Raw genomic sequence first — 115,343 nt, forward strand, 5'->3', positions numbered from 1 at the left:
CACCGGCATCGGCCGGGTCGTGCGGGTCACCGGCCCGGTCGTGGACGTCGAGGTCGGCCGGGACGAGATCCCGGAGTTGAACAACGCCCTGCACGTCGACGTCGACCTCGGCGAGGACAACCCGCTGAACAAGGAGCTGACGCTGGAGGTCGCCCAGCACATCGGCGACAACACGGTGCGGACGATCTCGATGCAGCCCACCGACGGGCTCATCCGAGGCGCCACCGCCACCGACACCGGCCACCCGATCGAGGTGCCGGTCGGCGACCAGGTCAAGGGGCACGTGTTCAACGCGCTCGGCCGGTGCCTGGACGACCCCGACTTCGTGGCCGGCGAAACCTGGCCGATCCACCGGCCGGCGCCGGCGTTCGACCAGCTCGAGGGCAAGACCGAGCTGCTGGAGACCGGCATCAAGGTCATCGACCTGCTCACCCCGTACGTGGCCGGCGGCAAGATCGGCCTGTTCGGCGGTGCCGGCGTCGGCAAGACCGTGCTGATCCAGGAGATGATCCGCCGCGTCGCCCAGGAGTTCGGTGGCGTGTCGGTGTTCGCCGGCGTCGGCGAGCGCACCCGCGAGGGCAACGACCTGATCACCGAGATGGAGGAGGCCGGCGTCCTCGGCCAGACAGCTCTGGTCTTCGGCCAGATGGACGAGCCGCCGGGCACCCGGCTGCGGGTGGCGCTCTCCGCGCTGACGATGGCGGAGTACTTCCGCGACGTCAAGGAGCAGGACGTCCTGCTGTTCATCGACAACATCTTCCGGTTCACCCAGGCCGGTTCCGAGGTCTCCACGCTGCTCGGTCGTATGCCGAGCGCGGTGGGTTACCAGCCGACCCTGGCCGACGAGATGGGTGAGCTGCAGGAGCGGATCACTTCGACCAAGGGCAAGTCGATCACCTCGATGCAGGCGATCTACGTGCCGGCGGACGACTACACCGACCCGGCCCCGGCCACGACGTTCGCGCACCTGGACGCCACGACCGAGCTCTCGCGTGACATCGCCTCGAAGGGTATTTACCCGGCGGTGGACCCGTTGACCTCGACCTCGCGCATCCTCGACCCGCGCTATGTCACCCAGGAGCACTACGACACCGCGGTCCGCGTGAAGCAGATCCTGCAGCGCAACAAGGAACTGCAGGACATCATCGCGATCCTCGGTATCGACGAGCTCTCCGAAGAGGACAAGATCCTCGTCAACCGCGCCCGTCGCATCGAGCGCTTCCTGTCGCAGAACACCTACGTTGCCAAGCAGTTCACCGGCATCGAGGGTTCGACCGTGCCGCTCGCCGACACGATCGAGGCGTTCAACAAGATCGCCGACGGCGACTACGACCAGACGCCGGAGCAGGCCTTCTTCATGTGCGGTGGCCTCGACGACGTCGAGAAGCGTGCCGCCGAGCTGGCGAAGGAAGACTGAGTCTCCTTCCGGCATACACGGCAGTAGCGAAACCCCCGAATCACGTTGTGGTTCGGGGGTTTTCGCGTGTTCGGGCAGTCCACCCGGTCCCGAAGTGCCGACGGTCGGTATGTCGGGACGCGCCTGGGCGGCGAACTGGTCCCGAAGTGCCGACGGTCGGTATGTCGGGACGTGCGCTGGGCGACATAGGATCAACTCCTGTGAATCTGCTTCCCACGTGGACCCTGCACGGTGACGGCAAATCGGTTCCGGCGGGGGAGGTGGTCGCCCCCGACGAGCGGCTGACCTGGCCGCGCACCGCGGGCATCGGGCTGCAGCACATCGTGGCGATGTTCGGAGCGACCTTCCTGGTGCCGCTGCTGACCGGCTTTCCGCCGTCGACGACGCTCTTCTTCTCCGGCATCGGGACGCTGATCTTCCTGTTGCTGACCGCCGGCCGGGTGCCGAGCTACCTCGGCTCCTCGTTCGCGTTCATCGCACCCATCGCGGCCGCCAAGGCCGATCACGGTATGGCGGGAGCACTCGGCGGCATCGTGCTGGCGGGTGTCGCGCTCGCTGTGATCGGCCTCATCGTGCAGGTCGCCGGAGCTGGGTGGATCCGCGCGCTGCTGCCGCCGTTGGTGACCGGCGCGATCGTCGCACTGATCGGCCTCAACCTGGCGGGAGCCGCCAAGGACAACTACGTGAAGGCACCGGTCACCGCGACCGTGACCGTCGCTCTCATCTGCCTGGTGACCGTCCTCGGCAGGGGCATCCTGGGCCGGCTCGCGATCCTCGGTGGTGTCGCCGCCGGCTATGTGACGGCCTGTGTGCGCGGCGAGGTCGACTTCGATGCGGTGGGCAAGGCCGACTGGGTCGGGTTGCCCACCTTCCACAGCCCGCACTTCGACGCCGGCGTCATCGCGCTCTTCGTGCCGGTGGTGCTCGTGCTCGTCGCCGAGAACATCGGCCACGTGAAATCGGTCGCCCAGATGACCGCACGCGACCTGGACGGCGTGCAGGGCCGGGCGCTGTTCGCCGACGGCATCTCCACCGCGCTCGCTGGTGTCGGCGGCGGGTCGGGCACGACGACATACGCCGAGAACATCGGGGTGATGGCGGCGACCAAGGTCTACTCGACGGCGGCGTACTGGTTCGCGGCGTTCGGTGCCCTGGTGCTGAGCTTCTGCCCGAAGTTCGGTGAAGCCATCGCGACCATCCCGGTCGGTGTGCTCGGGGGAGCCGGCGTCGTGCTCTACGGCATGATCGGGCTGCTCGGGGCTCGGATCTGGATCGAGGCGCGCATCGACTTCAGCAACGCCATCAACCTGACGCCCGCAGCGATCGGGCTGATCATCGGTATCGCGGACTTCACCTGGACGATCGGCGACGTGCAGCTTGCGGGCATCGCGCTGGGCACCATGGCGGTGTTGCTGGCCTACCACGTGATGCGCGCGATCAACCGGTTCAGTCGCGTGCTGCCCGACCCGACCACCCCGGCTCCGATGGTCCAGCTGGACGGGGCCGATGGGTCGACGACGATGCCGAGCGTCGACCTGGTGAAGTGAGCGCGGAGCACTGACCTTGTCACCGCCCGATGGCAGGCTGTGGCGTATGACGAAAGACCTGTCTCCGGGACGCATGGGCGGCACCCCGGAGCGACCGGCGCGCTTCTTCACCGATGCCGCCGAGTTCGGTGCCTGGCTGGCGATCCATCACGACACCGAGACCGAGTTGTGGGTGGGTCTGGCCAAGAAGCACGTGACCGACCGTGGCCTGACCTGGGCCGAGGCGGTGCCCGAGGCGCTCTGCTGGGGGTGGATCGACTCCGTGGCGCAGCGGATCGACGACGACTTCGTGCGGCAGCGCTGGACTCCGCGCAAGCGCACCAGCCATTGGAGCAAGGTCAATCTCGAGCTGGTCGACAAGTTGCGCGCCGACGGCCGGATGCAACCCGCCGGCCTGGCGATCTGGGAGGCGCGTCGTCGCGAGGCAGCGCCATACACGCACGAGCAGGAGGGCCCGCTGGAGCTGCCGGCGGACTACGCCGCGCAGCTTGCGGGGTCACCGGCCGCGACCGCCTTCTTCGAGGCCGCGACACCGACCTACCGCCGGATCTGCGTCAACTGGGTCATCACCGCGAAACAGCAGTCGAGCCGGGACCGGCGGATGACGCAGCTCATCGAGGACAGTGCAGCCGGCCGACTCATCCCCAGCCAGCGGTACGGCGCGGTGCCGCGCTGGGTCGAGCGAGCGGCCGCGGCCGCCCGGGACGCCGGCTGATCGTCAGTGCTCGATCTCGGCGCGGCGGGGCTCCACCTCGGCGTGGCCGGCGAGTGCGACACAGCCGCCGAGGGTCGCCACGAAGCCGAGCACCGCGACGATCACGAAGCCGGACCGGACGCCGTCGCCCAGGAAAGCCAGCCCGATGGCGGCCGGTATGACGGTCTCCGTCGCGAACGTGATCGCGGCGACGCTCGTGGTCCGACCGCGATCCAGGGCGAAGCCGTAGGCCACCAGCGCGACCGCGCCGGCAACGATCAGTGCCCACAGCTGCGGCTGGAACACCGTGTGCCACAACGGGTTCGACGTGTCCAGCACCCGCGCGACGATCCCGGTCAAGCCGAAGCCGAGGCCGCTCGCGCTGGCCAGCACCAGCGAGGACCGCCCGCGATCGGCGTCGAGCAGGCCGGCGATGAAGACGGCCGTGACCAGCCCGGCGCCACCGAGCAGCAGCCAGCTCCCGGCTGTGCCGACCAGTCGCGCGTTCCCTTCGTGAGCGCTGACGGCCAGCAGCACCAGTCCGATGCCGACCATGACCAGTACCGCGACCTCGCGCCGGGACAGCCGCACCCCGAGCAGCACGACTGCCAGCACTGCGGTCACTCCGACCGAGGAGGCGAGCATCGACTCGACGAGGAAGAGCGGTAGCGACTGCAGTGCGGCCAGGCTGGCCAGGAACCCTCCCGCATCCAGTGCGAGGCCGACGGCATACAACCAGCCGGCGCGGCCACGCTCGAGCCAGGACGCGCCCGCCGGTGCCGCCGCGATCCGCTGGACGCCGATGGCCTGCAGCACGGTCGCCGCGCCATACGCGATGGCCGCGAGGACCGCACCCAGCAACGCCAGCATGCCGTGATGGTGTCACGTCAGCCTGCGCGTGCCGGTCAGGTCACAGCGCGGTGAAGTCGATCTTCTCGGCGAGCACCGGCCGCAGCCGCTCGGCATACGTCGTGGTGAGGTGATGGTCGTCCCGATAGACGATCGTGCCGTCCACGACGATCGGGCAGACGTCGTCGTGGCACTCCCACGGCTGCATGTTGATGTAGTCGGCGCCGTGCTTGGCGGCGGTACTCTTCCATACCGCATCGCGCGCGACCGTCACCTTGTCGGGGCTTTCGGCGCAGGTGCTCAGATTCGCCGTGCGTGAGCCGAGACAGGTGCCGGCGTCCTTGGGCAGTCGCGACTGGTCGGAGATGATGTCGACCTCGTCAGTGAGGCTGTGCAACTTCTCGAGGGTGCGTGCCGCGCCGTCCTTGAAGAGCTTGGTGCCCTTGGCGCCGGGCATCTCCTTGCCCGTGTCGGGGTCGAGGATCGGGGTGTCCAGCAGGCCGCTGAGAATGACGAGCTTCGGCTTGATCTGTTTGATCTGCTGCATGGCCCACGTGCGGTAGGTGTCGCACTGGTCGTAGGCGATGCCCTTGTAGCGCAGATGGACATCCGCCGGCATGCAGCCGGCCTTGGTCAGCGGGATCAGCTTGATGTGGTGCTGCTTCGCCATCGCGCTCAGCGGCTTCAGCCACTGTGCGGCATGCGAATCGCCATAGATGACAACGGTTGTCGTCGCCTTGGTGTCGCCGGACGGACAGAGTTTGTGTGATGTCTTGTCCCGGGTACCCGCCCAGCAGGCGTCCGAGGGTTCGGTCTTGTCGTCCGGCAGGTGCACCAGGCTCGGGACCAGCTTGGCCGGCAGCGCGTCACCGGCCCGGGCCTTGTCGCTGGCCTTGGCCACTTCGGCGCGCAGCGACGACACGGCGGACGGTTTCTTGGCCTCCTTCTGGGCGACCTTCTGCGCCGCGGCCGCCGTCGTCGAGGACTGCGCCATCGTGGACTGGTAGATGACCGCGGCCGGCGCGAGCACCATCGCGAGAGCGGCCGGCCACAGCGCCAGTGAACGCACCGTCGCGTGCAGGCCGCGGCGCTTGGTGCGCCGGAAGGGCGTCTCCACCCAGCGGTAGCTCAACCAGGCCAGCGCGATGGCCATCACGATGAGCAGCAGCTTGTACCGGATGCGCAGGTGGTCCCCGGCATACGCATTGGCGAGGATCAGCACCGGCCAGTGCACCAGGTAGACCGAGTAGGAGATGTCGCCGATGAACCGCATCGGTCGCAGCCCGAGCACCATCGTCGCGCCGTAGCGCGGGCCGTCGACGCCGCCGGCAATGATCAGCACAGCGCCGAGGACCGGCACCAACGCAGCGGATCCGGGGAAGGGGGTCGCGGGTGTGTAGACGACCGCGGCGAACAGCACGGCGGCCAGGCCGACCCAGGACATCGTCGCCTTGAGCACGTCCGGCAGGCGACCGATCCGGTCGGCGGTGAGCGCGAGCAGCGAGCCGAGCCCGAGTTCCCAGCCCCGGGTGAAGGTCGAGAAGTATGCCGAGTGCGGCGAGACATTCGTGTCGTGGATCGACCACGCCAGGGAGAGCAGGCTGAGCAGTCCGATCAGCACCGCCGCGCGGCGCAGCGCCTGCACCCGGCCGAGAGCGATGCGGCTGCGGGTGGCGCGCGGGCCGCTGCCGCGAAGGCGTCGCCGGCCGGGCAGCAGCATCAGCGCGATGAGCAGCGGCCACAGCAGGTAGAACTGCTCCTCGACGGCCAGTGACCAGAAGTGCTGGACCGGCGTCTCGAAGGTCGCGGCCGCGAAGTAGTCGGTGCCACCCTGTGCGAAGTGCAGGTTCGCGGCGAAGAACGCCGCCCACTTGACGTCGGTCGCCACCTTGCTGAGGTCACCATCGGTGTAGACGAGCGTCGACACGAGGAGCGTCAGCAACAGGGTGAGGGAGGCCGCCGGCAGGATGCGACGAGCGCGCTTGGCGTAGAACGTCGAGAACGACACACGTCCGGTCGAGCGGACCTCGCGGGCGAGGAGTCCGGTGATCAGGAAGCCGGAGACCACGAAGAAGACGTCGACCCCGATGTAACCGCCGCCGAGGATGTGCTTGATCTCGGCGTGACTGGCGACCACCAGGAGCACGGCGATCGCGCGCATGCCCTGGATGTCCGGACGCTGGCCATGGCCGGCGCTGTGCGCGTGACTGTGCGCGTGCCGCGCGGATCGTGCGGCACTGCGCGAGCGGTGCGCCGGACCAGGCTGCTGGTCCGGGACGTCCTTGGCTGTTGGGAGCACTGCGGCCACCCGGTCACCCTTTGCTCAGATCGACGACATTCCACTACCCGTGTCAATGGGCCCATAATCACGATTTCATAACATCCGGGTGGAAAGCCAACCGTGAGTGAGCGGGCGTCTTGCAGCCGCCACCGATGATGCCGCATCGGCCGGTGCAATCGGGGGGACCGGCGCGATCGATCTGTGAGCGTGGGAAGTCGCGTGGAAATCCTTGCCGGACCGGTGCCGCACGACACAATGTGCTTCATGGCGACGATTGCTGACTCGATCATCCGAACCCTCAAGGCAAGCGGCGTCCGCCGGCTGTATGGCGTGCCCGGCGACTCCCTCAACGGATTGACCGAGGCGCTGCGGCGCGACGGTGACCTGCAGTGGGCGCACGTGCGCAACGAAGAGGTCGGTGCGTTCGCGGCGGGTGCCGAGGCACAGCTGACCGGAGAGCTCGCCGTCTGCGTCGGCAGCTGTGGGCCCGGCAACGTCCACCTCATCAATGGCCTGTATGACGCAGGGCGCAGCCACGCCCCGGTGCTGGCGATCGCCGCGCAGATCCCGCGGGAGGAGATCGGCAGCGGCTATTTCCAGGAGACGCACCCGACGCAGATCTTCAACGAGTGCAGTGTCTACACAGAGCTCGTGTCGTGCGCGGAGCAGTTCCCGGTGGTCTTCCAGCAGGCGCTGCAGGCCGCGATCACCCGTCGCGGGGTGGCGGTCATCGTCGTCCCGGGCGAGATCTTCATGGCGGAGTGGTCCGGCAGGGACGTGCTGCCCGTGCACACCAGCCCGTCCGCGGTCGTGCCGGGCGACAAGGAGCTGGCAGCCGCGGCCGAGGTCATCGGTCGGGCGCAGCGTCCCGCCATACTCGCCGGCGCCGGGTGTGCCGGAGCACATGACGAGCTCGTCGCCTTCGCGCAGGCCATCAAGGCTCCGGTGGTGCATTCGCTGCGTGGCAAGGAATGGCTGGAGTGGGACAACCCGCTCAACGTCGGCCTGACCGGGCTGATCGGCTACGACTCCGGCTACCGCGCGATGGAGCACTGTGACGTGCTGATCATGGCCGGCACCGACTTCCCCTACCGGCCGTTCCTGCCCGACGACGTGCCGGTCGTGCAGCTCGACGTGCGTGGCGAGCGCATCGGACGCCGCGTGCAGGTGTCGCACCCGCTCGTCGGCACCGTCCGAGACACGTTGCCATTGCTGCAATCTCGCATCGGATCCAAGAGTGACCGCAGTTTCGCCGACACGATCGTCCGGCACCATCGCAAGCGGCGGGCCAAGCTCGACGAGCTGGCCGAGCCGGGCCGGCCGAACGAAACGCCACTGCATCCGCAGTTCGTGACCGCGACGATCAACAAGCTCGCCACCGACGACGCGGTCTTCACCTGCGACGTCGGCACACCGACCGTGTGGGCGGCTCGCTACCTGCAGATGAACGGCAAGCGGCGGCTGCTCGGTTCCTTCAACCACGGCTCGATGGCCAACGCTCTCGCCCAGGCGATCGGCGCCTCGGCGGCATACCCGAAACGGCAGGTGATCGCGCTCGCGGGCGACGGCGGGCTGGCCATGCTGCTCGGCGACCTGATCACGCTCAAGCAGCTGAACCTGCCGGTGAAGGTGATGGTCTACAACAACAGCGCGCTCAGCTTCGTGGAGCTGGAGATGAAACAGGCCGGGCTGATCAACTTCGGCACCGGCCTGGACAACCCCGATTTCGCCGGCATCGCCGACGCGATCGGCATGCGCGGGCTGCGGGCCGAGCGGACCTCGGACGTCGAGGACACCGTTCGGGAGGCGCTGGAGTATGACGGGCCGGCCCTGGTCGACCTGCGCGTCGCCCGGCAGGAGCTGTCGTTGCCGCCGAAGATCACGCTCGCGCAGGTCAAGGGCTTCACGCTCTACGCCACGCGCACGGTGCTGTCCGGCCGTGGCAGCGAGATCGTCGAGCTCGCGCGGACCAACCTGCGCGAGTTGTAGGCGATCCGCCCTCCCGACCGAGAGAAGCACCAACTGACCGAGAGGAGTACGAATTCGCCTGTCTTTCGTACTCCGCTCGGTCGTTCGGTACTCCTCTCGGTCAGGATTGAGCGGGTCCGTTTAGGCCGAGGCAGGTCGCGGCAAATAAGCTGGCCCGCATGTGTGGAATCGTCGGGTACTTCGGCCCAGGTGGCAACGCAGCCCTGCTGCAGCGGATGAACGAATGCCAGGCGCACCGCGGGCCCGACGGCGAGGGGACCTTCACCGACGGCCCGGCCGGACTCGGTCACCGTCGCTTGTCCATCATCGACGTGGCGCACGGCCAGCAGCCGATGACCACCGCGGACGGTCGCTACACCATCGTCTACAACGGCGAGGTCTACAACTACCTGCCGTTGCGCGAGGAGTTGCGCGCGCTCGGCCATGAATTCACCACGGATTCCGACACCGAGGTCGTCCTCGCCGCCTTCGCGCAGTGGGGCAACGACGCGTTCGACCGGTTCAACGGCATGTGGGGCCTGGCGATCTGGGATGGCCAGGAGCAGCGCCTGACCCTCAGCCGCGACCACTTCGGCATCAAGCCGGTCTATCTCGCCCAGGTCGGCGACACCCTGCTGTTCTCCTCGGAGATCAAGTCGATCCTCGCGTCCGGCCTCTACGAGCGGAAGGTCAACGACCGAACCCTCTTCCGCTACTTGCGTTTCCGCATCCACGAGGACGGTCGGGAGACTTTCTTCGACGGCATCGAGCGGCTGGAGCCCGGCGAGGCGATGACGATCGAGGTGACCGCCGAGGGGGCCAGCGCCACGCGTGCGCCATACACCCGACTGCGCGAGGAACTCGCCGAGCTCGCCAAGGAGCAGCGCCCGTATGACGAGGCGGCTGCCGCCGACTACAAGGCGCGACTGATCGAGGCGATCCGGTTGCGGCTGCAGTCCGAGGTCCCGGTCGGCACGTCGCTGTCCGGTGGGCTCGACTCCAGCGCCGTCGCGGTCATCATCAACCAGCTCCTCAACACCGGCGACGAGACGACGACCGAGGCCGTCGGCACTCAGCAGAACACCTTCTCCGCGGTCTTTCCGGGCTCGCTGAACGACGAGGAGAAGTATGTCGACGCGGTGCTCGACATCTGCCGCGGGCACGTCGACGCGCACAAGATCAAGCCGACGGCCGACGAGTTCAAGGTCGACATGCGCGACTTCATCCGGACCCAGGAGGAGCCTCTGATCTCCTCCGGCCCCTACGCCCAGTACCAGGTGATGCGCGAGGCGACCGAGCACGTCACGGTCCTGCTCGACGGCCAGGGCGCCGACGAGATGATGGCCGGCTACATCCCCTACTACTTCGTCTACCTGCGGCAGCTGAAGGCACAGGGCGCGAAGCTGGCGGCGGCCGAGCTGTCCAAGAGCCTGGACGTGATCTATCGCCTCGGCCGGTTCAAGCTGCAGGCAAAACTCAAGGGCCGCAAGGGAATTCCGATGACCCAGCTGCTCGCGGACGACTTCGTGTCGGCGCACAGCGGCGAGACCTACTCGGTCGAGGGCAGCAACCTCAAGAAGCGGCTCATCGAGGACCTGTTCGTCGGCTCGCTGCCGTCGCTGCTGCGTTACGAGGACAAGAACACCATGCGCTTCTCCCTCGAGGGGCGCGTGCCGTTCCTCGACAAGGAGGTCGTGAAGTTCATCTTCAGCCTGTCCGACGAGGCGATCATCAAGAGCGGCTGGAACAAGCGCGTGCTGCGTGACGCGACCCGCGGCCTGCTGCCGGACATGATCAACCGCCGGCGCAACAAGATCGGTTTCACCACCCCGCAGGGCGAGTGGTTCATGCGGCTGAAGAACCACTTCTACAACATCTTCCTCTCCGAGTCGTTCGCGAACCGGCCCTACTTCGACCAGTCCGAGGTGCTGCACGCCTTCGAGGGCTGGATCAAGGGCACCAATGACGTCGACTCGATGGTCTTCTGGCGGATGCTCAACGTCGAGATCTGGTTGCAGGAGTTCTTCGACGAGAAGCAGCCCGAGGACGACCGTCCGGCCCGCATCAAGACCGACCTGGAGGCCAACGAGGGCAAGGACCTCGACCTGGTCACCGCGTCCGGCGCGACGGTGCGCCGCTACCCGCTGCGCACCGAACTCTTCAGCAAGGACGACGACCTCGACAGCCGAGTGCTCGCGCAGATCGACCGGTTCTTCGAGACACTCGACGCCGACTCCGAGCACGCTGCACAGATGGCCGGAAAGCGTTGGTACTACTTCATTTCCGAGAAGATCGTCGCGATCACCCAGGGGCGGTCCTACTTTATCTGGGACATCAATGTCGGGCGTCCGGCACGCGTGCTGTCCAAGTACGTCACCCGCACACCGGCGGGCATCGGGCTGGGCTCGCCGTTCACCATGCAGCTGGCCATCCAGGAGGCCGGCCTGCCGCGCGTGCTCTACGCCAGCGCCGGGGGAGCGGCCGGCAAGCTGCTGGGCAAGCGCGGCAAGTTCTACGACCTGGTCGGTGGCGACATCCGCGCGATCGACGGCCCGACCGAATACTCGGCATACCCCTCGAACGTCTCGGCGAAGCTCGCGCCCAAGGATCCCGACCAGGTCGCCGCCCGGCTTACGGCCGCGATCCGGGCGCGCGTGCCGGCGGCATACAAGGACACCTTCGGCGGGACGATCGTGATGGACGCCAACGACATCGGTCGCAACGTCCTCGGCAGCGACATTCCGGGTGACTGGTCACGCTTCGAGGAGATGTTCGCCGACAATCCGCTCGGTCAGGGTGGCGAGCAGACGCCGATGGCGATCGTCGTCGAGCACTGAGGTCACTCGGCCGGCGACTGCGCCGGCGCTCGCTCGGACTGCCGCTTGCGGTAGGTGAGGTTCAGCGCCTCGACGGCCATCGCGAACGCGATCGGGCCGTAGATCACCGGCTTGTCGATGTGTATGTCGAAACTCTCCGCGATCAGGGTGGATCCGATCAGCACCAGGAAGCTGAGCGCCAGCATCTTGACCGTGGGGTGCTTGTTGACGAAGGCGCTGATCCGGCCGGCGAAGATCATCATCAGGCCGATCGACAGGGTGACCGCGGCGATCATGATCGCCAACTGGTCGACCATGCCGACCGCCGTGATGACCGAGTCCAATGAGAAGACCGCGTCCAGCAGCAGGATCTGCACGATGACGCGCGCGAAGGTCGAGGTGGCGCCCGTGTCCGCGGCGGCCGCGTCGTGGCGGGCGCCCTCGAGCTTCTCGTGGATCTCGGTGACCGCCTTGTAGACGAGGAACAGCCCACCGAGCAGCAGGATCAGATCGCGGCCGGACAGCTGCAACGCGGCCGAGTCGCCGATCGAGAGGATCGTCGCGGTCAGGCCGATGATCCACGACGCGACCGCGAGCAGCACGATGCGCATCAGCAGCGCCAGCGCGAGGCCGACGGTGCGTGCCCTGGCACGCTGCCGCTCTGGCAACCTGCCGGTCAGGATCGAGATGAAGACCACGTTGTCGATGCCGAGCACGAGCTCGAGGGCGAACAAGGTCAGGAAGGCGACCCACAGGTCGGGGCTGGTCATGAAGGCCATGGGATCGGTTCAACGCCGCTCGGTCCCGTCCGGTTCCGAGATGTGGAGGCCGATCCCAGGGATCGTGCACCGAGCACCCATCGGCGCCCGGTAGGCTGGGGTACAGGATCCACCCGTCCTGTCCGGTGGATTCTTCGCCGTACATCTCAAGGAGCTGACTCCCCGTGAGCCTGCAGGTAGAAATCGTCGCCCCGGATCGCATCGTGTGGTCGGGTGACGCACGCCAGCTGTCCGCCCGCACCGTCGAGGGTGAGATCGGCATTCTGCCCGGTCACGAGTCGATGCTTGCGGTGCTGGGCAACGGTGACGTCCAGGTCGACCCGGTCGACGGGCAGCGCGAGACGGTGACCATCAACGGCGGCTTCATGTCGGTCGACAACGACAAGGTGACGCTCGTCGCCGAGCGCGTCGACGCGGCCGGCCTCGGGGCCTGAAGGAGCACGAATGATCGCGACGATCGACTGGGCGGCAGTCGGTCTCGCGTGTCTTCTACTGCTGTGCGTGCTGGCGCTCGTCGCCCTGGTCGTGCGGCGCCGGCTGATCGCCAGGGGTGAACCGCTGGCCATGGTCGCGGTGCAGCGCGGTGAGGGCTGGAAGCTCGCCATGACCCGCTTCAGCACCGACAGCGTCCAGCTGTACGCCGTGATCGGTGCCGGCGTCCGTCCTCGCTCGGTATGGCGCCGCGGTGATCTCGACCTCGGTGCGCCCCACCCGCTCACCCGTAACAAGCCGATCGCGATCCTCGACCCGGTGCAGGTCGAGTGCGCGGTCAACGGGGAGAGATTCCTGATCGCGATCGCGCCGGGTGACTACACGGCATTGCGGTCCTGGTCCGAGTCGGCACCACCGGGCCTCAACGCCAACGTCGCGTAATTCCCGAGTCGCACAGGTAACTCCGAGTCGCACAGCTACAGCTGTGCGACTCAGCGTTATGTGTGCGGTTCGACGGGTGGCCACCGGCGGACGGGCTGTCGCGCGGGATCCCATCGACGCCATACGCCTCCCGCGTCGGGCCGAAGCCCTGCGGCGGACAGGATCTGTCGCAGCGGTTCTGCCTGCCACGCCTCGCGCCATACCCACCGTTCGACCCGCGGCCCGGTGCGGCGAATCCGATCCTCCCGCAGCTTCTCCTTCCAGAGCACCTCCTGCGAGACGTATTTGACCTTGCCGTCGAACTCGCCGATCAGCCCCCGCCAGCCGAAATCCGCGTAGCCGAACACCCCTGCCTCGTCGACGAGCTCCACTTGCAGATCGGGCTGCGGCAGGCCGAACTCGTACATGCGCGCACGGCTCAGCGACTCGCCGGGCGACTCCGATCGTCCGTCTGCGAGATGTATGGCGAGCGCTGCGCGCCGTCTGCCGCGCGCGCCCGGCGGAAGACGCGCGATCTCGTTGTCCAGTTCCGCCAGCGAACATTTGCCGGCATGCAGTGCGGCGTCGGCGGTCACCAGCCCGTGGGCGAGCGCGCCCATCCGGGCCAGGTCCACGACGGTCCGTGGCACGGGCGTGACCGGGATGCCGTCACAGTGCTCCGGCACCGGCGGGTGAGCGGACTGGTGCCGCCGGATCAGGCCGGTGTGTCCGATCCCGGACCCCACCAGGACATCGACGTGCTGTGGCCATCGGCCCAGCACCGGCAAGCCCTGCAACACTGCCGCGGAGTGGAGGCAAGCCATCGGGCGCGGATCGGTCAGCATGGAGTCGAAGGTGCTCAGGACCAGGCCGCGGTAGCGGTTCTCGTCGTCGAGCTCGGACCATCGCTCCGCAACGACATACCCGCCGCGGCGGACGCGCGCGAGTCGCGACTCGGCGCGGCGCGTCTCTTCCCATGGGAGGACGCCGCGTCGAGCGAGCTCCGCGGAGCTCAGAATCTCCTGCGCCCGCAAGCGCCCCGAGGCATCGTGCATGGACCGATCGTGACGGATGGACGGAGCTCGTGGCGGTCATCCACAGGCGCCCGTATCGACTCGCACACTTGACGCCGAGTCGCACAGCTACAGCTGTGCGACTCGGCGTCAAGTGTGCGGCTCGGGAGTATGGCGGGCTATTTCTGCTGCTCCTCGCGCCCGCCGCCGGGCTGCCACAGCACGTCGCCACCGGGCAGGTTGGCAACCCGCGCCGCCAGGAAGAGCAGGTCGGAGAGCCGGTTGAGGTATTGCGCGGTGAGCGGATTGACCCCGCCCGTGCCCTTCTCGCTGCCGGCCGGTGCCTCGGCGGCGCCATACGTCTCGAGGGCGAGCCAGGCGGCGCGCTCGGCGCGGCGGGCCACCGTACGTGCGACGTGCAGGTGCGCGGAGCCAACGCAGCCGCCGGGCAGGATGAACGAGCGCAGCGTCTCGACCTCGTCGCCGAGCCGGTCGCAGTCGGTCTCCAGATCGTCGATCCACGGCTGCTTGACGCGCAGCGGCGGAAACTCCGGCTCGGCCACCAGCGGGGTGCACAGGTCGGCGCCGACGTCGAAGAGTTCGTTCTGGATCCGGTGCAGCATCGTGACCAGATCCGAGCGCAGCTCGCCGGCCGCAACGGCCAAGCCGATCACGCTGTTCGTCTCGTCGGTCTCGGCATACGCCGTCAATCGCGGGTCGTTCTTACTGGTCCGGCTGAAGTCGCCGAGCGCAGTGGTGCCGGCATCGCCGGTGCGGGTGTAGATGCGGCTGAGAATGACCATAGGGCCCATTCTGCGCTGCCGACATCGGCTGCGAGCCGCCGCCATGCCGTATCGCTCAGGAGCCGGCTGCGCGGCCGAGTTGGACGGATCTTTACTCCATTTACGAAAACGTGACCTCCGCCTCGGCAACGAATTCGTCTTCTCGTGCGTCAATACTTGCGTGAGCGGCAAACTGCGTGCTGCTCGCGAGGACGTTCAGACACCCTGCCGGGGAAGGTGGCGGAACGATGACGCGGTTCGGGAACGACAAGGCAAGGATCGACGTGCTACGCCTGGGAGCGGAGCTGTCGGTCACCGGCGAACTCAATGTGCACACGGTGGCCGACGTGCGTGTGGCGCTCGGTCAGGCGATCGACGCCGGCATCGGCGACCTGATCGTGCACCTGGGCGAGGCGGAGATCGGTGATGCGACCGGCTTGGGAGTCATCGTGGGCGCCCATCACCGCGCACAGCGTGCCAGTCGGCGGCTGGTGCTCGCTGACGCATCGATGCGCTTGGAGCGCCTGATGCGGGCGACCGGCCTGCACCGGGTGATCCCGTTGTCCGTGCAGCGACTGCCACAGCCGGTCATCCTGCCTGCCTGAGCGCTTCTGCCGGCAAACGGTCAGCTGACCGCTGTGGCTGCCGCCCGTCGTGGATCGCCGGCCGCACCGAGTTCTCCGGCATCCGTGCCGTATGCCGCGCCCACGCCACCGAAATACATGTCCAGCGGCTCGTGCGGCACTGCGCTGCCGCCGAGCGCCTCGATGACGGCGGCCGCCCCGTCGTCCGGTTCGTAGTGCACCCGCGGTCCTTCCGCAGCGAGCTCGACATGGATGCGTGGTGCGTCGATCGACGCCTGCAGGTCCTCACCACCCAGTCCGTGGCGGCCGATCACCTGGGCGAGGGCGGTGGTGATGCGGTCCGCGCCGGGAGTACCGATCGCCAGCGTCACGCCGCTGTCGCTGCGTGCGGTCACCGGCGACATGTTGGACGCGAGGCGGGTGCCGGGCGGCAGCGCGTGCAGCCCGAGCCGGTTCAGCTCCGGCTCACCCAGACAGTTGTTGAGCACCAGTCCCGTGCCGGGGACTGTCACGCCCGACGAGTAGCCCGCGGACGTCGTGATGGCGCAAGCGTTTCCGTCGCTGTCGACCACGGAGACGTGCGCGGTGTCCTTGCTGGTGGGCAGCGACTCCAAACCGGTGGTCTCCAGGGCGAGCAGCAACTCCGCACCCGCGACGCGCAGATCGGTCGCACGGTCCAGGTGCTCGGCGCGATAGCCGAGGACCGTCGACTGGATCTCGATCAGGGTTGCCGGGTCCAGTCCACGCTCAGCGACCAGTCGCAGCATCGCCGTGAGGACCGGGCCGCCGATCGAGGGTGGCGGGTTGAGCGCGACGTCCCAGTCGCCCACCGTGGCGCGCGACGCCGGCCGGCACACCGCTTGGTATGCCGCAAGGTCGTCCCTGCCCAGCAGCCCACCCGTCTGGGTCACATGGTCGGCGATAGCGGCACCGAGCGACCCGGTGTAGAGCTCCGAAACTCCTTGTTGCGCAAGGACTTCGAAGGTGTTCGCGAGGTCGGGGTTGACCATCCGGGTGCCGGGACCGGCGGGCTCGTCACCGTCGAAATGCTGTGCCCTGGTCTCCTCGTCGAAGGACCACAGCTGCCGGCCGGTGAGTTGCAGGTAGTGACCGGCGGCCGGTCCGAGCACGAAACCCTCGCGGGCCGCAGCGATGGCCGGCGCCAGGATGTCGGCCCAGCTCGCGCGCCCGAACATCTCGTGCGCCAGCTCGTATGCCGCGAAAGACCCTGGTGTGGCTGCGGATCCGGGGCCGGCATTGATGGTGATGCCACCCCCATAATCCAGATGTATGGCGCGCAGCCCCGAGCCGAAACGCTCGCGATCGGCGGACCGGCCAGGCATCTCGCTGTTGCCGTCGATGACCTGGGGCTCCCCGCCGGCAGGCCAGACGTTGACGAAGGCACCGCCCAGCGCGCTGACGATGCCCGGTTCGGTCACATAGGTGACGGCGAGTGCGGCAACCGCTGCGTCGACCGCGGTGCCGCCGAGTGCGACGACGTCGATCCCCGCCTGCGCGGCGAGCGCGTTGGGTGCGGCGATGGCGGCGCGCGTCATACCCGACGGGTGCGGAGCTCTCGTCATCGCCGCCATCTCCTCAGAAGAGCCGCGAGTCAGCGTCGTCCATGCCCTTGAGAGCCTCGTAATCCAAGGTGACACAACGGATTCCGCGGTCCTCGGCAAGGACCCGCGCCTGTGGTTTGATCTGCTGCGCGGCGAAGACACCGCTCACCGGAGCGAGATGGGGGTCCCGGTTGAGCAGCTCGAGATAGCGGGTCAGCTGCTCGACACCGTCGATGTCGCCGCGTCGCTTCAGCTCGACGGCGACGGTCGCGCCGTCCGCGTTGCGGCACATGATGTCGACCGGTCCGATCGCCGTCATGTATTCGCGGCGGATCAGCGTGAAGCCGTCACCGAGGGTGGTGATGTTCTCGGCTAGCAGTGCCTGCAGCTGCGCCTCGACACCGTCCTTGATCAGCCCCGGATCGACGCCCAGGTCGTGGCTGGAGTCGTGCAGCAGCTCGTGGATGCGCACGTGCAGTCGGTCTTCGGACTTCGCGTGCTGCACCGACCAGACGAGTTCGACACCCTCCTCGGCCTCGTCCTCGGTCGGGTCGATCTGGGCCATCGAGCAGGGCGGCGACATCCAGTTCAGCGGCTTGTAGGAGCCGCCGTCGCTGTGGATGAGCACCGATCCGTCGGCCTTGACCATCAGCAGCCGGGTGGCCAGGGGCAGGTGGGCGGTCAGTCGGCCGACGTAGTCGACACTGCACCGGGCAATCACAACGCGCACGGCGACCCAGCGTAGTCATACCGTGCGCGTCTGCGTCCCACCCCGCGGGGACCGGTGCCGGGGGAGGGCGTCCGGCTGAGACACTGAGCGCATGGTTCCAGTCATCTCAAAGGTTGCAGTCATCGGTCTGGGCACGATGGGTGCCGGCATCGTGGAGGTCTTCGCCAAGGCGGACTTCCCGGTCTACGCAGTGGACGGCAGCACCGAACTCGCCGAGCGCGGTCGCGGATTCGTCACCAAGTCGCTCGAGCGCGCGGTCAGCAAGGGCAAGCTCGCCGAGGCCGATCGCGATGCGACGCTGGAGCGCATCACCTTCACCGCCGAGCTGTCCGATCTCAGCGACGCCGACCTGGTCATCGAGGCCGTCCCGGAGCGGATGGAGATCAAGCACTCGATCTTCACCGCTCTGGACGACATCGTGCGTCCGGAGGCCGTCCTGGCCTCCAACACCTCGAGCCTGTCGCTCACCGAGATCGCCGCGGGCACCCGGCACCCGGAGCGGGTCGTCGGCATGCACTTCTTCAACCCGGCGCCGGTGCTGCAGCTCGTCGAGGTCATCAAGACCGTCCTGCTCGACGAGGACGTCGCCACCGCGGTGCGCGACCTGGCGCTCGAGCTGGGCAAGAAGCCCGTCGTCGTCGGCGACCGGGCCGGGTTCGTCGCCAACGCTCTGCTCATTCCCTACCTGGCCCGCGCGATCGCTCTCTACGAGACCGGCAAGGTCAGCCGCGTCGACCTGGACAACGCCTGCCGGGTCGGCATCGGCCTGCCGATGGGTCCGCTGACGCTCTCCGACCTGGTCGGCCTCGACGTCGTCCACGAGGTTTGCGAGGTCATGTATGCCGCGACGAAGCGCGCCTCCGACGCGTCGCCGTCGCTGCTGCGTCAGCTGGTGCTGGCCAAGCGACTCGGCCGCAAGACGGGTCAGGGCTTCTACGACTACGCCGCCGATGCCGGCGCCGAGGAGGATGCCGGCACCGATGCGATGACGGCGTCTGCCGCAATCGTCGGAAAGGGAGAGCTGGCAACACAATTGACCGATGCGTTCGCGAAGGCGGGTGTCACGGTCGCTGCGATCGACGACCCCGAGACCGACGTCGCGGACCTGGCCGGATCACCCCTCGTCGTCCTCGTCGGTGGGGCCGAAGCCGACTGCGCCAACTGCAACGCCGGCGACTGTGACGTCGAGGACGACGCCGACTCCACGGACTGCGCCTGCTGTGGTGGAGCCGCCCCGGGCAACTGGTTCTCCGACGTCGCCGAGGTCCTGGATGCACGCACCGTGGTGCTCGCCGCCGACGAGGCGAGCGAGTTCGCGGTGGCCGGAGTGCTCGACGACGACGTCGCGGTGCTGCCGTTCCGTGTTCACCAGGAGACCAAGCACGGCCAGGTCGCCGAGTTCGGCGTCCCGCTCGGCACGACCGATGAGCAGACCGCGATGGTCCGCGCCACCCTCACCGCCGCCGGGTTCGTGCCGGTCGCCGGGCCGGCCCGCCCGGGTCTGGTCGTCGACTCGCTGCTCTTCCAGCACCTGAACGACGCCGTGGCGATGGTCGATGCCGGTTACGCCACCCCGGCGGATGTCGACACCGCCATGACGGCCGGTTGCGGTTACCCGCGCGGCCTGTTCGCCATACTCGACGAGCTCGGCGCGGATGTCGTGGCGGATGGACTGCTCGAGCAGGCGTCGGTCGACCCGACCATCGTCCCGAGCCCGCTGCTCGTCGAGCACGCGGTGCGCGACCTGCCCTTCCTGGGCTGACCCCGCGGCAAGCATGCCCCGGCGCAACCGTCGTCCGAGTCGCCGATCGGGTTCGCCCGATCGGCGTCCGGACGTGTCGCGGTTGCTCGAGACCGGCATACGCACCGAGTCGTATGACGGCAGGTCCTACCGGGTCCGGCCGGTGCGTGGCAATACGGCCGGGCGCAGTTACGTCTGTCCCGGCTGCCAGCAGGCGCTCGCGTCATCGCTGGCGCATGTCGTGGTCTGGCCCGACGATGGCCTGGGCGACGTGTCCGACCGGCGGCACTGGCACACGGCGTGCTGGTCCGCGCGGGATCGACGGCCACCGCGCGGTTCCTGGCACTGACCGGCCGCAGTGGAGGGCCCAGCCGCCGCGATTACAGTGGGTTCCATGACTTCGTCCGAAAACACCGCCGTCATCGTTGCCGGCGCACGCACCCCGATGGGCAAGCTGCAGGGCTCGCTCTCCAGTCTGTCCGGCGCCGACCTCGGCGGCTTCGCCATCAAGGGCGCCCTGGACAAGGCCGGCGTCGCCGGCGACCAGGTCGACTACGTGATCATGGGCCAGGTGCTCACCGCCGGCGCCGGGCAGATGCCCGCGCGTCAGGCCGCCGTGAAGGCCGGCATCCCGATGAGCGTCCCCTCGCTGACCATCAACAAGGTCTGCCTGTCCGGCCTGGACGCGATCGCGCTCGCCGGCCAGTTGGTCCGCGCCGGTGAGTTCGAGGTCGTCGTCGCCGGTGGCCAGGAGTCGATGAGCCAGGCGCCGCACCTGCTGCCCGGCAGCCGCGGTGGCTTCAAGTACGGCGACGTGACCATGCACGACCACATGGCCCTCGACGGATTGTGGGACGCCTTCACCGACCAGGCGATGGGCGCACTCACCGAGCAGGCCAACACCGGTGAGCAGCAGGTGACCCGTGAGGAGCAGGACGCGTTCGGTGCTCGCAGTCACCATCTGGCGGCGCGTGCGTGGAAGGACGGCGTCTTCGACGACGAGGTCGTCAGCGTCCAGATCCCGCAGCGCAAGGGTGACCCGGTCGAGTTCAAGAATGACGAGGGCATCCGTCCGGAGACCACCGCGGAGAGCCTGAGCGGCCTGCGGCCGGCCTTCGCCAAGGACGGCACCATCACCGCCGGTTCGAGCTCGCCGATCTCGGACGGCGCGTGCGCCGTCGTGGTGATGAGCAAGGCCAAGGCGCAGGAGCTCGGCCTGGAGTGGCTGGCCGAGATCGGTGCACACGGCGTCGTCGCCGGTCCGGACTCCTCCCTGCAGTCGCAGCCGGCCAACGCCATCAACGCGGCCTGCGCCAAGGAGGGCATCAAGGCGACCGACCTCAACCTGGTCGAGATCAACGAGGCGTTCGCCGCCGTCGGCATCGTGTCGACCCGCGAGCTGGGCATCGACCCCGAGATCGTCAACGTCAACGGTGGTGCGATCGCCATGGGCCACCCGATCGGTATGTCGGGTGCGCGTCTCGTGCTGCACCTCGCCCTCGAGCTGCAGCGTCGCGGTGGCGGGGTCGGTGCCGCGAGCCTGTGCGGTGGCGGCGGTCAGGGTGACGCGCTGATCGTGCGTGTGCCGCAGCGGGTGGAGCTCGACTCGCAGGCACGCAGCTGATCGGCCGCGAAATGAGCACTCTCGCGAAATAAGCACTGATTGAAGGGGCTTCGCCCGGCATACACTCGCCGGGTGAAGCCTCTTCAACCTGCCATCGTCCTGGTCGGGGACGGACATGCCGAGCAGTTGCAGCACGAGTTCGCTCGCTATTCGAATGACTACCGCGTTGAGCTTGCGCGTGGGCTCGGGCCGGCCATGTCGCTGGTGCAGTCGCTGATTGCGCAGCATGTCGAAATCGCTTTGTTCGTCGTCGAATTCACTCAACCGGACGCGCCCGGGCTCGTGACGATGGACTGCCTGCACGCGGTCAGTGCCGTCACCAAGCGCGCGCTGGTCTATGGCGGTCAGGAGTTCCGCGTCAACCGCGAGACGCTGCGCGAGGCGCAGGTCGACGGCCGCATCGAGGCCGGGCTCGCCATACCTCGTGGTGAGCGGGACGAGGAGTTCCACACCGCGGTCACCGAGCTGCTGTCGGACTGGGGCTGGAGTGCGAGCAAGCCGGTCTTCGAGGCCGTGCAGCTCATCGCACCACCGGGCAACGTGGACGCCGGCCGGTTGCGTGATTTTCTGGACCGGTTGGGCATCCCGAGCCGCAGCTACGCGCCCGAGTCGACCGTCGCGCAGGGTTTGCTGGAGGGCTTCGAGTGGCCGGACGGCGAGCCGGCATACCCGGTGCTCTCCTCGCCGCTGACCGAGACCGTCGTGCAGCCGACGATCGCCGACATCGGGCGGCGTTTCTACGCGTTCGAGGACTTCGAGGAGGACGACGTCTTAGACCTCGCGGTGATCGGTGCGGGCCCGGCCGGCCTGGCCGCCGCGGTGTATGGCGCCTCGGAGGGCCTCTCGACGGTCGTCTTCGACTCCGACGCGATCGGTGGCCAGGCGGGCACCAGCTCGATGATCCGCAACTACCTCGGCTTCCCGCGCGGCATCTCCGGCATGCGGCTCGCGCAACGAGCCCGCGCCCAGGCGGCACGCTTCGGGGCGAAGCTCTACTCGGCCCGGCCGGTCGTAGGTATGGATCTCGCCGAGCGGCCCGGTGGTGTCCACACGCTGCGGCTGGAGGATCGCGTGGTGCACGCGCGGGCGCTGATCGTCGCAGCGGGTGTCGCCTACCGGCGGATCGGCGTGGAGCAGATCGAGCGGTTCGTCGGTCTCGGCGTGCACTACGGAGCGGCAACGAGTTCGGCGCGTGAATGTGTCGGCAAGGACGTCGTGGTGGTCGGCGGCGGCAACTCGGCCGGGCAGGCAGCCGTGCACCTGTCGCGGTTCGCGCGATCGGTGAAGATCGCGATTCGTCGGCCGGACCTGTCCGAGACGATGTCGGACTACCTGATCCGGGAGATCGAGATCAATCCGCGCATCGGGGTGAAGCCCAACTGTGAGGTGGTGGACGCCGGGGGAGCCACGCGGTTGGAGTGGGTCACGTTGCGCAACAACAAGACCGGCGCGGAGTTGCAGAAGCCGTGCGGCGGGTTGTTCCTCCTGCTCGGCGCCGACCCGTGCTGCGACTGGCTGCCAGCCGAAATCGCCCAGGATCCCAAGGGATTCGTGCTCACCGGGCGTGATGTACCGCGCGAGTCGTGGATCGACGACTGTCCGCCGGTGCCGCTCGGCACGACGGTGCCCGGCATCTTCGCCGCCGGTGACATCCGCTTCGGCTCGATGAAGCGCGTCGCGTCGGCGAGCGGCGAGGGCGCGGCCGCCATACCGTCGGTGCACTCCTACCTGGCATCCCTCACCCCTGCTGTCGAGGCGGTGGACCCGGCGCTCGGCTGAGGCAGGTGGCATAGCCTGGCGGCATGCTCTTCGCCTTCTCCATCGCACCCGGCACGACCGACGACCCCGACGGCTCCGTCAGCGAGGCGGTCGCCGAGGCTGTGCGCGTCGTGCGCGCCTCCGGCCTCCCGAACGAAACGACGTCGATGTTCACCACCATCGAGGGTGAGTGGGACGAATGCCTCGCCGTCGTGAAGGCGGCGTGCGAGGCGGTCGCGGCGAAGAGTCCGCGCGTGAGCCTGGTGCTCAAGGCCGACATGCGCGCTGGTTTCACCGGCCAGCTCACCGAGAAGGTCGACCGCGTCGAGGCGCGCCTCAAGACCCAGCAGTGAGCCGGTCCGACTTCCGGATCGCGCCGTTCACCGACGCCGATGCCCGGGAGCTGGCGACCCTGCACATGCAGGTATGGCGGGACACGTATGTCGGCATGCTCTCCCAGGACTACCTGGACGGCATGCAGCTCGAGCCGCGAGTTGCGCACTGGCGCAGGCGGATCGGCGTCGGCAGTGCACGCGAGAGCGAAGCCGGCGGAGTCGTGGACGGCGTGCTCTTCCGGTCCCGCCTGGCCCGGCATGTGCCGAGCGGTCGCCTCGCCGGCTTCTGCCAGATCGGCGGTGCCCGTGACGACGACGCACCAGTGCCGCAGGAGCTCGGTGCGCTCAACGTGCTGCGCGACTTCCATGGCAGCGGTGTCGCGCGGCAGCTCGTCGACGAGACGCTGGGGGAGCGAGCGGCATACCTCTGGGTCGTGCGGGAGAACCTGCGGGCGCAGGCGTTCTACCGCAAGCTCGGTTTTGCGGCCGACGGCGGCTCCAAGCGCGACGACGAACTCCAGTGCGACGAGATCCGCATGGTGCGTTCGGTGCCGATTCCTCGCCATTGACGGTCGAACCTGCCATTGACGGCGCAACTGCACCGTCAATGGCAGTTTCGGCCGTCAGCGGCCGTTTCAGACGTCACCGGCGGAGCAGTCTCAGCGCCGAAGGATGGGCGGACAGCCGGGCGAAGCGCCGACGCGTAAGAATGGGCACATGACCGATCAGCCCATCACCCCGGCGTCGCTGCGCGGTGCCGTCGACCTCTCCTCCCTCGCGCGCCCGGCATCGCCCTCGGCAGCACCCGGCGCGGGACCCGCCGGCTCCAACGACAACCTGGTGATCGCGGTCGACGACGCCAGTTTCGGCGACGCGATGCAGACCTCGGCCCGTGTGCCGGTCATCGTTGCGCTCTGGTCCGGAAGTCGTCCCGAGAGCAAGAACCACCTCGATGCCCTTGCGAAGGAGGTCCGCTCCTACGCCGGGCGCATGCAGCTGGCGACCGTCGACATCGACGTGTCACTGCAGATCCGCCAGGCGCTGCAGGTGCAGCAGGTGCCGATGGTGCTCGCCATACTCGCCGGCCAGCCCGTGCCCCTGTATGTCGGTGACCAGCCGGCCGACGCGATTCGGGATGTCCTGGACAAGGTGCTCGAAGCCGCTGCCGCCAACGGCGTGACCGGTCGACTCGAGGTGACCGATGACGCCGCCGCCGAGGACGCCGAGCAGCCCGCCGAGCCGGAATTGCCCGAGACGCACCAGCGGGCGTTCGACGCCATCGAGAAGGGCGACTACGCCGCGGCGACCGCGGCATACAAGCAGGCGCTCGCCGACAACCCCGCCGACGACGAGGCCCGGCTCGGCCTCGGTCAGGTGGGGCTGCTGGAGCGCACCTCGGGCGCCGATCTCAACGCCGCGCGGGAGGCTGCCGCAGCTGCTCCGACCGACGTCGAGAAGCAGACCCTGGTGGCCGACCTCGACGTGCTGGGTGGGCACATCGAGGACGCCTTCGCGCGGCTGATCGACCTGGTCAAGGCGACCGCCGGTGACGAGCGCAACGCCGCTCGCGAGCACCTGGTGAAGCTCTTCGACGTCGTCGGTCCGACCGACGACCGCGTCAAGAAGGCCCGCACGGCGCTCATGTCCGCCCTGTACTGAACCTTTTCGCACACTCCTCGCAGGCCACGTGGCCACACCGCTCGCACGCTCGCGGCGGATCCACGTGGCCTGGTCGTCGCCGCGCGGCCTCTTTCGCGCGCTCCTCGCCCGCCCATATTTGCCGAGTGACGGCTTCTTCGCCGACTGACGGTCCTATCTGGCCGTCACTCGGCGAAGAAGCCGTCACTCGCGTTGGGTGGTGAGCTCGTCGAGGACGGCGAGGTCGTCCGGCGTCGGCTCCCAGCGCAGCGCAGCGGCGTTCGTGCGCACCTGATCGGCCGAGGTCGCGCCGGAGATCACCGACGCGACGGCCGGCTGGGCGGCGAGCCCGGCGATGGCGACATCGAGCACGGTCAGGTCGCGCTGCGCGGCATACGACTCGAGCGCCTCGATGCGGTCCCAGTCCGCGTCCGCCAGCCACTGCGACGGCCCGGAGGTTGCGCGCGAACCGGCCGGCGGCTGCTCGCCGCGACGGTACTTGCCGGTGAGCAGGCCGCGCTCGAGCGGGAAGAAGGGCAGCACCCCGAGCCCGAACGTCTCGGCCGCGGGCGCGACCTCGTCCTCGATCGTGCGGTCCAGCAACGAGTAGCGGTTCTGCACCGAGACGAAGCGCTCCAGGCCCACGGTGCGGGCGGTCCAGTCCGCGTCCGCGACCTGCCATCCGGCGAAGTTCGAGCAGCCGAGGTAGCCGACCTTTCCCTCCCGTACGAGGTCGGTCAGCACGGACAGGGTCTCCTCGATGGGCGTGACCGGGTCCGGCGTGTGCAGCTGATAGAGGTCGATGTGGTCGGTCCGCAAGCGGCGCAGTGAGCCCTCGACCGCCCGGCGCACATAGCGTCGGGAAGCGCGCATGCCGTGGTCGGTTCCGTTGAGGCCGCCGGTGTCCATGCCGAACTTCGTGGCCACCACGAAATCGTCGCGGCGGCCCCGCAACGCCGCGCCCAGCAGTTCCTCGCTGGCGCCCCGACCGTAGATGTCGGCGGTGTCGAGCAGCGTGACGCCGACGTCCTGTGCGGCGTCGAGGATTTCGCGCACACCGGATTCGTCGACACGTTGCCCGAACGCGTTGCAGCCGATCCCGACCGCACTGACCATCAGTCCGGAGTCGCCCAGTGGGCGGTAGGTCATATCCACGCACCCGACGATACGTCTCAGCCGGTCGGAAGAGCTTCGCGGACCTGCAAGCGTTCCACAGCCGTCTCAAACGGTCCCCAGAAGTGTCGCGGGCAGTCTCGAGGTGTTCCTTTCAGAGAAAGCGCACCCCCATGCTCCCCATTTTGCGTAGAACACGACACCTCGCGGTCGCCGGTATGGCGGCCGGCACTCTCCTCACGGCGGGACTCGTCGGACAACTGGCAGTGCAGGGCGACAACAACCCGGCGTCGGGGACGACGGTGCCGTCAGCACCGGCGAGTTCCGCCAGCAACTCCGGCGCCGCGGGCTCGTCCGCTTCGTCGTCCGCTTCGGCGTCCTCCTCAACGTCCTCGAAGTCGTCCGCCCCCACCTACGGCCAGGTGCCCTCGGTGAACGACGGCGGCAATGGCGGCACCGACAGCAACACCCGCGGCTCATGAGAACCATCCCGGTCCTCGCGGCACAGTTCTCCGCGATCGGGACGAGTTGCCGGATTCTCGTCACGAGCCGATTCACCGCCACACGGGCGGGCGAGATCGCGCTGCACGACGTCGAGCGACTCGACGATGTCGCTTCTCGTTTCCGCTCCGACTCCGAGATCCGCAGGTTGGCGAACAACGGTCTGCCACAACGGGTTTCGCCCCTGCTCGGAGATGTCGTCGAGGCAGCCTTGCGCGCGGCCGTGCTGACCGATGGGCTGGTCGACCCGACGATCGGCGCGGCCATGGAGGCGTTCGGCTACGACGACGACCTCGACGTGGTTCGCGCTCGCGGCGACCGGCCGGTGTCGGGACCACCGGCTCGGTCGACCTGGCGTTCGATCAGGTATGACGCCGCGCTGCACCTCCTCGCGGTGCCACCCGGTGGCGTGCTCGACTTCGGCGCATCCGCGAAGGCCCTCCTCGCCGATCGGATCGCCGCGAGCATCCACGACGAGACCGGCAGTGGTGTGCTGGTGGACCTCGGCGGTGACATCGCAACAGCGGGTGCACCGCCGGCCGGCGGCTGGCGGATCGGGGTCGAGGGCCCGTCCGGCAAGGTTGTCCAGACGGTGCTCGGCAGCGGCCAGGCGTTCGCGACCTCCTCGACCGCGCTACGGACCTGGACGAGCGCCGGCGTGCAGCGACACCACATCATCGATCCGCGGACCGGCTCACCGGCTGAGGTCGTCTGGCGGCAGGTCACCGTCGCGGGACGCACTGCGCTGGAAGCGAATTCGGCCTCGACCGCGGCCGTCGTACTCGGGAGCGCGGCACCGTCCTGGTTGGCTGCGCGTGGCCTGCCCGCACTGCTGATCGGCGCCGACGGATCCCGGCGCCATACACCCGGATGGCCGGAGGAGGGAGCAGCCTGATGTTCCTCTGGTATCTGTCGCGGGCGACGGGAGTCGCTGCCCTCGTGCTCTTCACCGTCGTGCTCGTGCTCGGCATGCTGCTGTCCGGGCAGCGGAGAATGACGCCGCGCGGGCAGGCGATCGCGATGGGCGTTCACCGCAGTCTCTCGCTCGGCTCGTCGATCTTCCTCGTCGCGCACATCGTCAGCGCCGTCCTGGACGGCTATGTGCACGTCGGCTGGCTGGCGTCCGTGGTGCCGTTCACCTCCGGTTACGAGGCGACCTGGGTGGCACTCGGCACACTCTCTGTCGACATTCTGATCGCGGTGGTCGCGACGTCGCTGCTGCGCGATCGGGTCAGCCGGCGGGCCTGGCGCTGGGTCCACCTCAGCGCCTACCTGTCCTGGCCGGTTGCCATCGTGCACAGCTACGCCCTGGGCACGTCCGATGAACCCGTGTTGCTCGGCAGCACGCTCGCGTGCGCCGTCCTGGGCGTGGCGGCGATCGGATGGCGAATGGTCGCAACGCATCCCGATACCGAACAACGGCGTATCTCCCGACTGCAGGAGTGGACATGAATCACACGGAGAAGCTTGTGGACCTGCTTGCGGAGGCCGGTCTCGCCGGGCGCGGCGGTGCGTCGTTCTCCACCGCGCGGAAGGTCGCCGCGGCGCAGGACAGCCGCGCGACCTTGATCGTCAACGCCTGTGACGGAGAGTTGGATGCCGCCAAGGACTGGTTCGTGGTGTCGCGGCATCTCGACGAGCTGGTCCACGGCGCCCGCTCGATCACCTCCGACGTGCGCTATGCGGCACGGCGGGGCAGCCCGACCCTGAATCTGCTTCTGGCAGCTGGGCTTCCGGCGTTGGAGGTCCCGGACCGGTATGTCGCCTCCGAGGAGTCGGCCATCGTCTCGATCGCGCACGGCGACTTCGCGCGACCGGTGAGCAGGGACCGACCGCTGGTCTTCGGCGGCAAGGACGCCGAGGGACGACGGCTGCGCCCGACGCTGGTGCTGAACGCCGAAACCGTATGGCGCGTCAGCCAAATCATCCACAACGGTCCTGGATGGTTCCGGTCGTTCGGGACGCCTGCCGAGCCGGGCCCGCGTCTCGTCACCGTGGCGGGCGCGGTCCATCACCCGGGGGTCTTCGAGTCGGCGGCCGGAACGCCCATCGCGGACCTGCTCCGGAGGGCGGGGGCGGCGCCATACCGTGCAGTGAGTGTCGGTGGCCTCAGCAGTGGATTCCTGCGAGCTGCGGAGATCGAGCAATTGCGTTGGGACTCCGAGGTTTTGATGGCTCACGGCTGCACGATCGGCAGCGGAGTGCTGCGTGTGGTCGGAGCGGACGAGTGCCCGGTTGAGTATGTCGTCCGCACGCTGGAGATCGCGGCCGCCGAAACCGCCGGCCAGTGCGGTCCGTGCATGTTCGGCGTTCCCGCAGTCGCAGCCGACTTCGCGGCAGTGGCGGCCGGCGACGCGGGCCGTGTGGTGTCACTGCATCGGAGACTCGGTCTCCTGCCCGGTCGCGGCGCCTGCCACTTCCCGGACGGAGTTGCGCAGTACCTCGCGGGGGCGCTGCGGGTGTTCGGGGACGACCTCGACGCGCATCTCGGCGGCCGCTGTGTCGCTGAGCCCGATCGGAGGAACGCACATGCGAGCTGAGACCGATCGCTCCACCGTCATCCGGGTCGACCGGATCGCGTGCAGTGGACACGGCGTGTGCCACGCACTCGACCCGCAGCAGATCCCGCTGGATGAGTGGGGCTACCCGATTCCGTCCGAGATCGTGGCGGACCGGCGACGCACCGAAGCACTCGTCCGGCTGTGCCCGGCCGCGGCGTTGCGCCGTACGACCACCACCTGACCGGGAAGCACGCCCGATCCGCAAAAACGATCCGTCGAAACCTCTTGCGCAACGCCGAGTGTGCGTCAGGATGAGCGGGTGGGTGAACGCATCGAGTTGCCGGTGCCCGGGATGGACCTGTCGCTGGGTGTCATCCGCCATGGCCACTGGGGCCGCCCCGTTCTGGTGTTCCCGAGCGAGGCCGGCCGTGCCGAGGACTTCGAGGACAACGGCATGGTCGCCGCCACCCAGGACCTCGTGGACGCCGGTCGGGTCTCGTACTTCTGTGTCGATGCGGCGGACCGGTGGACCTGGTCGGACAACACCGCGACCACCGAGGAGCGGGCGACCAGGCACCGCAGCTACACCCGCTGGCTGGAGGGTGCGGCATTGCCGTGGATCGCCGACCAGGTCGGCGGCACTCAACCGATGATCACCCTGGGCGTCTCGATGGGCGCCTACCACGCGGTCCACTTCGCCCTGACGCATGCGCACCTGGCGCCGCTCTCGATCGGTATGTCGGGCAGCTACGACGTCACGTCCTGGCACGGGCACGGCGAACACGGTGAGGCCACCTACCTGGCCAACCCGATGTCGTATGTCGCCGGCATGCACGGTGAGCACCTGGACTGGCTGCGTCGTACGGCCAGCGTGTTGCTCGTCGTCGGGGAGGGGCCCTTCGAAGTGCAGCCGACACAGGCGCTCCCGTCGACGACAGCATTCGCAAAACTGTTGTCCGAGAAGGGAATTCCGAATCAGCTGGATGTGTGGGGGCACGACAGCGCGCATGACTGGCCGTGGTGGCAGAAGCAACTCGCACATCACCTACCACGGTTCTGCTGATGGATCGACGGTGCACGGCAACGGAAGGGAGCGCACGATGAGCGAACACCTGATCGGCCTACTGCTGGGCGCCGAGGAGGACTGGCCGCGCGCCTTCGAGGAGCTGATGCGCAGGGTCGGCCCGGTGACCGCACCGGACGGTTCGCGGCACGACATACGCACCGAACGTATGACGATCGAGCCGTTCAACCTGCGTGACAAGCCGCGCACCGACCTGGTGATCGATCGGCTCGCGCACTGGTACTACCACCCGCGCGAGTGGCTGAAGAAGGCCGCGTTGATGGACGACGTCTACCTCCTCAACAGTCCGTTCACGTTCCAGTCGATGGAGAAGCACTCGGCATACTGCGCGCTGATGCGGCTCGGGATGAACGTCCCCGAAACGGTGCTCGTGCCCTACAAGAACCCGATCGACAACGTCCGCTGGGCCTACACGTCGGAGAAGTACAACCGGTCCTTCGACCTGGATTCGGTGGCGGCCGAACTCGGCTACCCGATGTACATGAAGCCGTTCGACGGCGGTGCCTGGCGCGGCGTCTCGATGATCCGCGACGAGGCCGAACTGCACCGCAGTTACGACGAGTCCGGCGAGATGCTGATGCATCTGCAGCGGGCGGTCGACGGCTTCGAGGTCTTCGCGCGGGCGCTGACGATCGGTCCCGAGACGATGGTGATGAAGTTCCGGCCTGACCAGCCGATGCACGACCGCTACGAGGTCGCCTACGACTTCCTCACCCCGCAGATCGGCGCCGAGACGACCACCATCGCGCAGACCGTGAATGCGTTCTTCCGCTGGGAGTTCAACAGTTGCGAGATGCTGGTCAAGGACGGCGTGGTCTACCCGATCGATTACGCGAACGCCTGTCCCGATGTGGCCATCACGTCCCTGCACTACTACTTCCCGTGGGCGATCAAGTCACTGTTGAAGTGGACCATCTACTGCGTCGTCACCGGCCGCAAGGGCCACTCCCAGGTGGACGCGGGGCCCTGGTTCGAGATTGCCGACCGAGACGACGACTATCAGGCGAAACTCGGTGCATATCAACGACTTTCGGACAAATATTTCGAGACCGAGCGGTACCGGGAGTTCGTGGACTCGGCGCTCGCCGACGTCGACGAGATGGTCCTCGACTGGGTGCTGTCCGACGACTTCGACCGGTTGCTCGTCGAGACGGTGAAGTCCACCTACCCGCCGCAGGAGCACGAGCGCTTCCTCGCGCACTTCCGTGGTCTCACCGGCCTCTGGGCCAAGGATGAGGAGAAGATCCTCGGCTGACCGTCAGTCGGCGAGCTCGTCGTGGTCCTGCCCGACGACGGTGGGCCCAGCCGACCGGACCACTCATTGCGACGTAGCGCTGTCGTCGAACTCCCGGGTGTCCACCAGCGCTTCGTCGGACTGCGCCAGGATCTGCGAAACCGTCTGTGCCACCGAAAGACTCGTGTTGTCGATCCACAGACCGACACGTCGTGATCCGTTCTCGACCGACTCGACGAGGCCCTCGATGGTGAATCCGTCCCGGTAGGCGTCCTTGTCGCGGGTATGTTCGCGAGCACGTATGGCGTCAGCCGTCGGAGTCAGCATCACGAAGTGGATCGGTTCGGGTGCTGCGATCATCAGGAAATCGTCCAGGAAGGTGCCGAAGATGTTGTCCGCGATGACCGCATCGAACCCGGCCGATCGGTAGACGTCCGAGACGGTGAGCGCACCGGCATACCGCAGGAAGAGTTGCTCGATCGCTTCCATCCGCGGTGGTTCGGTCATCGCCGCACCGCCGGACACCACGACGTTGCCGATCGCGTCGCCGTCGACGAACACCGCTCGCGGAAGGGCCTGCGCGAGCGCGTGACCGACCGTCGACTTGCCGGCCGCCTGCGCCCCCGAGATCACGAACAGTCGACCGGTCTTCGTGGCTCTCGCGGGTCTGACCGTGTGTCCGCGCACCGTGGGAACCACCGGCTCAACCGCCCAGCGCCGCCGACACGATCTCCTTCGCCTCGGCCTGCACCTGCGCCAGATGGTCGGCGCCCTGGAACGACTCGGCGTAGATCTTGTAGACGTCCTCGGTGCCGGACGGGCGCGCGGCGAACCACGCGTCCTCGGTCGTGACCTTCAGCCCGCCGATCGGTGCGTCGTTACCCGGTGCGCGCGTCAGCTTCGCGGTGATCGGTTGGCCGGCCAGGGAGGTGGACGCGACATCGTCGGGGGACAGCGCCGCCAGCTTCGCCTTCTGCTCCCGGTCGGCCGGTGCATCGATGCGTGCGTATGCCGGATCGCCGTGAGTGGCAACGAGTTTCGCGTAGTGCTGGCTGGGAGTTTCGCCGGTCTTGGCGAGGATCTCCGAAGCGAGCAGGGCGAGCGCGATGCCGTCCTTGTCGGTGGTCCATGCGGTGCCGTCCTTGCGGAGGAACGACGCACCGGCCGACTCCTCGCCGCCGAAACCAACACTGCCGTCGAGCAATCCGGGCACGAACCACTTGAAGCCGACCGGCACCTCCCACAGTTGCGCGCCGAGTCCGGCAACCACCCGGTCGATCATCGACGACGACACCAGGGTCTTGCCGACCCGATCGGACGACCAGCCGGGGCGGGCGCCGCCATACAGGTACTGGATCGCCACGGACAGATAGTGATTGGGGTTCATCAGGCCGCCGTCCGGCGTGACGATGCCATGCCGGTCCGAGTCCGCGTCGTTGCCGGTCGCGATGTCGAAGTCGCTCCGCTTGCCGATCAGGGAGGCCATGGCGTATGGCGAGGAGCAGTCCATCCTGATCTTCTCGTCCCAGTCCAGGGTCATGAAGCGCCACGTGGGATCCACCAGGGGGTTGACCACCGTCAGGTCGAGACCGAAGCGCTCCGCGATGGCGCCCCAGTAGGCGACCGAAGCGCCGCCGAGCGGGTCGGCGCCGATGCGGACGCCCGCGGCCTTGATCGCGTCGACGTCGACGAGGTTCGCCAGATCGTCGACATACGTCGTCATGAAGTCGTATGCCCCGGCCGCGGACCGTGCCGCGGGGAAGGGGACCCGCCGCACGCCGTCGAGTCCGGCACGCAGGTAGTCGTTCGCGGTTGCGGCGATCACCTTCGTGGCGTCGCTGTCCGCCGGACCACCGTGCGGAGGGTTGTACTTGAAGCCGCCGTCGGCCGGCGGGTTGTGCGAGGGCGTCACGACGATCCCGTCGGCGAGCCCGGTGCCGGTCGTCCGGCCGCCGTTCACGCGCAGGATCGCGTGGGACACCGCAGGGGTGGGTGTGTAGCCGTCGGCGTTGTCGACCAGCACCTGCACGTCGTTCGCGGCGAGCACCTCGAGCGCCGAGGCCCAGGCGGGCTCGGACAGCGCATGCGTGTCCCGGCCGATGAAGAGCGGCCCGTCATACCCCTGCGATCGCCGGTAGTCGACGATCGCCTGTGTCGTGGCCAGGATGTGCGACTGGTTGAACGCTGCCTTCAGCGAGGAGCCACGATGACCCGAGGTGCCGAAAACGACCTGTTGGTCGATGTTTTCAGGGTCCGGCTCGATCTCGTAGTAGCTCGTGACCAGGTGCGGTATGTCGACCAGGTCGCTCGCAGCGGCAGGTTGTCCGGCTCGGCTCTCGCTCATGCCGTTGCCCTCCTTCGTCGGGTCCCGGCATTCGCCCTGTGTTCGTCTGGTCGCTCGCTCCGCTCGCTCATGCCGTTGCCCTCCTTCGTCGGGTCCCGGCATTCGCCCTGTGTTCGTCTGGTCGCTCGCTCATATCACCAGCCTGCCACGAGACAGGCGTCCACGAGTGCCGGACAACTCGATGATCGCGATCGCCCCGCGCGGTCCCCACCTGCGGCTACTTTCTAGTAACTTACGTTCTACGAAAGGGAAGCCAGATGCGCTCACACCTTGCCCTGCTGGGTGCCGTGACCCTCGCCGCCGGCGCACTCGGAGGCCCGGCGTTCGCAACCGGTGCTGCCGACAAGGGCCGGACCGTCGTGGCCGACAGCGTCGTGTCTCCCGGGCGCTCGCTCGGAGCGGCCCCCGCAGGCGCTGTCGAGCACTTCATCGTCACGTTCGCGCTGCGCGACCAGGCCGGCGCCGAAGCCTTCGTGAGGGCCGTTTCCGACCCGACGAGCCCCCAGCACGGAAAGTTCCTCAGCCCGGCGCAATTCACCGAGCGTTTCGCCGCGTCGAAGCCCGATATCGACAAGGCAGTCGCCTGGCTGCGCAGCCAGGGCTTGCAAACCGGCGCGGTTCCGGCGAGTCGCAGCTATGTGCAGGTCAGCGGTTCCGTCGCGCAGGTCAACAAGGCATTCGGGACCCGCATGCAGCGCTATCTGAGGAACGGGCACGTCGTCTCGGCGCCGGCGCGATCGGTGACCGTGCCGAGCAGCGTGTCCGGTGTGGTCGCCGGCGTGATCGGCCTGGATCAGTCCCGGATCCTGCACACCACCAACACCCACACCGATGAGCCGACCGCGCAGCGCAGCGCAGCCGCGAAGACGCTCTCGGCGCTCGGAGCGCGGCCGAACGCGACGTCGGGCGCCAGCGACGCCTGCTCGTCCTACTACGGGCAATACCACCTGCCGAACATCCCGAATGCCGCCTCGCCGCTGAAGGGTGTCCAACCCGGAAGTCTGTGCGGCTACACCCCGCAGCAGGTGCGGGCGGCGCGGGGCATGACCGCCTCGAACACCGGTCAGGGAATGAAGGTCGGCATCACGTTGTGGTGCAACGATCCGCGTATCGAGGCGGACACCAACAAGTGGGCCAACACGCTGGGCTTCCAGCCGCTGCGCACGGGTCAGTACAAGGTCATCGAACCCGACCTCGGTTACAACCCGCTCTACTGCGACAACCAGGGCTCCGGCGGGGTCAATGCCGAGCAGGCTCTCGACGTGCAATCGATCCACGGGGCCGCTCCGGACGCGAACATCATCTACTCCGCAGCGTCGGCTCCCTTGGACAACGCGCTGATCACCTCGATGTACAAACTCGTGAACGGCAACCAGGTCGACGCGATCTCCGACTCGTGGGGCGGTTCCGAGTCGAACGATCCCATCACGAACGGGGCCTACTCGCGGCTGTTCATGCAGGCAGCCGCGCAGGGCATCTCGGTGTTGTTCTCCTCCGGTGACTACGGCGACAACACCAATGGCGACCAGAGCACGACGGCGCCCTCGGCCGACTACCCGGCGGCGAACCCCTGGGTGACCGCTGTCGGCGGGACCTCATTGGCGACAGGTGACGCCTCCGGCTCGAAGGTGCTGTTCGAGCAGGCATGGAACACCTCCAGCGACCTCCAGCAGAACGACGCGTGGAGTGGCTGGCAGTACCGCTATGGCGGAGGTGGTGGCGTGAGCCAGTACCACGCGGAGCCCTATTACCAGCAGGGCGTCGTGCCGACGCAGTTCACCGGCGCCGACCCGCACCGTGTCTACCCGGACATGGCCGGCATCGGTGACCCCTACACCGGCTACCTGATCGGCTTCCACGACGCCACGACCGGGAACAACTTCTCACTGGAGAAGATCGGCGGCACCAGCTGGTCCTCGCCGTGGACCGCGGGCACCCTGGCGCTGGTCGGCAAGCGCGTAGGTTTCCTGAACCCGGCGATCTACGGCCCCGGCCACGCCGGTCTCACCGACATCAAGGGCAACGCCATGACACACGGCTTCGAGTACAAGACGTCGGGCACCATCGCCACCGTCGGCATCAACTCGCAGCAGGTGCAGGATCAGACGCTGGTGTCGCAGCCGGGCTACGACGACATGACCGGTTTCGGCGTGCCTGCCTCGACGTCAGCCTTCGTCAACGCACTGCGGTGATCCCGTTCAGCTGCAACTGAATTGAGGCGCCTCCCGGACTTCCGGGAGGCGCCTCGTGCGTGCGGGCTCGGCCCTGCAGATCGTGCGGTATGGCGCACGCCGGCCCGGGCGACGAGGTCAGGCAGCGGCGAGATGCTGCTGCACGGTCCGGGGCTCCCGGCCGAGCAGCGACTCCAGGAGCGGGTCCGTTCCGGCGAAGAAGCCGGCGGCCGCTGCGTCATACATCCCGAGCGTGAAGCGCGCCATCGGCTCGGCGCTGCCGGCCGCAACCTGGGACCGGACCCACTGCTCGGGATCAACCACCTCGAACCCGAGCTGTCGCCCGGTGACTGTCTCGGCGAGCCGCGCGATCTCCTCGAAGGTCGGTGCGCTGCGCCGGGTCAGCGTCACCGGACCGTCGTATGGCGTCCCCGACGCAATGATCGCCGCAGCCGCCTCGGCCGCGTCGGCGCGTGATGTCCAGGAGACCGGTCCGTCGGCAGGCACCGAGATGACGCCGGTCTCCCGCCAGGGGCCGAGCAACCAATCGATGCTGTGCAGGTAGAAGCCATTGCGCAATGCCGTCCACGGAATCCCCGACGCGGCCAGGAGGTCCTCGGTCGCGGCGTGATCGCGGCCCGGCCGGAAGGGCGAGTTCGCTGCCGCGCCCTGGTGACTGGTGTAGAGAACGCGCCCGACCTTCGCCTCCACCGCCGCGTCGATCGCGGCCCGGTGCAGCGCGACCGCATCGTCCTTGGGATCGCTCGCCGAGACGATCAGCAGCTGGTCCGCGCCGGCGAACGCATCGGGCAGGGACGCCGGGTCGGTGAAGTCGCCATACCGGACCTCGACTCCGAGGTCGGCGAAGCGGGCGGCCTTCGCGACGTCGCGTGCGACGACGGCGATGTCGGTCGTGGGGATCCTGCGCAGCAGGTGATCAGTAGTGGCGCCGTTCAACGCTCCGGTGGCTCCGGTGATGACGATCATGGTCGGACTCCTTGTTATCAACGATTACAGAATTACCGTATCACTGATTGCAAGAGCGATAACACTGATGCGTTATCGTTGATATATGCCGAAGCGGAGCAGTGTCGATCCCCGGTCGCGGATCATCGAGGTGGCGTCCCAGCTGCTGAGGGAGCAGGGCCGGGTCGCTGTCACCACGCGACGGGTGGCCGAGCTGGCAAGCGTGCAGGCACCGGTCATCTACCGGCTTTTCGGTGACAAGGACGGGCTCCTCGACGCGGTCGCCGAACAGGTGATGGCGGAGTTCACGGCGGCCAAGACAGCTGCTGCGTCATCCTCGGCGGAAAGCGGGGACGACCCGATCGCGAGCCTGCGCGCGGGCTGGGACATGACGATCGGGTTCGGGCTGGCAAATCCGGAGCTCTTCGTACTGCTGAGTGATCCGGCACGAACCGGTCACTCGCCCAGTGCCGAAGCCGGCCTCCGGGTGCTCGGCGAGCGCGTGCACCGCGTCGCGATGACCGGCCGGCTGCGGGTCAGCGAACAGCAAGCTGTCGAGCTGATCCACGCTGCCGGCACGGGAGCCGTGCTGGCCATCCTCGGTCGGCCGGAGCCCGACCGGGACCTCGGCCTCGCCGACATACTCTTCGACGCGCTCTGTCAGCGCATCCTGACCACCGAGCACCCGACAGCCGACGCACCGGACGGCGTGGGTGCCGAGGTCGCCCCCGCCGTTGCGCTGCGCGCGTCCGTGGGCGACTTGGACGTGCTCAGCGCCGGCGAGCGGACGCTCTTCGCGGAGTGGCTCGACCGGATCGTCGAGCACGGCTGAGCCGCTACTTCTCCGGGGTGAACCAGATCGCGGAGAGGGGCGGGACAGTGACGACCGCCGAGTACGGCTGGTCGTTGTATGGCGTGTCCGTGGCATCGACACCGCCGAGGTTGCCGCGGTTGGAGCCGCCATACCGCTCCGCATCGGTGTTGAGCATCTCCAGCCACCGACCGGGACGAGGGAGGCCGACTCGCACATCGCGTGCTTCGGCACCGCTGTAGTTGAGCACCGCCGCGACGACGCCGCCGTCCTGGTCCGGGCTGTCAAAACGCAGGTAGGAGAAGAGGTTTGCGTCCGCGGCGTTCGCGTCGATCCATCGGAAGCCGTGCGGGTCGTGGTCCAGCTTCCAGAGGGCGGGGTGCTGTGCGTAGAGCCGGTTGAGGTCGGAGACGAGCCGTGCGACACCGAGATGCGCCGGCTGGTCGAGCACCCACCAGTCGAGGCTGCGCCCGTCCGCCCATTCGGACTCCTGCGCGAACTCGCAGCCCATGAAGATCAGCTGCTTGCCCGGGTGACTCCACATGTCCGCCAGGAAGGTGCGCACACCGGCCAGTTGCTCCCAACGGTCGCCCGGCATCTTGCGCAGCAACGAACCCTTGCCGTGCACGACCTCGTCGTGGCTGATCGGCAGCACGAACTGCTCGTCCCACGCGTAGACGAGTGAGAACGTCATCTCGTTGTGGTGGTACTTGCGGTAGATCGGTTGCTGCGCAACGTAATCGAGCGAGTCGTGCATCCAGCCCATGTTCCACTTGAAGCCGAACCCGAGTCCGTTTTGATCGGTCGGCTTGGTGACGCCGGGCCAGGAGGTGGACTCCTCGGCGATCATCACGGTGCCGGGCTGCCGGCGGTATGCCGTCGCGGTGGTCTCCTGCAGCAGCTGCATCGCCTCGAGGTTCTCGCGACCGCCGTTCTTGTTCGGCAACCACTCACCCTCATTGCGTGAGTAGTCGAGGTAGAGCATCGAGGCCACACCATCGACGCGCAGGCCGTCGGCGTGGAACTCCTGCAGCCAGTAGACCGCGTTGGCGACAAGGAAGTTGCGCACCTGCGGTCGGCCGAAATCGAAGATGTACGAACCCCATTCGGGGTGCCAGCCCCGCCGGGGGTCAGGGTGTTCGTAGAGCGGCGTGCCGTCGAAACGGGCCAGCGCCCACTCGTCGGTGGCGAAGTGGCCGGGCACCCAGTCGAGGATGACCCCCACACCCGCCTGGTGCAGCTTGTCGACCAGGAAGCGGAAGTCGTCCGGGTCGCCGAGTCGCGAGTTCGGGGCGTAGTAGCCGGTCACGTGGTAACCCCAGGACGGCGGGTAGGGGTGCTCCATCACCGGCATGAACTCCACGTGGGTGAAGCCGAGTTCGGAGACGTACGAGACGAGTTCGTCAGCCAGGTCACGCCACGACTTGCCCTGCCGCCACGACATCGGATGCACTTCGTAGACGCTCATCGGGCGCTCGTGTGCAGCCTCGGCGGCCCGCTTCTCGAGCCAGGCCGCGTCGCCCCACTCGTAGTTGGACGCCGTGACGACGGATGCCGTCGCGGGTGCGGTCTCGGCGAGTCGAGCCAGCGGGTCGGCCTTCTCCCGCCAGATGCCGTCCGGCCCGAGAATGTCGAATTTGTAGCGGTTTCCGACACCGACGCCGGGCACGAAGAGCTCCCAGACGCCGCCGCTCAGGCGGCGCATCGGATGTCCCTGGCCGTTCCAGGTGTTGAAGTCGCCGACCAGCCGAACGCCCCGGGCATTGGGCGCCCAGACGGCGAAGGACGTGCCGTCGACCGGGCCCTGCGGGCTCTCGTAGCGGTGCAGGTGGGCGCCGAGCACGGTCCACAACTGCTCGTGACGCCCCTCGCCGATGAGGTGCAGGTCGATCTCACCGAGGGTGGGCAGGAACCGGTAGGGGTCGTCCGTGACGTGCTCGACGCCATCGTCATACGTCGTGACGACCCGGTAGTCGGGCACCTCGGCAGTCGGCAGCGAGCCGCTCCACAGTCCCTCGTGGTCGTGGTGCAGGTCGGCCCGGGTGCCGTCCGGCAACTGCACCTGCACGGTGCTCGCAAGTGGCCGGAAAACCCTTACCAGTGCACCGGATTCGCCCAGATGTGGTCCGAGCAGCCGGTGCGGGTCGCCGTAGCGCCCGACGAGTAGTTCGTGGGCGACCTCGGTGCGAATGGCTGTGCTCGCTGCGGTGCCATCACTTCGGTCGTCGCTCATGCTCTCGGTCGCGCCTCTGCCCTCGGCTCCGGGCCTCACTGCGTTCGTGTCCTCGCCTCGGTCGTCGCTCATGGCGTCACTCTTCCTCGTAGGCAGTAGTCGCAGGATCGCGCTGCGTGGGATGTCCAGCCAGCCGGGCCGGTTGCGGACCTCATAGACGACCTCGTAGCTCGCCTTGTCGACCTCGAACAACTCGATCAGCCGCCCGTATGGCGCGAGATCGACACCACTCTGCGCGGCGTAGCCGTCCAGGAACGCCGCTCGGGCCCGCGCCGCCCAGTCGCGTCGATCCGCGGTGGCATCGCGGTGCTCGATGGAGCCCGCGGCGTAGTCGAACGAACGCAGCATGCCGGCGATGTCGCGCAACGGCACATCCGGCTTGTTGCGCTCGTCCAGCGTCCGCAGGGGTTCGCCCTCGAAGTCCAGCAACACCCAGCCGCGCTCGGGGACGTCGAGTGCCTGACCGAGATGCAGGTCACCGTGAATGCGTTGCAGCGCAGGCCAATCCGCGCTCTTCGCGGCGTCAACGAGGGAGTCGAACTCGCTCTGGCGGTCACCCAGCTCGGGCACCGCGTCAGTGGCGGCTGCGAACCGTCGCCGGATCGCGTCGAGTTGCCGGGTGACCGTCGCGGGAGTGCTCGGCTCGACCGGCATCGCTTCCGCGAGTTGGTGGTGGACCTCCGCCGTCGCGGCGCCCAGTGCGTAGGCGGATGCAGCGAACGACCGGTCGTCGTCGGCCGCTTCCAGCGCCACCCGCCACGCGTCCCGGACATCCGGGAAGAACTCCTGCGCGAAGGCGAGATCACCCTGTGACCGGCCGGTGCCGTCGGGCGCCGGCCAGTCGCCCCGCAGTGACGCCACCATCTGCGGCACGCGCTCGCTCCCGACATCGCTGAGCGCTGCCTGCAACGTGACGTCCGGATTGTCACCGGGGTGGATCACCCGGAAGATCTTGATGACCAACGGCTCCTCGTCATCGGACTCGACGATGATCGAGGTGTTGGACTGTTCACCGGACAGAACGACGGAGGAACGCACGCGCGGCACCGCCGCATGCCGGAAACCGCTGCCGCGCACGGTGATCGGCGGCTCCCGATGGCCCACCGCACCGGTGTTGACGTCGTGTGTCTCGAGTTCCGCCTGCCGGCCACCGGTGACCATGGTTCGCAGCAGCGCCCGCACGAAGACCAGATCGTGGCAGCCGTCGTAGACCCATCGGTTGCCGAGCGCGGAGTGCGCCATCTCGCCCACGAGCGCCGCCTCCGCGCCGGCCAGTGGCGCGTCCCGGTACGTCATGGGGATCTGGTAGACGACGGGCGCCGGGCCCGAGTCGTCGGCCACGACGTTGACCTCGATACCGACCTCACCCGCGGGGTCATCGAACCGGTAGCTGCCGAGCATCCGCAGCTCGGGGGTGCGGCCCTTGCCGGCATACCAACGGCGTTCGCCGATCCAGTCGCGGATGAGTTGCAGCTTGGTTGGTTCCAGTGAGGCGCCGGCGTGGATGATCGCCATGGGTCAGTCTCCTGTCGGGTGCTGCAGCGAGAGCCAGAAGAAGTCCCGTGAACCGAGGGTCAGGGTGACGGTTCCGTCGTCGGCGACCGGCGTGAAGTGGGTGCCACCGAACAGGTCGCGCAGGCGTGCGCCGGCGAAGTGGTCGGGCAACGACACGGTGACCGACTGCGGCCGGCTCGACAGGTTGTTGACGCACAGCACCGAGCGCGTCTCGATCTCGTCGTCCGGATCGTCCTCGTCGGCGACCGTCCGGGTGAAGGACAGGATCGCGTCGTTGTCCGACTCGACGGTCACGTAGTCGCCGAGTCCGAAAACCGGGAACTGCTTACGGATCGCGAGCATTTCGCGCACCCAGTGCAGCAGCGAGGAGGTGGACTCCATCTGAGCTTCGACGTTCACGTTGTTGTAGTGGTAGACGAGGCTGGAGATGATCGGCAGGTAGAGCTTGCCGGGGTCGGCGGTGGAGAAGCCGGCATTCCGGTCCGGGCTCCATTGCATCGGTGTGCGGACCGCGTCACGGTCGGGCAGCCAGATGTTGTCGCCCATGCCGATCTCGTCGCCGTAGTAGAGGCACGGGGACCCGGGCATCGACAGCAGCAGCGCGTGGATCAATTCGGTCTCGGCGCGCGAGTTGTCCAGCAGCGTGGCCAGCCGGCGGCGGATGCCGACATTGGCACGCATGCGCGGGTCGGGGGAGTACCAGCCGTACATCGCGGCGCGTTCATCCGGTGTGACCATCTCGAGGGTCAGCTCGTCGTGGTTGCGCAGGAACGTGCCCCACTGGGCGCCGCGGGGGATGGTCGGCGTCTCGGCCATCACCTCGTTGATGCGCGTCGCCTTCTCGTCCCGCAGTGCGTAGTAGAGCCGCGGCATGATCGGGAAGTGGAAGCACATGTGGCACTCGGGGTCCTCCTCTGTGCCGAAGTAGTCCACGACCTCGTGCGGCATCTGATTGGCTTCGGCCAGCAGCATCCGGCCGGGGTATTCCTCATCGACCATCGCACGCAACTTGGCGATGAATTCGTGTGTCTTCGGGTGGTTCTCGCCGTTGTGACCCTCCTCGATGTAGAGGTAGGGGATCGCGTCGAGACGGAAACCGTCGATGCCCAGGTCCATCCAGAAGCGCACGATGTCGAAGATCTCGTCGTGCACCGCTTGGTTCTCGAAGTTCAGATCGGGCTGGTGCGAGAAGAAGCGGTGCCAGAAGAACTCCCTGCGCACCGGGTCGAAGGTCCAGTTGGACACCTCGGTGTCGACGAAGATGATGCGTGCGTCGGAGTACTTCTCGTCCGTGTCGGACCACATGTAGTAGTCGCCGTAGGGGCCGTCGGGCTCGGACCGCGAGGCCTGGAACCACGGGTGCTGGTCACTGGTGTGGTTGATCACCAGATCGGTCAGGATGCGTATGCCGCGGGCGTGTGCCTGCGAGACCAGCTCGGTGAACTCCGGCAGCGTTCCGAATTCCGGCAGGACGGCCTTGTAGTCGGCGATGTCGTAACCGCCGTCACGCAACGGTGAGGCGTAGAACGGCGGGATCCACAGGCAGTCGACACCGAGCCACTGCAGGTAGTCGAGCCGATTGATCAGGCCGGTGAAGTCACCCGAGCCGTTGCCGGTCGTGTCACCGAACGCACGCACGAGCACTTCGTAGAAGACCGCCTTGCGGAACCACTGCGGGTCGTGACGCAGGCCCGGTTGCGGGAGGTTGAAACCTGTTGCTGCCACGATTTTCTAGAACCTCCTGAGGTGAACGATGTGCAGTGGCTCGGTGTCGGGACCGAGCCGGACGTAATTGTCCGCGCCCCATTCCCAACTCGCGTCGGTCAGCAGGTCGTGAGCGACGAAGCGGTCGCCGGGTGCCAACCCGAGCGCGCCCATGTCCAGCCGGAGGGTGGACTGCCGGGTGGCGTGCGGGTCGGTGTTCGCGACCACGATGACCACGTCGTCGCGATATTTCTTGGAGAACGCAAGCATCTGCGCATCGTCCACGTGATGGAACGTGATGTTGCGCAGCCAGCGCAATGCCGGGTGCTGGCGACGAATCTCGTTGATACGCGTGAGGAACGGTGCCAGCGTCTGTCCCTCCCGGTCGCCACCGGCCTCGTAGCGCGACCACTCACGGTCCTTGTACTGGTACTTCTCGTTGTCGATCTGCTCCTCGGCACCCGGCCGGGCAACGTGCTCGATCAGTTCGTAGCCGGCATAGATGCCGTAGGTGGGCGACAACGTCGCCGCCAGCGCCGCGCGCAGCTTCCACGCGGTCGGCCCGCCGTACTGCATGTATGGCGTGAGGATGTCGTGCGTCGTCGGCCAGAAGCTCGGTCGCATGTATGGCGCCGACTCGCGCGCCAGCTCCTCGACATACTCCCGCAGCTCGGCGGCGTCGTTGCGCCACGCGTAATAGGTGTAGCTCTGCTGGAAGCCGACCTTCGCCAGCGTGGCCATCATCGCCGGGCGGGTGAACGCCTCGGCCAGCCAGATGATGTCCGGACGCGACGACGCCACATCACTGATCAGCCACTGCCAGAACTCCACCGGCTTCGTGTGCGGGTTGTCGACCCGGAAGATCGTGACGCCGTGGTCGATCCAGACCTGCACGACGCGCCGCACCTCGGCGTAGATGCCCTCCGGGTCGTTGTCGAAGTTGACCGGATAGATGTCCTGATACTTCTTCGGCGGGTTCTCGGCATACGCGATGCTGCCGTCGGCGCGGGTGGTGAACCACTCGGGGTGCTTCGCGACCCACGGGTGGTCGGGGGAGCACTGCAACGCCAGGTCGAGCGCGACCTCGAGGTGCTGCTTGCGGGCGGCCGCGACGAACGCGTCGAAGTCGGCGAACGTGCCCAGGTCCGGGTGGATCGCGTCGTGCCCGCCGTCCGCGCTCCCGATGGCGTATGGCGAACCCGGGTCGTCCGGCCCGGCGTTCAGCGTGTTGTTGGGCCCCTTGCGGTTGGTCCGCCCGATCGGATGCACGGGCGTCAGGTAGACCACGTCGAACCCCATCCCCGCGATCGCCGGCAGCCGCTGGGCGGCCGTGCGCAGGGTGCCCGTCGTCCACTTGCCGGTCTTCTCGTCGAACCGCGCGCCCTCGCTGCGGGGGAAGATCTCGTACCAGGCGCCGGTCAGGGCCCGCTCCCGCTCGACCCACCAGCTGTATGACGTGCCCGGGCTGACCCAGTCGCGCAGGGGTTTCGCGGTCATCAGCCGCTGCACCTGCGTGGTGGTGCCGGCCGAGATGCGCGCACCGGGCGGCTGCTCGGTGTCACGCAGGCCGCTCACCGCTGCGGTGAGCACCTTGCGCCCCGCGGCGTCGTGCTGCACCTCGCGAGCTGCTCGTTCGAGCAGGCGCGCGCCCTCCTCCAGCATGACCTCGGTGTCGACCTCGGCTGCGATCTTGATCACGGCATCGTGCACCCAGGTGGCGTAGGGATCCGACCAGCCCTCGACACAGTAGGACCACACTCCGGGACGGTCGGCGCTGATCTCGCAGCGCCAGGTGTCCAGGCCCGGATTGGTGCAGGTCATCGGGACGTAGTGGGTGACGCCATCCGGGTCGGTGAGCGCAGCAGTCGCGTTGACTGCGTCGTGTCCTTCGCGGAAGACCGTGGCGGTAATCGGAAATGACTCTCCGACAACGGATTTCGTCGGAAACGCACCGTCGCCGACGGCGGGGCGGACGTCGACGACCGGGATTCTGCCGACGGGCCGCAGGGGCGGGGTCGGCGAGGTCGTGCCCTGTGCGGGGGTCGGCCGTCTCGAAGCAGTCAGCTGCTGATCAGTCACCTGAGCGACGCTACAAGATCCCGGGCCGCTGCGGACACCTGTCGGGCGGTGACACCGACGTGTCTCGAAAGTGGGCGCGAATCTCGAATTCACCTGCGGCGCGTGCGCCCCTACGATCGGTGCGGTGAGAGCCATTCGCCGTTTCAATGTCCGCACTGCGCTGCCCCAGGGACTGGCCCCGTTGTCGGACCTCGCGACCAACCTGCGCTGGTCGTGGCACCGCCGTACCCGTGACCTCTTCCGCGACATGGACCCCGCCGTGTGGGACAGGGTCCACGGCGACCCGGTCGCACTGCTGGCCGGCCTGTCGCCGCAGCGGCTCGACGAGCTCGCAGCGGACCCCGGCTTCGTCGGCCGGGTGCACGCGGCGGCCGACAGCCTGTCGACATACCTGACCGCACCCGTCTGGTACGACGAGTTCCGCCAGCACGAGGATGCTGCGGCGTCGATCGCCTACTTCAGCGCGGAGTTCGGCATCACCCACGTGCTGCCGCAGTACTCCGGCGGCCTGGGCATCCTGGCCGGCGACCACCTCAAGTCCGCCAGCGACCTCGGGGTGCCGATCGTGGGTATCGGCCTGTTCTACAAGGAGGGCTACTTCAACCAGCAGCTGTCCGCCGAGGGCTGGCAGCTGGAGAGTTACCCGCTGCTCGACCCCGACGGCCTGCCGTTGACATTGCTGCGCGAGGCCGATGGGACACCGGTCGACATCACGCTCGCGCTGCCGGAGGGACGAACCCTGCACGCCCGTGTCTGGCGCGCCCAGGTCGGTCGGGTGCCGCTGCTGCTGCTCGACTCCGACGTCGAGGCCAACGACGATTCGGCCCGTGAACTCACCGCCCGGCTGTATGGCGGGGGCGGCGACCAGCGCCTGCAGCAGGAGATGCTGCTGGGCATCGGTGGCGTCCGTGCGCTGCGCACGTGGAGCCGGCTGACCGGCGCGCCGGCGCCGGAGGTCTACCACTGCAACGAGGGCCACGCCGGCTTCCTGTCCGTGGAGCGGATCAGCGAGCTGGTGACCGGCAACGGTCTCGACTTCGAGCAGGCCCGCCGCGCGGTGCGGGCCAGCAACGTCTTCACCACCCACACCCCGGTCCCGGCCGGCATCGACCGCTTCGACGCCGAACTGGTGCGCACCCACTTCAGCGGGTCCGCACAGCTGCCCGGCGTCTCGACCGAGCAGATCCTGCCGCTGGGCGCCGAGGACTACGAGGGCGGCCAGCACGGCATCTTCAACATGGCCGTGATGGGCCTGCGGATGGCGCAACGCGCCAACGGTGTGTCGGAGCTGCACGGCGCCGTCAGCCGGTCGATGTTCGACCAGCTGTGGCCCGGCTTCGACGATGAAGAGGTGCCGATCACCAGCATCACCAACGGTGTTCACGCCCCGACCTGGATGGACTCGCGGGTCATCGACTTCGGCCGCAAGTACCTGGGTGAGGGCGACATACGCGCCGCGATCGGGTGGGACCGGGTCGGTCAGCTGCCGCGCGGGGAGTTGTGGTCCGTCAAGCACGAGCTGCGCAACCAGCTGGTCCTGGACGTGCGTGAACGGGTGCGCGAGTCCGCCCAGTTCCGCGGCGCCAGCGACGCCGAGCTCGGCTGGGTGGAGAACCTGCTGGACCCCGACGTGCTGACGATCGGCTTCGCGCGCCGGGTGCCGACCTACAAGCGGTTGACGCTGATGCTGCGCGATCCCGAGCGTCTCGCCGGCCTGCTGCTGGATCCCGAACGGCCGGTGCAGCTGGTCATCGCGGGCAAGTCGCACCCCGCCGACGAGACCGGCAAGAAGCTCATCCAGGAGATGGTGCAGTTCACCGACGACCCGAAGCTGCGCCACCGGATCGTCTTCCTGCCCAACTACGACATGCAGATGGCGCAGTCGCTGATGCCGGGCGTCGACGTGTGGCTGAACAACCCGCTGCGTCCCTACGAGGCGTCCGGCACGTCGGGGATGAAGGCGGCGCTCAACGGCGGCCTCAACCTGTCGATCCTGGACGGCTGGTGGGACGAGTGGTTCGACGGCAGCAACGGCTGGGCGATCCCGTCGGCCGTCCCGACGCGCGACACCACGAGCTCGAAGATGGACCCGGAGCGGCGGGACGACCTCGAGGCCGCCGCGCTCTACGACCTCATCGAGAACCAGGTCGCCGCACGCTTCTACGACCGCGACGGCGACGGTGTGCCGCAGCGCTGGCTGGAGATGGTCGAGCACACCCTGGCCGTGCTCGGCCCGAAGGTGCTCGCCACCCGGATGGTCCGTGACTACACGACGAAGCTCTACACGCCGGCGGCAATCGCCGGTCGCGCGGCAACCGGCGACGACTTCGGCCTGGCGAAGGACCTTGCGTCATACAGCAGCAGGGCGCGGGATGCGTTCGCAGACGTGCGGATCGAGCACGTCGAGGCCGATGGCCTCACCGACATTCCAGCACTCGGCGAGTGCATCACGGTGCGTGCGTATGTCGTACTCGGCGGGCTGCGACCCGACGAGGTCATGGTGCAGGTGGTGCACGGGCGCGCGAGCGACACCGACGACCTGCACGACGTCGAGCTGACCGAGATCCACGCCGCCGAGGACCTCGGTGACGGGCGGGCCCGCTTCGAGGGAAGTGTCAGCCTGAACCGCACCGGCGCCTTCGGCTACAGCGTGCGCGTGCTGCCTCGGCATCCGGGCCTGGCCAACATCGCCGAACTCGGCCTGGTGGTCAACGCCTGACCGCCCACTTACCGAGAGGACACGCGTTCGTCGAGAGGACAGGCAATTCGGGCCGCTGATGCCGTGAATCGCCTGTCCTCTCGGTATTTGCCTGTCCTCTCGGTCGAGTGGTCATGCCGGACGAGCCTCACCCGCCCGATAGGTCGACAGCTGCGGCGTGAACGCATCGGCGCTCGCCGCCTCCCAGTCCCGACGCCAGCTCTCCGGAGCGCCGGCCAGTAGTTCGCCGGGCCGTAGCCAGGTGAACAACTCCGCGTAACTGCGGCTCTCGTTCGGTGAGATGTTGTGCCGGAGCATGTGGGGGCTGAGCTCGTGCGGCTCGCGGGCGCCCAGCGTCGCCATGATCTGCGCTGCCTGCTCGACGGTCGCCTGGTGGTAGCGGTGGACCCGCTCGCTCTTGCTGGCCACGTCGAGTGCGCGGGCCCGCCGGGGGCTCTGGGTCGCCACTCCGACCGGGCACTTGCCGGTGTGGCACTCCTGCGCCTGGATGCAGCCGGTGGCCATCATCATGGCGCGCGCGGCGTTCGTGTAGTCGGCGCCCTGGATGAGCCGCTTGACGATGTCTGCGCCGCCGGCGATCTTGCCGCTGGCGCCGATCTTGATGTTGTCGCGCAAGCCGGTGCCGACGAGCGCGTTGTGCACGGTCATCAGCCCGTGGGTGAGCGGCATACCGACGTGGTCCTCGTACTCCAGGGGCGCGGCTCCGGTGCCGCCCTCGGAACCGTCGACGATGATGAAGTCCGGTGCGGTGCCGACCTCGCGGATCGCCTTGCAGATCGCCAGGACATCCATACGGGAGCCGACGCACAACTTGAAACCTGCCGGCTTCCCGCCGCTGAGCTCACGCATCCTCGCGATGAACTCGATGAGCTCGACCGGGGTGGAGAAGACTTTGTGCCGTGCAGGGCTCACGCACTTCTCACCTTCGGGAACACCTCGGAACTGCGCGATCTCGGCCGTGACCTTCGCGGCAGGCAGGACCCCACCGATGCCCGGTTTGGCGCCCTGGCTCAGCTTGAGCGACACGCACTTGACGCGGTCGTCAGCGGACTTGTCCCGGAAGGCGTCGGGGTCGAAGTCGCCGTCCTTGGTCCGGGCGCCGAAGTAGCCGGAGCCGATCTCCCAGACGAGGTCGCCACCGTTCTCCAGGTGGTATGGCGTGAGCCCGCCCTCACCGGTGTCGTGCGCGAAACCGCCGAGTCGGGCGCCCTTGTTGAGCGCCCGAATAGCGTTGGCGGACAACGCACCGAAGCTCATCGCCGACACGTTGAGCAGCGACATGTCGTAGGGCTGGCTGCAGTCGGGGCCGCCGACGCGGACCCGGGGTGGCGTGTCGGGCTTCTCCAGCGGAGCGGTCGAGTGCACCAGTGCTTCGTACCCGGAGCGGTCCACGTCACGCTCGGTGCCGAACGGCTGCTCGGCCATCGTCCCCTTGGCCCGCTCGTAGATGATCGACCGGGTGTCACGGTCGAACGGCCGGCCGTCCCAGTTGCGTTCGATGAAGTACTGCTGGATCTCGGGCCGAATGTCCTCGAGCAGATAGCGCAGATGACCGACCACCGGGTAGTTGCGTAGGACTGCGTGCTTGCGCTGCACCAGGTCCCGCAGCGCCAGGCCGGCGAGCGACCCCGCCGTCGCCAGGGCCGTTGCTTGCTGCCATCGCACCATTCGTCTGCTCCTCATCTCCGTCGACAGGGGACTGCACCAGCCTCGTCATCGTGCGGGCCTCGGCTGCGTATGTGCTGAGCATGCCGGGTCCGTACGATGTGCGGGTGCTGTTGCCCCTCACCATCGTGCTTATCGCATTGCTTGCGGTCTTGGCCATCGATGCGGCATATCTGACGGCCCGCGGCAAGCCGATGGACAACCCGATGTTCTTCATTGCGTGCGCCGCCGAGCTGGCGGTCATCGCTCAACTCGTGGTCGGGCTCGTGCGGCTCGGTGACGCAGACGCGCACATGTCGAAGGGCCTGTTCATCGCCTACCTCGCGGGGCTGGTGTGCGTGTTGCCGGTCGCCGGCTTCTGGGGGATCGCCGAGCGCGAAACCCGTTGGGGCACAGGGGTGTTACTCGTCGCGACGCTCGGCCTACTGGTCATGGTCGCGCGCCTCCTACAACTGTGGAACGGTCAATGAAGAAGATCGACGAGATCGCGGCGCGGTCAGCGCGCCGCACCGGCATCAACAGCGGCCCCGGCCGCATGCTCGTCGCCGTCTACGGCCTGCTCGGCCTGGCCGCGACGGGCCGGTCGATCATGCAGATCGCCCAGACCTGGCCGGACCAGCACCTGCCCTACTGGCTGTCCGCCGTGGCAGCGGTCGTCTACCTCGTCGCAACCATCGCGCTCGCACGCGGCGATCGGGCGAGCGCGCGGGTTGCTTCGGCGACCATCAGCTTCGAACTCTTCGGCGTCATCGCCGTCGGCATCTGGTCGTATGTCGACAAGGCGGCCTTCGTCGCTGCCGGTAGTGCCGGCGACACGACCGTGTGGTCGAAGTTCGGCCAGGGCTACGGCTACGTACCGTTGATCCTGCCGATCCTCGGCCTCTGGTGGTTGCGGCGCAACCGGACACTCGACACAACCTCCTGACGCGAGTAAGTAAGCTGTCGGAAAATCGTCGACGGCTAGGAGGGTCCGATGGCCGCCAAGGCGACGATGGCCGACATCGCGAAGCAGTTGGGCATCTCCCGGGCCGCCGTGTCCTATGCCCTCAACGCCCAGCCGGGAGTCGCGGCGGACACTCGTGAGGCCGTGCTGAAGCTGGCGATGGAACTGGGCTGGCATCCCAGTGCGAGCGCCCGGGCGCTCATGGGCTCGGACATCAAGGTCATCGGCCTGGCCCTGTCCCGTCCCACTGAGACCTTTGCCGTGGACTCGTTCTTCTTCGAGTTCCTCGCTGGCGTGGAAAGCGTTCTGGTGGAACGTGGTTGGAGCCTTCTGCTGCGGGTCATCGGTGATCTGCCGGAGGTCGAGGTCGAGACCTATCGGCGCTGGTGGGGTGAGGGTCGCATCGACGGCGTGATCCTCGTGGATGAGCGTCATCATGACGAGCGGATCGCTGCAATCGAGGAGATCGGTCTGCCTGCGGTTCTGTGCGGCGGGCCTCGGAAGGGGATCGACCTTCCCTGCATCTGGACCGATCAGGCCGGCGATGCGGCGCTGATCGTCGAGCACCTGGCCGCGCTCGGCCACCGACACATCGCGCATGTGGGCGGTCCCCGTGAGTTCGTGCACGAGCGCGGCCGGCAGCGCGGGGTGCGAACCGCCGCCGCGCGGCAGGGGATCGAAGTCACAACGATCGAGGGGACCTACGCGCCCGCAGATGCGCGTGCGGCGGTCGACCGGCTGGTCGAGGAGCCAGACCCGCCGACGGCACTGATCTTCAGCAACGACCACACGTCGGTGGCCGGCCTGCAGCAACTGCGAGCTCGGGGCAAGTCGGTGCCACGCGAATTTTCCGTTGTCAGCTGGGACGATTCGCCGCTCACCCAGGCGGTTGAACCGCAGCTGACGTCGCTGTTCCGCGACAACCAGCTCTACGGGCGCCAGGCTGCGGAGACGCTGCTCAGCCTGGTCGCCGGCCAGCACCCCTCACTGGTCGCGGTGCGGCGATCGGAACTGCGGGAGCGGGCGAGTTCCGGTCCGATCGGCTGACCCGCATTCCTGCCAGCACGTAACGATTCGATAACGGGCCTATCCGCTTACGCGAGTAAGTGGTCTGATGTGACCTGCGCGACAGAGTGTCGCGCTGGGTGGCCGAAGGATTCAATCGTGAAGAGACGTCTCATTCCAGCGCTGACGATCGTGGCGATGGTCGCCACCACGGCAGCATGCGGTGGCAGTTCCGGATCCAGCTCCTCCGGTGGCAACGGAGGTGGCTCGGGCAAGACGTTGACCTACTGGGCGAGCAACCAGGGTGCCTCTATCGACGTCGACAAGAAGGTCCTCGGACCGGAGCTGAAGAAGTTCGAGAAGCAGACCGGGGTCAAGGTGAACCTCCAGGTCATCGGCTGGCCGGACCTGCTGAACAAGATCCTGGCCGCGACATCCAGCGGCAAGGGGCCCGACGTGCTCAACATCGGCAACACCTGGGCACCCTCACTGCAGGCCACCGGTGCGTTCCTGCCGTTCGACTCCAGCTCGCTGGCCGCGATCGGCGGCAAGTCGAAGTTCGTTCCGGCCTCGTTCGCGACTGGTGGTGCCAAGGGCAAGGACCCGACGTCGGTGCCGCTCTACTCGCTGGTCTACGGCCTCTACTACAACAAGAGGATGTTCGCCGAGGCTGGCCTGAAACCGCCGACCACATGGGAGGAGTTGCAGGCCGACGCCAAGAAGCTCACGGACGCCGGCAAGGGCACCTACGGTATGGCGATGGAAGGTGGCAGCTACACCGAGAGCGTCCACTTCGCCTTCATCTTCGGCCAGCAACACGGCGCCGATCCATTTGATGCCAGCGGCAAGCCGAACTTCACGTCACCGGGCATGGTGGCCGGCGTCAAGCAGTACGTCGACCTGATGAGCAACAAGGTCGTCAACCCCAGCAGCGTGCAGTACAAGAACGGTCCGGAGGCGCCCGGTGACTTCGCCAAGGGCAAGGCCGCGATGCTGATGAGCCAGAACAACGCCGACAACACCCTGGTCGCCGACGGTATGAAGACCAGCGAGTACGGCGTCGTCGCCATACCGGCACCGACCGGCAAGAAGGACACCGCCAGCTTCGTGGCGGGCATCAACATGTCGATCTTCAAGAACACCAAGAACAAGGACGCCGCGCTGAAGTTCGTGAAGTTCATGACCAGCGAGGCGGAGCAGAAGATCCTCGACGTGCCGTTCGCAGCGCTCCCGGTCGTCTCGGGTATGACGCCCAACTTCACCAAGAACGCCGCGGAGGCCAAGACCTTCCAGAACATCCTGGCGACCAAGGCCGTCCCGCTGCCGCTGGTGGCGAACGAATCGCAGTACGAGACGAATGTCGGCAACGCGGTCAACCAGTTGATCGCCCAGGCCGCTACCGGCAAGGCACCTTCTGACAGCGACATCAAGGCCGCGCTGCAGCAGGCTCAGGACAAGATGGCATCCGCCGGCTGATGGCGGCCCACCCCCCTGCGAAGCGAGCCGGCGGGCGCAACACCCGCCGGCTCACTCCATATCTGCTGATCGCTCCTGCGATCCTCCTCGAGCTCCTGATCCACCTGCTCCCGATGGTCGTCGGGGTGTGGATGTCCTTCGTCGGACTGACCCAGGCATACATCGCCAACTGGTCGACCGCGCCCTGGAAGGGCCTGTCGGGATACAAGGTGGCGCTGGACTTCTCCTCGCCGATCGGCAACAGCTTCCTGCACTCCTTCGGGGTCACCTGCCTCTATACCGTTCTCGTGGTTGGCATTTCGTGGTCGTTCGGTATGGCGGCGGCGCTGGTGCTGCACCGCAGCTTCCGTGGCCGTGGCTTCTTCCGCACGCTGTTCCTGGTGCCCTACGCGATGCCGATCTATACCGGCATCATGACCTGGAGCTTCATGCTGCAGCGGGACAACGGCCTGGTGAACCACGTGCTGAAGTCGTTGGGTCTCACCAACGGCGACAGCTTCTGGCTGATCGGCAGCAATGCGTTCTGGTCGATGGTCGCCGTCGCGGTATGGCGCTCGTGGACGTTCGCGTTCCTGATGCTGCTGGCCGGGCTGCAGAACATCCCCGATGACGTGTATGACGCGGCCGCCGTCGACGGTGCCGGCATCTGGAAACAGATCCGTTACATCACCCTGCCCGGGCTACGACCGGTCAACCTGGTGATGGTGCTGATGCTGTTCCTGTGGACCTTCAACGACTTCAACACGCCGTTCGTACTCTTCGGTGCGCAACCGCCCAAGTCGGCCGACACCATCTCGGTCCACATCTACGGGGCGTCCTTCGTCAACTGGGACTTCGGCTTCGGCTCCGCGATGTCCGTGCTGCTGCTGCTCTTCCTGCTCGTGGTCACCGGCATCTATCTGCTCGTCTTCAACAGGAGGTCCCGTCGTGCGTGAACCGTTGTCGTTCAAGGTGTTTCGCGTCGTCGTGCTGGTCTTCCTGACGGCGTTCGTGCTGGTGCCGATGTGGGTCCTGTTCACGAGCTCGGTCAAGCCGCTCGGTGACGTGCAGGGCAAGTTCGAATGGTGGCCGAGTCATGTGACGTTCCAGCCGTTCAAGGACATCTGGAGCACGGTGCCGCTCGGGAAGTACTTCGTGAACAGCCTCATCGTCTGCTCGATCTCGATGGTGCTCAGCGTCATCGTGGCGATCTTCGCCGGGTATGCCGTGTCGCGATGGACCTTCCGTGGGCGCAGCGTGTTCACCACGACGATCCTGTCGACGCAGATGTTCCCCGGCATCCTCTTCCTGCTGCCGTTGTTCCTCATCTTCGTCAACATCGACAGGGTGCTCGGCTTCACGCTGCTCTATCAGACGCGGGTCGGGCTGATCGTCACGTACCTGACGTTCTCCCTGCCCTTCGCGATCTGGATGCTGGCGGGCTATTTCGACGGCATACCAAGGGAATTGGACGAGGCAGCGCGAGTCGACGGCGCATCGACGCTGGGCACGTTGTTCCGGGTGGTGCTTCCCGCCGCCCGGCCGGGCGTGATCGCGGTCGCGGTCTATTCATTCATGACGTCGTGGGGTGAGATCCTCTTCGCATCGCAGATGACCAGCACGGCCACCCAGACGCTGTCGATCGGGCTGCAGAGCTATTCGACGCAGATCAACGTCTACTGGAACCAAGTCATGGCCGCCTCGCTCGTGGTCAGCGTGCCGGTCGTGCTGGCCTTCCTGCTGCTGCAGCGCTACCTGGTGGCAGGCCTGACGGCGGGAGCGGTCAAGTGAGCACCGACCGAGGCGAGGGCAGAGGCGTGACCGAACAAGTGAGTGCCGGCATCGAGCGTCCGCTGCGGTTCGTGCGGAGCGGGGACACCGAGCAGGTGTGGTTCGGCTGCAACTTCTGGTCCCGCGCCGGCGGTCCGTTCATGTGGCGGTCGTATGACGAGGAGGTCGTGCGTACCGAGCTGGTGACGATGCGTGATGCCGGTCTCGATGTCACGCGCTCGTTCCTCTTCTGGCCGCACGCGATGCCGGAGCCGGGACGTCTCGACGAGGCGGTGATGGACCGCTTCGCGAAGTTCCTGGATCTGCACACCGAGCTCGGAATGCGCACCATCCCAACGTTTCTCGTCGGCCACATGTCGGGGGAGAACTGGGACCCGGAGTGGCGCGATGGTCGCGATCTCTACACCGACACCTGGATGGTCGCGCAGCAGTCGAGCTATCTGACGCAGGTCGCCACCGCGTTCGCCTCGCATCCGGCGATCGTCGGTTGGCTGGTCTCCAACGAGATGCCGATCTATGGCGGTCCGGCAGCACGCAAGGACGTCACCGCCTGGGCGCAACTGATGGTCACGGCGATCCGTGCCGGCGAGCCGGTCAAGCCCGTCTCGATCGGCGATGGCGCGTGGGGGCAGGAGGTCACCGGCAAGGACAACGGCTTCAGCGTGCGTGACCTGGCGGGCCTCACGCAGTTCGTCGGACCGCACGTCTACCCGATGGGGGACGACGTCGTCCGGCAGCACCTGCGCGCGGCGTTCGTCTGTGAACTGGCTGCTGTCACGCAGTTGCCGGTCGTGCTCGAGGAGTTCGGTGTGAGCTCCGACTTCGCGTCGGACGAGCACGCCGCCGAGTACTACCGACAGGTGCTGCACACCACGTTGCTCGCCGGTGCGACGGGCTGGTTGGCCTGGAACAACACCGATTTCGACAATCTGCCCGAGCAGGACCCCTATCGCCACCACCCGTTCGAGCTGCACTTCGGGCTGACCCGGGCCGATGGCTCGCCGAAGCCCCAGCTGCACGAGATCACCGCGTTCCGGCAGCTCGTCGATCGGCTGGACCTTCCATCGTGCACACGATGGCCCGCTCAGGTCGCGCTGCTGGTGCCGTCATACCTCGACGCACCCGAGCACTGGACCTTCGAGGAGCGTGAACGCACCGGCATCGCCGATGCCCTCGAGCAGTCCTATGTCGCCTGCCGGGAGGCAGGTCTCGGCCCGGCTTTCGTCCGGGAGCCGGAACCGGTCCCCGCGAAGGCGCGCCTGGTGGTGGTTCCCTCCGTCAAGGCGCTGACGGTGCCCACCTGGCACCACCTGGCCGAGTGCGCTGCCGACGGCCAAACCGTTTATGTCTCTTACGGATTGGGCGACACGCCGATCCAGCGGGGTCCGTGGTGGACGGACCTGGAGCCGATCTTCGGCGTGCGTCACACGCTGCGGTACGGCATGGTCGAGCCGGTGCTGGATGACGTCGTGGAGGTCCGTTTCCGCACCGGCTTCGGCAGGATCGCTGCCGGGGACACCTTGCACTTCACCGCGGTCGGTTCGCCCGGAGGTCGCAGCATCCTCCCGGTGGAGGCGATCGACGCGGAAGTCATCGCGGTCGACCAGCACGACCGGCCGGTCCTGACCCGGCGTCGTCACGGTGCCGGCCAGGCGATTCTGTCCACCCTCCCGCTGGAGTACTTCGCCGCGCACAGTCCTCGAGTCAATCCCGAGGACACCTGGCAGCTGTATGACGCGCTCGCCGACGAGGCCGGTGTAGAGCGTGCGGCGCGGGTCGATGACCCGCGTGTTCTGGTCGACGGTCTCAGCCACCGGGACGGCCGCGAATTCGCTTGGCTGATCAACGCATCCGGCGAAACCATCGACCTCCAGCTGTATGGCGTGGACCGGTTGTCGCCATACGAAGTCACCGTCGTCCAGTTGCCTGGCGAGCCCTTGGCCGGGGCCGAGCCGAGCGCCGCCGGCAGCCTTCAAACCCATCGCATCTCGCCCAAAGGAGCAACACCGTGACCGTCCAGTTTCCAGCCGATTTCATCTTCGGGGCAGCGACTGCGTCCTACCAGATCGAGGGCGCCGTGGCCGAGGACGGCCGGACCCCGTCCATCTGGGACACCTACAGCCACACGCCCGGCAAGGTCCAGCAGGGCCAGAACGGTGACGTCGCGTGCGACCACTATCACCGGTATGGCGAGGACATCGCGCTGATGAAGCAGTTGGGGCTGGACAGCTACCGCCTCTCGCTCGCGTGGCCACGCATCAAGCCCGACGACGGGCCGGTCAACGCCGCCGGCCTGGCGTTCTACGACAAGCTGGTCGACGAGCTTCTCGCAGCAGGCATCGACCCGGCGGTGACGCTCTATCACTGGGACCTGCCGCAAACGCTGGAGGACAAGGGCGGCTGGCGCGTGCGGGACACCGCCGAGCGCTTCGCGGAGTACTCGGCCGTTGCCGCCGAGCACCTGGGTGACCGGGTGAAGAAGTGGATCACGCTCAACGAGCCGTTCTGCTCCTCGATCCTCGGCTACTCCGAGGGTGTGCACGCGCCCGGCGCGCAGGAGGGGGAGGGCGCCCTCAAGGCTGCGCATCACCTGATGCTCGGCCACGGCCTGGCGACCCAGCGGATCCGATCGGTGGTGCCGGACGCACAGGTCGGCATCACGCTCAATCTTGCGTCGGTGCAACAGGTTTCGGACTCACCCGCTGATGCCGAAGCAGCTCGGCGCAACCTGCTCATCGGCAACCTGATCTTCACCGACCCGGTGCTCGCCGGGAAGTACCCCGAGCACGCACGCGAGGTCTGGGCGCCGATCACCGACTTCTCCTTCATCCAGGACGGGGATCTCGAGACCGCACACCAACCGTTGGACTTCCTCGGAGTCAACTTCTACTTCCCGAGCCGCCCGAAGGCGGTCGCACACGACGAGCCGGACCCCGCCAAGCGCGTCGCGTCCGACCTGGGCTTCGAGTCGGTCATCCACGACGGCGAGTACCTCACCGAGATGGGGTGGCCCGTCGACGCCAGCGCGTTCACGGACCTGCTCACCTGGTTGGGCGACACGTATGGCGACGCGGTGCCGCCGATCTACATCACCGAGAACGGCATCGCCTGCCCGGACGTCGTCGGTGCGGATGGTCGGGTCGATGACCAGGACCGGATCCGTTATGTGTCAGCGCATTTGAAGGCGGTCAAGGACGCCATGGACAAGGGCGTCGACGTCCGCGGCTATTACGTCTGGTCCCTGATGGACAACTTCGAGTGGGCCAGGGGCTACCAGCCGCGTTTCGGCGTCGTGCACGTCGACTACGACACCCTGAAGCGCACGCCGAAGGCCAGCTTCGACTGGTACCGCGGTGTGATCCAGAGCCACGAGATCACAGCGGGTTGAGTAGCGGGGCAGCGCCCTGAGGAGCCCGTGAGGGACGAGCGGGCGTCTCGAAGGGGGACGAGCGGGCGTCTCGAAGGGGAGCGCAGCGAAACCGGTTCAGGCCCCGATGAGTATGGCGAACGACCCTGCGACGACAGGGAGTTCGTCGCCGACGGGGACGGAGGTGCTGGGCAACTCGTCCGGGCGCTCGTAGCGGCTGTCCCAGACGAGTTCCCACGCGCCGACGCCGGTCTGCTCGGGCACCCGGACCGCGGTGTCGTGCGCGCGGCCGTTGAGCACCAACAGGATCCGGTCGTCGCCGACGTCGGAACCGTCGAAGATGACCTGCAGGATGCGTGTGGTGCCATCGTTCCATTGGTCCGCCGTCATGATGGATCCGTCGGCGCCGTGCCAGTGCAGCGCGGCCAACGCGTCGCCGGCAATCGGGTCGCCGGGGAAGAATGCGCGCTGCCGCAACACCGGGTGTGCGGCCCGGAACTCCGCGAGAAACGTCGTGGTCTCGAGCAGGTTCCGCTGCCACTGCGCCAACTGCCAGTCATACCAACTGATTTCGTTGTCCTGGCAGTAGGCGTTGTTGTTGCCCTGCTGGGTGCGGCCGAACTCGTCCCCGCCCAGCAGCATCGGCACCCCCGCCGAGACGAACGTCGTGGCCAGCAGGTTGCGGATCGCCCGGCGACGGGTCGTCTCGATCTCGTCATCCGCGTGCTCGTGGCCCTCGACGCCGAAATTCCACGAGTGGTTGTCGTCGCTGCCGTCCCGGTTGTCCTCGCCGTTGGCTGCGTTGTGCTTGGCGGCATACGCCGTGAGGTCGGCTGTCGTGAAGCCGTCGTGGGTGCTCACGATGTTGATCGACGCGAGCGGTGACCGCGGGGCGAAGAGATCCTTCGAGCCGGCGATGCGGGTGCCCAGGTCGCTGACGCCGTGCCCGGCCCGCCCGGCCCGGTCCGCGGCCAGGTCGGTCAGCCAGAAGCTGCGGACGGTGTCGCGGAAACGGTCGTTCCAGTCCGCGAACGGCGCGGGGAACTGGCCGGTGCGCCAGCCGTGCGATCCCAGGTCCCAGGGCTCGGATATGAGCTTGACCCGTGACAGCACGGGGTCGGTGCGCAACGCCATGAGGAAGGGATGGTCCGGGTGGAACGCGTCGTCCAACCCGCGCGCGAGTGCGGGCGCGAGGTCGAAGCGGAAGCCGTCGATCCGCATCTCGGTGGCCCAGTAGCGCAGCGAATCCAACGCCATACGGACTGTTTCCTGGTGGCGCATGTCCAGGGTGTTGCCGCAACCGGTCACATCGACGTCGGCGCCGCGCTCGTCGAGTCGGTAATAGGTCTCCGACGACAGGCCACGCCAGGAGAGTGTCGCCCCTGTGCCGCTGCCCTGCTCACAGGTGTGGTTGTAGACGACATCGAGGATGACCTCGATGCCGGCGGCGTGCAGCAGCTTCACCATGCCCTTGAACTCATGGATCACCTCCTGGGGAGATGTTGCGGACGCGTATGCCGCATGCGGAGCGAAGAAGCCGAGGGTGTTGTAACCCCAATAATTGGTCAGGCCTCGCTGCACCAGTTGCGGTTCCGACGTGAACGCGTGCACCGGCAGCAGCTCCACCGTGGTGACGCCCAGCCGGCTGAGATGCGCGATCGTCGCCGGGTGTGCGACGCCCGCATAGGTCCCGCGCAGATGCTCCGGCACCTCCGGCAGTTGCTCGGTGAGGCCGCGCACGTGCGTCTCATAGAGCACTGTGCGATCCCACGGGATGTGCGGCGGCCTGTCGTCGCCCCAGTCGAAGCCGTTCCCGACCACGACGCTGCGTGGGACGTATGGCGCGCTGTCCCGGTCGTCGCGCACATCGGCGTCACCGGACAGGTCGTCGCCGACCGAGTGCCCGAAAACCTCCGGACGCCAGTCGATCTCGCCCACCACACCCCGCGCGTAGGGATCGAGCAAGAGCTTCGCGGGGTTGTACCGGTGGCCGCGGGTCGGATCCCATGCGCCGTGCGCCCGGAAGCCGTAGAACTGTCCGACGCCGATGCCCGCGACGTGCCCGGCCCACATGCCGTGTGCATGCTCGAACAGCGGAATCCGCTGTTCGCCGCCCGCGTCGTCGAAGAGACACAGCTCGACCGAGGTCGCCGCCCCGGCATACACACTGAATTCGACGCCGGCGTCGTCGACCATCGCGCCTAGTTGGGGCGGTGCGTCCAGGGAGGTGCGGGCGGTCACGGTTGGTGTGTGAGGCACCGGGCGAGCCTAGCCACCGTGACCCCCACCCATGGGCGACCGCGACCCCGTGGCGTGAAGTAGCGTGGGTCACATGACAGATCCGACTTCTTTGCCCAACTTCGCCCCGCCCGCCTCGGCACCGTCCGCCCCGGCCGGCGACGGCCAACTGCAGAAGCGTGTGATGGACGCCCTGCAGGGGGAGGGCTTCCGGCCCGAGCTCGACGCCGACGGTGACGTCAGCTACAAGGTCGAGGGCCAGCAGCTCTTCGTGCGCTGCGTCGATGGTGAGCCCGCCATGATGCGCATCTTCGGCCAGTGGCAGATCACCGACGATCTCCCGCAGGACATCACCAAGCAGCTCCTCGCCGCCAACGACGTGTCGTTGAGCCTGAACATCGTCAAGACCGGCCTGGCCAACGGCAACCTCATCGTCACCGGTGAGCACCTGGTGTCCCCGACCGACGACGTCAAGACCCTGGTCCAGTCGACCACCCAGATGGTGCTGACCGCCGTCCAGTTGTGGCACCAGGCCGTCACCAGCGATGGTCCGCACGCCGCCAACTCCGACGAGCCGCCGGCCGTTGCCCAGGTCATGGCCAACGCCGTTCAGGACGACGCCGACGGGCAGCAGCAGCAGTAGAAGTACCACCATTCACACCCACCGGGACCGGTGGTGGCGCTAATGTCGGCGTCACCACCGGTCCCGGTGGTACGAGAACGGAGCATGATGACTACCGATCACGTCCCGGTTCCGGGCAGCGAAGCGGCCGAACGCAGCCGGCTGGTGGCGATCACGGTCGCCCTCATCGGGCTGGTCGGGATGTTCGTCGCGTTGCTGGGCTGGACCGGCATGGCCAAGGACGTCGACAGCACCGTCGGTGCGCCGCCGTGGCTGGTCTTCGTCATCGGCGCGGTGATCACGGTCGGTGCCGCGGTCTTCGACCTGGCCGCGGGCTCGCGTTCCGACGTGTATGTCGTGGCGCCCGGCCAGCAGCTGATGACCGCTCAGTTCGTGCTCAACAAGCTCGCGCCCTGGATCATCGTCGCGCTCACCATCGTGGGCATGATCGTGATCTGGCTGCGTCACCACTGACCAGCGGGCCTCCGCCGGCGCAGGGTCGCTGGCATCCCGTTGTTACTCGCGGGTAGCATGCTGCGGGTAATCGGGCGCAAAGCCCTCGGCATACGATCGCCGCAGGTTCGGGCGCTGGACGCGTCCCGCCCGTGAACACTGACTGACGTCAGACTCTCGCACCCTGATGGAAGAGGACGATAGACGCATGAACATCGTGGTCTGTGTCAAGTACGTGCCGGATGCCCAGGCGGATCGCACGTTCAACGAGGACAACACGACGGATCGTTCGAATGTGGATGGTTTGTTGTCGGAGCTTGATGAGTACGCGGTTGAGGCGGCTCTGAAGCTGGTCGAGGAGAGCGAGGGCGAGGTGACGGTTGTGACCGTCGGCCCGGACGCTGCTGCCGACGCGATCAAGAAGGCGTTGCAGATGGGTGCGCACAAGGGTGTGCACGTGCTGGACGACGCGATCCATGGCTCGGATGCGCCGGCGACGTCGCTGGTTTTGGCCGAGGCGGTCAAGAAGGCCGCCGACGGCAGCCCGGAGTTGGTGCTGATGGGTCTGGCGTCCACGGACGGCACGATGAGTGTGGTGCCGGCGATGCTGGCCGAGCGTCTCGGTCTGCCGCAGGTGACGCAGTTGTCGACGCTGGAGATCGCTGACGGTGTGGTCAAGGGCCGCCGCGACAGCGACACGGCGTCGGACTCGTTCGAGGCGCCGCTGCCGGCCGTGGTGTCGGTGACCGACCAGATCAACGAGCCGCGCTACCCCTCGTTCAAGGGCATCATGGCGGCCAAGAAGAAGCCGGTCGAGACGTGGTCGCTGGCCGACCTCGGTGTTGATGCCGGCCAGGTCGGGTTGGAGAACGCGGCCACGAAGGTGACGTCGTTCACTGCGCGTCCGCCGCGTGAGCAGGGCGAGATCGTCACGGATGAGGGCGATGGCGGCACGAAGCTGGCCGAGTTCCTGGCCAAGGCGAAGCTGATCTGACCTGAACGTCGCATTTCTGCGATCCGACTGACTTTTGAGTATTTGCAAGGAGATTCATCATGGCTGAAGTCCTGGTTCTGGTCGATCACACCGACGGGCAGGTCAAGAAGAACACCGCGGAGTTGTTGACGCTGGCGCGTGCGTTGGGTGAGCCGTCCGCGGTTTTCATCGGCGGCAACGTGGAGGCGGCGCGGCCGCGGCTGGCGCAGTTCGGTGCCGGCAAGGTCTACGTGGTGGACAACCCGGACGTGACCGGGCAGGTCGCGGCGCCGTTGGCCGAGGCCCTGGCCGCGGTCGCAGCCCAGGCGTCGCCGGCGGCGATCCTGGTGCCGACCAGTGGTGTCAACAAGGAGGCCGCTGCCCGGTTGGCGGTCAAGACCGGCGGCGGGTTGATCACCGACGCGACGAACGTGCAGCCCGGCGAGGGCGGCGTGGCGACCACGCAGTCGGCGTTCGCGTCCAACTACACCGTGGAGTCGGTGGTGACCAAGTCCCCGGCGATCGTGACGGTCAAGGCCAATGCGACGGCCCCGGCGGCCGCGCAGGCCGGCGCGACCGTGGTCCCGGTCGACGTCACCGTGTCGGATGTGGCCAAGGCCGCGAAGATCACCGCGACCGAGGCGAAGGCCAAGTCGGGTCGTCCCGAGCTGACCGAGGCGCAGATCGTGGTCTCCGGTGGTCGTGGCACGTCCGGTGACTTCTCGCCGGTCGAGGCGTTCGCCGATACCCTGGGCGCCGCGGTCGGTGCCTCGCGTGCGGCGGTCGACGCCGGCTGGTACCCGCATTCGAACCAGGTCGGTCAGACCGGTAAGCAGGTCTCCCCGCAGTTGTATGTCGCCGCGGGCATCTCCGGTGCGATCCAGCACCGGGCCGGGATGCAGACGTCCAAGACGATCGTGGCGATCAACAAGGACGAGGAGGCCCCGATCTTCGAGCTCGTCGACTTCGGTGTCGTCGGTGACCTGTTCACCGTCCTCCCGCAGGCCAACGACGCCGTCAAGGCCGCCAAGTCCTGACGTCGCGTCATACGAACGACAATGGCTCGGCATCCCGCGAGGGGTGCCGAGCCATTGCTGTTGCTCAGGACTTCAGTGGCTACTTGAGTGGCTTGAGCGTGAGCTTGGCATCCGACCAGGTCGACTGGACCTTGTTGCCACCGGGCTTCGTCAGCTCCACCAGACGCAGCCCGTGTATGGCGCTGCCCTTCGGTGCCCAGAACACCACCGTGTAGTCGTTGGCGTGTCCCGCCTTCACCAGTGCACTGGTGAGCGTCTCGCCCTGACTGGACAGGTCGGAGCTGCGGCACAGGCGACCGGTGCCGTCGACCAGGGCGAACGAGCGGCGGTCGAGGAACGCATCGGCGCCCTTCGCGATGACGTGCAGATGCACGTCGATCGCGTCGACGTCATTGGGCTGAGTCGTGCCCGGCTTGAACGCCCGCCGCTTCGGGGCACTCGCCCGGATCGATGCGGAGGCGACGTCGGTGCCGTGGCTGATGGACGAACTGAACGCGGCCCTGCTGCCGGCACCGGACAGGTTCGCCTTCTTGCCGTCACACCCGTCCGGCGGCTTCGTCGGGGACGGTGCCACGGCACCCTTGCGCCAGGACAACGTGGCCGACGTGGCGTCGACCGCCGGCAGGTACCGCACGCTCAAGCGCGAAAGCGCCGTCGACGAGGGGACGAGGAAGGCCACCGAGCCCGCACCAGTGTGCGTTTCGTCGACGGTCAGGGCCACGAAGCCGTTGCTCAGTGGGTTGATCGACGGTTGCTCACAGCTGCGTCCGGCACGGTCGACGAGCAGGAACTGGGAGTGGTCGACCGCGAACGTGCCGTTGGTGCGGACGCCGGCCTTGACCGGCACCTGGACCAATCGGAAACCCGGCCGTCCGGACGGCAGGGAGCTGGTCCTGGGTGCTCCCGCACTCACCTGCAACGCGGAGGACGAGCCGGTCGGAGACGCCATACCGAAGGGCACGGTGGCGCCCGCGACGCGCGGTGCCGAGGTCTTCGAGCAGACGGCCGGGCGCGCCGAGGACGATGCGGACGCCGCGTCGTGGCCGTCTCCGGAGGAGCTGCAGCCGGTCAGGCTGACGGCGGCGGCGCAGGCCGTGGCGGCCAGCAGGGTCCGTGGTCGAGTCCGGGAGCTACGAGCGAGGGCTGACACACGGCATAGTCTCGCAAATCCGCCGGACGCCGCGGGACGCCGGCGCCGCTCAATGCGCCCCTGGGAGTGTGCTGAACGCCTGCCGGACGGGTTGGACCGGGGTGCACCCACGGCCGGACCGAACCCACCATTGGCGCGCGTACCCTTGACGGGTGAAGTTCACGGCATATCTCGACCACGCTGCAACGACCCCGACCCGGCCGGAGGCCGTGACAGCGATTGCCGAACAACTCGCCACCGGTGGCAACGCGTCATCGCTGCACACTGCGGGCCGGGCAGCACGCAAGGTCGTCGAGGAGTCCCGTGAGGACCTCGCCAAGGCCCTCGGCTGCGGGCCCTCGGAGGTCGTCTTCACCTCCGGCGGCACCGAATCGGACAACCTGGCGATCAAGGGCACGTGGTGGCAACGCCGTGCGGACGACCCGCGGCGGACCCGGCTGCTGATCGGTGCGACCGAGCACCACGCCGTCCTGGACGCCGTCGAGCACCTCGTCAACGCCGAGGGCGCGACCGTCGACTGGATCGAGGTCGACGCAACGGGTCGCAGCAATCCGGAGCAGGTGCGCGACCTGATCGAGCGTGATCCCGAGTCGGTCGCGCTGGTCTCGCTGATGTGGGCCAACAACGAGGTCGGTACGGTGCAGCCCGTGGCCGAGGTGGCGGCCGTGGCGCACGAATACGCCATACCGATGCACACCGACGCCGTGCAGGCGGTCGGACAGGTGCCGGTCGACTTCACCGCCTCCGGTGTCGACCTGCTGACGGCGAGCGCGCACAAGTTCGGCGGCCCGCAGGGCGTCGGCGTGCTGGTCGCACGCCGCGACGCGACGCTGACGCCGCTCACGCATGGTGGTGGTCAGGAGCGCCAACTGCGCAGCGGCACGCTCAACGCCCCGGGCATCCGGGGTATGGCGGTAGCGGCCACGCTCGCGACCCAGGAGCTTCCCCAGGAGCAGGAGAAGCTGGCCGCGCTGCGCGACAAGCTGATCGGCGGTGCGCTGGACCTCGGTCTGGACATCGAGGTGACCGGCGCCCACGAGATCGGCGACGTGACCGCGCGCCTGGCGGGCAACGCACACCTGCGGGTACCCGGCTGCGACGGCGACTCGTTGCTCTACCTGCTCGACGCCGCCGGTATCGAGTGCTCGACCGGGTCGGCGTGCCAGGCCGGCGTGCCGCAGCCCAGTCATGTGCTGCTGGCCATGGGCATCACCGAGGACGATGCGCGTGGTGCGTTGCGACTGACTCTGGGTCACACGTCGACCGACGCCGACGTCGCGGCCTTCCTGCACGCGTTGCCGGCCGCGGTCGACCGCGCCCGCCGGGCGCGTTCGGCGAGCAGGGCAGGCCGCTGATGCGTGTCGTCGCGGCGATGAGCGGTGGCGTCGACTCGGCCGTCGCCGCTGCCCGGATGGTCGACGCCGGCCACGAGGTGGTCGGTGTTCACCTCGCTCTGTCCCAATCCGCAGCAACACTGCGGGAATCCGCGCGTGGCTGCTGCACGATCGAGGACGCGGGAGATGCGCGCCGGGTGGCCGACCGGGTCGGCATACCGTTCTATGTCTGGGACATGGCGCAGCGGTTCAAGGAGGACGTGGTCGAGGACTTCGTCGCCGAATACACCGCCGGCCGCACCCCGAACCCGTGCCTGCGCTGCAACGAGCGGATCAAGTTCGCGGCGTTGCTGGACAAGGCAATCGCGCTGGGTTTCGACGCGGTCGCGACGGGCCATTACGCGCAGATCGTCGAGGGGCCGCACGGGCGGGAGCTGCACCGCGCGGTCGACATGGCCAAGGACCAGTCCTACGTGCTCGGGGTGCTGGACGCCGACCAGCTCGCCCGCTCGTTCTTCCCGCTGGGCGACACGACCAAGCCGCAGATCCGTGAGGAGGCTGCCGCGCGCGGCTTCTCGGTGGCCAAGAAGCCGGACAGCCACGACATCTGCTTCATCGCCGACGGCGACACCAAGGGCTGGCTGACACGGCGCCTGGGCGAGCAGCCCGGCGACATCGTCGACACCGACGGTGCGGTCGTCGGTGAGCACCAGGGCGCCTTCGCCTACACCGTCGGCCAGCGCCGCGGCCTCGGCCTGAAGGTGCCGCGCGAGGACGGTGCCAAGCGCTACGTGGTCGACGTGCAGCCGCGGTCCAACACCGTGGTGGTCGGCACCGAGGACCTGCTCGGTATTGACCTGGTCGTGGGGGAGCATGCCCGCTGGTGCGGCGATGCGCCGACCGGTGAGCTGGCAGTCGGAGCCCAATTGCGTGCGCACGGTGAGGAATTCGCCGGTCGTGCCGTCGCCGATGGCGACCGCGTGACGGTGCGTCTGGACAAGCGCGCACGCGGCGTGGCACCCGGCCAGTCGGTTGTTCTGTATGACGGCACCCGGGTCGTCGGCTCCGCCACGATCACCGCCACCGGCCGCGCCTGAGCCGCGCCGCCCGGCCGCGCAACTCGAGCCGCACCGTGTGCGGGGACAGGCGGGCGTTGCGATGCAACCGATCCGCGACGGGCCACGTCAGGTGTAGGAAGGCGGGGCCGCCACCGGCTATCGTTGCCGCCGATCACAGGGAACAACGAGGGATCTCGCATGGCTATGACCGACCACCGTACGACTCGACCACTACTGGCTGTCGCCACCATCGGCACCCTGTGCGTGGGCCTGACCGCGTGCGGCGGGAGCGACTCGCCGGCGGTGACCCCGCCTCCCACGACGGCGACGACCTCATCGGCAGCGCCGACCTCCGAGTCGACGCCGTCGTCCAGTTCCCCCTCGTCGTCCTCCTCGGAGGCGACGCCGAGCAGCAGCTCCGCCGCCGCCCCTGCGGCGTTCAAGGTCGGGCAGTGCCTCACCGACACGGTCGACTGGGCCGTCACTCCGTGCAACCAGCAGCACAAGCTGGAGGTCATGTCGGTCGTCAAGACGTCCAAGGACGCCGACGACATTCTCAAGCGCGGCGTGCTGCGCACCTGGACCTGCAACAACGCCGTCGCGAAGTATGTCGGTGAGCCGAGCGCAGCCTTCTCCCGGATCCTCGACCAGCCGGTGCCGACAGCCGTGGATTCCGACGCAGCACACCAGATCGTCTGTGCCGCAGCCGTCGCGAAGCCGGACGACTCCGGGTATGAGGACATCAACTACGCCCTGAAGAACCGCATCAAGGACAAGGGTTACGTCAACTACCGGATCTGCACCAAGGAGCGGCCGAGCAAGACCGACTCCCCGAAGATCGTGCCGTGCACCGACCCGCACCGGGCCGAGACCATCGGCGGTTACGTGATCGGCACGGCCGACGGCAAGTACCCCGGCAGCAAGGCCGTCGACAAGCGCGCCCTCCAGAAGTGCGTTCCGCTGGCCAAGAACTACATCGGCGCCGGTCGCAGCGACGTGATCGCCGCTGCGAACAGCACCGGGGCGCGGGGCTGGAAGCAGGGCACGACGATGACCGCCTGCTTCGTCGAGGCGACGAACGGCACATTCACGAAGCCGCTGAAGGGCATCAAGAACAAGCCGTTGTCGGCGTACAAGTGAAGGCACGCCCGGCCGTTGAAGGAGTTCGAATGAGTGGGTCGGCAGCCAGCGGCGTCGGGTCATTGCCCGGCACCGACGTGCAGGGGGCGGCACGCGCCATTCGTGAGTTGTATGGCGACGGCGGCATCCCGTACCTGGTGGAGTTGCCGTTGCGCGGCCCGGGCGCTGACCTGATCGGGCGCACCGCGGCACAGCTGACCGGCCTGGCGGTCGACCTGCAGCCCGCCGGCTGGCGACTCACCGACGGATCCGGGCGTGACGCATCCCGCGCGCAGGCGTTCCTGCGTGAGGACCTCGACGTGCTCGCCGAGGTGTATGACGGCTACACCGGCCCGCTCAAGGTGCAGGCCTGCGGCCCGTGGACACTGGTCGCTGCGCTGGCGTTGCCCCGCGGCGAACGGGTGGTCAGCGACGCCGGAGCCGTCCGTGACGTCATGCAGTCACTCGCCGACACCGTTGCGGAGCACGTTGCGCAGGTCCGGCGGCTGGTGCCCGGCGCGGAGGTGACCGTGCAATGGGACGAGCCGGGGCTACCGGCGGTCCTGGCCGGTCGGCTGCCGACCGCATCCGGGTACGGCCGGTTACGGGCCGTTGACGGCAACGACGTGCGTGACGGCCTGATCCGTGTGACCGAAACCGTTGCCGGGCAAGTGGATTCGCAGGTGCTGCACTGCTGTGCGCCCGACGTGCCGGTGCCGCTGGTGCGGCAGGTCGACGGCCTCGAGCTCGCGCTCGACACGTCACTCGTGCGGACGGCGCAGTGGGACGGCATCGCCGAGCTGATGGAGTCCGGTCGGCGATTCTGGGCCGGACTCGTGCCGACCGACTCGACCGCACGGCATCCGCGCGGCCACGTCGATCCGTTCGTGGAGCAGTGGCACCGGATCGGGCTGGAGCCTGCGCTGCTCGAACGCGTTGTCGTCACGCCGGCCTGTGGCCTGGCGGGCCTCTCGCCGGCCGACGCCTCGCGGGTCGGCCGCCTCGCCATCGACGCGGCCCGCATGCTCGCCGACCAACGCTGATCGAGTAGCGCGAGGCCACGCCCTGAGGAGCCCGTGAGGGACGAGCGGGTGTCTCGAAAGGTAAGAGCGCGTATCGAGATCAAGTGCCCGCAGCCACTGTCCCCGCCATACGGCAGGATTGGGCGGGTGAGCGAGACGGACGGCATACCCACGGACCGACGACACGAGTGGACCGAGCTCGCGGAGGAAGCCCGCGGCCACCAGTTCGCCTATCACGTGCGCGATGCGCCGACGATCAGCGACGGTGAGTACGACGCGCTGATGCGGCGGCTTAACGCGCTCGAGGAGGAGTTCCCGGCGCTGCGCACCCCGGACAGCCCGACCCAGCAGGTCGGCGGCGCGATCTTCAACACCGACTTCACCGCGGTCCAGCATGCCGAGCGGATGCTCAGCCTGGACAACGTGTTCAGCGCCGACGAGCTGGCCACCTGGATCGCGCGCGTGCAGCGGGAGGTCGGCGACCAGGCGCTGCACTTCCTCTGTGAGCTGAAGATCGACGGTCTCGCCATCAACCTGACCTATGAGAACGGCCGGCTGGTGCGCGGCGTCACCCGTGGCGACGGGACGACGGGTGAGGACGTCACCTCCAATGTCCGCACCGTTGAAGGGATTCCGCACCGGCTGTCGGGCGACAACATCCCCGAGCTGGTGGAGATCCGCGGCGAGATCTTCATGGGCATGTCCGACTTCGAGCAGCTCAACGCCGCGCTCGTCGAGTCCGGCAAGCCGCCGTTCGCCAACCCGCGCAACACCGCCGCCGGGTCGCTGCGACAGAAGAATCCGCGGGTCACCGCGAGCCGCGCACTGCGGATGCTGGTGCACGGCATCGGTGCCCGGCGCGGCTTCGACATCAAGCGACAGTCGGAGGCCTATGACCTGCTGCGCGAGTGGGGGCTGCCGGTCTCGAGCCACTACAAGGTCGTCGACTCCGCCGCCAAGGTGCAGAAGTATGTCGAGTGGGCCGGCGCCAATCGGCATTCCGTCGAGCACGAGCTGGACGGCGTCGTGGTCAAGGTCGACGAGGTGCCGGTGCAGCGCGCGCTGGGCTCGACCTCGCGTGCGCCGCGCTGGGCGATCGCCTACAAGTACCCGCCGGAGGAGGTCAACACCAAGCTGCTGGACATCGAGGTCAACGTCGGCCGCACCGGGCGGGTCACACCGTTCGGGGTGATGGAGCCGGTCGTCGTCGCAGGTTCCACGGTCGCGAATGCCACGCTGCACAACGCCTTCGAGGTCAAGCGCAAGGGCGTGCTGATCGGCGACACCGTGGTGCTGCGCAAGGCCGGTGACGTCATACCCGAGATCCTGGGGCCGGTGGTCGACCTGCGCGACGGCAGTGAGCGCGAGTTCGAGATGCCGACGCATTGCCCGTCGTGCGGCACGGAGCTTGCCTACGAGAAGGACGGCGACAAGGACATCCGGTGTCCCAACTCGCGCACGTGCCCGTCGCAGCTGCGCGAGCGGCTCTTCAGCCTCGCCGGGCGCAGTGCCTTCGACATCGACGCGCTGGGCTGGGAGGGTGCGGTCGCGTTGCTCGAGTCCGACGTGATCACCGACGAGTCGACGCTCTTCCGGCTCACCCGGGAGCAGCTCGTGCAGGTCCCGATCTACACGCGCGCCGCGAAGAAGACCGACTCCGAGGATGACATCGTCGACGGGAAAGTATTGTCCGCCAACGGTGTTCGGCTGCTGGACAACCTCTCGACGGCCAAGGAGCAGCCGCTCTGGCGGGTGATCGTCGGCCTGTCGATCCGGCACGTCGGTCCGACCGCGGCACGTGCGCTCGCGACCGAGTTCGGATCGATCGAGGCGATCCGGTCGGCGAGTGTCGAGGAGCTGGCGGCGGCCGACGGCGTCGGGGGAGTCATCGCCCAGGCCGTCATCGACTGGTTCCAGGTCGACTGGCATCGGCAGATCGTCGAGCGCTGGGCCGAGGACGGCGTGCGGATGGCCGACGAGCGCGACGAGTCGATCGAGCAGACGCTGACCGGCCTCACGATCGTGGTGACCGGCTCGCTCGAGCGGTTCACTCGCGACTCGGCCAAGGAGGCGATCATCGCGCGCGGCGGCAAGGCGGCCGGCTCGGTCTCCAAGAAGACCTCGTATGTCGTGCTCGGCGCCAACGCCGGTTCCAAGGCCGACAAGGCCGAGCAACTCGGCGTCCCCACCCTGGACGAGGAGGGCTTCGAGGAGTTGCTCGAGAACGGCCCACCTCCTGCGGTGGCCGAGGAGCGGTGAGCCGCGCCCTGAGGAGCCCGTGAGGCACGAGCGGGCGTCTCGAAGGGGAACGAGCCGCGTCTCGAGGTCCCGCCCAGCGTCGTGTGGTCACCTTGGTTGGGTCCCGTGCGGCTCGCCCTCATCGGTGGTTGGGTGAAGCGATCTGTAGTCGAGTTGGTCTCAGTCGTTTGCTCGGAAGTCTCGCGGGTTGAGTAGGGCGGAGGAGCGAAGCGGGGGAGACCCTATCGAAACCGCGAATCAGTCGACAGGACAGGGAGTTTCACATGAGCGAGGCAATCCCACTGGACGTCGTGCTGGTGCACGTCGACCGCGCACTGAACGGTATGACGGCGACCCTGCGTGATCTGGGCGACGACCTGGTGAATGCCGGGACGGACCTGCCGGGTGGCAACACGGCGTACCAGATCGTGCGGCACTGCTGCGGCGTCCTGGAGTTCTGGGGCGGGCAGGTGCTGGCCGACCGGCCGATCACGCGCGACCGGCCGGCCGAGTTCACGTCGTCCGGCACGGTCGACGAGCTGGTGGCGCTGGTCGAGCTGCAGCGAGCGGCATTCCGTTCGGACCTCGAGGGATTCGACGGCGAAGCCGCACCCCGCGGACCGCTCGACGAACGCAACATGGACCGTGACGAGGTCCGCACCCAGGGCGGTGTCCTGATGCACGTCTACGAGGAGCTGGCGCAGCACCGCGGGCACCTCGAGATCACGGCCGACATCGTGCGCTCGCAGCGCTGAGACGGCGCGTCGCCTACTCGGGCTCGACGAGCTTGCCGCTCTTGGCGACCTCCGGGTCGGTGCACGATGACAGGTCGAAGCAGCACGGGCGTCGCTTGCCGGAGCGTAGTTTCGAGATGCCGACCTCGACCCGCCGGTCGCGGGTCACCGGATTCTTCGTCGCGTTGATCCAGCGCACCCACTCCCAGCGGGCCATCGGCGTGATGTCCTCCCATACGTCCGTCAGGTCGTGCGCGTCGGCCAGTGCTGCCGAGAAGTCTTCGGGGACTTCGGGTTCCGGCCAGGACTTGGTCGGTTCGATCTCCAGCTGCACCGTGGCTCCGGCATCGAGGTGAAGCTGGCTGCGCAGTCCGTCATCGATCGCGATCCAATGCCCGCGCCGGCCGTCGGGCTCGATCACGGTCGGGTACGGCGTCGCGTTGACCGTGACCGTGGCGGCGATCTGGCCACGCGATGGCAAGGCAGCACTTGCATCCGCCGGCAACCGGACGATCATCCGGTCCCCGATGACCTCGGTCTGTGCGGTGCATTCGACTGCCATACCGCACATTCTGCTGGACACAACTGTCGACTCAGGCCGGCTTGTGCGCCAGCACCAGCAGTGCGTCGTTCTCGATGCGCACGCCCTCCGGGCCGACGAGTGCCGCGAGATCCGCCCGAGCCCGGGCGCGAGTGTCGGGATCCAGCACGAGGTAGCGCGAGTAGGTGAACAGCAGATCCAGCCAGGCGTCTCGGCTGTAGCGGCGCTCCTCGCGGAAGGTCAGCCGCTCGACGGTGAACCCGATGTCGCGCAGGAGACCGTCGACGGACTCCTCGCGCTCCTCGGACGGTCGGGCACTGGGCACCTCGGTCAGGTGTCTTGCATCGACTTCCGAGATGCGTTCCCTCGGCGGGTCCAGCTCGGTGAAGCGATTCCAGTAGAGCGCCAGCGCGCCGCCGGGGTGCAGCAGGTCCCAGGCCTTGCGGGCCGCGGCCTGCGGGTCGACCCAGTGGAACGACTGCGCGAACGAGATGACGTCGAAGCTGCGGCCGGCCGGGTCCCACTCCTCGAACGTCGCGACGTCGATCGGCATACCAGCCGCGCCGGCAAGGCGAGCCATCGCCGGATCGGGTTCGACCGCAAGGACATTCGCGCCGGCCGCACGCAGTTGCCGTGCCGCGATGCCGGTGCCGGAGCCGACATCCAGGACTTCCACCGCAGAGCCGGCGACGGCGGCCAGCACGGCCGCGATCAGGTGCTCGGGGTATGTCGGGCGGTGTTCGTCATACTCCGTCGCGACCGCCCCGAACGACTCGGCACGGGCGCGGTCGAGGTGCAGGTGCTCGTCGGCGCGCTGATGGTCGGGTGCCACCCGGCTCAGTCCGCGTCCGGGCCGTAGGCCGGTGCATCGGAACCGCCACCGTCGGCCGCGAACGCCCGGTAGGCATCGACGATCATCGTCACGCACTGCTCGAGCTCGAGCAGTGGTGTGTTGAGTTGCAGGTGGTAGAGCGTCGGGTCGTCGATGTCGCGGCCATACAGGTGCTGTACGTACTTCGCGCGCGCGGCGTCGACCTCCTCGAGGTTCTTCTCCGCCTGCTCGGGGGAGACCCTGCCCTCGCCGAACTTCTCCGCGGCCCGGATCCGTTCCTCGCGGCTGCCGTAGAGCCGGATTCGCAGCACGTCCGTGCGGTCCTGCAGCGCCGCGGCACCGCCCCGTCCGAGGATCACCGCGCCGTCGGCCAGCGACTCGCACATGATCTTGTTGGCCTCGGTCCGGAACTCCTCGGCCGCTGCACCATCGGCGGCCGCGATCGCGGCGCCGCCACTGATCGTGTCGGCCAGGGGGGCCAGGTTGCGGAAGAATCGGTCGGCGAAACTCAGCTTCCGCTCGCCCTCCTGCGCCTCCTCCAGCGAGACCTGCAACTCACCCGCCACCCGGGCGCTGATCGCGCGATCCAACATCTTGTAGCCGAGTCGTTCCGCAACACGTGGGGCGACGACCCCACCACCCGCGCCGTACGCGGACGAAATGGTGATGCCTGGCATGAAAGCCTCCTGGCGATCGAATTCGGAGAAACTTCGGTCTGCTATCAAGTTGTAGCACTCGTCGGATCGGGTCCGTCACCCGAACGTATCCGCGATCCGGGGTACGCCGCGCGAAATGCACCGAGTGGCGCGAAATAGACTGGCTCGCATGTCTGACCTGTCCCGCGACGAGGTAGCCCACGTCGCCATGCTCGCCCGCATACAACTCACCGACGCCGAGCTCGATCGGCTGGCCGGCCAGTTGGACCAGATCGTCGGGTTCGTGGCCACCGTCGGCGAGATCGCGACCGATGACATCCCGCCGATGTCGCACCCGCTGCCGCTGGAGAACGTCACCCGGCCGGACGAGGTGCGCCCCGGGCTGACGCCCGAGCAGGCGCTTGCCGGTGCACCGCACGCGCAGGCGGAGCGTTTCGCCGTGCCGCGCATTCTGGACGAGGACTGAGGGCCCGAGACGATGACTGATTACACCCGGCTGACGGCTGCCGAAATCGCCGACGCACTCGCCAGTGGCGCCACCACTTCGGTCGAGGTCACCCAAGCGCACCTCGACCGCATCGCCGCGGTCGACGGTGACATCCACGCGTTCCTGCAGGTCGACGCCGAGGGCGCGCTCGCGACGGCGAAGGCCGTGGACGACGCACGTGCGGCGGGCGAGAAGCTCGGCCCGCTCGCCGGCGTTCCGATCGCGGTCAAGGACATCGTCGCGACCGAGGGCCTGGAGACGACCGCGGGCAGCAAGATGCTGCAGGGCTGGATCCCTCCGTATGACGCCACGATCGTCACCAAGATCCGCGCCGCCGGTATGCCGATCCTCGGCAAGACCAACATGGACGAATTCGCCATGGGCAGCTCGACCGAGCACTCGGCATACGGTCCGACGCGCAACCCGTGGGACCTCGACCGCACGCCCGGTGGGTCCGGTGGTGGCTCCTCGGCAGCGGTCGCTGCCTTCGAGGCGCCGCTGGCGATCGGCACCGACACCGGTGGTTCGATCCGTCAGCCCGCGTCGGTCACCGGCACCGTCGGCACCAAGCCGACGTATGGCGGTGTCTCCCGCTACGGCCTCATCGCGCTCGCCAGCTCGCTGGACCAGGCGGGGCCGTGCACCCGCTCGGTGCTCGACGCCGCGCTGTTGCACGAGGTCATCGGTGGACACGACGTCATGGACTCGACCTCCATCGACGCGCCGGTGCCGCCAGTGGTCGAAGCCGCGCGTGAGGCTGACGTGTCCGGCATGAAAATCGGTGTCATCAAAAGCATTTCGGGCGAAGGCTTCCAGCCCGGGGTCAAGCAGCTCTTCGACGAGTCGGTGCAACTGCTCGTCGACCGCGGCGCCGAGGTCATCGAGGTTGAGTGCCCGAGCTTCGAAAAGGGTCTGGCCGCCTACTACCTGATCATGCCGAGTGAGGCCAGCTCCAACCTGGCGCGCTTCGACGCGATGCGATACGGCCTGCGGGTCGGCCCGGAGGGCGTCGACAGCCCCAGCGCGGAGCAGGTCATGGCGGCCACCCGCGAGGCCGGTTTCGGTGACGAGGTCAAGCGCCGCATCATCCTGGGCACCTACGCGTTGTCGTCCGGTTACTACGACGCCTACTACGGCCAGGCCCAGAAGGTCCGGACCCTGATCGCCCGCGACTTCGCCGCGGCCTTCGAGAAGGTCGACGTGCTGGTGACACCGACCGCACCGACGACGGCGTTCAAGCTGGGCGAGAAGCTCGACGACCCGATGGCGATGTACCTCAACGACGTGGCCACCATTCCGGCGAATCTCGCTGGCATTCCTGGCATTTCGATCCCCAACGGCCTTGCTGCCGAGGACGGTCTGCCCAGCGGTTTCCAGATCCTCGCGCCGGCGACCAAGGACGAACGGCTCTACTGCACGGCCGCGGCACTGGAGGCGGCACTGCACGAGAAGTGGGGCGCCCCGATCCTGGCGCAAGCCCCGGCACTGACAGCAAAGGCGGCCAACTGATGACTGACGCAGTCGTCGACTACGACGAGGCGCTCGCGACATACGACCCGGTGATGGGTTTCGAGGTGCACGTCGAGCTCAACACCGCGACCAAGATGTTCTGCGGATGTGCGACGGGCTTCGGCGCCGAGCCGAACTCCCAGGTCTGCCCGGTCTGCCTCGGCCTGCCCGGCGCGCTGCCGGTCGTCAACGGCAAGGCCGTCGAGTCCGCCATCCGCCTCGGCCTGGCGCTGGACTGCAACATCGCGTCCTGGTGCCGTTTCGCCCGGAAGAACTACTTCTACCCGGACATGCCGAAGAACTTCCAGACCAGCCAGTACGACGAGCCGATCTGCTTCGACGGCCACCTCGACGTCGAGATCCCGGCCGCCTCCGGCAAGGGCACCGAGACCTTCCGCGTGGAGATCGAGCGCGCCCACATGGAGGAGGACACCGGTAAGTCGCTGCACGTCGGCGGTGCGACCGGCCGTATCCAGGGTGCCGAGTACTCCCTCGTCGACTTCAACCGCGCCGGCATACCGCTCATCGAGATCGTCACCAAGCCGATCGAGGGCGCAGGGGAGCGGGCACCCGAGATCGCCAAGGCGTATGTCGCCGCGCTGCGCGACCTCGTCAAGGCGCTCGACATCAGCGACGTGAAGATGGAGCAGGGCTCCGTGCGCTGCGACGCGAACGTGTCCCTGCGGCCGATCGGCGCCGAGAAGCTCGGCACCCGCACCGAGACCAAGAACGTCAACTCGCTCCGGTCGATCGAGCGCGCGGTCCGCTACGAGATCAGCCGCCAGGCCGCGGTGCTGAACGACGGTGGCACCATCACCCAGGAGACGCGGCACTGGCACGAGGACACCGGAGTCACCACGTCCGGGCGTCCGAAGTCGGACGCCGACGACTACCGCTATTTCCCCGAGCCGGACCTGGTGCCGGTGGCTCCGACCGCCGACCTGGTCGAGCAGTTGCGCGGCACCCTGCCCGAGCCGCCCGCGCAGCGCCGCAAGCGGCTCCAATCCGACTGGGGCTACAGCGATCTGGAGATGCGCGACGTCATCAACGCGGGCGCGATCGACCTGATCGACGAGTCGGTCGCGGCCGGCGCGACACCCGCGGGCGCCCGCAAGTGGTGGACCGGTGAGCTTGCTCGTCGCGCCAACACCGAGGGCAAGTCGGTGGAGGACTTCAACGTCACCCCGGCGTATGTCGCCGAGCTCGACGGCCTGGTCAAGGACGGCCGGCTCAACGACTCGATGGCCCGCCAGGTGCTCGAAGGTGTCATCGCCGGTGAAGGTTCGCCGACCGCTGTCGCCGACGCCCGCGGACTGGAGCTCGTGCAGGACGACGGCGCGCTCGAAGCCGCCGTCGACAAGGTCATCGCCGCCAACGAGCCGATCGCCGCCAAGGTGCGCGAGGGCAAGCTCAACGCCGCCGGCGCGCTCATCGGCCAGGTCATGAAGGAGCTCAAGGGCCAGGCCGACGCCGCCAAGGCCCGCGAATTGATCCTCGCCAAGCTCACCAGCTGACCCCTTCCTGCCGAGAGGACACCCGTTCACCGAGAGGACACGATTTTTCGGCCCTCGAGCCGTTGTGATGTCTCAGGACATCGGTGACGTTTCTACCTCAGGACATCGGTGACAGTTGATGTCTCAGGACATCGGTGACGGGGGTCTGCTGGTTGGCGAGGAAGCCGCGGGGTCTGCCGTTACCGACGAACGTGATGTGCGGGGCCGGTCGGGGGTGGTTGGCGATCTCGGTGCCGTGTTCGTCGAAGAACGAGATCGTCTGGGTGTCCCACAAGGCGTGGACCTCTGTGCCGGCGTGTGCGGTGCCCAGCTGGTAGCGCACACCCTCAACGCGGGTTTTGCCGTCGGTGTAGACCCGCACGGTGCGTTCGCCGATGTCGGTGCGTTGAGCACGTCGGCGCCGGGGCCTGGTCGTCGTAAGCTCGTCGTCGTCGTCGTCGTCGTTGTCAGGTCGGGGCCGGGGTTCTTCGGCCTTGGGTGTGGCCTCCCACGCCTGTTGCGGGGTGACCCTGCCCGGCAGTCCCTGGTGGGGCCGCTCAGTGTTGTAGATGTGGTCGAACTCATCGACCAGTGCTTGTAATTGGTGCAGGTTGTCGGCCAGTGCTCGCTTGTCCAGCCACCGGAACAGGGTTTGGTGCCAGCGTTCGTTCTTGCCCTGCGTGCTGGGCTTGTAGGGCTTGCCGGTGATCGGCTCGACACCCAAGGCCTTCACGTGTTCCACCAGTTGCCCGGTGTATCCCAGTCGGGACGGGTTCAACGCCATCCCGTTATCGGTCAGCAGCCGTTGCGGCACCCCGTGCGCGGCGATGCCCTTGGACACCACCTCAATCGCGCCGGCGGAGGTTTCCCCGGACGCGGCCAACGACGCGATCGCGTACCGGGAGTGGTCATCGATCAACTGGAAGATGACGCACTTACGGCCACGCGTGAGCACGTACTCGGTCGCGTCCAGTTGCCAGCACGCGTTCGGATTCGGGTACACGAACCGCCGCCACGCGGACCGAGGCTTCTTCTTCGGCTCACGCCGGGCCACACCCCGTTCCCGGAAGATCCGCGCCAATGCCGGGATCGAGGGCGCCGGTAGCCCCATCGAGTTCATCTTGTCGTGCACGCTGATCGGGCCGTGGTCCAGACCCGAGGACTCCAACGACGCTCGCACCCTGACCGCTTCGTCCTTGACCTCTTCGCCGATCCGGGCAGGACTGGTCTTCGGCCGGCGGGACTTGGGTTCCAACACCGCCGCCTCACCCTCGTCGCGGGCGCGAGCACGTAACGCGTAGAACGATTTCCGCGAGATCTGATGCTCCGCGCAGAACGTGGTCACCGCACCACGCGGAGCATCAGACGGCCACTGCGCGATCGCAAGACGGACACGAGGATCAACGGGTTCATTCTTCGCCACTGACCCATCCGAGCCGACGAAGTGTCACCACCAACAACCGATCGGACTGTCACCGATGTCCTGATACAGAACCGTCACCGATGTACTGACACATAACATCGGCGAAATCGGCCGAATTGCCTGTCCTTTCGATGCATCGGGTGTCCTTTCGGCATGAAGACCAGATAGTGCCTGTGGACAACTTCTGCGGGCAGGCGCCGTGAGGTGCCACGCTCGGGCGGCATGAGCCTGGCATCGACCGAACCGACCCAGCCCGGCGTCGCGCTGGAGGCCCATCGTCGCGAGCGAAGCGAGCACGTCGAGCAGTTGCGCAGCCTCGTGCGGTCGACCTCCGCTGCTCGATTGGCCGCCTTCGACCTGTCCGTCGGGGATCGTCCCGACCAGCTGGTGAGGTTGCGGCAGGCCGCCTACGCCAGCGGGCTCGAAAACCTCACTCCCGAGGACCTGCTCATCGTGAAGGCGTGTGCCGTGCAGCAGGCCACTGCTCGACCGGTGGTGTTCTCGCATGGCACCTCCGACGCGATCTGGGGACAGCCGACCATCGGAAACCGCTCTGCGCTAGTCGAATACGTCATGCCGCCGGGTGCACGGGGGCGCAGCGCCGATGTCCGTCGCCGGCGGACCGGACTCGCGACGGAGTGCGTGGAAGTTGGTGGCCTGCTCGTCACGCCATACGAGAGAGCGCTCGTCGATCACGCGAGGCATGCCTCGCTCGAGTCGGGAATCTCGGTGTGCGACAACGCACTTCACCTGGGTCTGACCACCCGCGACGCGCTGCTCGCGGAGCACGACAAGATCCCGAAGGGACGCCGCGGCCGGAGTATGGCGCAGCTCGCCATACATCTCGCCGACGGTCGCGCCGAGTCACCGCTGGAGTCCTTGAGCCGGACGCGGATGTTCCAAGCCAGCCTCCCCATGCCCGACCTGCAACCGAGGTTCGAGGACCGCGAGGGGTTCATCGGCCGCACCGACTTCTGGTGGCCGAGCCTCGGTCTCGTCGGGGAAAGCGACGGCGACTTGAAATATGAAGTCCCGGAAGGCGATCCGGGCCAGGCTGCGATCGACGTGCTGTTGCAGGAGAAGAGGCGGGAGCAACGGCTGCGGCGCCACCCCGACGTTGAGGACGTCGCCCGCTGGGGCTGGGACGACGCGCTGCCACCCGGTCGGCTCCACGGCGTGCTGACAGCCCATCGACTCCATTCGGTCCTCGATGGCGGCTGGCCCGTCCCGGACGGGCCGCTCCCGAAGCGCGCCTTCGTATCCTGACGCACCCCCTTCGCCGAGAGGACACCCTTTCATCGAGAGGACACGCGATTCCGCCCTTTTTCGGTGGTAATCGCCTGTCCCCTCGGTCATTGCGTGTCCTCTCGGCAAAGAGGGCCGGGGTGGGTGTATGCCGGGCGGGCGTGCCGAGGGGCGAACGACGGGCAGCGTATGCCGGGCGGGTCAATGCCGGGTGGGCGTATGACGCGGGTGATCGCCGGGTCGGGGTCAGCTCATCGAGGACAGCGCGGGTATGCCGGAATCGGCCACCGTCCTGCCCTCGGTCACGCTGTGCGTGGCTTCCAACCGGACGCCGCCGCCTGGCAGCACGTCCTTGATGCGCTGTGACACGACCGTCGTCACGCCGTCGCCGCGCATGCTCACGCCATACAGGGCATCGGCGACCTCCATGGTCCGCTTCTGGTGCGTGATGACGATCAACTGGCTGGAGTCACGCAGCTCCTCGAAGAGCGTGATCAACCGGCCGAGGTTCGCGTCGTCGAGCGCCGCCTCGACCTCGTCCATGATGTAGAACGGGCTCGGGCGCGCCTTGAAGATCGCGACGAGCAGCGCCACTGCGACCAGCGACCGCTCGCCACCGGACAGCAGGGACAGCCGCTTGATCTTCTTGCCGGGCGGCCGGGCCTCGACCTCGATGCCGGTCGTGAGCATGTTGCTCGGGTCGGTGAGCGTGATGCGTCCCTCGCCGCCGGGGAAGAGCCGGCTGAAGACGCCCTCGAACTCGCGAGCGGTGTCCTCGAAGGCCTCGGTGAACGCCTGCTCCACCCGCTTGTCGACCTCGGCCACGATGTCGAGCAGGTCGTCCTTGGACTTGCGCAGGTCCTCCAGCTGCTCGGTCAGGAACTTGTGCCGCTCCTCCAGAGCCGCAAACTCTTCCAGCGCAAGGGGATTCACTCGGCCGAGCTGGCTGAGCTTGCGTTCCGCGGATCGCAGCCGCTTCTCCTGCACGTCCCGCACGAACGCGATCGGCTCCGGGAGGTTGTCCGGGTCGTCGTCGGGCCCGGGCACGGGCGGGATGAGCTGATGCGGACCGAACTCCTCGACCAGCACGTCGGGGTCGATGCCGTGCTCCTCGACCGCCTTGGTCTGCAGGGTCTCGATGCGCAGCCGCTGCTGCGCGCGGGCGACCTCGTCGCGGTGGACGCTGTCGGTCAGCTCGCGCAGCTCGTCGCCGACGGCACTGACCCTGGCGCGCTCCTCCTTGAGCGCCTTGTCCAGCTCGCCCTTGATCCGGTCGGCTGTGGTACGGCGCTCGGCCGCGACCTCGAGCAGCTGTGCCACGACGCCGACGGCGTGTCCGGCTCCGGTCTGCACCGCGGCCGCGACACGTGCCTCACGCGCGCGGCGCTCACGTCGGGCGCGAGCCCGCTCGCGGGCCTCGATCTCCGAACGCGCAGCGGACTCAAGGGATTTCGCCCGGTCGGCGAGCGACCTGGCCCGCTCCTCACGGGTGCGCAGTGCCAGCCGTTGCTCGGTCTCGGCGCTGCGCGAGGCAGCGGCCTCCGCGGCGAGCCGGTCGCGCTCGTCGGTCGTCGGCTCCTCCTCGGAGGGCTCCTCGAGCGCGGCCGCGAGGCGCTGCTCCAGCTCGGCAAGCTCCTCACGGCCCGCTGCCAGCTGCTTCTCCGCCTCGGCGTGCTGCAGCTGCAGGCGCTCGCGCTCGGCCTTCGCCCCTCGCATCACCTGGCCGAGCTGGCTGAGCTGCTCGGCGACGGCCGACATACGGGCATCGGACTCGTTGAGCCGCTCCAGCGCGGCATCGACGTCGGCGCTGAGCTCGACCGCCTTGGCGCGCGCCTCCTCGGCCGCGAACTGTGCCTTCTCCCGCCGGTGGGTCGCCTGCTCCATCCGTTCACGGGTCTCGTCGACCGCGGACTGGATCTCGAGCAGGCTGGGTGCTCCTGCAGACCCACCGCGGACGTAGCCTGCGGCATACAGATCACCGTCGACCGTGACGGCGACAACCCGATCACCAAGAGCAGCAACGGCTTTCGCGGTGTCGACGGAGTCGACGAGTGCGACGCGATCCAGCAGCGCCTCCACCGTCGGTTGTATGTCGGCCGGCGCGCCGACCACCTCGCGGGCCCAGCGGGCTCCTTCGGGCAGCGTCGGCCACGAGTCGGTGGATTCCGGTGCCGCACCGCGGAAGAGCATGCCGGCACGACCCGCGTCGTCGGTCCGCAACGCCTGCACCGCGTCCGCCGCCTGATCGAACGAGTCGGCAACCACCGCATCCGCCGCCCAGCCGAGCGCCGCCGCGATCGCGGCCTCGTGCCCCGGCTCGACAGAGACGAGCTCGGAGACCGAGCCGCGCAGCCCACTGGCACCCTCCGCCCCGAGCAGGTGCGCGGCGCCGTCCTTGCGGCGCAGGCTCAGCTCGAGGGCCTCGAGGCGGGCCTGCTGGCCAGTGCGCTCGCGCTCGGCGGTGCGCTCCTCCTCGCGGGCCGCCTCGAACGCTTCCTTGACCTTGTCGAGCTTCGCCTGCGCCTCTTCGTATGCCGTGTCGAGGTCTTCCTCGCCGGCCTCGTCCTGCGCGATCGTCGCTTCGAGAGCCGCGAATTCCCTTTCGGCGCGCGTGGATCGCTCGACGACCTCCGCCATACTCGCGGTCAGGCGGCCAAGCTCGGACTCGCGTGCCTCCGAGCGGCTGCGGCGAGCGCCGACCTGGCCCTCGAGCTTGGCCAGGCCCTCCCGCCGGTCGGCCGCGGCACGGGCGAGCTTGGTCAGTCGCTGCTGCTCGGCCTGGTGCGCCTGCTCGAGGTTCGCCCGGCGTTCGGTGGCCTGCTCCAACGCGACCTGCGCCTGCGCGATCTGCTGCTGCAGCTCGTCGTGCTCATCGCGCACCTTGGCGGCCTGCTGCTGCAGTTGCTCAGGGCTGCGACCGGAGCGGGACTCCTCGTGCTCGTCGTCCTCGGAGAGCAGCCGCACCCGCTCGGCGGCAAGGGTCGCGGTCGCCTCGATGCGTTCCTTGAGGGACGACAGGCCGAACCATTGTTCCTGCGTCTTGGTCAGCGCGGGCGAGATCTGCGCCGCCTCGTGCTCCAACCGCTCGAGCCGTGCCTTGGCCTCGCCGAGGGACTTCTCGACCGACTTCTGCCGCTCCAGCAGCGCGGTCTCGTCGGCGACCTCCTGCTCGAGGTTGCTGGTCAGCTGCGCCAGGTCGTCGGCCAGCAGCCGCAGGCGCGCGTCGCGCACGTCGGCCTGGATCGTCGCGGCCTTGCGCGCGGTTTCCGCCTGGCGGCCGAGCGGGCCGAGTTGGCGGCGGATCTCGGTGGTGAGGTCGGTGACGCGGGAGAGGTTGGCCTCCATCGCGTCGAGCTTGCGCAGCGCGCGTTCCTTGCGCTTGCGGTGCTTCAGGACACCGGCCGCCTCCTCGATGAAGCCGCGTCGCTCCTCGGGCGTCGCGCGCAGGACGGCATCCAGCTGCCCCTGCCCGACGATGACGTGCATCTCACGGCCGATACCGGAGTCGGACAGCAGCTCCTGGATGTCCAGCAGCCGGCAGGAGGTGCCGTTGATGGCGTATTCGGAGCCGCCGCCCTTGAACATCGTGCGGCTGATCGTCACCTCGGTGTAGTCGATCGGCAGCGCACCGTCGGAGTTGTCGATCGTCAGCGTCACCTCGGCGCGGCCGAGCGGCGCACGCCCCGCCGTACCGGCGAAGATGACGTCCTCCATCTTGCCGCCGCGCAGGCTCTTGGCGCCCTGCTCCCCCATCACCCAGGCGAGCGCGTCGACGACGTTGGACTTGCCGGAGCCGTTGGGTCCCACGATGCAGGTGATGCCCGGCTCGAGCTTCATCGAGGTCGCCGAGGCGAAGGACTTGAAGCCCTTCAGGGTCAGGCTCTTGACGTACACGAGCTGGCTGGCTCCTCTGCGGCACTGGTATGGCGATCCCGGCCACTCTACTTGCCGTCACGCCGTGAGCCGCGCAATGACGGGCGCCGGGCGTACCGCAGTCTCCACCGGGGAGACCTGTGCACGCGTCAGCTCAGCGCGAGCTTCAGCCCCGCATGGCTGTGCACGAAGCCCAGCGACTCATAGAAACGTATGGCGCCGTCGCGCTGCAGGTCGCTCGTCAGCTGCACCAGCACAGCGCCCTCCTGGCGGGCCAGCTCGATCACGAAGGTGAACAGCGCCCGGCCCACACCCTGCCCGCGCAGCGTCTCCGACACCCGCACCGCCTCGATCTGGGCACGCAACGCGCCGCCACGCGACAGGCTGCGGACGAAGCCGAGCTGCAGTGTGCCGACGACCACGTCCTGCTCGTCCAGCAGCACCAGCAGGTGCTCGGTGGGGTCGGCGTCGATGGTCGCGAAGGCTTCGTCATACACATCAGTCGCGCCCGACTCACGGTCCCGGCCAAGCATGTCGTTCGCGAGCAACTCCACGACAGCGGGCACCTGATCCGCGGTCGCCTCGGCGACCCGGACACCGGGGACGCCGGGCAGTGCTCCGAGGGACAACCCAGCCCCTTCATCGCGAGTGACGGCTTCTTCGGTGACTGACGGTCGGAACGCGCCGTCACTCGGCGAGGAAGCCGTCATTCGGCCAGGGTTGCGCGGTCGGTGAACACGATCGGGTCGCCGTCGGTGATCGCGATGGTGTGCTCGGAGTGCGCACCGCGCGATCCGTCCGCCGAGCGCAGCGTCCAGCCGTCGGGATCGGTGTAGATCTCGTCGGTGGCGCGCATGAACCACGGCTCGATCGCGATGACCAGGCCGGGCCGCAGCTTCATCCCGCGACCGGCGCGGCCGTCGTTGGCCACGTGCGGGTCGCCGTGCATCGTGCGGCCGACGCCGTGCCCGCCGAACTGCGTGTTGACCGTGTAGCCCGCGGCACGCGCCACGTCACCGATCGTCGCGGAGATGTCCCCCAGCTTGTTGCCGGAGCGCGCGACCTCGATGGCGGCCGCGAGCGCGTCCTCGGTGGCCTTGATGACGCGCAGGTCCTCGGGGTCCTGCTGCCCGACGACGACGGACAGCGCGGAGTCCGCCACCCAGCCGTCGACACTGGCCGCGAAGTCGACCGACAGCAGGTCGCCGTCACGCAGCGCGTAGTCGTGCGGCAGGCCGTGCAGCACCGCGTCGTTGACGCTGGTGCACAGCACCTTGCCGAAGGGCATCGCGCCGAAACTGGGGTGATAGTCGATGTAGCACGACTCGGCGCCCGCATCGCGAATCATCTTGTGCGCCAACGCATCCAGCTCCAACAGGTTGACGCCGACGTCGGCGGCGTCCTGCAGTGCGGTCAGCACGGACGCGACGAAGCGCCCGGCGGGGCGCATGGCCTCGATCTCGGCGGGGGTCTTGAGTTCGATCACGAGGACACCGTATGACGAGCAGGCCTCCCGTGCCGCATCGTGACCTGTGGGATGTGGGTGCTCCACCTCCTGAATCATGTACCGGGGATATCCTGAGGGTGGGAACGGACGAGGCTGCCGAACCTGCTGGTCCACCTGCTCCACGCGGCAACCTTCGGGCCGGTCCGTGAGGTGATCACGATGCTTCTGCTCGGAGTCCTGCTCGTTCTGGCCGGCGTGACGGTGGTTGTCGTCGAAGCGCACGTCACCACTGCCGGCGTGCTCGGTGTTGCCGGCACACTGTCCACGGCCTCCGGTGTCGGGCTGATCCTTGCCGCCACGGGCGCCGCGCTCTGGGTGACGATCCCGATCGCGACGCTGCTGGCGATCGCGGGACTGGTGACCATGCTGATGATCGCGCGCGAGGTGATCGTCGCGGGCAGTCAGGAGATCCGGACCGGGCCGGACGCACTGGTCGGCCGAAAGGCGCGCGTGACGTCGTGGTCCGGCCGCGAGGGCCGCGTCACCGTCGACGGGGCGCTGTGGCACGCGGAGCCGGCATTCGGCTGGGAGGACCCACTGCCCGTGCCGGGTGACACCGTCGTGGTGACCGAGCTCGACGGTTTGTCCCTTTCGGTACGACGCCCGCATGCCTGGGAGGTGAAGCCGGTATGGAAGCCCTCATCACTCTCGTTGTGATCCTCGGCTTCATCCTGGTCGCCCTGCTCGGCTCGTCGGTCCGGATCCTGCGCGAATACGAACGCGGGGTCGTCTTCCGGCTGGGTCGGCTGGTGAACCTCAAGGAGCCGGGACTCGCCCTGCTGATCCCGGTCGTCGACCGCATGGTGCGGGTCGACCTGCGCATCGTGACGCTCAACGTGCCGGCCCAGGACATCATCACCCGCGACAACGTGCCGGTGCGCGTCACCGCCGTCGCCTACTTCCGCGTGCTGGACGCCAACCGCGCGATCGTCGAGGTCGAGAACTTCCTGGCGGCAACGACCCAGATCGCGCAGACCTCCCTGCGTGCCGTGCTCGGCAAGGCCGAGCTGGACACGCTGTTGTCCGAGCGTGAACGGCTGAACGAGGACCTGCAGAAGGTCATCGACCAGCAGACCGAGCCGTGGGGTGTGAAGGTCTCGGTGGTCGAGATCAAGGACGTCGAGATCCCCGGCAGCATGCAACGCGCCATCGCCCGGCAGGCAGAGGCCGAACGCGAGCGCCGCGCCAAGGTGATCAATGCCGAGGGCGAGTTCCAGGCGTCCGCACAGTTGGCCAACGCCGCCGACGTGATGAGCCGCAACCCCACGGCGCTGCAGTTGCGCTACCTGCAGACGCTGGTCGAGATCGGCGGCACCAGCAAGTCCTCGGTCGTCATACCGCTGCCGATCGACATCAAGCCGCTGCTCGAGCAGGTCACCGGGCACCCGGCAGCGCAACCGGATGGTGAGCCACCGGACGAGGCGTAGTTGTATGGCGGCATGCATTTCTACCGCCCGTCCGAGGGCCACCGGCTCGCCCACGACCCGTTCAACTCGATCGTCGCGCCGCGGCCGATCGGCTGGATCGGGACCGTCGATGCACAGGGGCGGCGCAACCTGGCGCCATACTCCTTCTTCAACGCGCTGCACTACACGCCGCCGCTGATCGGATTCTCCAGCAACGGCTGGAAGGGCACGGTCGGAAACTGTGACGCCACAAGGGAATTCACCTGGAACCTCGCCACCCGCGAGCTCGCGGAGCAGATGAACGCCACCTCCACGACACACGACGTGGACGAGTTCGAGGTCGCCGGTCTGGAGGCCGCACCCTCGACGGAGGTCAACGCCCCGCGGGTCGCCGCGTCACCGGTCAACTTCGAATGCCGCGTGACGCAGGTCGTCCCCCTGCAGTCGGCGCAGGGTGCTGCCGTCGGAAGCTGGTTCGTCGTGGGCGAGGTCGTCGGCATACACATCGACGAACGGCTCGTGGAGAGTGGCGTTTTCGACACACTCGCCGCCGATCCACTGCTGCGCGCCGGCGGCCCGACCACGTACTTCGGGATCACCGCCGACACCCGGCTGGACATGCGCCGCCCGGACTGATTCCCCGCACGGGCCGCCGTTCAGTCGATGATGGCGATCGCCGTGAGCCAGGCGGCCACGACGATCGGGTAACCGCCCAGCGGCCACCAGCTGAGCACGCGGTGCCGCACGGCAGCCCGGACCAGGCCGCCGAGTCCGACCACCACCGCGATCAGCAGCAGTCCCATCGCCAGGAACCACGCCGTCGTGGCGGCCTCCGACGAGACGCAGTTCGGCCCGGAGCCGCCGGCGCAGCCGTCGCCCGACATCCCGATGCCGAGGGTGAGTCCGAAGCCGGAGAACGCGACGACACCCAACAACCCCGTCGCCAGCAGGACCGAACACACCACGTCCACCGCGTACCAGGTGTCGTCGCGCCGACGCCGGCGCCTCGCCCATGCGCTTTCGTGCGATTCGGGCGCACGGGACGCCGGTGGTTGTGCTGGGTTCGTCATACGTTCAACGTCTCTCTCGGTGCGTGCAGCTGGGTGCGATGCGTCGCCCGTATGACGCGGCCCGTCGCGCCGCGGATCCCTGACCGCGCCCGGGTGACCGGCCGGTAACCGGCCCGGCGAGATGACACGCCACCGGCGACGTAGCCTTGATGTCGTGACTGTTGCACCTGAGGGCCGCAAGATGCTGCGCGTCGAGGCGCGTAACTCCGAGACACCGATCGAGCGCAAGCCCAGCTGGATTCGCACCACCGCGAAGATGGGCCCGGCATACACCGGCCTGCACCAGCTGGTGAAGAGCGAGGGTCTGCACACGGTCTGCCAGGAAGCCAGCTGTCCCAACATCTTCGAGTGTTGGGAGGACCGTGAGGCGACCTTCCTCATCGGCGGTGACGTGTGCACGCGCCGCTGCGACTTCTGCGACATCGCCACCGGTCGGCCCACCGAGCTGGATTTGGACGAGCCGCGCCGCGTCGCGGAGTCCATCCGCGAGATGAACCTGCGCTACTGCACGGTGACCGGCGTCGCACGCGACGACCAGCCCGACGGTGCCGCCGGCCTGTATGCCGAGACGATCCGCCAGATCCACGCGCTCAACCCCAACACCGGTGTCGAGATCCTGCCTCCCGACTTCGGCGCCAAGCCGGAGCTGGTCGGTCAGGTCTTCGACGCACAGCCCGAGGTCTTCGCGCACAACCTGGAGACGGTACCGCGCATCTTCAAGCGGATCCGTCCCGCATTCACCTACGACAAGTCACTGCGGGTGCTCACCATGGCCAAGGAGGCGGGACTGATCACCAAGTCCAACCTGATCCTCGGCATGGGCGAGGAGGACCACGAGGTCGAAGAGGCGATCCGCGACCTGCACGAGGCGGGCTGTGACATCCTCACCATCACCCAGTACCTGCGCCCCTCCCCCAAGCACCACCCGATCGACCGCTGGGTCAAGCCGCAGGAGTTCGTGCACTGGTCCGACGTCGCCACCGACCTGGGCTTCCTCGGCGTGATGGCCGGGCCGCTGGTGCGTTCGTCATACCGCGCCGGGAAGCTGTATGCCGGGGCGATGGCCAAGCTCGGGCGGGAGCTGCCGGCGCATTTGACCCACCTTGCGGCGGCATCGTCGTCGCCCGCGCGTCAGGAGGCCGCCGCACTCGTGGAGCGGGTCGGCGCTGACATATCCTGATAGGTATGTCGACGCAGCCCGAGAAGAAGTCCCGTTTCTCCCGCAAGCCCAAGGACCCGGACAACCCCGGGCGGCTGTCGCAGTTCAAGACGCTCTACCAGGCGTCGGTCAAGCAGAACCCCAAGATCCCGCTGTGGATGGCACTGACGTTCGTCGTCACGCTGCTGGTCTTCATGGTCCTGCTGCACTTCATCTGGAGCAGCTGGATCTACACGGCGATCCTCGGCGCGATCTTCGGCCTGCTCGCCACGGTCATCGTCTTCGGCCGGCTGGCAGAGCGTGCGGCATACGGGTCGCTGGAGGGCCAGGCCGGCGGCACGGGCGCCGCACTGCAGAGCCTCAAGCGCGGCTGGGTCTACGAGCAGGAGCCGGTCGCGGCTGAAGCCGGTCGGGCACGCAAGATGTCCGAACTCTCCAACGCTGCCATGGTGTTTCGCGCCATCGGCAAGCCGGGCGTCGTGCTGATCGGTGAGGGCCCGAGCGGCGCGAGCCGCAAGCTGCTGGAGTCCGAGCGCAAGCGGGTCGCCCGCGTCGCCGGTCCCGAGGTGCCCGTCCACGTCCTGCGCGTCGGCGCGGGCGAGGACACCGTCAAGCTCGGCAACCTGGCCAAGACGATGAAGGGCCTGGACAAGAAGCTCACCGATGCCGAGGTCCAGGCCGTCACCAAGCGCCTGCGCGCACTCGGCGCCAGCAAGCCGCCGATCCCCAAGGGCGTCGACCCGCGCAACGCACCGCGCATGGACCGCAAGGCGATGCGCGGCCGGTAGGCGCCCGGAAGTCAGCGGGTACGCCGCAGCACCGTGCCGGCGAACCGGTCGTGCAGCCCGCGGCCGTCCTTGTCCCAGATCACGGCCGGCACGAAGATGCACAGCAGCACGCTGCGGATCAACGCGCCGAGCGGTCCCGCCGGTGCACCCGACACCTTGGCGACGTGCATGCCCATGATGCGGTGACCGAGCGTCGAGCCGAGTGTGCCCACCAATAGGACGTTTTCGACGAAGAACACCGCCAGCGGAGCCCAGCTGGTGCCGCCTCCGCCGAACTCGTAACCGAAGAAGCCGGCCGCGATCACCGAGCACACCAGCCAGTCGATGATGACGGCGACGATGCGTGGTCCGAGCCGGGCCATGGACCCGGGTCCGGCGGCGGGCATCCCGAGGGTGGCGCCGGCGTGGGCCGTCACCGGATCCTGCGCGGGCTGGTTACTCGTCGTCACGGACGTCGAGCCTAGACGGCGGCCCGCGCAGTCTCATCTGGCGTACACCACGGTGTGGCGTAGGACACATCGTTTCGGGGCGGTGGCCGTTATCAGCGGTTTTTCAGGAATACTCCCGATCCCCCGTGACCCCAACGCTTTTCGGGGCGAGGCGGGACGCGCCATACACCGTTGCGCGTAACACGGTCGAAACATATGGGTCATGGCCGAGAAATGACAACGCAGTAAAGTCATCCGCGGCGCACGGCGCTTGGAGCCGTCGCGAGAGCCTGACATCGATGGAGGATCCATGTTCACCACGGCCGACGAGGTCTTGAAGTTCATCAAGGATGAGGACGTCGAATTCGTCGACGTCCGTTTCTGTGACCTTCCCGGGGTGATGCAGCACTTCAACGTCCCAGCGGCCTCGCTCGACGAGGAAGCCCTCAAGGAGGGCGCGATGTTCGACGGTTCGTCGATCCGCGGCTTCCAGGCGATCCACGAGTCCGACATGAAGCTCATCGCGGACCCGACCAGCGCCTACCTGGACCCGTACCGCAAGCACAAGACGCTGATCCTCAACTTCTCGATCGTCGACCCGTTCACCGGGGAGCCCTACTCGCGCGACCCGCGCAACATCGCGGCGAAGGCCGAGGCCTACCTGAAGTCGACCGGCATCGCCGACACCGCCTATTTCGGCGCCGAGGCGGAGTTCTACATCTTCGACGACGTCCGCTTCGAGACCAAGGCCAACGCCGGCTACTACTACATCGACTCCGTCGAGGGCGCCTGGAACACCGGCCGCGAGGAAGACGGCGGCAACCTCGGCTACAAGCCGCGCTACAAGGGTGGCTACTTCCCCGTCGCTCCTGTCGACCACTTCTCGGACCTGCGTGACGACATCAGCGCCCAGCTGGGCAACGTCGGCCTCAACGTCGAGCGCGCGCACCACGAGGTCGGCACCGCCGGCCAGCAGGAGATCAACTACACGTTCGGCACGCTGCTGCAGTCCGGCGACGACGTCATGAAGTTCAAGTACGTCGTCAAGAACACCTGCTTCGCGGCGGGCAAGACGGCCACCTTCATGCCGAAGCCGATCTTCGGTGACAACGGTTCGGGCATGCACACCCACCAGTCCCTGTGGAAGGACGGCAAGCCGCTCTTCTACGACGAGAAGGGGTATGGCGGTCTGTCCGACCTGGCCCGCTGGTACGTCGGCGGCCTGCTGAAGCATGCTCCGTCGCTGCTGGCCTTCACCAACCCGACGGTGAACTCCTACCACCGCCTGGTCCCGGGCTACGAGGCTCCGGTCAACCTGGTCTACTCGGCGCGCAACCGCTCGGCCTGCATCCGCATCCCGATCGCGGGCACCTCGCCGAAGGCCAAGCGCATCGAGTTCCGCATCCCGGACCCGTCGGCCAACCCCTACCTGTCCTTCGCGGCGCAGCTGATGGCCGGCCTGGACGGCATCAAGAACCGCATCGAGCCGCCGGAGCCGGTGGACAAGGACCTCTACGAGCTGCCCCCGGAGGAGCACGCCAACATCGAGCAGGTCCCCGACTCGTTGCCGGCCGTCCTCGACGCGCTGGAGGCCGACCACGACTTCCTCACCGAGGGCGGTGTCTTCACCGAGGACCTCATCGAGACCTGGATCGATTACAAGCGCACGCACGAGGTCGACCCGCTGCGCTTCCGTCCGCACCCGCACGAGTTCGAGCTGTACTACGACATCTGAGGAGTGAGGCGGAGGTATGCCGAGCGCCAGCGAGGTATGCCGTAGCCGAGCCCCGCAAGATGTCGTCATCAAGTACGACATCTGAGTTCACGCGGGTCGAGTAGCGCGAGGAACGAGCGCGTATCGAGACCACGCACTCAAGCGGGTCGAGTAGCGCGAGGAACGAGCGCGTATCGAGACCACGCACCGAAATGCCCCGGATCACCTTGTGGTCCGGGGCATTTCGCGTACAACCCTCCCGAGATGTCGCTTACTTGCCGGTACGTCGAGGACCACCAGACGCCGCGACGTCACGTCCTTACCAAATACTGGCCGGGTCGACCTGGCAATCCGCCGGTCCAGCAGCCGGCTTTGCGGAATGCTGACGTCATGACGCCTGAGCCACTCGCATATGGCCTGCACCAAGCGCTGCTGACGACAGAGCTGCAAGGGCAGCTTGCCGCCGTCGTCGGTGACGCGACGATCGAGTCGGTGGATCCGGCGGATCTTCCTCATGTCCTCGCCGGACACATCTCAAGGGCTTCTCGTCGCGCCTTCGAGAACCGGACACCGGACGAGGCGCTGCAATTGGCGAACCGTTTGATTGACACCTTGCGCGCCGACGACGCGGAGGTCGCATCGCCCGCCCGACAGTTGCTGAGAGTGGCCCCCGCGATTGGTCCAGGCGTCGTCACCTACCCCGACGTACGACCACGGACCCCTCTTGCCGATGCCGCATTGCTGACGAATGCAAAGTCCGAGCCGAGTCTGGGACCGGAGCTGCGCACCGAGATCGACACGTCCGATCGCGTTCATCTGCTGTGCGCGTTCGTTCGCTGGGCCGGCTTGCGACTGCTCGATTCCGAGCTACGACGGCTGCGCGAACGCGGCGGCCACCTTCGAGTGATCACCACGACGTACACGGGGTCCACGGAACGTCGAGCCCTTGACCATCTCGTGCGCGAGTATGGCGCACAGATCCGCGTCCAATACGACGCCCACCGGACCCGGCTCCACGCCAAGGCATGGATGTTTCACCGTGACAGCGGCTTCGACACGGCATACGTCGGCTCTTCGAACCTCACGCACACCGCAATGCTCGAAGGCGTCGAGTGGAACGTTCGCCTATCCAGGGTCGCCACCCCCGCGTTGTTGGAGAAATTCGATGCCACCTTCGACACCTATTGGAACGACAGCGCATTCGAGGACTACCGACCGGATCGAGATGCGGATCGGCTCGACCTGGCACTGGCCGAGGCCGGGGGTCGCGCCCACAACGACCGCGTGACGCTCTCGCTATCCGGGCTCGATGTCACCCCCTACCCCTATCAGCAGGAGATGCTCGACGAGGTCGCAGCGGAGCGAACGGTTCACGACCGTCACCGCAACCTCATCGTTGCTGCCACCGGCACCGGCAAGACCGTAGTCGCTGCGCTTGACTATCGACGACTCGCGACCGACTCGTCACGCCGTCCATCGCTGCTCTTCGTCGCCCATCGTAAGGAGATTCTGGCTCAGTCGCTCAGGACCTACCGCGAGGTTTTGTCCGATGCAAACTTCGGAGAGCTCTATGTGGATGGAGCGTTCCCGAAAAGTTGGAGCCATGTGTTCGCCAGCGTTCAGTCGCTCACTTCATATGGAGTCGAAAATCTTCCGCCGGACGCTTTCGATGTCGTCGTCATCGACGAGTTCCATCACGCGGCGGCCAAGACATATCAGGATCTCCTCGACAGGCTCGCACCGAGGGAGTTGCTCGGTCTCACCGCGACACCCGAGCGCGGCGATGGAATCAATGTTCGTGACGCTTTCTTCGACGGTCGGACCGCGACCGAGTTGCGCCTCTGGGATGCGCTGGGCGCCGAGCTGCTTTGCCCGTTCCACTACTTCGGCGTCGCGGACAACACCGACCTGAGCCAACTGAGTTGGAAACGCGGCAGGTACGACGACGCGGAATTGTCGAGGCTCTTCACCGGCAACGATGCGCGCACACGGATCATCCTCAAGCAACTTCGCGACAAGGTGCTCGATACCTCGTCGATGCGAGCGCTCGGATTCTGCGTGTCCATCGAGCACGCGAGGTACATGGCCGCCGCGTTCAACTCGGCCGGTATCGCTGCTCGTGCCGTCACCGGTGACTCGGCGTCAGCCGACCGTGACGCTGCACGCGAGGCCTTGCTCACCGGCGACGTGAACGTTCTCTTCACGGTCGACTTATTCAACGAGGGCGTCGATATCCCGAGCGTCGACACGTTGCTGTTTCTGCGGCCGACCGAGAGCGCAACGATCTTTCTCCAGCAACTTGGCCGTGGTCTTCGGCGTACGACGGACAAGGCTGTGCTCACCGTGCTCGACTTCGTCGGACACCAGCACACTCGGTTCCGCTGGGACCTGAAACTCACTGCTCTCACCGGCCTTTCGCGCGTTGGACTACGAGACGCGGTCGCTGAGGAGTTCCCGTTCCTACCGAGCGGATGCCAGATCGTGATGGATCGGACGACCCAAGATGTCGTCCTGGCCAACCTCAAGACGCAGATCGGAAGCCGGTGGAGTGATCTGCTCCGCGAACTACGGTCCATCGGCAATGTCGACTTGCCCGAATACCTCGACGAGTCCGGTGCATCTCTGTCAGACCTCCTGAAGTCCGGTCGTTCCTGGACTCGACTACGTCGTGAGGCAGGGTTCGAGACTCGATCGAAGGGCCCTCGTGAGGATGAACTCACCAAGCGTGGTCGATCGCTTATCCATGTTGGCGATCGGCCGCGCGCGTCGATCTATCGCTCGATCCTCCGTGATGGCATAGATGCCGCGTGGACACCGGCTGAACGTCGCCTCGCGGAGATGCTCTTCTTCTCGCTCTGGCCTGGTGGTGGCGGGTTCACGAGCATTGATCAGGGATTGCGATCGCTGCGCTCGGACGTTGTGGCCGCCAACGAGCTATCGACCATCGTGGACATCGGCTTCGACAACGCACGACGAGCGACATACGGGCTCGGCGGTGACCTCGCCAGCGTGCCGCTTCGAGTTCACGGCCGATACCGGCGGGAAGAGATTCTCGCATCACTCGGCAATGCAAGCCCCGCCAAGCCACCGAGCAACTTCCGCGAAGGCGTGTTGTGGGTACCGGACCTCAATACCGATGCGTTCTTCATCCAACTGAAGAAGTCCGAGGCGGCATTCTCGCCCACGACCATGTACCGCGACTATCCGATAAGTCCGACCCTGTTCCACTGGGAGTCCCAGAGTCGCACGACCGTCTCATCTCCAACTGGGCAGCGATATATCAATAAGACGAGCAACGTCCTGCTCTTCGTCCGCGAGTCTGCCGAGGATGAGTACGGCACCGGCGCGCCCTACTTGTTTCTTGGGCCGGCCACGTACGTCAAGCATGAAGGTGAACGTCCAATCTCGATCACTTGGGAACTCGAAATACCGATGCCTATTGACTTCTTCACCGATGCGAAAGTCGCCGCCAGCTAGCTGTGTCGCAGACAGCATGACCAACCACCGCAACGCCCCGGATCACGTTGTGGTCCGGGGCATTTCGCGTGTGCAAGGCCCGTCGCGAGACGCGGTTTGTGCATTGCATTACGACCATAATATTATGGTCGTAATGTCAAAACTCGGATGGAGCACACGGCTGTGGCGAGATACGGAGCGGAGCACAAGGAAGCAACTCGACAACGCATGGTCGAGGCTGCCGGTCGCCGGTTCAAGACCGACGGCATCGACGGCGCCGGCATTGCGACGCTGGTCGCCGACGCAGGCCTGACCAACGGCGCCTTCTACGGTCACTTCAGCTCGAAGGACGACCTGGTGGCGTCGGTGGTCGCCCAGCAACTCAGCGAGCAGGTCGCCGTGATCGATGCACTCCCCGCGGGCAGCGCATCACTCGAAGCCTTCCTCCGGCAATACCTCTCCCCCGAGCACCGCGACGATGCTGCGGCCGGGTGCCCGTCCGCCGCACTGCTGGATGAGATCGGCCGCTGCGACAAGACCACGCGGCAGGCCTACACCGACGGCGCTCGCTCGATGATCGACGCCATCGCCCGGCACCTCGAGGCCGTCGGCGCGCACCCGACCAGTGAGCGCGCGATCGCACTCTTCACGCTGCTGGTCGGCACTCTGCAGCTGGCCCGTGCGGTCACCGACGCCGAGTTGTCCGACCACATCCTGTCGGCGGCATACACACAGGCGACGACCATCGCGGGAGTCGATCAGCCCACCACAGCGATGAACCAGGAGCGGTCATGAAGGCCTTCGCCGTCACCCACTACGGCGCCGACGGTCTCGCGCGCGTCGACGTCCCGACACCCACCGCCGCCCCGGGCGACGTACTGGTCGATATCCGTGCCGCGAGCATCAACCCGCTCGACAAGATGGTGCGCAACGGCGAGTTCAAGCGGCTGCTCAAGTACAAGCCGCCGTTCGTCCTCGGGCACGACGTCGCGGGTGTCGTGACGCAGGTCGGCTCGGCAGTGCGCGGTTTCGCGGTGGGCGACGAGGTCTACGCCCGCCCTCGGGACCTGCGCATCGGCACGTTCGCGGAGACGATCGCGATGGATGCCGCGGATGTAGCCCTCAAGCCGGCCTTGCTGTCGTTCGCGGAAGCTGCTGCCGTGCCATTGGTCGCGCTCGCTGCCTGGCAGGCGCTGGTCGAGGTGGCCGCCATACAACCCGGACAGAAGGTCCTGGTCCACGCCGGCGCCGGCGGACTGGGCTCGACGGTCATCCAGCTCGCCAAGCACCTCGGCGCGTATGTCGCAACGACTGCCCGCACCGACGACATCGACAAGGTACGCAGCCTCGGCGCGGACGAGGTCATCGACTTCACCCAGCAGGACTTCTCCACCGTCCTGTCCGGATACGACGTCGTGCTGGATTCGCTCGGACCGGCAAGCCTCGAGAAGTCACTCACGATCCTCAGGCCCGGCGGCCTCGCGATCAGCGTCGTCGGCCCACCCGATCCGGGCTTCGCCACCCAGCTCGGCCAACCGCTGCTCAAGCCGGTCATGGCGCTGATGAGTCGCCGAATCCGTTCACATGCCAAGAAACTCGGCGTGCGTTACTCGTTCTTCTTCATGAGGGCCAGCGGCTCCCAGCTGAAGACGCTGGCCCGGTTGTATGACGACGGGACGCTGCGTCCCGTCCTGGACCCCACCACTTTCGACTTCGCCGACACCATCTCGGCAATGGCCCACGTCGAGCAGGGCAAGGCCAGCGGCAAGGTCGTGATCATCCACGGCCCGACCGCGTAGTCGACGCAGCGTATCCGTGCGTCGATGACCCGGTGATTCCCGCCGGGTGAGCTACAGCTTGCTCATCTTCCGGAACGGGCTGGCGACGCGAACGGTGGAGGTCCGGAAGTCGACCGTCACCGCTTCGGCCTCCAGCCCTACGACATGTCCCATGCCGTAGGAGTCGTGGCAGACCGCGTCCCCGCATTCGAACTGCTCGATCTCGAGTTCTTGGGCGGGCTTGAACGGGCTGCTCGACAGGTGTCGCCGTCGCGCCGGTGAGGATGTCATCCCTTGAGTATGGGCCTCAAACATGTGAGCGCCGACCAGCACGGGACAATCGGGTGCATGAAGGTGCGCCGGGCCACGACCGATGTGTTCCTCGTGGAGGGCGTTGCCTCCAACTGGGTGCTCGTTCGCGACGGCCACGACCTCACGCTCATCGACGCCGGATATCCCAAGGACATCGAGGATGTCGTCGCCTCGGTGGAGCAAATCGGCCATCGGATCGAGGATGTCCGCGGCGTCCTCATCACGCATGCGCACATCGACCACGTCGGCGCCATACCGGCGTTGCTGCGACGGCACACGGTCCCGACGTTTGCCGGTGAACGCGAGTTGCCGATGCTCGTCGGTGAACGCCATGAACAGGCCACAACCTGGGACGTCGTCTCACGCTGCTGGCGACCGCGTGTTGCCAGATGGGCGGTCACGATCGCACGCGCCGGAGCTCAGACCCACGTCAGCGTGCCGGAAACCCAAGCGCTGCAGTCGGATTCGGCACTGGACCTGCCCGGCGCTCCGCGTTCCGTCCCCTGCCCGGGCCACACCTCGGGGCACACCGCGTACATGCTGCCGGATGCGGGCGTTGTCGTCACCGGTGACGCGCTGATCACCGGTCACCCGATCGTCGCGCGCACCGGGCCGCAGTTGCTGCCGGCGTTCTTCGGTCACGACTCGGCACAGGCGTTCGCGAGCCTCGACGCCCTGGCGGAGTTGGACGTCGACACCGTGCTGCCCGGCCACGGACCGATATGGCGTGGATCGCTGCGTTCGGCCGTCGACGAGGCGCGCAGTTGACGACGAAATGCTCCGGATCACGGTGTGATCCGGAGCATTTCGCCGTACCCCCTCCCAGGGTCAGTCCGCCGGCTCCTCGCAGGTGCCCCTGTCGAAGATGAACATGTCCCCGTTCGGCGAGATGTGCCCGACGACCTGCACCTTGGCGTAGACCCCGCCGGACGCAGTGCGGATGACGAAGTGGTCCGTCTCGGTGCTCACGAGCGGCATGGAATTGCCGTCCGGGTCGCTGCTGGTGCCACCGAACCAGGACGCGCCGGAGATGGTGTACCAGTTGCCCGCGGCGTCAGTGAGGGTGACGCCATTCGGCACGACGGTGCCCGTGAAGTGATACATGCCGTTGTTGTCGGCGTTCTCGTGGAACACGGTCGTGATGGTGCCGCTCTGTGCGGTGAGATCGCCTGACTGACAGGCGAATACGTCACCGGCCACGGGCATGGTCTCCCTGCCGGTGAACGGAGCCTGCGACGGCGTGGCCATCGCCGCAGTCGACATGGCTAGCGCGCTCAGCAGTGCGCCGGCACCCAGCGAAACCCGGAATCTCGATTGCATGGAGTGTCTACCTTCCTCGAAGCCGCCCGCCCCGCGAGCGACGACGTCGGGGACGGGATGGCCCCCGGCTGCGCAAAATTGTGGAGAGCTATTTATCGGCTCGCAGCATTGCGCCAGCCGTGCACACCGGCTGAAAAATACAGGTCACACCCAGCCGCTCGCAGTAACCGCCGGCCCGAGTCCGTCAGTGCAGAGCCGACAGCGCGGTCCACTGCTTCCACGACAGCGCCCAGTCGTAGAGCTCCGTGCGCGTGTCGGCGAGCTTGACCTTCGTGCCACGCACGTCGACCGGGTCGCCGTAGATCGCGGTCATGTAGTAGGCCTTGCCGTTCGCAGTGGAGAGGTTGATGCAGCCGTGCGAGACGTTCGTCTTGCCTTGCTGCTCAACGGTGTCCGGGTTGGCGTGGATGAACTGCCCGTTGTTGTTGAACCGCACGGCCCAGTGCTCGATCTCGTCGTAGTGGTAACGCTTCGACTTCATCTCGACGGTCTGCTGCTTGTCGGTCACGATGTTGATGCCGCTGCGGGTGTTGCGGATCGGGTCCGAATTCAGCCCGTATGACGCGGGGTATGTCGCAACCTTCGCGCCGTCCCGATAGATGACGATGTTGTGCTTGCGCGCATCCGCGACGACGATCTGCGAGCGCCCGATGTTGAAGTGCCAGTCCAGGTCCTGCACGCCGGTGACACCACCGCCCCAGTCCAGATGCGCCAGCGGCAGGATCACGTGCACCTCGGTGTGCGCCGGCCAGTACTGCTTGGTGCGGAAGTGCACGGTCGAGTTGGGCGCGTTGTCCGGCAGCCACGCCCACGACCCGACGGCCGGCTTCCACGGACCGCTCGAGCCGGCCGGTCGCATCAGGACCTGCAGGTTCTTCTCGACCGCAGCATTGTCCGTGACCTGGGCGCTGAAATTCACCACGATCGGAGCGGCGACGCCGACGGTCCGGTCGACACCGATGTTCGCGGTCGCGCGGACGGTCCGGGTGGCGGCGGTCGAGGCGACCGTGCCGTGACTGGACGCACCCTTCGACGTGATCGCAGTCCAGGACCAACAGACGTCCGGGCCGATCAGACCGGCGCTGGTCCAGGACGTGCCGCTCCTCGCGAGCTTTCCGTCGACCGTGCGACCGTCGCCGTCCTGCACTGTCAGCGAGCGCAGTCGCACGGACGCGGTCAGCGTCACCGGAGCCCCGAACGGCACCGATCCATTCACGAGGCCGGCGGCCGTGACCGTCGCCGGTTTCGCCGTCGCAGAGGCCGATGCCTCGCCGCCGGCCGTCGCTGACCCCGACGCAGCAGGATCACTCGCGCTCTTCTTCCCGTCGCCGCAAGCGGCCGCACCGGCCAGCACGGCGGTGGCGAGCGCGCCACCCATCGCGACACGTCGCGTCAGTCCATCGGACACGTCATACCCTCCCGAGAGCCCCCTCACGGCAAATGTGCAGCCATCAGGGTAAAACCCGCGCGCCTCGTTCCCGTGGACCGGGCGCGCCGCTCACAGGGAAACGAAACCGAATCGTCATACACCCGCGGGTTCGGCAGACCGCGACATCCGGACGCTAGCCTCACTTCGTGGACTTCGTCGTCGCCGCGGTTCTGGTGCTGTTCGCCTACGCCACCGGCTGGAACATCCGCCGCAGCCGGCGCGACTTCCGCCGGGACGGCCACCTGCGGGTCACGGCCCGCGGGCTGAGTTTCGACATCCGACGCCGCTGGATCCTGTGGTGCTATCTCGGCTTCGCCGCGCTCATGGGCTTCGTCGCCGTGGGCGTGGCCGTTCGGCTGCTGGTGGACGCCATACGGTGAAGACGTCAGGCGCCGCCCCGGGCCGTCCTCCACCACAGTGCCGCGACTGCGGCCCCGCCGAGGATCGTGACCGCAAGCGGGACGACGCGCCCACCCTCGTGTTCGGTGTATGACGCCCCGGTCGACCCGCTGGAACGCCAGGACAGGATCGATCGATCCGACTGTGCGGACAGCAGCGCCGTGTTGCTCTGGAAGGAGCCGGTCGAGAACATCGACATCGCGGAGCCGAAGGACGCGAGCGACGCGAAGGAACCGACCGAGCCGACCGAGAAGGCGGACCCGACCGAGCCGATCGAGCAGAACGACTCCGTCGAACCGATGCACAGCACCGAGTTACGGGACGCGATCGACCACCGTGACGTCATGCTGCGATCGTTGCACGGGACGCGCCGCAGGGCACGCACACCGGCTCAGTCGCTGCCCGGGGCCGCTCCCGTTCCGACGCGGTGCATATGGGTGATCGCGGCCCTGTATGACGCCAGGGCCGAGCACTCGAGATAAGGAATCTGGTGATCCGTGCAGAACTCGCGGACGATCGGTTGCGCGTGCCGCAGGTTCGCGCGAGGCATGCTCGGGAACAGGTGGTGCTCGATCTGGTAGTTGAGCCCGCCGAGAAGGGCGTCCGTCAGCGGTCCGCCGCGCACGTTGCGTGAGGTGAGCACCTGCCGCAGCAGCGGATCCTGTGCGTCGTCCCCATCCAGGATCGGCATACCTTTGTGATTCGGCGCGAAGGAACAACCGAGGTAGAGGCCCTGAATTCCCTTGTGAATCATGACGAACAGCAACGCTTGCGGCCACGTCATGGTGAGCGCCAGGAGCAGAACGTAGGCGACGAAATGGGTCGCCAGCAGGGTCGTCTCCACGGCCCTCAGCCGCAGTCCCGGCGCGAACAGTGCACGGACGCTGGCGATGTGCAGGTTCGCGGCCTCGAGCAGCAGGAGGGGAAAGAAGAGGAGCGCTTGATGGCGCGTCCACCACGCGATCGCACCGCGACGCGAGCTGCCCTGGGTGGCGTCCCAGATGAGGACGCCGCCACGCACGTCCGGATCGGTCTCCAGATCGTTGGGGTGCGCGTGGTGCGCATTGTGCTTGTGGACCCACCAGCCGTAGCTCAGTCCGCTGAACAGATTTGCGCTCACCAGACCGAGGGCCCTGCTGCGGCGGGCGTTCCGCGTGACCTGCAAGTGACCGACATCGTGTCCGATGAAACCGATCTGGGTCGCCACCACCGCCAGCACCGGCGCGAGCGCAAGGAGCCACCACGAGTCGCGATGGGCCGCCATCACCGCGGCGGTCGATCCCAGGGCCACCAGGCAGATTGCCCCGTAACCCGCGTAGGTCCACGGCCGTGGGCGCAGCAACCCTTCAGCGCGGATTTGCCGCGCCAGGGCGCCATACCCTCCCGTGCGAGGGGCGGGCGGCGGCGGTCGTTCCGATAGCTGTGTTGTTGTCTGATGAGTCATGTCGCTGCCCTCCGGGCCTAGTCGTAGAGATAGCCGTAGTGGGCTGTACGGTTTGCCGGCGGGTTCCCGCCCTCGTTGTCCCACGTGTCGAGTCCGCCCGGTGCGTCGTCCGCGCGTATGGCGGGCTCGGTGCCGTAGTCGCCGAGCACGATGGCTGCGAACGTGGCTGCGGTGCCGGGCGGGATGACGGTCAGCACCAGGTGGGTGAAGCCGGTCAGCGACAGGTCGATGTTCTCCGGGTAGCGGGCGTGATTGAACCAGCCGACCTTGGTGGTCCCGAGCGGCGAGTGGATCTTGCGCGGCCCGAGTTTCCACATGTCCTTGGCGTAGGTGGCGTGCGCGATGCGTTCGCCGAGCGCGGCATACACCGCGACGTCCAGGTCGGCCAACTCGGTCGCCAGGTTCGTGCTCTGCGGCCACCAGGCCCCGTCGGATGGACCGGTCCCCCGGGTGCCGGACAAGGACCACCGGGTGGGGACCCTGGTCACGGGCTTGCCGGCGGTGGTCGTGGACGTGGATCTGGTGGTGGTCGTGGTGACGGTGTCAAGCATGATTGCCCCCTTCGGGAGCGAGCACAACTACGAAATCGAGTTGCGGTGAATTTGCGGCCAGGAGGTCCCTGGTCGCCGTTCCTTGGTCACGGGGCCCGCGCAGTGCGGGCATGCGCCGACGGCGCCATCTGTGGCTGGGGTATTGGGCGCGGCGTGGCTACGGGCAGATCGTGCGGGTCAGTCGCATCTCGGCCACTTCCCATCTGCGGCTCGGACGCGCAAGCCAACCTCAACCTCGCAGGGCAGGCGGAACAACCTTGAACATCGGCTCCGCGCGAAAACGGTCCCTACGCCTTCAACAGTACGCGCACCAGCGCGTGTGAACCGATTCCGTCCAAGACCGTGCGGTCACGTCGGTGGCTGAGCGCTTCAGCGACCGGTCGCCGGGAGGTATGTCGCCAGGAAGTCAACGGTGTTCCGCCAGGCAGCTGCGGAGGCGTCGGCGTGATGGAACATCGGGTGCGGGTTGTCGAAGGCGTGGCCGGCGCCGGCATACGTCTCGAACTGCACGCCGTCGCGGGACACCGCCGCGCGGACCCGCTCCACGACGTCGGTCGACAGGTAGTCGTCGGACTCGCCGAAGTGGTGCAGGCTGGGTGCAGTCACGTCGCCGGCGAGGTCGAGGAGGTTCGGCAGCGCCGAGCCGTAGTAGCTCACGAGCACGTCCACGTCGGTGGCCGCCGCGACGTTGAACGCCAGGCCGCCGCCGAAGCAGAAGCCGACGACGCCGACTCCCCCGTGCACGTGCTCGTCCGCGCGTGCGGCGGCGACTGCGGTGGCGCCGTCGCTCACGGCCTTCGGCCAGTCGACCCGACCCATGACCGACATCGCCCGTTGCAGCATGTCGTCGCGGCTCTCGTCGATCTCGGAATCGTCCAGACGCCAATAGATTTCGGGCGCGAGGACGACATACCCGAGCGCCGCGAGATCGGCCCCACGTGCCTTGATGTAGTCCGAGACACCGAAGATCTCCTGGAAGAGCACGATGCCCGGCCCCGACCCGGATTCGGGCAGGAAACGCCAGGTCGGCATCGGGCCGTCGTCGGTGGGTATGTCGATCCGGTCACTCATCCCAGCAGTCTGTCACCACACCACGCGGGTCGAGTAGCAATTCAAGCGGGTCGAGTAGGGCGAGGAACGAGCCCGTATCGAGACCCTGGACCTCGATACGCTCCTTCGTCGCTACTCGATCCGCGGTGCGTCACACTCCTGCCGCATTGTCGACACCGCCACTGACCGGGAGATCGGCGAAGACCGGCGGCGGGTCACGCCACAGGTCGGGCGACGTGCCGGCATGTGCGGCTTGCACGGCGCGCCATACGCGCTCTGGGGTGCAGGGCAGGTCGATGTGCCGCACCCCGAGATGACTGACCGCATCCACGACGGCGTTCTGCACCGCCGGGGTCGAGCCGATCGTCGCCGACTCGCCGATCCCCTTGGCGCCCAACGCATTCAACGGGGTCGGCGTCATGGTCGATGCCGTCTCGAAGGCGACCAGATCGGCCGAGCTCGGCATCGCGTAGTCGGCGAGCGTGGTGGTCAGCGGCTGCCCGTCCGCGTCGTAGACGACCTCTTCGTAGAGCGCCTGGGCGATGCCCTGTGCGAGGCCACCGTGCTGCTGGCCCTCGACCAGCAGCGGGTTGAGCACCCGCCCGCAGTCGTCGACGGCGACGTGCCGGACCGGACGTACGTGCCCGGTCTCGGTGTCGACCTCCACGACCGACACGTGCGCGCCGAAGGGGAAGGTCGACCCCTCCTGATTGCTGTCGACCCCGGCGGCGAGTTGCTCCCCCGCATCGTGCGCCGCAGCCGCGACCTCGGTCCAGGTCACGGTCGCTCCCCCGGGCACGCCGGCGACGCCGAAGGTCCCCTCGTCGGTGAGCACGACGTCATCGACGGCCGCTTCCAGCCGCGACGCGGCATGCCGGCGGGCCTGGTCGAGCACGGTCGTTGCGGCGGACGCGACGGCGCTGCCGCCCAGCTGCAGCGACCGCGACCCGCCGGTGCCACCACCGCGCGGCACGACGGCGGTGTCGGACTGCACGTAGGTGATCTTGTCCATCGGTATGCCGAGCGCGTCGGACACCAGCATCGAGAACGCCGTCGCATGGCCCTGACCGTGCGCGGACGTGCCGGACGAGACGGTCGCCGTGCCGTCGTCGTGCACGGTGACCGAGCCGAACTCCGAGCCGCCGCCCGGCGCGGTGACCTCGACGTAGACGCTGACGCCGATGCCCAGCTGCACCGGGTCACCGCTCTCGCGCCGGACCGCCTGCTCCTCGCGCAGCGTGTCGTAGTCCGCGAGCCGCAGGGCCTCTCGCAGCGGCAGGTCGTAATCGCCCGAGTCGTACGTCGCACCCATCTGCGTCGTCACCGGAAAACCGTTGGGGTCCAGGAAGTTTCGCCTGCGCAGCTCGACGGGATCAATGCCGAGTTCGTCGGCGGCGATGTCCATCATCCGCTCGATGTGTGCGGCCGCCTCCGGTCGCCCGGCGCCGCGGAACGCGCCCATCGGGGCGGTGTTGGTGACCACCGCGGCGGCGTCATACGCGACCACGGGGACGTCATAGACACCGGGAACCATGAGAGCGGTCATGTGGATCGGCAACGCTCCACCGAAGCCGGCCCAGGCGCCCGCGTCGCCGATGACACGCGCCCGCAGCCCGACGATCCTGCCGTCGTCGCGGAGCCCGAGCTCGTAGTAGCCGACCTGTCCCCGGCCGTGCATGGATTCGAGGTTCTCCGAACGTGTTTCGACCCACGCGACCGGGCGGCCGAGAGTTCTCGCGGCGCCGATCACCGCGGTGTGCTCGGAGATCATGCCGGCCTTGCCACCGAACCCGCCGCCGACGTGTGGGGCGATGACGCGCACCCGGTCCTTGGGCAGGTCGAACTCCGTGGCGACCATCGCCTGGAAGCCGTGCGGCATCTGCGTCGACACGTGTATGACGAGGTCGTGCTCGTCGTCCCCCACGGGTTCGACCGCGATCGCGTTGCCCTCCATCGGCACCACCGCGACGCGCTGGTTGACCATTCGGGCGCGGATGACGACGTCGGCACCATCGAGCGGATCCCCTTGAACCGCAGACCGATTGCCGAGCACCAGGTTGGTGCCGAGCTCGGGGAACTGCAGCTCGGCGTCGGGCGCCAGCGCATCCTCGGGGTCCGCGACGGCAGGCAGCGGGTCGTAGTCGACATCGACCAGCTCGACGGCGTCGGCGGCTGCGGCCCGAGACTCGGCGACGACCAAGGCGACGGGTTCGCCGACGAACCGGACCCGGTCGACGGCCAGCGGTGGTCTGGGCACCTTCGGGTTGACCACCATCAGTCCGTGGTGCGGCGCGAGGGAGAGGTCCGCCGCGGTGAAGACGCCCACGACGCCCGGCGCGGCCGCGGCCTCCGTGGTGTCGATGGCGCGAATGTGACCGTGTGCCACCGGGGATCGGACGAACGCGGCATACAACAGACCGTCCAGGTCGAGGTTACCGACGAAGGTCGAGTCGCCGGTGACCAGTGCTGCGTCTTCGACCCTGCGGACGCGTGTTCCGAGAATTGAACCTGCCATGGAACGACCTTACGTCCGTCGGCAACGGCCGGGATGGATCGTGGAACGCACGATCACCGCAGATTCGGCCGGAGCCTGACGATCTCCAGGGCGGCCGCGACATTCGTGACATTGCCCCCGAGTGGTTGCGGCATCAACCGATCGGCGCGCTCGAGTCGCCGCAACACGGTGTTGCGGTGCGTGTAGAGCCGCTGGGCCGTGCGAGAGGCGTTGAACTGCTCACCGATGTATGCCGAGACGGCATCTCGCAACTCCGGGTCCGCCGTGGCGAGGCCACCGAGATTGTCCGCGACGAACTCATCCGCCTTGGTGAGGTCCCCGGTCAGCAGGGCAACCAGTTGCACGTCGGTGTACCGGGTGATCCGCTCATCGGAGTCGATGCGTGCGACGAGCCGCTGCGTCTCCGTCGCGTCCAGGTGGCTGCGCCGGAATCCCTCCAGTCCCAGTCCTTTCCGGCCGATCGCGACCCGCACCGTCGGTGCTTCCTCCAACGCTGCGGTGACGCCCTCGTCGGCGCGAACCTCCTTGACCGGCAGCCACAACCACAGCGATTGAGCACCGGCCACCAGCGTCAGCCTCCGTGTGGATCTGCTTGCCTGCATGAACGCGTCGGCCACAGCCTCGAGACTGCCGGCCACGTCCTCAGGGGCGTCGTCGGACGCCGGGGCATTGGCCCAGAGCACGAGTGCGACGTGCTCGCCGGTCAGCTGGTAGCGCAGGCGTAGCTCGGCCTGCGCCCGGGTGATGGGCGCACCTTCGAGGATGAGAGTCAGGGTCGCCATACGTTCGGCGTTCGTGCCTCGGGTGAGATCCTCGATGTCCGCCTGCATCAGCTCGGTGAGTGCCTCGACGGTGTCGTCCAGGAAGGTCGAGATCGACAACGCGGACACATCGAGCAGTTCCTGCAGTTCCGCCGCATCGGTCGTGAGCGTGAAGCAGATCCGCATCCACAGCCGCCAGGCGGCACTCTGCGCCGTGCGGTAGGAGTCGAGCGCTCGGCTGTCCAGACCGCGGCGAACCAGGTCCCGGGACAGCGTGATCGCCTCGGCGCTCAACTGCGGGGTCACCCGCTGCCCCGGGTCGCTGATGTTGGATGCCGCCCACCGTTGCAGGTTCTGCACGTTGACGACCCGGGCAGCCTCGGTGAGCGTCGGATCGAGCGCCAACCGGTCGGAGTGGTAGCCCGCGAGCGTCGCTTCGTGCAGTAGCGCGAGCTCCTCCTCCGACGGGTTCAATGCCTCGCGTGCACCCGTGCGGAAGAGCTCCCGGACGGCCGGGCGGAGAGCGGGCAGCGGCTCAGGCGTGGTGTGCATAGCGCCCCACCGTACGCCGGATGTGCAGCACTCTGCCTCTCCCAATTCGCGAGCACACGGAGCAGGCTGGACGTCACGTCCACCCATCTTTCGTCCGCCAGGAGTTCTTCCATGCGTTCCACGACCAGCGCCACCGCGGTCGATCCGCTCGACGTCCTCATCATCGGAGCCGGCATCTCCGGCATCGGTGCGGGGCACTATCTGCGGACCAACTGCCCCGGCAAGTCGTTCGTGATCCTGGAAGGACGGGGCGCTTCCGGCGGCACATGGGACCTGTTCCGCTATCCCGGCATACGCTCCGACTCCGACCTGCACACCTTCGGCTACGACTTCAAGCCCTGGCGTGACAAGGACGCGATCGCGGACGGCTCGAAGATCCTGGACTACCTGCGGGAGGCGGCCACCGAGAACGGCCTCAATGAGCTGATTCGCTTCAACCACAACGTGATCGGCGCATCCTGGGACTCGACCGAAGCTCTGTGGACGGTCGATGCGGAGACGCCGGAAGGTCCCCGGACGTTCCGGGCACGCTGGATCTTCGCCGGCACCGGGTATTACAACTACGACGAGGGATACACCCCGTACTTCCCGGGGCGCGAGGACTTCACCGGCACGATCGTGCACCCGCAACACTGGCCCGCGGACCTGAACCATGCGGGCAAGAAGGTGGTAGTCATCGGCAGCGGTGCGACCGCGGTGACGCTCGTCCCGGCGATGACCACGGGCCCGGGGGCGGCCGACCACGTGACGATGCTGCAGCGCACGCCGACCTTCGTCACCGCACTCCCCCGCGAGGACAAGATCGCGCAGGCCCTGCGCCGGACCTTCGGCGAGGAGCGTGGCTACCGGCTCACCCGGCGCAAGAACATCGCCGTACAGCACTGGACGTGGCGGCTGGCCCGGCGCTTCCCGGGCCAGACCCGCGCACTCCTGCGCAAGGCACAGGTCCGGGCGCTCCCGGAGGGGTATGACGTCGACAAGCACTTCAACCCGCCGTACGACCCGTGGGACCAGCGCCTGTGCGTCGTCCCGGACGGGGATCTGTTCAAAGCGATCCGGTCCGGGCGGGCCGACGTGGTGACCGACCGGATCGAGACGTTCACCCCGCGCGGCATCCGGCTCACCTCCGGCGAGGAGCTGGAGGCCGACATCATCATCACCGCGACCGGGCTGAACCTCCGTCTGATCGGGGGCATCGAGTTGGCGGTCGACGGCGCCCCGGTGCACTTCCCGGACACGGTCGCCTACCGCGGTCTGATGCTCAGCGGGGTGCCCAATCTCGCTCTGTCCATTGGTTATACGAACGCATCGTGGACTCTCAAGGTCGGGCTCCTGTGCGAATACTTCACCCGGCTGCTGCGTCACATGGACACCTACGGGTACGACGCCGTCCGTCCGGAGGCTGATCCGGACATGCCGACCCGGCCGCTGCTCGACTTCGCTGCCGGTTACATCCAGCGCTCCATCGACGACCTGCCCCGGCAGGGCGACCGCGACCCGTGGGCGACCTCGACCGGATTCCCGGACGATGTGAAGCTGCTGCGCAACGGGGCCGTCGACGACGCGTGCCTGCGCTACTCGAGCCGATCGAGTAACGGCACGGATCACCGCCACTCAAGCGGGTCGAGTAGCGGCGCGGAACGAGCCGCGTATCGAGACCAGCGTGCGGCCGGCCGAGTGGCGTCCTGACCGCGCCGGATTATGAGCACTTGCTCAAAACCCGTGCCATTGCTTCCTTTTCGGCCTTGGTCACCCACAGGCGGTAGTCGGTCTTGACCGCGACCTGTTTGGCGACATACGTGCACCGGTAGCTCTTGTTCCGCGGCAGCCAGGTCGCGGCATCGCCATCGCTCTTCTGGGCGTTGGCGCTGCCGCTGACCGCGAGCAGGTTGCGCGGGTCGTTCGCGAGATCCTGCCGTCGCTCGGGCGTGAGCTGCTGCGCGCCCTTCTGCCACGCGTCGGACAGCGCGACGACGTGGTCGATCTGGATCGCATTGCTCGTCCCGACACCGCGCTGGAAACTGATCCGGGCGCGCGTGTAGGGATCGACCAGCACACCGGTCAGCACCACACAGCCGTGGGTGTTCGGCTTCAGGGTGAGGTCGTGCAGGTCGCGACGGAGGATGTCGTTGCGGGTGTCGCACCCGTTGTGCCCGAGTTGCACCGAGACATCATCACTCCACCGCACACCGAATTCCCTGCGGTCATAACCGGTTTTGGGTGCACGTCCCTTCACCGGGAGCTTCGCGAGCAGGGCCAGCGTGTGTCCGACGGCAGCCCCGGGGAGGCTGGAAGATGGTGCGTTCGTCCGGCTCGTCGGAGCCGGAGTCGTCGGGGTGATCGTTGTCGTGACGGTGACCGTCCTGGTGACCGTGGGAGCGGGCGTGGATGAAGCGCTGCCCGACGTCGCCATACATCCGGACGGGACCACTGCGAGAACGACTGCGGACGCAGCCAACGCGAGTCGCCGACCGAAGGTCACCCCACTCTTCGATGCCGACCGCTGCCACCCCATGGGTAAGTCATATCCCAGCGCGCCCGCGCCGCCGGATCCGGGTCGATCAGAAGCTGTCCAGAATCAGCTTCGCCAGCTCGTTGGGGTGTGTGAGCAGCACGTCGTGTCCGCCGGCCATTGCCGTGACGGGCAGATCGTGTCTCGTCGCGAACTCCCGGAAGGGCACGCCGTTGCCCGGCTCCATCACGATCGCCGACGCCGTCGGCCGGTCGGTATGGCGCCCCGACGCACCTCGCAAACGCCCGGTGAACGTCGCCCATGGTTGCGGCAGCAGCCGCGGCAGCAACCAGTCGGCCTGGTCGGGCTCGGTGACTCCCAGCTGCTGCGGAGTCGGAGCCGGCAACCAGCCGCCGGATTCCTGCTCACGCCACAGCCGAGCAAGCGCGGGAGGCGCCAGGTCCAGCAGGCTGTCCCCGTCGTCGCCGAGCCAGGCGTCGACATACACGATGTGCTCGATCGTTGTCTCGACCTCACGCGAAAGCGCCTGCTGCACAACGAGTCCGGCGTAGCTGTGTGCCACGACAACCGCGCCGCTCCTCGCATTCCGCAACGCGTCCCTGACGACTTCTGCGTGCTCCTCGAGCGTCGCCGGCAACTCGTCGGACCCGCGCGGCGGCAACTCCGGCGCGATCGGCCGATGCCCGGCCGCCGCCAACATGGGCGCAACGGCATCCCACGCCCATGCTCCGTGCCACGCGCCGTGGACCAGGATCAGGTCCCGTCCGTCATCCATACCTGCACCCTTCATCTTTAACCGTACGATCGTTTGCGAAATTAGCAGACGTGCGTCCGCTAAAGTAGTGGCATGCGGAAATCAGCCGAGGAAGCCCTGCGCACCCGGGAGCGGATCGTCGACGCGGGCGTGCAGCGCACCTCCATCGACGGCATCTCCGGCGTCAGCATCGGCGACCTCGCCGGCACTCTCGGCATGAGCAAGGCCGGAGTGGTCGGGCCATTCGGGTCGCAGGAGCAGTTGCAGCTCGCGGTGATCGCGCGGGCGAAGCAGACGTTCGTGGCGGCCGTCATACAACCGGGACTGCGGCGCGAGGCGGGCCTGCCGCGGTTGCGGGCGTGTGTGCGGGCGTGGTGCCGCTATCTCGGCGACGGCACCTTCCCGGGTGGCTGCTTCGTGACCTCCGCGTCAGCCGAGCTCGACGGTAGGCCGGGCGTGCTACGTGACGCCGTGGTCGACCTCGTCGTCCAATGGCGCGACTTCCTGCACCTGCAGATCACCACGGCCCAAGCGGCCGGTCAACTGGCCCGTCGTCGCACACCGGACGACCTCGTGACGATACTGAACGGCATTGCCATGTCAGCGAATCAGGAGATCCAGCTGCTCGGCGACAAGGCTGCGGCACGTCGGGCCGAGCGCCTCATGCTGGCGCAGCTCGACGCGTGGAAGCCGGCAGGCTGAGGCCTGCGGGCGATACGGTGACGCATGGACAACGTGGAGCGTGACGAGACGCCGGCCGAACGCGCCGACCGCAACTGGAACGAACTGTTGCAGGAGTTGCGCGTCACCCAGACCGGCATACAGGTGCTTGCCGGGTTTCTGCTGACTTTGCCCTTCCAACAACGCTTTTCGGACCTCGACCGGCTGCAGACCGGCGAATATCTGGCCGCGGTGTCGTGTGCGATCTTCTCGGTCATCCTGCTCGTTGCGCCGGTGAGCGCACACCGGTGGCTGTTCGGCCGCCACAAGAAGGATGTCGTGGTGCACTTCGGCGACCGGCTGGCCAGGGCCGGGCTGACGATGCTCGCCGTCACCATCGTGCTCAGCGCGCTGTTCGTCTTCGGTGTCGTCGCCGGGCAGACGGCGGGAGCGATCGTCGGTGCCACGGTCGCCGTTGCGTTCATCGGACTGTGGGTGATCCTGCCCTGGCGCAAGCTCAAGACCGGGAACTAGTCGATCCGGGCCTGCAGAGCGTGCGGCCGGGCGCACCATCTGCCGGACACAACGGCCGAGACTCGTCCCCGCGGTCACGACGTGGGTAGCGTGACCTCATGGAGTGCCGGATCAACGACGTCGTGATCAATTACGTCGAACACGGGGATGGCATGCCGCTGGTCGCGCTGCATGGCGTTGGTGTGGACCACCGCGAGCTCGAAGGTTCGCTGGAGCCGATGCTCGCGGACAGCGGGTGTCGGCGGATCTACCTGGACTTACCGGCGATGGGTCACTCCACGGCAGAAGGGCTTTCGAGCAACAACGACGTCGTCGCCCTGCTCGCCGAATTCATCGCGCGCACGGCACGGGAACCCGTCCTCCTGCTCGGTCATTCGTATGGCGCCTACCTCGCGCGCGGCGTGGCCGCGCAGCGACCGGAACTGCTGCGCGGCCTGGCGCTGATCTGCCCGCTCGCCGAGAGCACCGGGCAGCTGCCGCCGCCCGAGGTGTTGGTGCAGGACGACGCGGCGTACGACGAGATCGACTCCGGGCTGCATGCCACCTTCGACGAATACTTCGTCGTGCGCACGCCCGAGATGGCGCGCCGGTTCCGGGACTTCGCCGCACCGGGCATACCGCTCGTCGACTACCCGGCGCTGACCGAGATCTTCACCGACTGGCCGATCGACATGGGGCGCCATACGTTTTCGCGACCGACACTTGTGGCAGCCGGATTGCACGACACCACAGTCGGATTCGACGATGCCGTGCGGCTGCTGGACGTCTACCCGCGCACAACGCTCGCGGTGGTCGACGGCGGCGGGCACGCACTGCTGCACGAGCGGCCGGACGTCCTCGGCGGTCTCATCAACGGCTGGATCGAGCGGGCCCGCACGGCCGTCCGCTGAGTCGCGCCATACGAACGTTCAGTCGCGCGCGAGCACCTTCTCCGGCTCCTCGCCGGCCGCCCGCATCGCCTGCAGCTTGCGCCGTACGACGGGCCAGAAGAGCACGAGCACACCGGTGGCGACCAGGCTCGTCCAGACCTGGGTGCGGCCGGTGTCGGTGGTCAGCATGATCACCACGACCACGAGCACGCCGGCGATGAGGAAGACGTTGAGCCACGGGAAGAAGCGCACCCGGACGCCCAGGCCGGCGACCTCCTCCGGGGTCATCTTCTGCCGCAACCGCAGCTGGGTGAGCGCGATGAAGACGTAGACGAAGAGCGCGACCAGGCCGGCGGAGTTCATGATGAAGTCGAAGATCCCGGAGTCGGGGGCGACGAAGTTGGCGACCGCCGCGATGACGCCGCCGATCGTGGACGCGAAGACCGCGACGACGGGGACGCCGTTGCGGGCCTTGTAGCTGACCGCCTTCGGCGCGAGCCCCTTGTCCGCCAGCGCGGCGAACATGCGCGAGGCGGAGTAGAGGCCGGAGTTGAGCACCGACAGCACCGCGGAGAAGATGACCAGCTCCATGATCACCGACGCCGCCGGGATGCCGAACTTCTCGAAGAGCACGGTGAACGGCGCGTTGGACACGCCGGTCGCCTCCGGCAGCGCGTCCCACGGGATGGCCATGGTGATGATCAGGATCGAGCCGACGAAGAAGAGCAGCACCCGCCAGATGACGGTGACGGTCGCGAGCTTGACGCCCTTGGCCGGGTCCTCGGACTCCGCCGATGCCATCACGCTTATCTCGGTGCCGAAGTAGGAGAAGATCACCAGCGCCACACCGGTGAGTATGGCGCCCACCCCCTTCGGGGCGAATCCGCCGTGTTGCCAGAGGTTTTCGACGGCGAAGTTGCCGTCCGGCCACAGGCCGAGCACGAAGAGCGTGCCGACGACGAGGAACACGACGATGGCGATGACCTTGATGCTGGCCAGCCAGAACTCCGCCTCGCCGAACGACCGCACCGAGATCAGGTTGCTCGCCACGAAGACCGCGAGCAGCAGCAGCGACCACACCCACGACGGCAGCCAGTCGAACCAGCCGTTCAGCGTGTGCCCGCCGATGACCGCCTCATAGGCGAGCACGCCGACCCAGAAGTACCAATAGAGCCAACCCACGAGGTATGCCGCCCAGTCCCCCAGACCCACCCGTGCGTATTCCATGAACGACCCGACCTCGGGCCGGGCCGCCGCCATCTCGCCGAGCATCAGCATCGCGAGGTAGACCAGCAACCCGCCGGCCAGGTAGGACAGCACCGCCGCCGGCCCGACCGAGTGCACGATGTTGGCCGAGCCGACGAAGAGGCTCGAGCCGATGATCCCGCCCAGCGTGATCATCGTGATGTGTCGTGGCCGCAGCTTCTTCGGGCTGTGCTCCACTCGTTCTTCCATCAATCGGCTCCTTCTGAATTGCTGACCGAGTTGCGCCCACCCGCGCCCTGAGGAGCTCGCGAGGGACGAGCGAGCGTCTCGAAAGTGCGGAGCACCTTGAGGAGCTCGCGAGGGACGAGCGAGCGTCTCGAAAGGCGGCGACCCCCGAGGTCCCGCAGCCACCAATTTGTCGACAGCCGAACATCGCACAGAACCAGCCCCGCGCGTGGCGTTCGCGAGCTTCGACTTCGAACTTGCTCACCCCGCGAGACGGCGTGACCGCTCACCGCGCCATACCCACCGCTCACCGCGCGCTCCCCAAGGTGGCCGAGGAGTTCGTGAGCCCGCGAGCGAACGTCTCGAGGCCCCGCCCCCACAAGCGGGTCGAGTAGCGACCGAGGAACGAGGGAGCGTATCGAGACCGCGCCCGGCTCCCGCCATACGCACGCCCACGGAATTATTCGCTCCCCCGGCCGACCCCAGGTGTATACCGAGTCGGGTCGGCCATACCCCCGGCCGACCGGAGAAAGGACACCACCCATGAAGATCAGCACGCGGCTGGGGAGCCTGATGGCCCTGGCCGCCGCGGGGACACTCGCAGTCCCCGTCGGTATGGCCTCCGCCGCCCCGTCGTCCGGGTCCACGGCCGTTACCTGCACAGGTGGCGAAATCGCCTCTGGCACCTACTCATCCGTCACCATCGCCGGCAACTGCTCCGTGCCGGCACACGCAACCGTCATGATCACCGGCAATCTGAACGTGTTGAGCGGCG

101 protein-coding genes (1 of these 101 running past the window's edge) are annotated in these 115,343 nt (G+C 67.7%); 63 read left to right on the top strand and 38 right to left on the bottom strand.

The features are described from left to right. Positions 1-7 precede the first annotated feature (7 nt). The 3 genes from atpD to VG502_RS15670 all read left to right on the top strand — a co-directional run bounded on the left by atpD (position 8) and on the right by VG502_RS15670 (position 3,679). A complete protein-coding gene (gene atpD / locus VG502_RS15660) occupies positions 8-1,417 on the top strand; it encodes a F0F1 ATP synthase subunit beta (protein WP_325551143.1) in 1,410 nt (469 codons plus the stop codon). Positions 1,418-1,617: 200 nt separating this feature from the next. After that, positions 1,618-2,964, top strand: a complete 1,347-nt coding sequence (locus VG502_RS15665) for a uracil-xanthine permease family protein (protein ID WP_325551005.1) — start codon at positions 1,618-1,620, stop codon at positions 2,962-2,964. A 46-nt stretch (positions 2,965-3,010) separates the two neighbouring features. Continuing rightward, positions 3,011-3,679 (top strand): YdeI/OmpD-associated family protein, encoded by a 669-nt coding sequence (locus tag VG502_RS15670; protein WP_325551006.1) that lies wholly within the window; start codon positions 3,011-3,013, stop codon positions 3,677-3,679. Between the two features lie 3 nt (positions 3,680-3,682). Here VG502_RS15670 and VG502_RS15675 read toward each other — a convergent pair whose 3' ends face one another. Both VG502_RS15675 and VG502_RS15680 read right to left on the bottom strand, forming a co-directional pair. Beyond that, complete coding sequence (locus VG502_RS15675; protein ID WP_325551007.1) at positions 3,683-4,528, bottom strand: hypothetical protein; 846 nt, start codon at positions 4,526-4,528, stop codon at positions 3,683-3,685. Between the two features lie 40 nt (positions 4,529-4,568). After that, the gene (locus VG502_RS15680; RefSeq protein ID WP_325551008.1) at positions 4,569-6,815 is read right to left on the bottom strand and encodes an acyltransferase family protein; all 2,247 of its coding nucleotides are present in this window, start codon (positions 6,813-6,815) and stop codon (positions 4,569-4,571) included. 237 nt (positions 6,816-7,052) lie between these two features. Here VG502_RS15680 and poxB point away from each other — a divergent pair, with 237 nt between their 5' ends. Together poxB and asnB are read left to right on the top strand one after the other, a co-directional pair. After that, positions 7,053-8,777 (top strand): ubiquinone-dependent pyruvate dehydrogenase, encoded by a 1,725-nt coding sequence (gene poxB, locus VG502_RS15685; protein ID WP_325551009.1) that lies wholly within the window; start codon positions 7,053-7,055, stop codon positions 8,775-8,777. A 158-nt stretch (positions 8,778-8,935) separates the two neighbouring features. Then, complete coding sequence (gene asnB, locus VG502_RS15690) at positions 8,936-11,593, top strand: asparagine synthase (glutamine-hydrolyzing) (RefSeq protein WP_325551010.1); 2,658 nt, start codon at positions 8,936-8,938, stop codon at positions 11,591-11,593. A gap of 2 nt (positions 11,594-11,595) precedes the next feature. Here the strand turns inward: asnB and VG502_RS15695 are convergent, their stop codons facing one another. Then, positions 11,596-12,342: a TerC family protein gene (locus VG502_RS15695; RefSeq protein WP_325551011.1), complete on the bottom strand. Its 747-nt coding sequence runs from the start codon at positions 12,340-12,342 to the stop codon at positions 11,596-11,598. 173 nt (positions 12,343-12,515) lie between these two features. Here VG502_RS15695 and VG502_RS15700 point away from each other — a divergent pair, with 173 nt between their 5' ends. Together VG502_RS15700 and VG502_RS15705 are read left to right on the top strand one after the other, a co-directional pair. After that, positions 12,516-12,785, top strand: coding sequence for a F0F1 ATP synthase subunit epsilon (locus tag VG502_RS15700; protein ID WP_325551012.1), 270 nt, complete (start codon positions 12,516-12,518; stop codon positions 12,783-12,785). A gap of 10 nt (positions 12,786-12,795) precedes the next feature. Further along, the gene (locus VG502_RS15705) at positions 12,796-13,224 is read left to right on the top strand and encodes a DUF2550 family protein (RefSeq protein ID WP_325551013.1); all 429 of its coding nucleotides are present in this window, start codon (positions 12,796-12,798) and stop codon (positions 13,222-13,224) included. 56 nt (positions 13,225-13,280) lie between these two features. On the opposite strand, the gene VG502_RS15710 is transcribed toward VG502_RS15705, so the two are convergent. Together VG502_RS15710 and VG502_RS15715 are read right to left on the bottom strand one after the other, a co-directional pair. Then, positions 13,281-14,258: a hypothetical protein gene (locus VG502_RS15710; protein WP_325551014.1), complete on the bottom strand. Its 978-nt coding sequence runs from the start codon at positions 14,256-14,258 to the stop codon at positions 13,281-13,283. A 137-nt stretch (positions 14,259-14,395) separates the two neighbouring features. After that, a complete protein-coding gene (locus VG502_RS15715; protein WP_325551015.1) occupies positions 14,396-15,019 on the bottom strand; it encodes a cob(I)yrinic acid a,c-diamide adenosyltransferase in 624 nt (207 codons plus the stop codon). A 227-nt stretch (positions 15,020-15,246) separates the two neighbouring features. Between VG502_RS15715 and VG502_RS15720 the strand changes: the two genes are divergently transcribed. Further along, positions 15,247-15,603: an STAS domain-containing protein gene (locus VG502_RS15720; protein ID WP_325551016.1), complete on the top strand. Its 357-nt coding sequence runs from the start codon at positions 15,247-15,249 to the stop codon at positions 15,601-15,603. Positions 15,604-15,623: 20 nt separating this feature from the next. On the opposite strand, the gene VG502_RS15725 is transcribed toward VG502_RS15720, so the two are convergent. Together VG502_RS15725 and nucS are read right to left on the bottom strand one after the other, a co-directional pair. Continuing rightward, entirely contained in the window at positions 15,624-17,165 is a 1,542-nt protein-coding gene (locus VG502_RS15725; RefSeq protein WP_325551017.1) for a gamma-glutamyltransferase, read from the bottom strand. A 13-nt stretch (positions 17,166-17,178) separates the two neighbouring features. Then, the gene (gene nucS, locus VG502_RS15730; RefSeq protein ID WP_325551018.1) at positions 17,179-17,874 is read right to left on the bottom strand and encodes an endonuclease NucS; all 696 of its coding nucleotides are present in this window, start codon (positions 17,872-17,874) and stop codon (positions 17,179-17,181) included. A 91-nt stretch (positions 17,875-17,965) separates the two neighbouring features. Here nucS and VG502_RS15735 point away from each other — a divergent pair, with 91 nt between their 5' ends. The 7 genes from VG502_RS15735 to VG502_RS15765 all read left to right on the top strand — a co-directional run bounded on the left by VG502_RS15735 (position 17,966) and on the right by VG502_RS15765 (position 24,991). Further along, complete coding sequence (locus tag VG502_RS15735) at positions 17,966-19,636, top strand: 3-hydroxyacyl-CoA dehydrogenase family protein (protein WP_325551019.1); 1,671 nt, start codon at positions 17,966-17,968, stop codon at positions 19,634-19,636. 73 nt (positions 19,637-19,709) lie between these two features. Further along, a complete protein-coding gene (locus VG502_RS15740; RefSeq protein ID WP_325551020.1) occupies positions 19,710-19,964 on the top strand; it encodes a hypothetical protein in 255 nt (84 codons plus the stop codon). 45 nt (positions 19,965-20,009) lie between these two features. After that, complete coding sequence (locus tag VG502_RS15745) at positions 20,010-21,239, top strand: acetyl-CoA C-acetyltransferase (protein ID WP_325551021.1); 1,230 nt, start codon at positions 20,010-20,012, stop codon at positions 21,237-21,239. A 72-nt stretch (positions 21,240-21,311) separates the two neighbouring features. Then, positions 21,312-23,018 (top strand): NAD(P)/FAD-dependent oxidoreductase, encoded by a 1,707-nt coding sequence (locus VG502_RS15750; RefSeq protein WP_325551022.1) that lies wholly within the window; start codon positions 21,312-21,314, stop codon positions 23,016-23,018. Between the two features lie 23 nt (positions 23,019-23,041). Next, positions 23,042-23,350 (top strand): thiamine-binding protein, encoded by a 309-nt coding sequence (locus tag VG502_RS15755; RefSeq protein ID WP_325551023.1) that lies wholly within the window; start codon positions 23,042-23,044, stop codon positions 23,348-23,350. Then, positions 23,347-23,901, top strand: a complete 555-nt coding sequence (locus VG502_RS15760; protein ID WP_325551024.1) for a GNAT family N-acetyltransferase — start codon at positions 23,347-23,349, stop codon at positions 23,899-23,901. The genes VG502_RS15755 and VG502_RS15760 overlap by 4 nt, the downstream gene beginning before the upstream one ends. A 148-nt stretch (positions 23,902-24,049) precedes the next feature. Beyond that, positions 24,050-24,991, top strand: coding sequence for a tetratricopeptide repeat protein (locus VG502_RS15765; protein WP_325551025.1), 942 nt, complete (start codon positions 24,050-24,052; stop codon positions 24,989-24,991). A 183-nt stretch (positions 24,992-25,174) separates the two neighbouring features. Here the strand turns inward: VG502_RS15765 and VG502_RS15770 are convergent, their stop codons facing one another. Continuing rightward, a complete protein-coding gene (locus tag VG502_RS15770; RefSeq protein ID WP_325551144.1) occupies positions 25,175-26,119 on the bottom strand; it encodes an aldo/keto reductase in 945 nt (314 codons plus the stop codon). A gap of 137 nt (positions 26,120-26,256) precedes the next feature. Here VG502_RS15770 and VG502_RS15775 point away from each other — a divergent pair, with 137 nt between their 5' ends. From VG502_RS15775 to VG502_RS15805, 7 genes are all read left to right on the top strand, one after another. Beyond that, positions 26,257-26,565 carry a hypothetical protein gene (locus tag VG502_RS15775; protein ID WP_325551026.1) on the top strand — a complete coding sequence of 103 codons (309 nt, stop codon included), beginning with the start codon at positions 26,257-26,259 and terminating at the stop codon, positions 26,563-26,565. Further along, a complete protein-coding gene (locus VG502_RS15780) occupies positions 26,562-27,479 on the top strand; it encodes an FAD:protein FMN transferase (protein WP_325551027.1) in 918 nt (305 codons plus the stop codon). Before VG502_RS15775 ends, VG502_RS15780 begins: the two co-directional genes overlap by 4 nt. Then, positions 27,479-28,036: a ferric reductase-like transmembrane domain-containing protein gene (locus VG502_RS15785; RefSeq protein WP_325551028.1), complete on the top strand. Its 558-nt coding sequence runs from the start codon at positions 27,479-27,481 to the stop codon at positions 28,034-28,036. Before VG502_RS15780 ends, VG502_RS15785 begins: the two co-directional genes overlap by 1 nt. Further along, positions 28,033-29,124, top strand: a complete 1,092-nt coding sequence (locus VG502_RS15790; protein WP_325551029.1) for an NADH-ubiquinone oxidoreductase-F iron-sulfur binding region domain-containing protein — start codon at positions 28,033-28,035, stop codon at positions 29,122-29,124. Before VG502_RS15785 ends, VG502_RS15790 begins: the two co-directional genes overlap by 4 nt. Next, positions 29,114-29,326 (top strand): ferredoxin, encoded by a 213-nt coding sequence (locus VG502_RS15795; RefSeq protein ID WP_325551030.1) that lies wholly within the window; start codon positions 29,114-29,116, stop codon positions 29,324-29,326. The genes VG502_RS15790 and VG502_RS15795 overlap by 11 nt, the downstream gene beginning before the upstream one ends. 78 nt (positions 29,327-29,404) lie before the next feature. Continuing rightward, positions 29,405-30,148 (top strand): esterase family protein, encoded by a 744-nt coding sequence (locus VG502_RS15800; RefSeq protein ID WP_325551031.1) that lies wholly within the window; start codon positions 29,405-29,407, stop codon positions 30,146-30,148. A 37-nt stretch (positions 30,149-30,185) separates the two neighbouring features. Then, positions 30,186-31,424, top strand: coding sequence for an ATP-grasp domain-containing protein (locus VG502_RS15805; RefSeq protein ID WP_325551032.1), 1,239 nt, complete (start codon positions 30,186-30,188; stop codon positions 31,422-31,424). A gap of 63 nt (positions 31,425-31,487) precedes the next feature. On the opposite strand, the gene VG502_RS15810 is transcribed toward VG502_RS15805, so the two are convergent. Further along, positions 31,488-32,036, bottom strand: a complete 549-nt coding sequence (locus VG502_RS15810) for a nucleoside/nucleotide kinase family protein (protein ID WP_325551033.1) — start codon at positions 32,034-32,036, stop codon at positions 31,488-31,490. A gap of 70 nt (positions 32,037-32,106) precedes the next feature. Then, complete coding sequence (pgm, locus tag VG502_RS15815) at positions 32,107-33,747, bottom strand: phosphoglucomutase (alpha-D-glucose-1,6-bisphosphate-dependent) (RefSeq protein WP_325551034.1); 1,641 nt, start codon at positions 33,745-33,747, stop codon at positions 32,107-32,109. A gap of 257 nt (positions 33,748-34,004) precedes the next feature. Here pgm and VG502_RS15820 point away from each other — a divergent pair, with 257 nt between their 5' ends. Next, positions 34,005-35,939, top strand: a complete 1,935-nt coding sequence (locus VG502_RS15820) for a S53 family peptidase (RefSeq protein WP_325551035.1) — start codon at positions 34,005-34,007, stop codon at positions 35,937-35,939. A 117-nt stretch (positions 35,940-36,056) separates the two neighbouring features. On the opposite strand, the gene VG502_RS15825 is transcribed toward VG502_RS15820, so the two are convergent. Next, positions 36,057-36,905, bottom strand: a complete 849-nt coding sequence (locus VG502_RS15825; RefSeq protein ID WP_325551036.1) for an NmrA family NAD(P)-binding protein — start codon at positions 36,903-36,905, stop codon at positions 36,057-36,059. An 85-nt stretch (positions 36,906-36,990) separates the two neighbouring features. Between VG502_RS15825 and VG502_RS15830 the strand changes: the two genes are divergently transcribed. Beyond that, entirely contained in the window at positions 36,991-37,716 is a 726-nt protein-coding gene (locus VG502_RS15830) for a TetR/AcrR family transcriptional regulator (protein WP_325551037.1), read from the top strand. 4 nt (positions 37,717-37,720) lie between these two features. Here VG502_RS15830 and glgB read toward each other — a convergent pair whose 3' ends face one another. The 3 genes from glgB to VG502_RS15845 are packed head-to-tail and all read right to left on the bottom strand — an operon-like array spanning position 37,721 to position 45,226. Next, entirely contained in the window at positions 37,721-41,443 is a 3,723-nt protein-coding gene (gene glgB, locus VG502_RS15835) for a 1,4-alpha-glucan branching protein GlgB (RefSeq protein WP_325551038.1), read from the bottom strand. 3 nt (positions 41,444-41,446) lie between these two features. Then, entirely contained in the window at positions 41,447-43,168 is a 1,722-nt protein-coding gene (gene treS / locus VG502_RS15840) for a maltose alpha-D-glucosyltransferase (protein WP_325551039.1), read from the bottom strand. A 6-nt stretch (positions 43,169-43,174) separates the two neighbouring features. After that, positions 43,175-45,226 (bottom strand): alpha-1,4-glucan--maltose-1-phosphate maltosyltransferase, encoded by a 2,052-nt coding sequence (locus tag VG502_RS15845; RefSeq protein ID WP_414655751.1) that lies wholly within the window; start codon positions 45,224-45,226, stop codon positions 43,175-43,177. A 124-nt stretch (positions 45,227-45,350) separates the two neighbouring features. On the opposite strand from VG502_RS15845, the gene glgP reads away from it, so the two are divergent. Next, a complete protein-coding gene (glgP, locus tag VG502_RS15850; protein ID WP_325551040.1) occupies positions 45,351-47,945 on the top strand; it encodes an alpha-glucan family phosphorylase in 2,595 nt (864 codons plus the stop codon). A 111-nt stretch (positions 47,946-48,056) separates the two neighbouring features. Here the strand turns inward: glgP and VG502_RS15855 are convergent, their stop codons facing one another. Further along, the gene (locus VG502_RS15855) at positions 48,057-49,613 is read right to left on the bottom strand and encodes an FMN-binding glutamate synthase family protein (RefSeq protein ID WP_325551041.1); all 1,557 of its coding nucleotides are present in this window, start codon (positions 49,611-49,613) and stop codon (positions 48,057-48,059) included. Between the two features lie 80 nt (positions 49,614-49,693). Between VG502_RS15855 and VG502_RS15860 the strand changes: the two genes are divergently transcribed. The 8 genes from VG502_RS15860 (at position 49,694) to VG502_RS15895 (ending at position 58,192) form a co-directional block, all read left to right on the top strand. Beyond that, positions 49,694-50,080, top strand: a complete 387-nt coding sequence (locus tag VG502_RS15860) for a hypothetical protein (protein WP_325551042.1) — start codon at positions 49,694-49,696, stop codon at positions 50,078-50,080. Next, positions 50,077-50,535, top strand: coding sequence for a hypothetical protein (locus tag VG502_RS15865; RefSeq protein ID WP_325551043.1), 459 nt, complete (start codon positions 50,077-50,079; stop codon positions 50,533-50,535). Before VG502_RS15860 ends, VG502_RS15865 begins: the two co-directional genes overlap by 4 nt. A 66-nt stretch (positions 50,536-50,601) precedes the next feature. Further along, on the top strand, positions 50,602-51,600 hold the full coding sequence (locus tag VG502_RS15870; RefSeq protein WP_325551146.1) for a LacI family DNA-binding transcriptional regulator: 999 nt from the start codon (positions 50,602-50,604) through the stop codon (positions 51,598-51,600). Positions 51,601-51,717: 117 nt separating this feature from the next. Then, positions 51,718-53,034: an ABC transporter substrate-binding protein gene (locus tag VG502_RS15875; RefSeq protein ID WP_325551044.1), complete on the top strand. Its 1,317-nt coding sequence runs from the start codon at positions 51,718-51,720 to the stop codon at positions 53,032-53,034. After that, the gene (locus VG502_RS15880) at positions 53,034-53,969 is read left to right on the top strand and encodes a carbohydrate ABC transporter permease (RefSeq protein ID WP_325551045.1); all 936 of its coding nucleotides are present in this window, start codon (positions 53,034-53,036) and stop codon (positions 53,967-53,969) included. The genes VG502_RS15875 and VG502_RS15880 overlap by 1 nt, the downstream gene beginning before the upstream one ends. Continuing rightward, positions 53,962-54,804 (top strand): carbohydrate ABC transporter permease, encoded by an 843-nt coding sequence (locus VG502_RS15885; protein ID WP_325551046.1) that lies wholly within the window; start codon positions 53,962-53,964, stop codon positions 54,802-54,804. Before VG502_RS15880 ends, VG502_RS15885 begins: the two co-directional genes overlap by 8 nt. 26 nt (positions 54,805-54,830) lie before the next feature. Continuing rightward, positions 54,831-56,816, top strand: coding sequence for a cellulase family glycosylhydrolase (locus VG502_RS15890; RefSeq protein ID WP_325551047.1), 1,986 nt, complete (start codon positions 54,831-54,833; stop codon positions 56,814-56,816). Beyond that, entirely contained in the window at positions 56,813-58,192 is a 1,380-nt protein-coding gene (locus tag VG502_RS15895) for a GH1 family beta-glucosidase (RefSeq protein WP_325551048.1), read from the top strand. The genes VG502_RS15890 and VG502_RS15895 overlap by 4 nt, the downstream gene beginning before the upstream one ends. Positions 58,193-58,288: 96 nt before the next feature. Here the strand turns inward: VG502_RS15895 and glgX are convergent, their stop codons facing one another. After that, positions 58,289-60,430 carry a glycogen debranching protein GlgX gene (gene glgX / locus VG502_RS15900; RefSeq protein ID WP_325551049.1) on the bottom strand — a complete coding sequence of 714 codons (2,142 nt, stop codon included), beginning with the start codon at positions 60,428-60,430 and terminating at the stop codon, positions 58,289-58,291. A 73-nt stretch (positions 60,431-60,503) separates the two neighbouring features. Between glgX and VG502_RS15905 the strand changes: the two genes are divergently transcribed. The 4 genes from VG502_RS15905 to VG502_RS15920 all read left to right on the top strand — a co-directional run bounded on the left by VG502_RS15905 (position 60,504) and on the right by VG502_RS15920 (position 63,494). Continuing rightward, positions 60,504-61,052: a hypothetical protein gene (locus tag VG502_RS15905; protein WP_325551050.1), complete on the top strand. Its 549-nt coding sequence runs from the start codon at positions 60,504-60,506 to the stop codon at positions 61,050-61,052. 84 nt (positions 61,053-61,136) lie between these two features. Further along, positions 61,137-61,505, top strand: coding sequence for a hypothetical protein (locus VG502_RS15910; protein WP_325551051.1), 369 nt, complete (start codon positions 61,137-61,139; stop codon positions 61,503-61,505). A gap of 187 nt (positions 61,506-61,692) precedes the next feature. After that, entirely contained in the window at positions 61,693-62,478 is a 786-nt protein-coding gene (locus tag VG502_RS15915) for an electron transfer flavoprotein subunit beta/FixA family protein (RefSeq protein WP_325551052.1), read from the top strand. A gap of 59 nt (positions 62,479-62,537) precedes the next feature. Continuing rightward, positions 62,538-63,494, top strand: coding sequence for an electron transfer flavoprotein subunit alpha/FixB family protein (locus VG502_RS15920; RefSeq protein ID WP_325551053.1), 957 nt, complete (start codon positions 62,538-62,540; stop codon positions 63,492-63,494). Positions 63,495-63,573: 79 nt separating this feature from the next. On the opposite strand, the gene VG502_RS15925 is transcribed toward VG502_RS15920, so the two are convergent. Continuing rightward, a complete protein-coding gene (locus tag VG502_RS15925) occupies positions 63,574-64,644 on the bottom strand; it encodes a hypothetical protein (protein ID WP_325551054.1) in 1,071 nt (356 codons plus the stop codon). 152 nt (positions 64,645-64,796) lie between these two features. Between VG502_RS15925 and VG502_RS15930 the strand changes: the two genes are divergently transcribed. The 6 genes from VG502_RS15930 to VG502_RS15955 all read left to right on the top strand — a co-directional run bounded on the left by VG502_RS15930 (position 64,797) and on the right by VG502_RS15955 (position 72,170). Continuing rightward, positions 64,797-65,999 carry a cysteine desulfurase family protein gene (locus VG502_RS15930; RefSeq protein ID WP_325551055.1) on the top strand — a complete coding sequence of 401 codons (1,203 nt, stop codon included), beginning with the start codon at positions 64,797-64,799 and terminating at the stop codon, positions 65,997-65,999. Further along, positions 65,999-67,075: a tRNA 2-thiouridine(34) synthase MnmA gene (gene mnmA, locus VG502_RS15935; protein ID WP_325551056.1), complete on the top strand. Its 1,077-nt coding sequence runs from the start codon at positions 65,999-66,001 to the stop codon at positions 67,073-67,075. Before VG502_RS15930 ends, mnmA begins: the two co-directional genes overlap by 1 nt. Before the next feature lie 165 nt (positions 67,076-67,240). Beyond that, a complete protein-coding gene (locus tag VG502_RS15940; protein ID WP_325551057.1) occupies positions 67,241-68,176 on the top strand; it encodes a septum formation family protein in 936 nt (311 codons plus the stop codon). Positions 68,177-68,205: 29 nt separating this feature from the next. Then, on the top strand, positions 68,206-69,198 hold the full coding sequence (locus VG502_RS15945) for a uroporphyrinogen decarboxylase/cobalamine-independent methonine synthase family protein (RefSeq protein ID WP_325551058.1): 993 nt from the start codon (positions 68,206-68,208) through the stop codon (positions 69,196-69,198). A gap of 126 nt (positions 69,199-69,324) precedes the next feature. Further along, entirely contained in the window at positions 69,325-71,436 is a 2,112-nt protein-coding gene (gene ligA, locus VG502_RS15950; protein ID WP_414655752.1) for an NAD-dependent DNA ligase LigA, read from the top strand. A 263-nt stretch (positions 71,437-71,699) separates the two neighbouring features. Then, entirely contained in the window at positions 71,700-72,170 is a 471-nt protein-coding gene (locus VG502_RS15955) for a mycothiol transferase (protein WP_325551059.1), read from the top strand. 13 nt (positions 72,171-72,183) lie between these two features. Here the strand turns inward: VG502_RS15955 and VG502_RS15960 are convergent, their stop codons facing one another. The 3 genes from VG502_RS15960 to VG502_RS15970 are packed head-to-tail and all read right to left on the bottom strand — an operon-like array spanning position 72,184 to position 74,199. Next, the gene (locus VG502_RS15960; RefSeq protein ID WP_325551060.1) at positions 72,184-72,711 is read right to left on the bottom strand and encodes a YdeI/OmpD-associated family protein; all 528 of its coding nucleotides are present in this window, start codon (positions 72,709-72,711) and stop codon (positions 72,184-72,186) included. A 31-nt stretch (positions 72,712-72,742) separates the two neighbouring features. Beyond that, a complete protein-coding gene (locus VG502_RS15965; RefSeq protein WP_325551061.1) occupies positions 72,743-73,522 on the bottom strand; it encodes a class I SAM-dependent methyltransferase in 780 nt (259 codons plus the stop codon). A gap of 5 nt (positions 73,523-73,527) precedes the next feature. Continuing rightward, positions 73,528-74,199 carry a cytidylate kinase-like family protein gene (locus VG502_RS15970; RefSeq protein ID WP_325551062.1) on the bottom strand — a complete coding sequence of 224 codons (672 nt, stop codon included), beginning with the start codon at positions 74,197-74,199 and terminating at the stop codon, positions 73,528-73,530. A gap of 148 nt (positions 74,200-74,347) precedes the next feature. On the opposite strand from VG502_RS15970, the gene gatC reads away from it, so the two are divergent. From gatC to gatB, 3 genes are read left to right on the top strand one after another with little or no spacing between them, the layout of a single operon-like run. After that, positions 74,348-74,644, top strand: a complete 297-nt coding sequence (gene gatC, locus VG502_RS15975) for an Asp-tRNA(Asn)/Glu-tRNA(Gln) amidotransferase subunit GatC (RefSeq protein ID WP_325551063.1) — start codon at positions 74,348-74,350, stop codon at positions 74,642-74,644. A gap of 12 nt (positions 74,645-74,656) precedes the next feature. Next, a complete protein-coding gene (gene gatA, locus VG502_RS15980) occupies positions 74,657-76,174 on the top strand; it encodes an Asp-tRNA(Asn)/Glu-tRNA(Gln) amidotransferase subunit GatA (RefSeq protein WP_325551064.1) in 1,518 nt (505 codons plus the stop codon). Beyond that, a complete protein-coding gene (gatB, locus tag VG502_RS15985) occupies positions 76,174-77,688 on the top strand; it encodes an Asp-tRNA(Asn)/Glu-tRNA(Gln) amidotransferase subunit GatB (RefSeq protein ID WP_325551065.1) in 1,515 nt (504 codons plus the stop codon). Before gatA ends, gatB begins: the two co-directional genes overlap by 1 nt. Positions 77,689-77,785: 97 nt before the next feature. Here the strand turns inward: gatB and VG502_RS15990 are convergent, their stop codons facing one another. Continuing rightward, positions 77,786-79,090, bottom strand: a complete 1,305-nt coding sequence (locus VG502_RS15990; protein WP_422653657.1) for an integrase core domain-containing protein — start codon at positions 79,088-79,090, stop codon at positions 77,786-77,788. Positions 79,091-79,312: 222 nt separating this feature from the next. On the opposite strand from VG502_RS15990, the gene VG502_RS15995 reads away from it, so the two are divergent. Beyond that, entirely contained in the window at positions 79,313-80,356 is a 1,044-nt protein-coding gene (locus VG502_RS15995) for a hypothetical protein (protein ID WP_325551067.1), read from the top strand. A 225-nt stretch (positions 80,357-80,581) separates the two neighbouring features. Here the strand turns inward: VG502_RS15995 and smc are convergent, their stop codons facing one another. The 3 genes from smc to map form a co-directional block, all read right to left on the bottom strand. Continuing rightward, on the bottom strand, positions 80,582-84,229 hold the full coding sequence (gene smc / locus VG502_RS16000; protein ID WP_325551068.1) for a chromosome segregation protein SMC: 3,648 nt from the start codon (positions 84,227-84,229) through the stop codon (positions 80,582-80,584). Positions 84,230-84,357: 128 nt separating this feature from the next. After that, entirely contained in the window at positions 84,358-84,837 is a 480-nt protein-coding gene (locus VG502_RS16005) for a GNAT family N-acetyltransferase (protein WP_325551069.1), read from the bottom strand. A 77-nt stretch (positions 84,838-84,914) separates the two neighbouring features. After that, positions 84,915-85,694 (bottom strand): type I methionyl aminopeptidase, encoded by a 780-nt coding sequence (map, locus tag VG502_RS16010; RefSeq protein ID WP_325551070.1) that lies wholly within the window; start codon positions 85,692-85,694, stop codon positions 84,915-84,917. A 180-nt stretch (positions 85,695-85,874) separates the two neighbouring features. Between map and VG502_RS16015 the strand changes: the two genes are divergently transcribed. From VG502_RS16015 to VG502_RS16025, 3 genes are read left to right on the top strand one after another with little or no spacing between them, the layout of a single operon-like run. Then, positions 85,875-86,372 carry an NfeD family protein gene (locus tag VG502_RS16015; RefSeq protein WP_325551071.1) on the top strand — a complete coding sequence of 166 codons (498 nt, stop codon included), beginning with the start codon at positions 85,875-85,877 and terminating at the stop codon, positions 86,370-86,372. Beyond that, complete coding sequence (locus VG502_RS16020) at positions 86,345-87,142, top strand: slipin family protein (protein WP_325551072.1); 798 nt, start codon at positions 86,345-86,347, stop codon at positions 87,140-87,142. Before VG502_RS16015 ends, VG502_RS16020 begins: the two co-directional genes overlap by 28 nt. A gap of 12 nt (positions 87,143-87,154) precedes the next feature. Next, entirely contained in the window at positions 87,155-87,757 is a 603-nt protein-coding gene (locus VG502_RS16025) for a flavin reductase family protein (RefSeq protein ID WP_325551073.1), read from the top strand. A gap of 20 nt (positions 87,758-87,777) precedes the next feature. Here VG502_RS16025 and VG502_RS16030 read toward each other — a convergent pair whose 3' ends face one another. After that, positions 87,778-88,191 carry a hypothetical protein gene (locus VG502_RS16030; protein WP_325551074.1) on the bottom strand — a complete coding sequence of 138 codons (414 nt, stop codon included), beginning with the start codon at positions 88,189-88,191 and terminating at the stop codon, positions 87,778-87,780. 154 nt (positions 88,192-88,345) lie between these two features. Here VG502_RS16030 and lipA point away from each other — a divergent pair, with 154 nt between their 5' ends. Beyond that, the gene (gene lipA, locus VG502_RS16035; protein ID WP_325551075.1) at positions 88,346-89,371 is read left to right on the top strand and encodes a lipoyl synthase; all 1,026 of its coding nucleotides are present in this window, start codon (positions 88,346-88,348) and stop codon (positions 89,369-89,371) included. 5 nt (positions 89,372-89,376) lie between these two features. After that, positions 89,377-90,138, top strand: a complete 762-nt coding sequence (locus VG502_RS16040) for a DUF4191 domain-containing protein (RefSeq protein WP_325551076.1) — start codon at positions 89,377-89,379, stop codon at positions 90,136-90,138. Between the two features lie 11 nt (positions 90,139-90,149). On the opposite strand, the gene VG502_RS16045 is transcribed toward VG502_RS16040, so the two are convergent. Then, a complete protein-coding gene (locus tag VG502_RS16045) occupies positions 90,150-90,587 on the bottom strand; it encodes an RDD family protein (protein WP_325551077.1) in 438 nt (145 codons plus the stop codon). Positions 90,588-90,876: 289 nt separating this feature from the next. Here VG502_RS16045 and glnA point away from each other — a divergent pair, with 289 nt between their 5' ends. The 4 genes from glnA to VG502_RS16065 all read left to right on the top strand — a co-directional run bounded on the left by glnA (position 90,877) and on the right by VG502_RS16065 (position 97,535). Next, positions 90,877-92,301, top strand: a complete 1,425-nt coding sequence (gene glnA, locus VG502_RS16050; protein WP_325551078.1) for a type I glutamate--ammonia ligase — start codon at positions 90,877-90,879, stop codon at positions 92,299-92,301. Between the two features lie 369 nt (positions 92,302-92,670). After that, on the top strand, positions 92,671-95,757 hold the full coding sequence (locus VG502_RS16055; RefSeq protein ID WP_325551079.1) for a DEAD/DEAH box helicase: 3,087 nt from the start codon (positions 92,671-92,673) through the stop codon (positions 95,755-95,757). Between the two features lie 162 nt (positions 95,758-95,919). Continuing rightward, positions 95,920-96,531, top strand: coding sequence for a TetR/AcrR family transcriptional regulator (locus VG502_RS16060; protein WP_325551080.1), 612 nt, complete (start codon positions 95,920-95,922; stop codon positions 96,529-96,531). Further along, entirely contained in the window at positions 96,528-97,535 is a 1,008-nt protein-coding gene (locus VG502_RS16065; RefSeq protein WP_325551081.1) for an NADP-dependent oxidoreductase, read from the top strand. The genes VG502_RS16060 and VG502_RS16065 overlap by 4 nt, the downstream gene beginning before the upstream one ends. A 51-nt stretch (positions 97,536-97,586) precedes the next feature. On the opposite strand, the gene VG502_RS16070 is transcribed toward VG502_RS16065, so the two are convergent. Further along, positions 97,587-97,805: a hypothetical protein gene (locus VG502_RS16070; protein ID WP_325551082.1), complete on the bottom strand. Its 219-nt coding sequence runs from the start codon at positions 97,803-97,805 to the stop codon at positions 97,587-97,589. A gap of 57 nt (positions 97,806-97,862) precedes the next feature. Between VG502_RS16070 and VG502_RS16075 the strand changes: the two genes are divergently transcribed. Next, positions 97,863-98,594, top strand: coding sequence for an MBL fold metallo-hydrolase (locus VG502_RS16075; protein WP_325551083.1), 732 nt, complete (start codon positions 97,863-97,865; stop codon positions 98,592-98,594). A 60-nt stretch (positions 98,595-98,654) separates the two neighbouring features. Here VG502_RS16075 and VG502_RS16080 read toward each other — a convergent pair whose 3' ends face one another. Beyond that, a complete protein-coding gene (locus VG502_RS16080) occupies positions 98,655-99,146 on the bottom strand; it encodes a hypothetical protein (protein ID WP_325551084.1) in 492 nt (163 codons plus the stop codon). Between the two features lie 184 nt (positions 99,147-99,330). Further along, positions 99,331-100,554 carry a L,D-transpeptidase gene (locus VG502_RS16085; protein WP_325551085.1) on the bottom strand — a complete coding sequence of 408 codons (1,224 nt, stop codon included), beginning with the start codon at positions 100,552-100,554 and terminating at the stop codon, positions 99,331-99,333. Between the two features lie 167 nt (positions 100,555-100,721). Between VG502_RS16085 and VG502_RS16090 the strand changes: the two genes are divergently transcribed. Further along, positions 100,722-100,955: a hypothetical protein gene (locus VG502_RS16090; RefSeq protein ID WP_325551086.1), complete on the top strand. Its 234-nt coding sequence runs from the start codon at positions 100,722-100,724 to the stop codon at positions 100,953-100,955. 5 nt (positions 100,956-100,960) lie between these two features. Here the strand turns inward: VG502_RS16090 and VG502_RS16095 are convergent, their stop codons facing one another. The 6 genes from VG502_RS16095 to VG502_RS16120 all read right to left on the bottom strand — a co-directional run bounded on the left by VG502_RS16095 (position 100,961) and on the right by VG502_RS16120 (position 107,847). After that, entirely contained in the window at positions 100,961-101,320 is a 360-nt protein-coding gene (locus tag VG502_RS16095) for a hypothetical protein (protein WP_325551087.1), read from the bottom strand. 45 nt (positions 101,321-101,365) lie between these two features. Next, complete coding sequence (locus tag VG502_RS16100) at positions 101,366-102,265, bottom strand: fatty acid desaturase family protein (protein ID WP_325551088.1); 900 nt, start codon at positions 102,263-102,265, stop codon at positions 101,366-101,368. Between the two features lie 170 nt (positions 102,266-102,435). Next, positions 102,436-102,969: a DUF5994 family protein gene (locus VG502_RS16105; protein WP_325551089.1), complete on the bottom strand. Its 534-nt coding sequence runs from the start codon at positions 102,967-102,969 to the stop codon at positions 102,436-102,438. Between the two features lie 369 nt (positions 102,970-103,338). Beyond that, positions 103,339-104,040, bottom strand: a complete 702-nt coding sequence (locus VG502_RS16110; protein ID WP_325551090.1) for a dienelactone hydrolase family protein — start codon at positions 104,038-104,040, stop codon at positions 103,339-103,341. A 130-nt stretch (positions 104,041-104,170) separates the two neighbouring features. After that, positions 104,171-106,534: a xanthine dehydrogenase family protein molybdopterin-binding subunit gene (locus tag VG502_RS16115; RefSeq protein WP_325551091.1), complete on the bottom strand. Its 2,364-nt coding sequence runs from the start codon at positions 106,532-106,534 to the stop codon at positions 104,171-104,173. Between the two features lie 53 nt (positions 106,535-106,587). Next, positions 106,588-107,847 carry a PucR family transcriptional regulator gene (locus tag VG502_RS16120; protein WP_325551092.1) on the bottom strand — a complete coding sequence of 420 codons (1,260 nt, stop codon included), beginning with the start codon at positions 107,845-107,847 and terminating at the stop codon, positions 106,588-106,590. A 111-nt stretch (positions 107,848-107,958) separates the two neighbouring features. On the opposite strand from VG502_RS16120, the gene VG502_RS16125 reads away from it, so the two are divergent. Continuing rightward, complete coding sequence (locus VG502_RS16125) at positions 107,959-109,536, top strand: flavin-containing monooxygenase (RefSeq protein WP_325551093.1); 1,578 nt, start codon at positions 107,959-107,961, stop codon at positions 109,534-109,536. A 10-nt stretch (positions 109,537-109,546) separates the two neighbouring features. On the opposite strand, the gene VG502_RS16130 is transcribed toward VG502_RS16125, so the two are convergent. Both VG502_RS16130 and VG502_RS16135 read right to left on the bottom strand, forming a co-directional pair. After that, positions 109,547-110,362, bottom strand: a complete 816-nt coding sequence (locus tag VG502_RS16130; protein ID WP_325551094.1) for an HNH endonuclease family protein — start codon at positions 110,360-110,362, stop codon at positions 109,547-109,549. Positions 110,363-110,408: 46 nt separating this feature from the next. Further along, a complete protein-coding gene (locus VG502_RS16135; RefSeq protein ID WP_325551095.1) occupies positions 110,409-111,095 on the bottom strand; it encodes a lipase family alpha/beta hydrolase in 687 nt (228 codons plus the stop codon). A gap of 72 nt (positions 111,096-111,167) precedes the next feature. Between VG502_RS16135 and VG502_RS16140 the strand changes: the two genes are divergently transcribed. The 3 genes from VG502_RS16140 (at position 111,168) to VG502_RS16150 (ending at position 113,158) form a co-directional block, all read left to right on the top strand. Further along, positions 111,168-111,776 (top strand): TetR/AcrR family transcriptional regulator, encoded by a 609-nt coding sequence (locus VG502_RS16140; protein WP_325551096.1) that lies wholly within the window; start codon positions 111,168-111,170, stop codon positions 111,774-111,776. A 24-nt stretch (positions 111,777-111,800) separates the two neighbouring features. Next, positions 111,801-112,268, top strand: a complete 468-nt coding sequence (locus VG502_RS16145; protein ID WP_325551097.1) for a DUF6328 family protein — start codon at positions 111,801-111,803, stop codon at positions 112,266-112,268. 98 nt (positions 112,269-112,366) lie between these two features. Next, positions 112,367-113,158 (top strand): alpha/beta fold hydrolase, encoded by a 792-nt coding sequence (locus VG502_RS16150; RefSeq protein WP_325551098.1) that lies wholly within the window; start codon positions 112,367-112,369, stop codon positions 113,156-113,158. Positions 113,159-113,176: 18 nt separating this feature from the next. On the opposite strand, the gene VG502_RS16155 is transcribed toward VG502_RS16150, so the two are convergent. Next, positions 113,177-114,592 (bottom strand): amino acid permease, encoded by a 1,416-nt coding sequence (locus tag VG502_RS16155; protein WP_325551099.1) that lies wholly within the window; start codon positions 114,590-114,592, stop codon positions 113,177-113,179. A 519-nt stretch (positions 114,593-115,111) separates the two neighbouring features. Here VG502_RS16155 and VG502_RS16160 point away from each other — a divergent pair. Then, on the top strand, positions 115,112-115,343 hold the start of the coding sequence (locus VG502_RS16160; RefSeq protein WP_325551100.1) for a hypothetical protein. The gene runs 593 nt beyond the window's last position; the window shows 232 of its 825 coding nt (coding positions 1-232); it begins with the start codon at positions 115,112-115,114; the stop codon falls past the right edge of the window.

The organism is Flexivirga sp., assembly GCF_035551235.1.
Lineage (GTDB): Bacteria > Actinomycetota > Actinomycetes > Actinomycetales > Dermatophilaceae > Flexivirga.

Coding starts and splice junctions, on each gene's coding strand:
- VG502_RS16140 (WP_325551096.1), top strand. CDS start 111,168: ATGCGGAAATCAGCCGAGGAAGCCCTGCGCACCCGGGAGCGGATCGTC.
- VG502_RS16145 (WP_325551097.1), top strand. CDS start 111,801: ATGGACAACGTGGAGCGTGACGAGACGCCGGCCGAACGCGCCGACCGC.
- VG502_RS16135 (WP_325551095.1), bottom strand. CDS start 111,095: ATGGATGACGGACGGGACCTGATCCTGGTCCACGGCGCGTGGCACGGA.
- VG502_RS16095 (WP_325551087.1), bottom strand. CDS start 101,320: ATGACGTCACGGTGGTCGATCGCGTCCCGTAACTCGGTGCTGTGCATC.
- VG502_RS15780 (WP_325551027.1), top strand. CDS start 26,562: ATGAGAACCATCCCGGTCCTCGCGGCACAGTTCTCCGCGATCGGGACG.
- VG502_RS15715 (WP_325551015.1), bottom strand. CDS start 15,019: ATGGTCATTCTCAGCCGCATCTACACCCGCACCGGCGATGCCGGCACC.
- VG502_RS15710 (WP_325551014.1), bottom strand. CDS start 14,258: ATGCACGATGCCTCGGGGCGCTTGCGGGCGCAGGAGATTCTGAGCTCC.
- VG502_RS15755 (WP_325551023.1), top strand. CDS start 23,042: ATGCTCTTCGCCTTCTCCATCGCACCCGGCACGACCGACGACCCCGAC.
- VG502_RS15825 (WP_325551036.1), bottom strand. CDS start 36,905: ATGATCGTCATCACCGGAGCCACCGGAGCGTTGAACGGCGCCACTACT.
- VG502_RS15970 (WP_325551062.1), bottom strand. CDS start 74,199: ATGCCAGGCATCACCATTTCGTCCGCGTACGGCGCGGGTGGTGGGGTC.
- VG502_RS16115 (WP_325551091.1), bottom strand. CDS start 106,534: ATGGCAGGTTCAATTCTCGGAACACGCGTCCGCAGGGTCGAAGACGCA.
- VG502_RS16080 (WP_325551084.1), bottom strand. CDS start 99,146: ATGCAATCGAGATTCCGGGTTTCGCTGGGTGCCGGCGCACTGCTGAGC.
- VG502_RS15725 (WP_325551017.1), bottom strand. CDS start 17,165: ATGACGAGAGCTCCGCACCCGTCGGGTATGACGCGCGCCGCCATCGCC.
- VG502_RS15915 (WP_325551052.1), top strand. CDS start 61,693: ATGAACATCGTGGTCTGTGTCAAGTACGTGCCGGATGCCCAGGCGGAT.
- VG502_RS15860 (WP_325551042.1), top strand. CDS start 49,694: ATGCCGGGTCCGTACGATGTGCGGGTGCTGTTGCCCCTCACCATCGTG.
- VG502_RS16055 (WP_325551079.1), top strand. CDS start 92,671: ATGACGCCTGAGCCACTCGCATATGGCCTGCACCAAGCGCTGCTGACG.
- VG502_RS16070 (WP_325551082.1), bottom strand. CDS start 97,805: ATGACATCCTCACCGGCGCGACGGCGACACCTGTCGAGCAGCCCGTTC.
- VG502_RS15795 (WP_325551030.1), top strand. CDS start 29,114: ATGCGAGCTGAGACCGATCGCTCCACCGTCATCCGGGTCGACCGGATC.
- VG502_RS15945 (WP_325551058.1), top strand. CDS start 68,206: ATGAGTGGGTCGGCAGCCAGCGGCGTCGGGTCATTGCCCGGCACCGAC.
- mnmA (WP_325551056.1), top strand. CDS start 65,999: ATGCGTGTCGTCGCGGCGATGAGCGGTGGCGTCGACTCGGCCGTCGCC.
- VG502_RS15790 (WP_325551029.1), top strand. CDS start 28,033: ATGAATCACACGGAGAAGCTTGTGGACCTGCTTGCGGAGGCCGGTCTC.
- VG502_RS15705 (WP_325551013.1), top strand. CDS start 12,796: ATGATCGCGACGATCGACTGGGCGGCAGTCGGTCTCGCGTGTCTTCTA.
- VG502_RS15905 (WP_325551050.1), top strand. CDS start 60,504: ATGACAGATCCGACTTCTTTGCCCAACTTCGCCCCGCCCGCCTCGGCA.
- VG502_RS15785 (WP_325551028.1), top strand. CDS start 27,479: ATGTTCCTCTGGTATCTGTCGCGGGCGACGGGAGTCGCTGCCCTCGTG.
- VG502_RS16020 (WP_325551072.1), top strand. CDS start 86,345: ATGGAAGCCCTCATCACTCTCGTTGTGATCCTCGGCTTCATCCTGGTC.
- VG502_RS16105 (WP_325551089.1), bottom strand. CDS start 102,969: ATGCTTGACACCGTCACCACGACCACCACCAGATCCACGTCCACGACC.
- VG502_RS16025 (WP_325551073.1), top strand. CDS start 87,155: ATGCATTTCTACCGCCCGTCCGAGGGCCACCGGCTCGCCCACGACCCG.
- VG502_RS16130 (WP_325551094.1), bottom strand. CDS start 110,362: ATGGGGTGGCAGCGGTCGGCATCGAAGAGTGGGGTGACCTTCGGTCGG.
- VG502_RS15920 (WP_325551053.1), top strand. CDS start 62,538: ATGGCTGAAGTCCTGGTTCTGGTCGATCACACCGACGGGCAGGTCAAG.
- VG502_RS15855 (WP_325551041.1), bottom strand. CDS start 49,613: ATGGTGCGATGGCAGCAAGCAACGGCCCTGGCGACGGCGGGGTCGCTC.
- VG502_RS16075 (WP_325551083.1), top strand. CDS start 97,863: ATGAAGGTGCGCCGGGCCACGACCGATGTGTTCCTCGTGGAGGGCGTT.
- asnB (WP_325551010.1), top strand. CDS start 8,936: ATGTGTGGAATCGTCGGGTACTTCGGCCCAGGTGGCAACGCAGCCCTG.
- VG502_RS15670 (WP_325551006.1), top strand. CDS start 3,011: ATGACGAAAGACCTGTCTCCGGGACGCATGGGCGGCACCCCGGAGCGA.
- VG502_RS15820 (WP_325551035.1), top strand. CDS start 34,005: ATGCGCTCACACCTTGCCCTGCTGGGTGCCGTGACCCTCGCCGCCGGC.
- VG502_RS15745 (WP_325551021.1), top strand. CDS start 20,010: ATGACTTCGTCCGAAAACACCGCCGTCATCGTTGCCGGCGCACGCACC.
- VG502_RS15910 (WP_325551051.1), top strand. CDS start 61,137: ATGATGACTACCGATCACGTCCCGGTTCCGGGCAGCGAAGCGGCCGAA.
- VG502_RS15765 (WP_325551025.1), top strand. CDS start 24,050: ATGACCGATCAGCCCATCACCCCGGCGTCGCTGCGCGGTGCCGTCGAC.
- VG502_RS15770 (WP_325551144.1), bottom strand. CDS start 26,119: ATGACCTACCGCCCACTGGGCGACTCCGGACTGATGGTCAGTGCGGTC.
- VG502_RS15880 (WP_325551045.1), top strand. CDS start 53,034: ATGGCGGCCCACCCCCCTGCGAAGCGAGCCGGCGGGCGCAACACCCGC.
- VG502_RS15865 (WP_325551043.1), top strand. CDS start 50,077: ATGAAGAAGATCGACGAGATCGCGGCGCGGTCAGCGCGCCGCACCGGC.
- poxB (WP_325551009.1), top strand. CDS start 7,053: ATGGCGACGATTGCTGACTCGATCATCCGAACCCTCAAGGCAAGCGGC.
- VG502_RS16040 (WP_325551076.1), top strand. CDS start 89,377: ATGTCGACGCAGCCCGAGAAGAAGTCCCGTTTCTCCCGCAAGCCCAAG.
- VG502_RS15995 (WP_325551067.1), top strand. CDS start 79,313: ATGAGCCTGGCATCGACCGAACCGACCCAGCCCGGCGTCGCGCTGGAG.
- VG502_RS16030 (WP_325551074.1), bottom strand. CDS start 88,191: ATGACGAACCCAGCACAACCACCGGCGTCCCGTGCGCCCGAATCGCAC.
- glnA (WP_325551078.1), top strand. CDS start 90,877: ATGTTCACCACGGCCGACGAGGTCTTGAAGTTCATCAAGGATGAGGAC.
- VG502_RS16110 (WP_325551090.1), bottom strand. CDS start 104,040: ATGAGTGACCGGATCGACATACCCACCGACGACGGCCCGATGCCGACC.
- gatA (WP_325551064.1), top strand. CDS start 74,657: ATGACTGATTACACCCGGCTGACGGCTGCCGAAATCGCCGACGCACTC.
- VG502_RS16065 (WP_325551081.1), top strand. CDS start 96,528: ATGAAGGCCTTCGCCGTCACCCACTACGGCGCCGACGGTCTCGCGCGC.
- VG502_RS15735 (WP_325551019.1), top strand. CDS start 17,966: ATGGTTCCAGTCATCTCAAAGGTTGCAGTCATCGGTCTGGGCACGATG.
- VG502_RS15955 (WP_325551059.1), top strand. CDS start 71,700: ATGAGCGAGGCAATCCCACTGGACGTCGTGCTGGTGCACGTCGACCGC.
- VG502_RS15720 (WP_325551016.1), top strand. CDS start 15,247: ATGACGCGGTTCGGGAACGACAAGGCAAGGATCGACGTGCTACGCCTG.
- VG502_RS15775 (WP_325551026.1), top strand. CDS start 26,257: ATGCTCCCCATTTTGCGTAGAACACGACACCTCGCGGTCGCCGGTATG.
- VG502_RS15960 (WP_325551060.1), bottom strand. CDS start 72,711: ATGGCAGTCGAATGCACCGCACAGACCGAGGTCATCGGGGACCGGATG.
- VG502_RS16120 (WP_325551092.1), bottom strand. CDS start 107,847: ATGCACACCACGCCTGAGCCGCTGCCCGCTCTCCGCCCGGCCGTCCGG.
- VG502_RS16155 (WP_325551099.1), bottom strand. CDS start 114,592: ATGGAAGAACGAGTGGAGCACAGCCCGAAGAAGCTGCGGCCACGACAC.
- VG502_RS15695 (WP_325551011.1), bottom strand. CDS start 12,342: ATGACCAGCCCCGACCTGTGGGTCGCCTTCCTGACCTTGTTCGCCCTC.
- VG502_RS15870 (WP_325551146.1), top strand. CDS start 50,602: ATGGCCGACATCGCGAAGCAGTTGGGCATCTCCCGGGCCGCCGTGTCC.
- gatB (WP_325551065.1), top strand. CDS start 76,174: ATGACTGACGCAGTCGTCGACTACGACGAGGCGCTCGCGACATACGAC.
- VG502_RS15940 (WP_325551057.1), top strand. CDS start 67,241: ATGACCGACCACCGTACGACTCGACCACTACTGGCTGTCGCCACCATC.
- VG502_RS15830 (WP_325551037.1), top strand. CDS start 36,991: ATGCCGAAGCGGAGCAGTGTCGATCCCCGGTCGCGGATCATCGAGGTG.
- glgB (WP_325551038.1), bottom strand. CDS start 41,443: ATGGCGATCATCCACGCCGGCGCCTCACTGGAACCAACCAAGCTGCAA.
- VG502_RS16015 (WP_325551071.1), top strand. CDS start 85,875: ATGCTTCTGCTCGGAGTCCTGCTCGTTCTGGCCGGCGTGACGGTGGTT.
- VG502_RS15675 (WP_325551007.1), bottom strand. CDS start 4,528: ATGCTGGCGTTGCTGGGTGCGGTCCTCGCGGCCATCGCGTATGGCGCG.
- gatC (WP_325551063.1), top strand. CDS start 74,348: ATGTCTGACCTGTCCCGCGACGAGGTAGCCCACGTCGCCATGCTCGCC.
- VG502_RS16150 (WP_325551098.1), top strand. CDS start 112,367: ATGGAGTGCCGGATCAACGACGTCGTGATCAATTACGTCGAACACGGG.
- VG502_RS16125 (WP_325551093.1), top strand. CDS start 107,959: ATGCGTTCCACGACCAGCGCCACCGCGGTCGATCCGCTCGACGTCCTC.
- VG502_RS15805 (WP_325551032.1), top strand. CDS start 30,186: ATGAGCGAACACCTGATCGGCCTACTGCTGGGCGCCGAGGAGGACTGG.
- pgm (WP_325551034.1), bottom strand. CDS start 33,747: ATGAGCGAGAGCCGAGCCGGACAACCTGCCGCTGCGAGCGACCTGGTC.